Source organism: Lactiplantibacillus modestisalitolerans, from assembly GCF_005405425.1.
Lineage (GTDB): Bacteria > Bacillota > Bacilli > Lactobacillales > Lactobacillaceae > Lactiplantibacillus > Lactiplantibacillus modestisalitolerans.
In genome coordinates this window covers 1-115343 of the sequence record NZ_BJEA01000010.1, presented here as the reverse complement: position 1 = coordinate 115343, position 115343 = coordinate 1, and the positions used below count along the sequence as shown (strand labels likewise).

Annotated in this window: 108 protein-coding genes, 1 tRNA gene and 1 riboswitch; of the genes, 46 read left to right on the top strand and 63 right to left on the bottom strand. The window is 49.5% G+C overall.

Features of this window, described 5'->3' with window-relative positions; all coding sequences use genetic code 11:
* Positions 1 to 558 precede the first annotated feature (558 nt).
* The 5 genes from FFM79_RS06770 to FFM79_RS06750 form a co-directional block, all read right to left on the bottom strand.
* On the bottom strand, positions 559 to 1230 hold the full coding sequence (locus FFM79_RS06770) for a hypothetical protein (protein WP_137642713.1): 672 nt from the start codon (positions 1228 to 1230) through the stop codon (positions 559 to 561).
* Positions 1231 to 1810: 580 nt separating this feature from the next.
* Complete coding sequence (locus FFM79_RS06765) at positions 1811 to 2260, bottom strand: hypothetical protein (protein ID WP_137642712.1); 450 nt, start codon at positions 2258 to 2260, stop codon at positions 1811 to 1813.
* Between the two features lie 16 nt (positions 2261 to 2276).
* Positions 2277 to 2660: a hypothetical protein gene (locus FFM79_RS06760; protein WP_137642711.1), complete on the bottom strand. Its 384-nt coding sequence runs from the start codon at positions 2658 to 2660 to the stop codon at positions 2277 to 2279.
* A gap of 13 nt (positions 2661 to 2673) precedes the next feature.
* Positions 2674 to 3687, bottom strand: a complete 1014-nt coding sequence (lplA, locus tag FFM79_RS06755) for a lipoate--protein ligase (RefSeq protein ID WP_137642710.1) — start codon at positions 3685 to 3687, stop codon at positions 2674 to 2676.
* Between the two features lie 447 nt (positions 3688 to 4134).
* Positions 4135 to 6132, bottom strand: coding sequence for a glucosaminidase domain-containing protein (locus FFM79_RS06750; protein WP_137642709.1), 1998 nt, complete (start codon positions 6130 to 6132; stop codon positions 4135 to 4137).
* Between the two features lie 502 nt (positions 6133 to 6634).
* On the opposite strand from FFM79_RS06750, the gene FFM79_RS06745 reads away from it, so the two are divergent.
* The 3 genes from FFM79_RS06745 (at position 6635) to FFM79_RS06735 (ending at position 8925) form a co-directional block, all read left to right on the top strand.
* On the top strand, positions 6635 to 7084 hold the full coding sequence (locus FFM79_RS06745) for a universal stress protein (RefSeq protein WP_137642708.1): 450 nt from the start codon (positions 6635 to 6637) through the stop codon (positions 7082 to 7084).
* 283 nt (positions 7085 to 7367) lie between these two features.
* Complete coding sequence (locus tag FFM79_RS06740; protein WP_137642707.1) at positions 7368 to 7880, top strand: hypothetical protein; 513 nt, start codon at positions 7368 to 7370, stop codon at positions 7878 to 7880.
* Positions 7881 to 8019: 139 nt separating this feature from the next.
* Positions 8020 to 8925 carry an RluA family pseudouridine synthase gene (locus FFM79_RS06735; protein WP_137642706.1) on the top strand — a complete coding sequence of 302 codons (906 nt, stop codon included), beginning with the start codon at positions 8020 to 8022 and terminating at the stop codon, positions 8923 to 8925.
* 75 nt (positions 8926 to 9000) lie between these two features.
* Here FFM79_RS06735 and FFM79_RS06730 read toward each other — a convergent pair whose 3' ends face one another.
* Both FFM79_RS06730 and FFM79_RS06725 read right to left on the bottom strand, forming a co-directional pair.
* On the bottom strand, positions 9001 to 11367 hold the full coding sequence (locus FFM79_RS06730) for a phosphoketolase family protein (protein WP_137642705.1): 2367 nt from the start codon (positions 11365 to 11367) through the stop codon (positions 9001 to 9003).
* A gap of 205 nt (positions 11368 to 11572) precedes the next feature.
* A complete protein-coding gene (locus tag FFM79_RS06725; RefSeq protein ID WP_137642704.1) occupies positions 11573 to 12298 on the bottom strand; it encodes a GntR family transcriptional regulator in 726 nt (241 codons plus the stop codon).
* Positions 12299 to 12418: 120 nt separating this feature from the next.
* Between FFM79_RS06725 and ybaK the strand changes: the two genes are divergently transcribed.
* Both ybaK and FFM79_RS06715 read left to right on the top strand, forming a co-directional pair.
* On the top strand, positions 12419 to 12925 hold the full coding sequence (gene ybaK / locus FFM79_RS06720; protein ID WP_137642703.1) for a Cys-tRNA(Pro) deacylase: 507 nt from the start codon (positions 12419 to 12421) through the stop codon (positions 12923 to 12925).
* 4 nt (positions 12926 to 12929) lie between these two features.
* Positions 12930 to 13700 carry a hypothetical protein gene (locus FFM79_RS06715; RefSeq protein ID WP_137642702.1) on the top strand — a complete coding sequence of 257 codons (771 nt, stop codon included), beginning with the start codon at positions 12930 to 12932 and terminating at the stop codon, positions 13698 to 13700.
* A 97-nt stretch (positions 13701 to 13797) separates the two neighbouring features.
* Here FFM79_RS06715 and FFM79_RS06710 read toward each other — a convergent pair whose 3' ends face one another.
* From FFM79_RS06710 to FFM79_RS06700, 3 genes are all read right to left on the bottom strand, one after another.
* Complete coding sequence (locus tag FFM79_RS06710) at positions 13798 to 14454, bottom strand: HD domain-containing protein (RefSeq protein WP_137642701.1); 657 nt, start codon at positions 14452 to 14454, stop codon at positions 13798 to 13800.
* Between the two features lie 9 nt (positions 14455 to 14463).
* The gene (locus FFM79_RS06705) at positions 14464 to 15213 is read right to left on the bottom strand and encodes a LytR/AlgR family response regulator transcription factor (protein WP_137642700.1); all 750 of its coding nucleotides are present in this window, start codon (positions 15211 to 15213) and stop codon (positions 14464 to 14466) included.
* Between the two features lie 295 nt (positions 15214 to 15508).
* Entirely contained in the window at positions 15509 to 16033 is a 525-nt protein-coding gene (locus tag FFM79_RS06700; RefSeq protein ID WP_137642699.1) for a DUF1836 domain-containing protein, read from the bottom strand.
* Positions 16034 to 16197: 164 nt separating this feature from the next.
* On the opposite strand from FFM79_RS06700, the gene FFM79_RS06695 reads away from it, so the two are divergent.
* Positions 16198 to 16542 (top strand): hypothetical protein, encoded by a 345-nt coding sequence (locus tag FFM79_RS06695; protein WP_137642698.1) that lies wholly within the window; start codon positions 16198 to 16200, stop codon positions 16540 to 16542.
* An 84-nt stretch (positions 16543 to 16626) separates the two neighbouring features.
* On the opposite strand, the gene FFM79_RS06690 is transcribed toward FFM79_RS06695, so the two are convergent.
* Both FFM79_RS06690 and FFM79_RS06685 read right to left on the bottom strand, forming a co-directional pair.
* Positions 16627 to 17043, bottom strand: coding sequence for an Hsp20/alpha crystallin family protein (locus tag FFM79_RS06690; RefSeq protein WP_137642697.1), 417 nt, complete (start codon positions 17041 to 17043; stop codon positions 16627 to 16629).
* Positions 17044 to 17066: 23 nt separating this feature from the next.
* Positions 17067 to 17408, bottom strand: coding sequence for a hypothetical protein (locus FFM79_RS06685; RefSeq protein WP_137642696.1), 342 nt, complete (start codon positions 17406 to 17408; stop codon positions 17067 to 17069).
* Between the two features lie 160 nt (positions 17409 to 17568).
* Here FFM79_RS06685 and FFM79_RS06680 point away from each other — a divergent pair, with 160 nt between their 5' ends.
* On the top strand, positions 17569 to 18942 hold the full coding sequence (locus tag FFM79_RS06680) for a hemolysin family protein (RefSeq protein WP_137642695.1): 1374 nt from the start codon (positions 17569 to 17571) through the stop codon (positions 18940 to 18942).
* 214 nt (positions 18943 to 19156) lie between these two features.
* The gene (gene nrdI, locus FFM79_RS06675) at positions 19157 to 19630 is read left to right on the top strand and encodes a class Ib ribonucleoside-diphosphate reductase assembly flavoprotein NrdI (RefSeq protein WP_137642694.1); all 474 of its coding nucleotides are present in this window, start codon (positions 19157 to 19159) and stop codon (positions 19628 to 19630) included.
* 72 nt (positions 19631 to 19702) lie between these two features.
* Here nrdI and FFM79_RS06670 read toward each other — a convergent pair whose 3' ends face one another.
* Positions 19703 to 21106 carry a class II fumarate hydratase gene (locus FFM79_RS06670; RefSeq protein ID WP_137642693.1) on the bottom strand — a complete coding sequence of 468 codons (1404 nt, stop codon included), beginning with the start codon at positions 21104 to 21106 and terminating at the stop codon, positions 19703 to 19705.
* A 165-nt stretch (positions 21107 to 21271) separates the two neighbouring features.
* On the opposite strand from FFM79_RS06670, the gene FFM79_RS06665 reads away from it, so the two are divergent.
* Positions 21272 to 21619 carry an SdpI family protein gene (locus tag FFM79_RS06665; protein ID WP_137642692.1) on the top strand — a complete coding sequence of 116 codons (348 nt, stop codon included), beginning with the start codon at positions 21272 to 21274 and terminating at the stop codon, positions 21617 to 21619.
* Positions 21620 to 21761: 142 nt separating this feature from the next.
* The gene (gene zwf, locus FFM79_RS06660) at positions 21762 to 23246 is read left to right on the top strand and encodes a glucose-6-phosphate dehydrogenase (RefSeq protein WP_137642691.1); all 1485 of its coding nucleotides are present in this window, start codon (positions 21762 to 21764) and stop codon (positions 23244 to 23246) included.
* Between the two features lie 345 nt (positions 23247 to 23591).
* Here zwf and pdxR read toward each other — a convergent pair whose 3' ends face one another.
* Complete coding sequence (gene pdxR / locus FFM79_RS06655) at positions 23592 to 24980, bottom strand: MocR-like pyridoxine biosynthesis transcription factor PdxR (protein WP_137642690.1); 1389 nt, start codon at positions 24978 to 24980, stop codon at positions 23592 to 23594.
* 100 nt (positions 24981 to 25080) lie between these two features.
* On the opposite strand from pdxR, the gene FFM79_RS06650 reads away from it, so the two are divergent.
* From FFM79_RS06650 to FFM79_RS06645, 3 genes are all read left to right on the top strand, one after another.
* Positions 25081 to 26250 (top strand): aminotransferase class I/II-fold pyridoxal phosphate-dependent enzyme, encoded by a 1170-nt coding sequence (locus tag FFM79_RS06650; protein ID WP_137642689.1) that lies wholly within the window; start codon positions 25081 to 25083, stop codon positions 26248 to 26250.
* A 29-nt stretch (positions 26251 to 26279) separates the two neighbouring features.
* Positions 26280 to 26447: a hypothetical protein gene (locus tag FFM79_RS12625; RefSeq protein ID WP_170177402.1), complete on the top strand. Its 168-nt coding sequence runs from the start codon at positions 26280 to 26282 to the stop codon at positions 26445 to 26447.
* Positions 26448 to 26617: 170 nt separating this feature from the next.
* The gene (locus FFM79_RS06645; RefSeq protein WP_137642688.1) at positions 26618 to 27052 is read left to right on the top strand and encodes a hypothetical protein; all 435 of its coding nucleotides are present in this window, start codon (positions 26618 to 26620) and stop codon (positions 27050 to 27052) included.
* 60 nt (positions 27053 to 27112) lie between these two features.
* Here the strand turns inward: FFM79_RS06645 and FFM79_RS06640 are convergent, their stop codons facing one another.
* Positions 27113 to 27751 carry an SDR family oxidoreductase gene (locus tag FFM79_RS06640; protein ID WP_137642687.1) on the bottom strand — a complete coding sequence of 213 codons (639 nt, stop codon included), beginning with the start codon at positions 27749 to 27751 and terminating at the stop codon, positions 27113 to 27115.
* Positions 27752 to 27888: 137 nt separating this feature from the next.
* Between FFM79_RS06640 and FFM79_RS06635 the strand changes: the two genes are divergently transcribed.
* Complete coding sequence (locus FFM79_RS06635) at positions 27889 to 28410, top strand: GNAT family N-acetyltransferase (RefSeq protein WP_137642686.1); 522 nt, start codon at positions 27889 to 27891, stop codon at positions 28408 to 28410.
* A gap of 241 nt (positions 28411 to 28651) precedes the next feature.
* On the opposite strand, the gene addA is transcribed toward FFM79_RS06635, so the two are convergent.
* From addA to pyrR, 10 genes are all read right to left on the bottom strand, one after another.
* Positions 28652 to 32434 carry a helicase-exonuclease AddAB subunit AddA gene (addA, locus tag FFM79_RS06630; RefSeq protein ID WP_137642685.1) on the bottom strand — a complete coding sequence of 1261 codons (3783 nt, stop codon included), beginning with the start codon at positions 32432 to 32434 and terminating at the stop codon, positions 28652 to 28654.
* On the bottom strand, positions 32427 to 36044 hold the full coding sequence (locus tag FFM79_RS06625) for a PD-(D/E)XK nuclease family protein (RefSeq protein ID WP_137642684.1): 3618 nt from the start codon (positions 36042 to 36044) through the stop codon (positions 32427 to 32429). Before FFM79_RS06625 ends, addA begins: the two co-directional genes overlap by 8 nt.
* 284 nt (positions 36045 to 36328) lie before the next feature.
* Positions 36329 to 36970, bottom strand: a complete 642-nt coding sequence (pyrE, locus tag FFM79_RS06620) for an orotate phosphoribosyltransferase (protein WP_137642683.1) — start codon at positions 36968 to 36970, stop codon at positions 36329 to 36331.
* Positions 36963 to 37685 carry an orotidine-5'-phosphate decarboxylase gene (gene pyrF, locus FFM79_RS06615; RefSeq protein ID WP_137642682.1) on the bottom strand — a complete coding sequence of 241 codons (723 nt, stop codon included), beginning with the start codon at positions 37683 to 37685 and terminating at the stop codon, positions 36963 to 36965. The genes pyrE and pyrF overlap by 8 nt, the downstream gene beginning before the upstream one ends.
* Positions 37682 to 38599, bottom strand: a complete 918-nt coding sequence (locus tag FFM79_RS06610) for a dihydroorotate dehydrogenase (protein ID WP_137642681.1) — start codon at positions 38597 to 38599, stop codon at positions 37682 to 37684. The genes pyrF and FFM79_RS06610 overlap by 4 nt, the downstream gene beginning before the upstream one ends.
* A gap of 11 nt (positions 38600 to 38610) precedes the next feature.
* On the bottom strand, positions 38611 to 41787 hold the full coding sequence (gene carB / locus FFM79_RS06605) for a carbamoyl-phosphate synthase large subunit (RefSeq protein WP_137642680.1): 3177 nt from the start codon (positions 41785 to 41787) through the stop codon (positions 38611 to 38613).
* Positions 41780 to 42874 (bottom strand): carbamoyl phosphate synthase small subunit, encoded by a 1095-nt coding sequence (locus FFM79_RS06600; RefSeq protein ID WP_137642679.1) that lies wholly within the window; start codon positions 42872 to 42874, stop codon positions 41780 to 41782. The genes carB and FFM79_RS06600 overlap by 8 nt, the downstream gene beginning before the upstream one ends.
* A complete protein-coding gene (pyrC, locus tag FFM79_RS06595) occupies positions 42871 to 44163 on the bottom strand; it encodes a dihydroorotase (RefSeq protein WP_137642678.1) in 1293 nt (430 codons plus the stop codon). The genes FFM79_RS06600 and pyrC overlap by 4 nt, the downstream gene beginning before the upstream one ends.
* A complete protein-coding gene (locus FFM79_RS06590; protein WP_137642677.1) occupies positions 44151 to 45101 on the bottom strand; it encodes an aspartate carbamoyltransferase catalytic subunit in 951 nt (316 codons plus the stop codon). The genes pyrC and FFM79_RS06590 overlap by 13 nt, the downstream gene beginning before the upstream one ends.
* 155 nt (positions 45102 to 45256) lie before the next feature.
* A complete protein-coding gene (gene pyrR, locus FFM79_RS06585) occupies positions 45257 to 45799 on the bottom strand; it encodes a bifunctional pyr operon transcriptional regulator/uracil phosphoribosyltransferase PyrR (protein ID WP_137642676.1) in 543 nt (180 codons plus the stop codon).
* A gap of 450 nt (positions 45800 to 46249) precedes the next feature.
* On the opposite strand from pyrR, the gene FFM79_RS06580 reads away from it, so the two are divergent.
* The 6 genes from FFM79_RS06580 to FFM79_RS06555 all read left to right on the top strand — a co-directional run bounded on the left by FFM79_RS06580 (position 46250) and on the right by FFM79_RS06555 (position 53904).
* Positions 46250 to 47839 (top strand): PucR family transcriptional regulator, encoded by a 1590-nt coding sequence (locus FFM79_RS06580; RefSeq protein WP_137642675.1) that lies wholly within the window; start codon positions 46250 to 46252, stop codon positions 47837 to 47839.
* Between the two features lie 101 nt (positions 47840 to 47940).
* Positions 47941 to 48039, top strand: a riboswitch (purine riboswitch).
* An 85-nt stretch (positions 48040 to 48124) separates the two neighbouring features.
* A complete protein-coding gene (locus FFM79_RS06575) occupies positions 48125 to 49501 on the top strand; it encodes a nucleobase:cation symporter-2 family protein (RefSeq protein ID WP_371852205.1) in 1377 nt (458 codons plus the stop codon).
* Between the two features lie 178 nt (positions 49502 to 49679).
* Positions 49680 to 50990 carry an NCS2 family permease gene (locus FFM79_RS06570; protein WP_225424398.1) on the top strand — a complete coding sequence of 437 codons (1311 nt, stop codon included), beginning with the start codon at positions 49680 to 49682 and terminating at the stop codon, positions 50988 to 50990.
* 223 nt (positions 50991 to 51213) lie between these two features.
* Positions 51214 to 52056, top strand: a complete 843-nt coding sequence (locus FFM79_RS06565; RefSeq protein WP_137642673.1) for an EAL domain-containing protein — start codon at positions 51214 to 51216, stop codon at positions 52054 to 52056.
* Entirely contained in the window at positions 52031 to 52573 is a 543-nt protein-coding gene (locus FFM79_RS06560; protein WP_137642672.1) for a hypothetical protein, read from the top strand. Before FFM79_RS06565 ends, FFM79_RS06560 begins: the two co-directional genes overlap by 26 nt.
* Positions 52574 to 52578: 5 nt before the next feature.
* Positions 52579 to 53904, top strand: coding sequence for a glycosyltransferase family 2 protein (locus tag FFM79_RS06555; protein ID WP_137642671.1), 1326 nt, complete (start codon positions 52579 to 52581; stop codon positions 53902 to 53904).
* Positions 53905 to 54071: 167 nt separating this feature from the next.
* Here FFM79_RS06555 and FFM79_RS06550 read toward each other — a convergent pair whose 3' ends face one another.
* From FFM79_RS06550 to FFM79_RS06475, 16 genes are all read right to left on the bottom strand, one after another.
* Entirely contained in the window at positions 54072 to 55223 is a 1152-nt protein-coding gene (locus tag FFM79_RS06550) for a 5-methyltetrahydropteroyltriglutamate--homocysteine S-methyltransferase (protein WP_137642670.1), read from the bottom strand.
* Between the two features lie 367 nt (positions 55224 to 55590).
* Positions 55591 to 56838 (bottom strand): phosphoribosylamine--glycine ligase, encoded by a 1248-nt coding sequence (gene purD / locus FFM79_RS06545; protein WP_137642669.1) that lies wholly within the window; start codon positions 56836 to 56838, stop codon positions 55591 to 55593.
* 15 nt (positions 56839 to 56853) lie between these two features.
* Positions 56854 to 58386 carry a bifunctional phosphoribosylaminoimidazolecarboxamide formyltransferase/IMP cyclohydrolase gene (gene purH / locus FFM79_RS06540; RefSeq protein WP_137642668.1) on the bottom strand — a complete coding sequence of 511 codons (1533 nt, stop codon included), beginning with the start codon at positions 58384 to 58386 and terminating at the stop codon, positions 56854 to 56856.
* A 1-nt stretch (position 58387) separates the two neighbouring features.
* Positions 58388 to 58966, bottom strand: a complete 579-nt coding sequence (gene purN, locus FFM79_RS06535) for a phosphoribosylglycinamide formyltransferase (RefSeq protein WP_137642667.1) — start codon at positions 58964 to 58966, stop codon at positions 58388 to 58390.
* Positions 58959 to 59984 (bottom strand): phosphoribosylformylglycinamidine cyclo-ligase, encoded by a 1026-nt coding sequence (gene purM / locus FFM79_RS06530; protein WP_137642666.1) that lies wholly within the window; start codon positions 59982 to 59984, stop codon positions 58959 to 58961. Before purM ends, purN begins: the two co-directional genes overlap by 8 nt.
* Before the next feature lie 4 nt (positions 59985 to 59988).
* Positions 59989 to 61434, bottom strand: a complete 1446-nt coding sequence (gene purF, locus FFM79_RS06525) for an amidophosphoribosyltransferase (RefSeq protein WP_137642665.1) — start codon at positions 61432 to 61434, stop codon at positions 59989 to 59991.
* Entirely contained in the window at positions 61419 to 63638 is a 2220-nt protein-coding gene (gene purL, locus FFM79_RS06520; protein ID WP_137642664.1) for a phosphoribosylformylglycinamidine synthase subunit PurL, read from the bottom strand. Before purL ends, purF begins: the two co-directional genes overlap by 16 nt.
* The gene (gene purQ, locus FFM79_RS06515; protein ID WP_137642663.1) at positions 63631 to 64308 is read right to left on the bottom strand and encodes a phosphoribosylformylglycinamidine synthase subunit PurQ; all 678 of its coding nucleotides are present in this window, start codon (positions 64306 to 64308) and stop codon (positions 63631 to 63633) included. Before purQ ends, purL begins: the two co-directional genes overlap by 8 nt.
* A 2-nt stretch (positions 64309 to 64310) precedes the next feature.
* Positions 64311 to 64565, bottom strand: coding sequence for a phosphoribosylformylglycinamidine synthase subunit PurS (gene purS, locus FFM79_RS06510; protein ID WP_137642662.1), 255 nt, complete (start codon positions 64563 to 64565; stop codon positions 64311 to 64313).
* A complete protein-coding gene (gene purC, locus FFM79_RS06505; RefSeq protein ID WP_137642661.1) occupies positions 64565 to 65305 on the bottom strand; it encodes a phosphoribosylaminoimidazolesuccinocarboxamide synthase in 741 nt (246 codons plus the stop codon). The genes purS and purC overlap by 1 nt, the downstream gene beginning before the upstream one ends.
* A gap of 2 nt (positions 65306 to 65307) precedes the next feature.
* A complete protein-coding gene (purK, locus tag FFM79_RS06500; protein ID WP_137642660.1) occupies positions 65308 to 66438 on the bottom strand; it encodes a 5-(carboxyamino)imidazole ribonucleotide synthase in 1131 nt (376 codons plus the stop codon).
* Positions 66422 to 66904 (bottom strand): 5-(carboxyamino)imidazole ribonucleotide mutase, encoded by a 483-nt coding sequence (gene purE, locus FFM79_RS06495; RefSeq protein WP_137642659.1) that lies wholly within the window; start codon positions 66902 to 66904, stop codon positions 66422 to 66424. Before purE ends, purK begins: the two co-directional genes overlap by 17 nt.
* A gap of 309 nt (positions 66905 to 67213) precedes the next feature.
* Positions 67214 to 68500 carry an NAD(P)H-dependent oxidoreductase gene (locus FFM79_RS06490; RefSeq protein ID WP_137642658.1) on the bottom strand — a complete coding sequence of 429 codons (1287 nt, stop codon included), beginning with the start codon at positions 68498 to 68500 and terminating at the stop codon, positions 67214 to 67216.
* A 15-nt stretch (positions 68501 to 68515) separates the two neighbouring features.
* Positions 68516 to 69124: an NADPH-dependent FMN reductase gene (locus FFM79_RS06485; RefSeq protein WP_137642657.1), complete on the bottom strand. Its 609-nt coding sequence runs from the start codon at positions 69122 to 69124 to the stop codon at positions 68516 to 68518.
* A 218-nt stretch (positions 69125 to 69342) separates the two neighbouring features.
* Positions 69343 to 70359 carry a lipoate--protein ligase gene (lplA, locus tag FFM79_RS06480; protein ID WP_137642656.1) on the bottom strand — a complete coding sequence of 339 codons (1017 nt, stop codon included), beginning with the start codon at positions 70357 to 70359 and terminating at the stop codon, positions 69343 to 69345.
* 13 nt (positions 70360 to 70372) lie between these two features.
* Positions 70373 to 71164, bottom strand: coding sequence for a tyrosine-protein phosphatase (locus tag FFM79_RS06475; protein ID WP_137642655.1), 792 nt, complete (start codon positions 71162 to 71164; stop codon positions 70373 to 70375).
* A 193-nt stretch (positions 71165 to 71357) separates the two neighbouring features.
* Between FFM79_RS06475 and FFM79_RS06470 the strand changes: the two genes are divergently transcribed.
* Together FFM79_RS06470 and FFM79_RS06465 are read left to right on the top strand one after the other, a co-directional pair.
* A complete protein-coding gene (locus tag FFM79_RS06470) occupies positions 71358 to 71993 on the top strand; it encodes a carbonic anhydrase family protein (protein WP_137642654.1) in 636 nt (211 codons plus the stop codon).
* Between the two features lie 22 nt (positions 71994 to 72015).
* The gene (locus FFM79_RS06465) at positions 72016 to 72825 is read left to right on the top strand and encodes an alpha/beta hydrolase (RefSeq protein ID WP_137642653.1); all 810 of its coding nucleotides are present in this window, start codon (positions 72016 to 72018) and stop codon (positions 72823 to 72825) included.
* Positions 72826 to 73023: 198 nt separating this feature from the next.
* Here the strand turns inward: FFM79_RS06465 and FFM79_RS06460 are convergent, their stop codons facing one another.
* On the bottom strand, positions 73024 to 73998 hold the full coding sequence (locus FFM79_RS06460) for an asparaginase (RefSeq protein WP_137642652.1): 975 nt from the start codon (positions 73996 to 73998) through the stop codon (positions 73024 to 73026).
* 377 nt (positions 73999 to 74375) lie between these two features.
* On the opposite strand from FFM79_RS06460, the gene FFM79_RS06455 reads away from it, so the two are divergent.
* The 6 genes from FFM79_RS06455 to FFM79_RS06430 are packed head-to-tail and all read left to right on the top strand — an operon-like array spanning position 74376 to position 79324.
* The gene (locus FFM79_RS06455) at positions 74376 to 75134 is read left to right on the top strand and encodes an ABC transporter ATP-binding protein (RefSeq protein WP_137642651.1); all 759 of its coding nucleotides are present in this window, start codon (positions 74376 to 74378) and stop codon (positions 75132 to 75134) included.
* 24 nt (positions 75135 to 75158) lie between these two features.
* Entirely contained in the window at positions 75159 to 76949 is a 1791-nt protein-coding gene (locus FFM79_RS06450; RefSeq protein ID WP_137642650.1) for an FtsX-like permease family protein, read from the top strand.
* Positions 76950 to 76971: 22 nt separating this feature from the next.
* A complete protein-coding gene (locus tag FFM79_RS06445; RefSeq protein WP_137642649.1) occupies positions 76972 to 77244 on the top strand; it encodes a hypothetical protein in 273 nt (90 codons plus the stop codon).
* 28 nt (positions 77245 to 77272) lie between these two features.
* The gene (locus tag FFM79_RS06440) at positions 77273 to 77644 is read left to right on the top strand and encodes a GntR family transcriptional regulator (protein ID WP_137642648.1); all 372 of its coding nucleotides are present in this window, start codon (positions 77273 to 77275) and stop codon (positions 77642 to 77644) included.
* Entirely contained in the window at positions 77641 to 78519 is an 879-nt protein-coding gene (locus FFM79_RS06435) for an ATP-binding cassette domain-containing protein (protein WP_137642647.1), read from the top strand. The genes FFM79_RS06440 and FFM79_RS06435 overlap by 4 nt, the downstream gene beginning before the upstream one ends.
* Positions 78509 to 79324 carry an ABC transporter permease gene (locus FFM79_RS06430; protein ID WP_137642646.1) on the top strand — a complete coding sequence of 272 codons (816 nt, stop codon included), beginning with the start codon at positions 78509 to 78511 and terminating at the stop codon, positions 79322 to 79324. Before FFM79_RS06435 ends, FFM79_RS06430 begins: the two co-directional genes overlap by 11 nt.
* Before the next feature lie 106 nt (positions 79325 to 79430).
* On the opposite strand, the gene FFM79_RS12735 is transcribed toward FFM79_RS06430, so the two are convergent.
* Positions 79431 to 79553, bottom strand: coding sequence for a hypothetical protein (locus FFM79_RS12735; RefSeq protein WP_263854455.1), 123 nt, complete (start codon positions 79551 to 79553; stop codon positions 79431 to 79433).
* 182 nt (positions 79554 to 79735) lie between these two features.
* On the opposite strand from FFM79_RS12735, the gene FFM79_RS06420 reads away from it, so the two are divergent.
* Complete coding sequence (locus FFM79_RS06420; protein WP_137642645.1) at positions 79736 to 80686, top strand: sugar-binding transcriptional regulator; 951 nt, start codon at positions 79736 to 79738, stop codon at positions 80684 to 80686.
* Between the two features lie 464 nt (positions 80687 to 81150).
* On the opposite strand, the gene FFM79_RS06415 is transcribed toward FFM79_RS06420, so the two are convergent.
* Positions 81151 to 81621, bottom strand: coding sequence for a universal stress protein (locus FFM79_RS06415; RefSeq protein ID WP_137642644.1), 471 nt, complete (start codon positions 81619 to 81621; stop codon positions 81151 to 81153).
* Between the two features lie 273 nt (positions 81622 to 81894).
* On the opposite strand from FFM79_RS06415, the gene FFM79_RS06410 reads away from it, so the two are divergent.
* From FFM79_RS06410 to FFM79_RS12620, 3 genes are all read left to right on the top strand, one after another.
* Positions 81895 to 82131 (top strand): hypothetical protein, encoded by a 237-nt coding sequence (locus FFM79_RS06410; RefSeq protein WP_137642643.1) that lies wholly within the window; start codon positions 81895 to 81897, stop codon positions 82129 to 82131.
* 83 nt (positions 82132 to 82214) lie between these two features.
* Complete coding sequence (locus tag FFM79_RS06405) at positions 82215 to 82631, top strand: GtrA family protein (protein ID WP_137642642.1); 417 nt, start codon at positions 82215 to 82217, stop codon at positions 82629 to 82631.
* Positions 82632 to 82903: 272 nt separating this feature from the next.
* The gene (locus FFM79_RS12620) at positions 82904 to 83074 is read left to right on the top strand and encodes a hypothetical protein (protein ID WP_170177401.1); all 171 of its coding nucleotides are present in this window, start codon (positions 82904 to 82906) and stop codon (positions 83072 to 83074) included.
* Positions 83075 to 83144: 70 nt separating this feature from the next.
* On the opposite strand, the gene FFM79_RS06400 is transcribed toward FFM79_RS12620, so the two are convergent.
* The 3 genes from FFM79_RS06400 to FFM79_RS06390 form a co-directional block, all read right to left on the bottom strand.
* On the bottom strand, positions 83145 to 84344 hold the full coding sequence (locus FFM79_RS06400) for a MalY/PatB family protein (RefSeq protein ID WP_137642641.1): 1200 nt from the start codon (positions 84342 to 84344) through the stop codon (positions 83145 to 83147).
* Between the two features lie 382 nt (positions 84345 to 84726).
* Positions 84727 to 85224 carry an NUDIX hydrolase gene (locus FFM79_RS06395; RefSeq protein ID WP_137642640.1) on the bottom strand — a complete coding sequence of 166 codons (498 nt, stop codon included), beginning with the start codon at positions 85222 to 85224 and terminating at the stop codon, positions 84727 to 84729.
* Between the two features lie 214 nt (positions 85225 to 85438).
* Positions 85439 to 86077, bottom strand: coding sequence for an LVIS_2131 family protein (locus FFM79_RS06390; protein ID WP_137642639.1), 639 nt, complete (start codon positions 86075 to 86077; stop codon positions 85439 to 85441).
* A gap of 198 nt (positions 86078 to 86275) precedes the next feature.
* Between FFM79_RS06390 and FFM79_RS06385 the strand changes: the two genes are divergently transcribed.
* Positions 86276 to 86593, top strand: a complete 318-nt coding sequence (locus FFM79_RS06385) for a hypothetical protein (protein ID WP_137642638.1) — start codon at positions 86276 to 86278, stop codon at positions 86591 to 86593.
* Positions 86594 to 86703: 110 nt separating this feature from the next.
* Here FFM79_RS06385 and FFM79_RS06380 read toward each other — a convergent pair whose 3' ends face one another.
* A complete protein-coding gene (locus FFM79_RS06380) occupies positions 86704 to 88395 on the bottom strand; it encodes a glycoside hydrolase family 13 protein (protein WP_137642637.1) in 1692 nt (563 codons plus the stop codon).
* 124 nt (positions 88396 to 88519) lie between these two features.
* Between FFM79_RS06380 and thrC the strand changes: the two genes are divergently transcribed.
* From thrC to FFM79_RS06365, 3 genes are all read left to right on the top strand, one after another.
* A complete protein-coding gene (thrC, locus tag FFM79_RS06375) occupies positions 88520 to 90022 on the top strand; it encodes a threonine synthase (RefSeq protein ID WP_137642636.1) in 1503 nt (500 codons plus the stop codon).
* Between the two features lie 4 nt (positions 90023 to 90026).
* On the top strand, positions 90027 to 90824 hold the full coding sequence (locus tag FFM79_RS06370; RefSeq protein ID WP_137642635.1) for a Cof-type HAD-IIB family hydrolase: 798 nt from the start codon (positions 90027 to 90029) through the stop codon (positions 90822 to 90824).
* Between the two features lie 505 nt (positions 90825 to 91329).
* A complete protein-coding gene (locus tag FFM79_RS06365; RefSeq protein ID WP_170177400.1) occupies positions 91330 to 91968 on the top strand; it encodes a pentapeptide repeat-containing protein in 639 nt (212 codons plus the stop codon).
* A 649-nt stretch (positions 91969 to 92617) separates the two neighbouring features.
* On the opposite strand, the gene FFM79_RS06360 is transcribed toward FFM79_RS06365, so the two are convergent.
* The 4 genes from FFM79_RS06360 to FFM79_RS06345 are packed head-to-tail and all read right to left on the bottom strand — an operon-like array spanning position 92618 to position 94554.
* Positions 92618 to 93193, bottom strand: coding sequence for an NUDIX hydrolase (locus FFM79_RS06360; RefSeq protein ID WP_137642633.1), 576 nt, complete (start codon positions 93191 to 93193; stop codon positions 92618 to 92620).
* Between the two features lie 14 nt (positions 93194 to 93207).
* Positions 93208 to 93570: an HIT family protein gene (locus FFM79_RS06355; RefSeq protein WP_137642632.1), complete on the bottom strand. Its 363-nt coding sequence runs from the start codon at positions 93568 to 93570 to the stop codon at positions 93208 to 93210.
* 13 nt (positions 93571 to 93583) lie between these two features.
* Entirely contained in the window at positions 93584 to 94330 is a 747-nt protein-coding gene (locus FFM79_RS06350) for a 3-oxoacyl-ACP reductase (protein ID WP_137642753.1), read from the bottom strand.
* Between the two features lie 2 nt (positions 94331 to 94332).
* Entirely contained in the window at positions 94333 to 94554 is a 222-nt protein-coding gene (locus tag FFM79_RS06345) for a DUF2829 domain-containing protein (protein ID WP_137642631.1), read from the bottom strand.
* Between the two features lie 161 nt (positions 94555 to 94715).
* Here FFM79_RS06345 and FFM79_RS06340 point away from each other — a divergent pair, with 161 nt between their 5' ends.
* Both FFM79_RS06340 and FFM79_RS06335 read left to right on the top strand, forming a co-directional pair.
* Positions 94716 to 95807, top strand: coding sequence for a DUF871 domain-containing protein (locus tag FFM79_RS06340; protein WP_137642630.1), 1092 nt, complete (start codon positions 94716 to 94718; stop codon positions 95805 to 95807).
* Between the two features lie 23 nt (positions 95808 to 95830).
* Positions 95831 to 97015 carry a GNAT family N-acetyltransferase gene (locus tag FFM79_RS06335; RefSeq protein ID WP_137642629.1) on the top strand — a complete coding sequence of 395 codons (1185 nt, stop codon included), beginning with the start codon at positions 95831 to 95833 and terminating at the stop codon, positions 97013 to 97015.
* Positions 97016 to 97506: 491 nt separating this feature from the next.
* Here the strand turns inward: FFM79_RS06335 and FFM79_RS06330 are convergent, their stop codons facing one another.
* Positions 97507 to 98016 (bottom strand): transcription repressor NadR, encoded by a 510-nt coding sequence (locus tag FFM79_RS06330; RefSeq protein WP_137642628.1) that lies wholly within the window; start codon positions 98014 to 98016, stop codon positions 97507 to 97509.
* 154 nt (positions 98017 to 98170) lie between these two features.
* Between FFM79_RS06330 and FFM79_RS06325 the strand changes: the two genes are divergently transcribed.
* A complete protein-coding gene (locus FFM79_RS06325) occupies positions 98171 to 99604 on the top strand; it encodes a nicotinate phosphoribosyltransferase (protein ID WP_137642627.1) in 1434 nt (477 codons plus the stop codon).
* Positions 99605 to 99791: 187 nt separating this feature from the next.
* On the opposite strand, the gene FFM79_RS06320 is transcribed toward FFM79_RS06325, so the two are convergent.
* From FFM79_RS06320 to FFM79_RS06310, 3 genes are all read right to left on the bottom strand, one after another.
* On the bottom strand, positions 99792 to 101231 hold the full coding sequence (locus FFM79_RS06320) for a 6-phospho-beta-glucosidase (protein ID WP_137642626.1): 1440 nt from the start codon (positions 101229 to 101231) through the stop codon (positions 99792 to 99794).
* Between the two features lie 204 nt (positions 101232 to 101435).
* Entirely contained in the window at positions 101436 to 101789 is a 354-nt protein-coding gene (locus FFM79_RS06315) for a PTS lactose/cellobiose transporter subunit IIA (protein WP_137642625.1), read from the bottom strand.
* A 100-nt stretch (positions 101790 to 101889) separates the two neighbouring features.
* Positions 101890 to 102213, bottom strand: coding sequence for a PTS sugar transporter subunit IIB (locus FFM79_RS06310; RefSeq protein ID WP_137642624.1), 324 nt, complete (start codon positions 102211 to 102213; stop codon positions 101890 to 101892).
* A gap of 181 nt (positions 102214 to 102394) precedes the next feature.
* On the opposite strand from FFM79_RS06310, the gene FFM79_RS06305 reads away from it, so the two are divergent.
* The 3 genes from FFM79_RS06305 (at position 102395) to FFM79_RS06295 (ending at position 104774) form a co-directional block, all read left to right on the top strand.
* A complete protein-coding gene (locus FFM79_RS06305) occupies positions 102395 to 103102 on the top strand; it encodes a GntR family transcriptional regulator (RefSeq protein ID WP_137642623.1) in 708 nt (235 codons plus the stop codon).
* A gap of 93 nt (positions 103103 to 103195) precedes the next feature.
* On the top strand, positions 103196 to 103930 hold the full coding sequence (locus FFM79_RS06300) for a glycosyltransferase family 2 protein (RefSeq protein ID WP_137642622.1): 735 nt from the start codon (positions 103196 to 103198) through the stop codon (positions 103928 to 103930).
* Positions 103931 to 104099: 169 nt separating this feature from the next.
* Positions 104100 to 104774, top strand: a complete 675-nt coding sequence (locus tag FFM79_RS06295; protein WP_137642621.1) for a histidine phosphatase family protein — start codon at positions 104100 to 104102, stop codon at positions 104772 to 104774.
* Here the strand turns inward: FFM79_RS06295 and FFM79_RS06290 are convergent.
* Both FFM79_RS06290 and FFM79_RS06285 read right to left on the bottom strand, forming a co-directional pair.
* Entirely contained in the window at positions 104771 to 105265 is a 495-nt protein-coding gene (locus FFM79_RS06290) for a hypothetical protein (RefSeq protein ID WP_225424394.1), read from the bottom strand. The genes FFM79_RS06295 and FFM79_RS06290 overlap by 4 nt on opposite strands.
* A gap of 149 nt (positions 105266 to 105414) precedes the next feature.
* Positions 105415 to 106239, bottom strand: coding sequence for an HAD family hydrolase (locus tag FFM79_RS06285; RefSeq protein WP_137642620.1), 825 nt, complete (start codon positions 106237 to 106239; stop codon positions 105415 to 105417).
* A gap of 558 nt (positions 106240 to 106797) precedes the next feature.
* Between FFM79_RS06285 and FFM79_RS06280 the strand changes: the two genes are divergently transcribed.
* Both FFM79_RS06280 and FFM79_RS06275 read left to right on the top strand, forming a co-directional pair.
* Entirely contained in the window at positions 106798 to 107787 is a 990-nt protein-coding gene (locus FFM79_RS06280) for a ketopantoate reductase family protein (protein WP_137642619.1), read from the top strand.
* Positions 107788 to 107855: 68 nt separating this feature from the next.
* Positions 107856 to 108785 carry a DMT family transporter gene (locus FFM79_RS06275; protein WP_137642618.1) on the top strand — a complete coding sequence of 310 codons (930 nt, stop codon included), beginning with the start codon at positions 107856 to 107858 and terminating at the stop codon, positions 108783 to 108785.
* Positions 108786 to 108933: 148 nt separating this feature from the next.
* Here FFM79_RS06275 and FFM79_RS06270 read toward each other — a convergent pair whose 3' ends face one another.
* Both FFM79_RS06270 and FFM79_RS06265 read right to left on the bottom strand, forming a co-directional pair.
* Positions 108934 to 109884 (bottom strand): NAD(P)-dependent oxidoreductase, encoded by a 951-nt coding sequence (locus tag FFM79_RS06270; RefSeq protein ID WP_137642617.1) that lies wholly within the window; start codon positions 109882 to 109884, stop codon positions 108934 to 108936.
* Positions 109885 to 110059: 175 nt separating this feature from the next.
* The gene (locus FFM79_RS06265; protein WP_137642616.1) at positions 110060 to 111859 is read right to left on the bottom strand and encodes a hypothetical protein; all 1800 of its coding nucleotides are present in this window, start codon (positions 111857 to 111859) and stop codon (positions 110060 to 110062) included.
* 214 nt (positions 111860 to 112073) lie between these two features.
* Here FFM79_RS06265 and FFM79_RS06260 point away from each other — a divergent pair, with 214 nt between their 5' ends.
* Complete coding sequence (locus tag FFM79_RS06260; protein WP_137642615.1) at positions 112074 to 112523, top strand: flavodoxin; 450 nt, start codon at positions 112074 to 112076, stop codon at positions 112521 to 112523.
* Positions 112524 to 112651: 128 nt separating this feature from the next.
* Here the strand turns inward: FFM79_RS06260 and FFM79_RS06255 are convergent, their stop codons facing one another.
* Positions 112652 to 112894, bottom strand: a complete 243-nt coding sequence (locus FFM79_RS06255) for a hypothetical protein (RefSeq protein WP_137642614.1) — start codon at positions 112892 to 112894, stop codon at positions 112652 to 112654.
* A gap of 8 nt (positions 112895 to 112902) precedes the next feature.
* Positions 112903 to 113652 (bottom strand): type I 3-dehydroquinate dehydratase, encoded by a 750-nt coding sequence (locus tag FFM79_RS06250; protein ID WP_225424393.1) that lies wholly within the window; start codon positions 113650 to 113652, stop codon positions 112903 to 112905.
* 452 nt (positions 113653 to 114104) lie between these two features.
* Between FFM79_RS06250 and FFM79_RS06245 the strand changes: the two genes are divergently transcribed.
* On the top strand, positions 114105 to 114572 hold the full coding sequence (locus FFM79_RS06245; protein WP_137642612.1) for a MarR family winged helix-turn-helix transcriptional regulator: 468 nt from the start codon (positions 114105 to 114107) through the stop codon (positions 114570 to 114572).
* Positions 114573 to 114686: 114 nt separating this feature from the next.
* Here the strand turns inward: FFM79_RS06245 and FFM79_RS06240 are convergent.
* Positions 114687 to 114759, bottom strand: a tRNA-Thr gene (locus tag FFM79_RS06240).
* Between the last annotated feature and the right edge of the window lie 584 nt (positions 114760 to 115343).

Below are 115343 nucleotides of genomic sequence, written 5' to 3'. Positions count from 1 at the left end.
AATCCGCTCGTTAGTTAGCTGGTCAACCAGTGTAAATCACGGATCAACTGACCTTAGTTTTTTGGCGCTACGTGGAAACTAAGGGCTCTGTACCAATCGGTGTTAAGGCTGCCGCCAGCAGCGGGGGCCACCGGTTGGCTGGAACACTGCGGGCATCGATTTGAGCTTACGGGGAACCCCGCCCCGCAATCTCAAATTCGAGCCTTATTCTAAGCCGTAAGCAACCCACTTCCGGCCAAGAATAATTTCGCAGTTGAGCCATGGTGACCCCCGCTACTGGCTAGATTTACCTTAATATAAAGTTTCGTAACGCACTTTCGTCAGTTTCAATTAACGAAGCTGGTTCTGCGGAATATTTACTAACCTAAGCGCAAACTTTCTCGCTTAGTTTGGTAGTCACAGTGAATTTATTAAAACTTAAACTGAGAAGCCTCCTAAACAGATCAACACCACATGCTATATAACCGAAACTAAAAGCGACTTTTTGAACGCTGCATTGAGTTCAAAAAGTCGCTTCTTAATTTAATCATTTTAACTTAATTTTCAAACGGTAACTGGTTAATGAGTGGCGTTGGCAACGGTTTGCCAGTTACCACTAACTGCAAGCTGGCGCTCTAGTTGCCCCTGCGCATTAACCCGAAAACGTCCGACCAAGTGCGCGTTAGCTGGATGTTGTTGCTCGTACACGTCAACGTACGCTAAACCGTTGCGTTGGTAATTTTGAAAACCAAAATCACTCCGCGTGAGTTTGGTCGTTGCGTAGCCAGGCGCAACTTGCTGCCAAACCCAATCGTTAACTTGCTCGGCCGTCAGCGTCGTGGTTGCCGCCGAAGCACTCGTGGCGGTCCCACTAGTTGAAGCCGCACTCGTGGCCGTGGTCGTTTGCGAACTAGCCGCACTGCTTGCACTCGTAACGGCTCCTTGACCGCTGGCACTGGTTGTAGACGAAGTCCCGGAAGTAGCCGTTACGGAACTACTACCCGCCTTTTCGTCCGTTTGGCTCGTCGCACTTTCAACGGTACCCGTAGCTGGTTGGGCCGTCGTGACGGCCTTCGTGGTTGCCTTTTTAGTGACTTGGATGTGCTTCGCTCCCGTTTTATGGGATTGGCTCACACTCGTTTGAACGGCTTCCGAACTTTTACGGGTAGTCGTTCGTGGCCAGACGTACAGTCCGCCCCCCAATAAAACGGCTCCCGCAACTAATACTGAACTTAAAATAACTTTTCTCATCGATCATCAACTCCCCAAAAATTAATTATCTGATGCACCCTTAACTTTACACTAAATTCGCCGCTTTTACCATCGCTTACCCGTCATACACAAAAACTTAACATTTCAACTTGTGCTTTAAAAATGGCTTAAAAAAAGCAGGTCAGCCATCGTTAAGATGGTTAACCTGCTTTAATCACGGCACCGCTCACAAGGACCGGTGGGGGTGACATTCCACAATATCAGTGACCCAAGCACTCTGAATATCCGTCAGAAAAACGTGCCCCGCTATCAATATTAGTCACAAGCCGCTCGCGCGGAACCGCCATTACTGACAATCTGACTCTATCGACTCATCGCAAGAAGTAGCGTACCATCTTTTCCTGCCTAGCGCAAGGGTCCTGTATCAATTAGTGTTATTATTGCCGCCGGTATCGCAACTCCGCAAATCGTAGAAACTAAAAAAGCCACCCCATTCGGCTAACCGAACAAGGTGACTCTAAGTACCACACCGGTACGATGATTTGGCTTGGCTCCAATATCAATTCTAATCATAGCGAACCAGTGTAAAGATGCTGTTTCATTCTTGTAAAGATTTTGTTTAAGCGTCCGCAGCCGCAATCTCGGCTAAGCGGTCGACTTGAGTAGTCAACCACGTCGTCAATCGCTTCGTTGCGTTCTCAGGATCAGCAACCACGTCGGCCACCTGCCCAAGTTCATCGATCCGTAAGTTGGATGGCAGGGCTTCCGATTCAGCAATCATGTTAATCGTCACCGGCATAGTTGCTTCCGCATCCGTCACTTTACCAATTTCCGTCAAGTTAGCTAACGGTAAATTGATTAAACTCGTTTCCAAGCGAAAACTAACGGCAGGTTCATGTTTAACCGCCAAAGTAACCGTCCCCAACTGATCCTGACGAACAATCGCCAAAAGCGCCTCTAACCACGCTGGAACCTGCGCACTTAACTTAGCATAGTCGCCATCGACGCTTGCGGTTTGGTAATCTTCATTCTGAATTGCTTCAATAAAAGTTTGTACGTTTCGTTGCATAATTGTGATCCCCCGATTATTTTGCTGGATGGCGCCAACGGGTCAGTAATACCAGCGTGTAAAAGTTAACCCCTAGACCAATGACCCCCACTAATTCCAATAACAGCTTGATTTCCATCCCGGCCTGGCTTTGATAACCAGATATCAGGGCGCTAAGCATGCCTAAGGAATAAATTAAAATCACCAGTCCAAGCACGTAAAAACCGAGTAACCGGTTCAAATACACCGCCAAGGCGCCAACTAAATAAAGCACCAACGCAATCAATAAGCCTTGCCACATCTCACCCGTCGAAATGGTCTTCGCTTGCAAGTGAAAGTGGTGCGTCGACATCATCCAATTGACGATACCGTAACAAAAAAAGGATACAAACGCAAATGCAACTAAGCGGGTCAGTTTCAACTAATCACTCCTGTTACTGGGCAATTAAATCGATAATGTCAGTTCGCGGAATACCGGTAAAGTAACGGTTCAAGTCGATTGTTGCCAAGGTTTGCGCAATCGTTTCGTGATCGTACTTCACTCCGGTCAACGCATCCGCAACGTCCTGCGCATCACCACTACCGAAGAAATCGCCGAAGAATTTAATATTTTGAATGCGCCCATCCGTCACTAACAAGCGGGCATCGATTGTCCCCATGTCAAAGTGCTTCCGGCGCTTAACTGAGAATTCCGGTGATTTACCGTAAACCCAATCCCAATTAGCATAATAGTCTTCGTAAATTTTATCAATGGCTTTTTGTTGTTCAGGAGTAACGTGGTATTCCTTATCCGCAATTTTCGCTAGGTCATCCACGTGGAACAGCTTCTTTAACAGGGCTTCTTGGAATTCGGGCACCGTGATGTTCTGATACTCAGGTGCTAAAAACGGCCGTAAGTTTGTTACCCGGCTCCGAACCGACTTGATTCCCTTCGAAGCAATTTTATCAGTTGGCACCGTCAACGCTTGCGGTACAACGTTTAAATCGACATTGAGCATTAACGTCCCGTGTGAGAAGGTCTTCCCGTTCTTCGAATACATTGCGTTCCCGGAAAACTTCTTACCGTCGACTAACAGGTCGTTACGGCCACTAACGGTTGCCGTCGTGGCTCCCATTTCGTGAAGCGCTTCAATAATTGGCCGTGTAAAGGTCTTAAAATCCCCAAATTCTTGGCTATCACTATCCACCACAAAACTAAAGCAGAGGTTACCGAGGTCTTGATAAACGGCCCCGCCACCCGACAAACGCCGCGTTACGGTAATGTTATGTTCCCGAACATAGTCCGCGTTAATTTCTTCCAACGTATTTTGATTACGACCAACAATAATGCATGGTTCTTCGTAATAAAACAAAACTAACGGTTCATCAAATTCAACATTATTCATTAAATATTGCTCGGTCGCCAGGTTTCGACCGATTTCATGATCTTTCATCGCAACATAGTACATAACAGTTTCAGCTCCTCAGATTTAGGTTACTTTTATCATACAATAGAATTAAAAAAGGACCCACCATTGTGAGTCCAATTTTGGAAGAATCAGACAAAAAATTTCGAGTGGAATTCTTCATTCCCCTAGTTCTATTTAGTCACTATCCACATCCAAGAACGTTCTGATTGGCGGCAACCCGTTCTCCGTGGATACATTGCGTGCCATCAATAGATGGAGTTCTGGCCAGTCAGTTATCCGAAATTAGCGGAAACGCTGTTACTGCACTAGCTATCACTTGACGGGTTTGTTACAACAATTGGGTAACGATTTGGTACTGACCTGTGACTCTTCCGATAAGCTCAATATAGCATAAAATGTAAGCGATTGCAATTTTGAAGCAAACGTTATTCGAGCAACTGGGTTGCCCGAATAACGTTGAATTGCTTAGTCTTAACGCCAAACGGCTTAGCGAATAACCGCGACGTAATGGGTTGCGCCTGACCGGCTCAAATAGCGGAGCCAAGTATAACCATCGGCCTGCACTGTTCCGTTATAGTAAACCACTTCACCCGGGAAGTAGCGCCCGACGATGCCCCCCCGAAGGCTCGGCGCCGTCCGAATATGGGTCGTCGTTGAGAAACGGAAACTTCCCCGTTGACCACTAACCGTACCGGCGTTCGTGCCCTGATTAGAACTATCCGCTGACGCCCCGCCAATTGCAACGTAGCGGGTCGCACCTGAATAAGAACGGTAACGTAGCCAAGTCTGACCGTCAGCGTTAACCTTACCATTGTAGTAAACACTCTCACCCGCGCCATAGCTACCGACAGTCGCGGCATTGGCACTCGGTGCGTTCTTGATCAAAGTGTAGCGGTTAAAGCGGTAACGACCACTCGTTGCGGTCACACTTGGTGCGGGTGCCGGTGCTGGCGCTGGCTGACTCGGAGCGCCGCCACCGATTTTCACGTAGTGTTGCCGTCCCGAATAAGATAGGTAACGTAACCAAGTTTGGCCGTTTGCGGTTACGCGTCCATTATAATAAACAGTTTCGCCAGCATTATAAGTTCCAAGCGTTGCGGAACCGTCATCTGGTGCAGCTTTAATGGCCGTCGTCTGAGTAAACCGATGAACCCCGCTCGTTGCCGTGACGGTTGGCTTAGTTTCCGTTGGCTTCGTCTCAGTAGGTTTCGTGACCGGGGCCGCGTTCATCAGAACGTAGCGCGTCGCACCTGAATAGGAGGTGTACCGCAGCCAAGTCTGACTGCCAATTTGAACCCGACCGTTATAACGGACGCTTTCGCCCGCACCATAAGTACCAACAACGGCGGATTTTTCATCCGGAGCACTATGGATGGCTGTTTGCGCACTAAACGTGTACCGACCACTAGCTGGTGTAACGTTGGGCCCACTTGGTGCGGGTGCCGGTGTGGGTGCCGTTGGACCAGGTGCCGGCGCAGGTGCTGGCGTCGTCACGCTTTGATCCCATTGATGCAAATTATTACTATTAATAATACTAATTAATAATTGGGCGTAGTTCGGTGCCGTGGCGTAGCCGTCCTGATGCAATAAGTTAGCAACTTCCCGGTAATCCGTCTTACCTAACAAATTACCATAACGTGAATTTTGATTGAGAAAGGCACCGTGATCTTCAACGCTGGCCGACCAGTTTGGGTAACGCCGGAACGCGGCGTTAACGGTAACGTATTGGTGACCATTCCATTCCTGCGTCGGAAAACTAATGGACTGACCCATGTAGCTCCCCTTAATCCCAAATAAGTTGTTTCCAAGGGTCGCTAATTGTGAGCGACCCCAGCCACTTTCCAAAATTGCTTGCGCGGCGGTGATTGATGGTAATACCCGGTATTTTTGCCAGCCAGCAATGGCGCCAGCCTTAATTTGATTTAAAAACGCTTGCTGGTCAACCCCAATTGAACGACTAAACGGACTAATAAACGTATTTAAGCCGTAGTAACCCGGTCCAAGCGTGGCATCGTGTTTTAACGGCGGTAACTGGCTCGTGTCATCCTTAGCCGGTTGAGCCGCGGACGACTGTGTCTGTGATGATGACTGACTAGTCGCTGACTGCGAGCTTGCCGATTCAGCTTGACTGCTACTACTCGTCGCTGAAGATTGACTAGTCGGCTGACTAGCGGACGTTTGACTCGTTGCCGATTCAGATCCGCTACTTGCCGGCTGTTGGCTAGTAGAATCCGAACTTGCGCTAGTTTGACTGGCACTAGTCTGACTCGTACTATTTTGACTAGCACTCGTTTGGCTGCTACTGGTTTGTGCAGTTCGGCTCCCAATAACCGCACTCGTCGCGCCGGTTTGCGTTGAACTCGTTGCACTTTGCGTCACGGGCGCCGATGCCGACGTAACGGCGGCGTTCCCACTAATAACTGGTAACAAGGCCGTACTAAGCATCAACGATGCGACAATTTTTTTCGTTGTTGTAATCTTCAATTTTAACTCCCCAAACTTTCATCATAAATTGTGGTAAACCCGACTCCCAAATACTAATACTGAAACCTACTACTACGATTTACATGTTAGCATGCTGACTTTTCACATTCAATTCAGATAACCCGATATTGTATATTTAATAATTAGTTATTTACATTTTTGTTATAATTGACTATTAGTCAACTAATCATTACAAAGCCTTTAAACTTTTGTTTGTTAACTTATCTAGGCAATTAAGCCTTATATACAGCGCTTTCAAACCATACTTCCCTAAAATCACTTCTCTTAAAATTCATTATAAAATTAATCTTTACTAACATCGTAACAATGCTGTAACCTAACCAATTCGCAAAAAAAAGTTGGAATTAAATTATTGAATTAAAATCATGATATCGAAAAAAAGCACGTCACTGCCAATGAATCTGGACTAAATGGCTTACAGCACCACCAAATAATGCTAAAATATAGCTATTCTTTGCCATACCAAACGGGGGTCGCAATTATGTTACAACAATATCAAAACATCCTGGTACCAGTTGATGGTTCCAAGGTGACATCAGAAGTTTTGAAGCGGGGCATTGAAGTTGCTAAACGCAATCAAACCCACCTCGATATTTTAAACGTTTTAGAAGTTAATCAATTCAGCGACACTTATGGTGGCGCCGTTAGCGGTGACGTAATCTATAAACTATCTGAAGACGTTCAAAAACGATTAGAAGGCCTCAAGCAACAGGCCATTGATGCCGGTGTTACCGACGTCGATATCCATATTCGCTTTGGTAACCCGAAGCCAGTGATTGCGCGTGAATTTCCGGCTGATCATCATAATCAATTAATTATGATTGGTTCAACCGGGTTATCTGCAGTTGAACGTTTAATGGTTGGTTCCGTCACGACCTACGTCAGTCGAAACGCGATTTGCGACGTTCTAATTGTTAAGCCCGAAAAATAGGGTTAATTGGCACTCTTTTTTTACGGCGCTTTTAATTGATAACCATAATGTATAGGCCACTCAGTCTAACTTGATAACTGGGGGCCTATTTTTAGTGCATATTAATGCGTTGTGAGTTAAGATTCATGCGGCCATTAACATCCCCTGACTTTCCATAAAACCGGCTTTACCCCCCTAATTTCACACTGCACAAAAATAATTTTAGTTTCATTTTTAAAATTAATAATTATATATTTTTTATGCTAAAATTAATGAGTGCTATGAGGGAAAAGGAGAGATTTTTATGGAAGCAGTCCTGTTAATTATCAGTATCTTACTAATTGTGTTTTGGGGGGTTGTTGATCGGCAATCAATTCGCGCGTTACGAACGTTCACTAAAATTGGAATTGTGACTTATTTGATTGCTTTAATCTGTTTTACAGCCGCTAAATTAATTACCGCCACAACCATCAACATCGACCTGGTTTATGCTGGCGCGATTTTTTCTGCAATTACGGTTTTAGCCATTATTAATATCATCGCCAATAGCGTGGCCACCCTAAACATTTCCCGGGCAGCCCGTAGCTTTTTCGACGCAGCGGCCATGGCAGTCCTATTTGGCGCCTTAATTTCACTAATTCAAATTATGCCAACGGTCACCGCAACCCGCTCTTACATATTGTTGGCAGACTTTGTGCTAATTGCGGCTGCGGTCCTCGTTGCCGTCATTTCACTACTCGTGATCGTCATGAAAATTCTTTTTGGGTCGGACAAAAGTACTTCTGAGCAAACCCATTCGGACAATTTATCGGAATAATGCTATGATTTAGAGGATTTCAATCCGTTATAATCAGTGGTCTTATTCAAAACAACCTAAATTAGCACTTTTGCACGGATCTCCGGGATTGATCTAACTCAACTCGGGGAGCCGTGTAAATTTTTAAGGAGCTTTTCAAATGCAACAATGGCACTACCAACTAACCATTCCACCCGCTTTCAATCAGGCCACCATCCGGGCGTGTTTACAAGCTTGGTTGATTCCTAAGCGCATCCAGGGCCAATTACGCCAGACCCGGCGAATTTACTTAAACGGTGTCCAAACATCAATTGCACGAGTCGTTCATCCCGGTGACCAGCTGGCCCTGACCTTCATCGCCAGTGATTTTCGCACGCCAACTTCTAGTTACCTATTAGATAATCATTATCAGCCGACCATCCTATACCAAACTGCCGATTTATTAGTGGTGGATAAACCGGCTGGCATTAAGAGCCACCCCAACCGACCGGACGAAAACGGGTCCATCCTCAATTATTTGGCGCCAGAACTGGCTAAAACGCATCAGGCCCCCTACATGGTCCACCGCCTGGATCAGATGACCTCGGGAGCAATGCTCGTCGCTAAGAATCCGGTCGTCGTTCCCATTTTAGACCGCTTAATTAGTGAAAAAATCATTCACCGCAAGTACCTGGCATGGGTGCGGGGCCACTTTACGGCCGCGGTTGGACAGCTAAACGCGCCGATTGGTCACGACCCCGCTGATAAACGCAAGCGTTGGATCAACACGGCCGATGCGCAACCAGCCAGCACTGATTACCGGGTACTAACGACCACGGCTCACCATAGTTTAGTGGCACTGACCCTGCATACGGGCCGCACCCACCAACTCAGAGTCCACCTCGCTGCTAGTGGTCACCCGATTATCGGCGACCCCCTGTACGACGTTGCGGCCGGTACCGCCCCGCGGTTATTACTCCACGCCCGCCAGTTGGACTTACAACTGCCGTTTAGCACTACCCGGGTGACCGTACCGGCGCCACTTCCCCCTATTTTCCAGCAACCACAGCAAATTGATCAGTTGTAACTTAAAACGCCCGCAGGTTTAAATAGCCTGCGGGCGTTTCAGTTAAATTCAATTAATTTGGATTGCGGTTAATGGTTATTTTAACCCTTTCCATTGCCAATCATTGACTTCTGGTAAATCAGTCCCAGCGTCACGAATGTAGGCATTGTGCTTAGCGAGCATGTCGTCCATTGCTTGAACGAAGGCGGCGCCACGGTCAACGAGTGCTGGTTGAACAGCAATCGCCGACTTTGCTAAGTCGAAGCGGTCCATTTGGTTAACGACCCGCACGTCAAACGGCGTGGTGATGTCCCCGTTTTCACGGTAGCCATGCACGTGTAAGTTATGGTTATGCCGGTCAAAGAAGATGTCACGAACGAGATCTTCATAGCCGTGGAACGCGAAGACGACTGGCTTATCCTTCGTAAAGTAGTGGTCAAATTCTGCATCGGACAAGCCACGCGGGTCCTTTTCAGGACTGCGTAACTTCAAGATGTCGACCACGTTGACGAACCGAATCTTCATTTCTGGGAAGTTTTCGTGCAATAACTGGATCGCAGCCAACGTTTCAAGCGTTGGTTCCGTCCCAGCCGCAGCGAAGACGATGTCTGGTTCACTCCCCTGGTCAGTACTTGCCCAGTCAACGATGCCCAGCCCGTTATCAACTAATTTCTTAGCTTCATCAATGCTGAACCACTGTGGCCGTGGATGCTTCGACGTTACAACGTAGTTAATCTTTTCCTGACTCCGGAAAACCACGTCGCCGACCGCCAGCAAGGTGTTCGCATCAGCTGGCAAGTATTCGCGGATATATTCCGGCTTCTTTTCAGCTAAGTGGGTTAACGCCCCTGGATCTTGGTGGGTATAGCCATTATGATCTTGTTGGAAAACCGTTGAGGACGCAATGATGTTGAGTGACGGGTACTTCTTGCGCCAGTCAAGTTCATTGGCCTTCCGTAACCACTTGAAGTGCTGGGTCAGCATTGAGTCAACGACCCGCAAAAAGGCTTCGTAGCTCGCAAACAGGCCGTGCCGACCAGTTAAGACGTAACCTTCAAGCCAACCTTCCGCTTGGTGTTCAGATAACTGCGCATCCAAGATTCGGCCAGCTGGCGCTTCGTATTGGTCACTATCGGGATGAATATCTTCCAGCCATTGCCGATTAGTGGCTTCAAAAATGCCGTATAACCGGTTCGACATCGTTTCATCCGGACCGAATAACCGGAAGTTATCCGGGTTCTTCTTGATTACGTCCCGGAGATAGTCGGACCAAACAATCATGTCTTGTTTGACGTTGGCCCCATGCTTGCTCGTATCAACAGCATAGTCGCGGAAGTTTGGTAAGTTCAATGCCTTGGGATCAACCCCCCCGTTTGTGATTGGGTTGGCTGCCATCCGACTTTGACCTTGAGGAATAATAGCCTTGATATCGTCTTTCAGGCTACCATCCGCATTAAATAATTCTTCGGGACGGTAGGACTTGAGCCAATCAACCAACGCGTCTGCGTGTTCCATGTCGTTTTGGTCAACGGGAATTGGAATTTGATGGGCCCGGAAAGAGCCTTCGATTTTATCGCCATCCCACGACTTCGGACCAGTCCAGCCCTTCGGTGCACGGAAGACGATCATTGGCCATACCGGTAAGCTGGCATCGTTGTTGTCACGCGCATTCTTTTGAATGGCTTCAATCTTTTCAACGGCTTCGTCCATCGCTTTAGCTAACGCTGGATGAACCTTTTCAGGATCGTCACCTTCGACAAAAATTGGTTCCCAGTTCATGCTTTCAAAGTATTCTTTAATTTTAGCATCGGGCGTCCGACCAAAGATAGTTGGGTTAGAAATCTTAAAACCGTTTAAGTTTAAAATTGGTAGAACCGCCCCATCGTTGATCGGGTTGATGAATTTCGTTGATTGCCAAGAAGTTGCCAGTGGTCCGGTTTCAGATTCACCATCACCAACGACAACGGCCGCAATTTCGTTCGGATTATCCAAAATGGCGCCAACCCCGTGGGAGATTGAGTAACCCAGTTCGCCACCTTCATGGATGGAACCCGGCGTTTCGGGAGCCGCGTGGGAAGCCACGCCCCCTGGGAACGAGAACTGCTTAAAGAGTTTCTGCATCCCGTCAACATCCTGTGTAATTTCGGGATACGTTTCAGTATAGCTCCCGTCCAAGTAGGAGTTAGATACCATCACTTGACCACCATGACCGGGACCTTCAACGTAAAACATCTTCAAGTTGTACTTGTTAATGACCCGGTTTAAGTGGGCATAAATAAAGTTTTGCCCAGCAATCGTACCCCAGTGGCCGATTGGATGGACCTTAACGTCACTGGCCTTTAATGGCCGTCGTAATAGTGGATTATCTTTTAAATAAAGTTGACCGACTGACAAGTAGTTGGCTGCTCGCCAGTACTTATCAACGGCTTTTAAATATGCTGGTGATGAGTAATCTGTTGCCATATCAAAACACTCCTTCAATATGCACTTTCGTTTGAGACGATCAATATCGTTTACAGCTACCATTTTAACAAGTCCCTAATAAAAGTCAACCTTTTAGTCAATTGGAACGGTCCAATTGACTAATCCAAATAAAAAGCCCGCGCTAGTTGCACTAGCCACGCGCTTTTTAGACTGGTTTAATTTAAACGGATACCGGCTTAACTGGCTACCCGTTAGTGGAAACAAAGGTCGTATACTTCATATAGCGGTAATGGAGCCGCATATTCGAAACTTCGAACGGCGTACCGTCGTCCAAGAAAAAAATTCCGCTCATAACGCCAACCGGTTCGGTTGGTTTTAACTGCAATAGTTGCTGGTCATTAGCACTCGACGCATCCGCCGAAATCGAAAGAAACGATTTGGTAACTGCGGCGTTGAGCGTCTGTTGGACGTAGTTAAAAATCGAGCCACTCACCACTTGGCGATTTAGTTCCGGTACTAATTTGATCGGGATGTAGCCCGTTTCAATCATAAACGGCCGCTCATCCAACAACCGCAGGCGCTTAATTTCGTAAACAAACTCATCGGGACTTAAAAAAAGGTCCTGTTGCAACTCTTGACTTGCAGGAATGACTTGAAAGTCTAATAATTGAATACTAGGTTGTGCGCCTTCAGTATTCAAGCTGTCCGTGATTCCCAAGTTAGTTCCTTCGTATTTAAAAGAGGATTGATTTTTAAGATATAATGGATTAATAAACGTGCCCGAACCGCGTTTTTTAAAAATCAATCCCTGATTAGCTAGGACGTTGAGCGCACGCTTAACCGAACTACGACTGACGTGATATTGATCACTCAGGCTACGTTCGTCCGGTAATTTTTTATCGGGAAATTCATTCGCCATAATTCGCTGATTGAGGTCGGTAATGACTTGTTGATAAACCAGGTCTGCCATCGGTACCCCTCCTTACTCGTGATAACTAACCCTAGTATAGCAGAATTTAAACTTTTTTGGCGAATTGAACCGGTCCATTTATTAAATTGGAACGTATTATATTTTAGTGAAGGTGAAAACATGTCCAAGAAGAAAAAGAAACAGGCCCAACTCGGCAAAACACTCGTTGAAAAAATTTTAGATAAGGCCAACGTCGCTTATCAGCAGTATGAATTTCCAACTGAGACCGAAGGAGACGTCGAACAGCTCCAGGTCGACCACCTCGGTGTGGATGAACACCATATTTATAAAACGCTGGCGTTAACCGGTAATAAAACTGGCCCGTTAGTCGGTGTTTTACCCTTAGACGAGCACCTGAGTTATAAAAAACTAGCAAAGTTGTCCGGTAACAAAAAAGTTGGTATGATTCCGCTCAAGGACCTTGAACGGACAACTGGTTACCAGCACGGTGCGAACACCCCGGTCGGTATTTGGGAAACTAAGAAGTTTCCGATTTACATCAACACCACGGCTAAGGAACAGGGCAAAATTTTGGTGTCTTCCGGTAAAATCGGTCGTTCAATCGAAATTGATGCTAATGATTTAAAAAAGCTCGTCCACGGCACGTTCGGCGAAATAACGGAGTAACCGTTTGAAAGCCATTCTACTTAATAATTTGGTTGCGTTACTCGTCCTAATCGGCATTCCCGGTGGGTTTGCAGGGCTCCTAACCGTTCTCAACCGGCGCAGCAAGCGCAACCTCGTTAATCGCTTTGGCGTTAATAGCCAGGTTTATTGCGGTGCTTTAGGAATTGTGATTCACGAACTGAGCCACTTGATCGTCGCGGTGCTCTTCCGGCACGGCATCCAGTCCGTGCGTCTAATCAAACGCCCCCACCTAACCGCGGGCAGCGATGACGACCTGGCCCTCGGCTACGTCAATCACACTTGGCAAGCTGGTAACTACTACCAGGTGATTGGCAACCTGTTTATCGGCGTCGCCCCCATTTTCGGTTGCACAGCGGCACTCCTCGGCTTAGATTACTGGCTCTGGCCGGGACTCGCGCGGGCCATTATGCACCTTGCCGCTACGCCCACCGTCCTTGATTGGACCGGTAGTTGGCACCTGATCCTAACGACCCCGACCAGCGTTGGCCGGTTGATCTTGCTAGCTGGGTTATCCCTAATGATCGTTTTGGGTGGCTTCGACCTTAGTCCCGCCGACTATCAAAATAGTGCCGTGGGATTATACAGTACCCTCGCCACCATCATTGTGGGCACAAGCCTGTTAACCTGGCTCGGAATCACGACCTGGTTGCAGGGACTCATCCAGTGGGGCGTCACGCTCACCATTATTTTAGGTTACGCCGTGGTTCTCTCACTGCTGGTCGCCCTAGCCAGCCGGTTACTTGTCCGTCGCTAAGGCTTGGGAATGCACGGGCCAAACACGTTTCGACTATTCCATTATAAAAGACCGACTTGTCAGGTATCCTGCAAGTCGGTCTTTTTAAGTTGTACGCTTAATCTTGGTCTTCAGCCGTCCACTCAGCTTTAAATTGTGCAACGAAGCGTCGCATCACTTGCGTCCGACTCGCCGCTAACCGTTTGGCCGCCGCCGTATTCATCAACCCTTCTAACTTAAATAGCTTTTCATCAAAATGGTTGATGGCGGTTCCAGGCTGGTTACGATACTGTTCACGGGTCATGTTCATCCGTGGGGCAATCGCCGGATCGTAAATTTTTTCTCCTACGTGACCGGAATAGTAAAGCGCCCGCGCGATCCCGATTGCTCCGATCGCGTCTAAGCGGTCCGCGTCTTGCACAATTTGTCCTTCCAAACTAAGGGATTGCTGCCCCGCAAACCCCTTACTGAAAGACATATGATCAATAATTGCAAAAATCGCGGTTTGATCAGCGGGCGCCACCCCCGTAGCCGTTAATTTTTGTGCCAGCGCCGCGTGGGCGGCCTGTGGATCAGCCATTAACTTATCATCAATGACGTCGTGGAGCCACGCCGCGGCCAAGGTCAAGTTGAGATTGACCCCTTCCGCCTGAGCTAATCGCCGGGCCAAGCGATTAACCCGCTGGAGGTGGTCATCACCATGCCCACTCCGATCCTGTGCCAAGCGCTGCAAAGCGTACGCTTTTAACGTTGCTAATTGGGTATCCGTTATCATCTGCTCATCCTATTCCTGCGCTTGATAGTAAGCGCGTAATTTCTTAATTGTTCCGCGACTAAAGGTCAGCCGGTCACCGTTAATCATCCGAATCACGCCCTTATTAAAATCAACGCTGACGACCATCGATAAATTCAACGCATAACTTTGAAATTCGTTGAAAAAGCGCCCATTCGTTAGCTGGGCCTTAATCGTATTCAAATTTTTATGCACCACGTACGCTTGGTCAGTCGTGATGATTCGCGTCGTCCGTAACCCGTGAACTTTTTCGCAGTAAACAATATCTTTTAATTTCAATGTTAATAATAACGCACCACTTTGAATCGTCAAAGTCGGTTCCATTTCCCGCTGCAAGCAATTTAAGCGCTTTTTAATGACCTCCAGAACCTGCCGAACTTGCGGTGCAAAGTGCACCACGTCAAACATATTCGCCTTGGAAATAAAACCAGTTGGCGTCGTCATCGCGTCCAGCGTGGCGGGCATCATATCATCTCGAACCGTGACGTAAACGATAAACCCATCCGGATCGTAATCCCGAATTTTGGATGCGAGCTGAATGCCGTTAATTTCACGTTGCAACACGATGTCTAAAAAGTATAAATTCGGTCCGCGACTCGCCTTAACGGCGGCCAAAACGTCGGCAGGCTGCCAAGCCGGTGCCAATTCATAGTCAAAATTTAAGTCATCCAATTGTTTGGTAATGACGTCGTTTAACCAGAGACGTTGCGGTTCTTGATCGTCACTGATAAACACCTTCATGCGATTTCCCCTTTTCTGTCAAGCCTAAGTCGCGAACCGCGCAAGCCTTTGCGTGCCCCCGTATCTCAATTGTACCATTAGAAGTTAGTCAATTGACCTTACGAACTTAAAATAACTACCCATCTGCCACTAATTGTAGCGTTATTTCATCAATTTTCAATTGTTTGCAATCCAGTATTACCCCGTTCAATGGGACAAAATTCGCTAACCGCAAGCCGAAAAAAAGAGCCCGCGACAAAAGTCACAGTCTCTCCTAGCTTTCAGAATGACGCACACGCGCCGCTTGAGCAACGACTTATTTTTCTAATTGTTGGGGTGAAACGCGCCGGCGATTCAACCGAAGCAACTCGTCAGTTCTTAGTTTATCCACAATCAACCGGGCCGCCGCGTTCGTCAAACTTTGACCCAAGTCCTGATCAGAAACTTGTAACGGCTCGTCAGGATGCTGTAACTGGTGCGTCAGCATCGTAATGAAATTATCGTAGGCCCGCTTAGGATAGCCGGTTGCGGTTACCTGATCAATTCCCTGCCGGATTTGGTCTAACGGGTAACTGGGCTTCAATAAACTAATCACAATAATATCGGCTAATTGCATAATTTGATATTTTTTCTTAATCGGTGCCATGATTACCTTGTGCTTGACGTAATTATTGATCATCGCCGCCGTCACCGGGTCCACTCCCAGCGGCTGGAGCGTTTCGTTAATCAGTAGTAACACCTGGTCCATGTATAAATCAAAATTCGGCAATTCAATCCACTTTGGTAGGACGACCTTGGCCATCCGCGCCTGCCAATCGGCGTACGTTTCATTAGCTGTCATCTGGGCACCTCCTAATATCTTAAAACTATTATATCCAGATTAGCTAGTCTTGTAAACTAGTAAGCAATAGGCGCACCTAGCATGCGGATGGCGTGCAATCCTAAGTGATTATGGTATGATGGTTTGGTTAATAATAAATCTTAGAAAAGCAGGTTCCGATTAATATGTATGAAATGACTAAAAAATTACGCGTAGCCGACGACGTGAAGGAACGGGTGCCCCAAGCCGTCATTGCTGGTCTATGGGAGCGACTCAAGGCGATGCGCCAAGAAAAGATCTTAATTGACGACACGATTGCCATCATGTTTAGCGATGACTACGAAGACGATAAGATTTTTTTCATGACGCTCCAAAAAGCCGGCTCGTTTGCTAAGGAATACGACTTAGCTTACGACGGCCCGAAGGATTTTCTTGGTAAGGGCACGATTGTCATCATTAAGGATCGTCCGCGGACGATTCAAATGAGCCTTTCGGATGCCAATAAAAACGCGGAACAACCTAAAGCATAAATCAGTCTACCCGGCCGGTCGCGGTTCGGGTATTTTTTTTAAAAAAAGAGCCACAAACGCAAGCATCGCGCTGTGGCTCCCCGTCTATTGAATTTCAATTTTACTACTAGCTGCCGCCGCTTCCTTTGGCAGGGTCACCGCCAGCAATCCCGCGTGGTAGTGGGCCTGAATCTTTTGCGCATCAACATCCGCAAAGTAGAAGCGCCGACTAAGCGCGGTTGCCCGCCGTTCCTGGTGTAACCAGCGCCCGTCATCCTGAGTACTACCAGCGGTGCGGCTATTAGCCCGAATCGTTAACCATTCATCCGCAAACTTAACCGTTAACGCGTCCTTATCAAAACCGGGTAATTCCGCCGTTACGGTATAATCATCATCGTGTTCCACCACGTCCGTTCGCATCACCGTCCGCGGATTAAGAACGTGGGTCACATCGCGTTGCACCCGCTGCAATACTTCAACGGGCGTCTTTAAATGCTGATCAGAAAATAAGTGTCGGAACATGGCTAACCCTCCGTTATCATTGACTAATAGGCTTCTTGATGCAACGCATCGGCTAAGAGATCTAAGGCCTTCGCTCGCGTCTTCGTTTGATCCATATCAAAGATGATGGAATCAATGTCGCCACCCTTGAAATCAAATTGTTCAAAGTAAATGTACGGATCTTCCCCGTCAACCTTTAAGAAGGCAGCTTCCACTTTCTTGGCAAAACCTGCCGCCCAATCTTCATCAGCCATTTGCTTAAAATCAACCCGGGTCACGTAACCACGATCACGAATTAAGTCCATTGCTTGCTTGACATCACTATCTTGATAAACCAATTTCTTCGAATCCTCATGAATCTTAGTTTTCGTTTCTACTGGCATCACAGAAGATCTCCCTTTATTTGGTATACATTTAGTTTAGCACCAAATTTTGAAAACGTTAACTATCTTTCACTGATTGCAAAATATCGTAACAATCCTTATCATAATAGTCACTTCGCGTTATACTGTTAGTAACAAAATATATGAAATGAGGAATGTTTCTTTGGACAGTGGCCAGATCATTTTAAATTTAGTCATTATCGTCATTACGTTCTTCGTTGCCGCTTTTTTCGTGGCCTGTGAATTTGCTTTAGTCCAGACTCGCCCAAGCGCCCTCGAAGAAGAACAAAAAAAGCGTGATAAGCCTTCTAAGCGAATCGCCACCTCACTGCACATGGTTCACAACTTAAACGAATACTTGTCGACGACCCAAGTTGGGGTTTCACTCGCGGGGATTATTTTAGGTTGGATTGGGGAGCAAACGACTGAACATTTCGTTCTAGACTTACTTTCCATGATGAACCTTTCCATTAGTACTGGCGTGCTACGAGCTATCAGTATCATCATCGGGGTCTTTGTGTTGACCTACTTAGAAGTGGTCTTAACGGAAATCGTTCCGAAAAACATTGCCATCGATATGCCACTGAAAGTAATGGCCGTTATTACAACGCCGCTCAGGTGGTTTCACGTCCTATTTTATCCGTTCGTCTGGTTATTGAACGCCTCTTCAGCCCGGGTCGTCAAACTATTAGGGATTCCGGTTGCCAACGAAGATAACGACGTTTATTCCCAAGCCGAAATTTTAAACTTGTCACGAAACGCTGTCTCCGGCGGTGAGCTGGAACGCGACGACTACCTGTACATGCAACGTGCGTTTGAATTCAACGACAAGATTGCTAAGGACATCATGATTGACCGCACCCAGCTCGTGGTGATCGACATCAACGATACGGTCAAGCAGGCAATTCGCGTTTACCTACAAAAGCGGTTCAGCCGCCTACCAGTCGTGGCCAACAATGATAAGGATAAGATTTTAGGTTACGTTTATAATTACGACCTCATCCGTCAGGGTGAAGTCGATGATGATATTCGGGTCAACAAGGTCCTTCGTAACATCATCACGATTCCAGAAACCACCCCAATTCAAGAAATTCTCCAAAAGATGATTGATAAGCAAACGCCAATCGTGGTCGTCGTGGATGAATATGGTGGGACTAGCGGAATCGTTACCGATAAAGATATTTACGAAGAGCTCTTTGGGACGGTTAACGATGAAATCGACAACGTCTCCAATGAGTACATTGATAAACAGGCCGACGGGACTTATCACATTAGTGGTAAAATGACGATTTATGATTTTGAACGTTACTTTAAAGCCGACTTACAAGAATTTGAGGATTCTGACGTGGTCACCCTAACCGGGTACATTTTGGATAACTTCCCCAAAATCCAAGCTGGCGATACGATTCAAATCGGTGATTTTAATTTCAAGGCGCTCGATTTTGAGAATGCCTACATTAACTATTTCGAGGTTAGTCGTAAAACGCCGGCAACGCCGCCGACAACTACGGATCAATCCGATTCCGAAGCAGATTAATCGCGGTCAAAACGGTTTGTCAACCAGCTTGGTTGGCAAGCCGTTTTTATCTAGTTTCAGCAAATGACACCTACTCTGCCGTATTAGTAACCCCGACAACTGGCACTTTTTGGTTTTAGATTTAGTTAACCCAATGATTAGTTGAAGTTGTTTGCAAAAGCCCGTTTGCCAGCGTAAACTAAAGACAACGTCAAACAGAAATGAGGAACTAATTGTGAGTGAATCAACGATTAACATTATATACATCTCCATCGAGGGTAACACCCGCTCATTCGTGACTGGCCTGCAGGACTATGCCAAAACCCAGCACGCGGCGGATGAAAGTAATCCTTTGATCACCCTCAAGGAAATTACCGAACAATCCGACTTTGCGATTGAAACGAAACCGTACTTCGCGTTTGTCCCAACTTACTTAGACGGCGGTAACGGGGTCGATAACGGGGTCAAGGAACTAATGACCAACGCGTTAGGTGAATATCTGAACTATGATCAAAATTCACGCTACTGCTTAGGTGTCGTTGGGAGCGGTAATAAGAACTTCAACGATCAATACTGCTTGACCGCCCGGCGCTACGCTGAACAATTAGATACCGACTTCATTGCAGATTACGAATTACGGGGAACTTCCGTTGATACGGAACGGGTTTACCACGTCATGAAGGAACGCCTAAACGCGTGCACCCAATAAGGCCTCATTTTTAAAATAAAGCGGTAATACTGATTCGCTTAAGAACCGGTATTACCGCTTTTTCGTTATCGTTTAGTCATCCTTGGATTCAGTTTGTCGTTCTACGTTCGTCATTTTAAGCGGGTCAACCCACTGATCAAAATCAGCCGCCGTAACGTAACCGCTGGCGAGCGCGGCCACCCGTAATGTCGTCCCCTGCTTTTCAGCCTGCTGAGCAATTTCCGCGGCGTGATGGTAGCCAATGTGGGGGGATAGCGCCGTAACGGTCATCAACGATTCATCAACCAATTGATGCATCCGTTGCGCATTAACCCGTAAGCCGGTCACTAACTTGGTGGTCAAGCCAGCCAGCGTCCCCGTCAGTAGTTCCGCCGATTCTAAGAAAGCCGCAATTATCACGGGCTTATAAACGTTCATTTCAAAGTTACCCTGACTAGCCGCAAAGCTAATCGTGGTATCGTTACCCATGACCCGGGCGGCCGCCATCGTTAGGGCTTCGACCTGAGTCGGATTAACTTTACCAGGCATAATTGATGAGCCGGGTTCGTTAGCCGGAATTGTGAGTTCGCCGTAGCCCGCCCGCGGGCCGCTCGCGAGGAAGCGCAAGTCATTGCCAATTTTAACGAGGTCGGCTGCCAACGTTTTGAGCGCTCCGTGAACGACCGTTAATTCAGAGTGTGCGGCCAAACCGGCAAAGGCGTTGTCGCTAAGCCGAAACGGTACTTGGTAAGCAGTGGTCAACGCGGCAACCATCTGCCCTGCAAACGCCGGCTGGGTATTTAACCCGGTGCCAACCGCCGTGCCCCCAATTGGCAGTGCTAGTAAGGCGCCTTTCAACTGGTTTAAATAAGCGCGATCGTGCGTTAACATCGCGACCCAGCCGCTAATTTCCTGGCCAAAAGTGAGCGGCGTCGCGTCTTGTAAATGCGTTCGGCCAATTTTAACCGTGCGCCAATACGTCTGCTGCTTAACTTTCAAGGCGTCAATCAATGCCGTTAATTGCGTGATCAACGGTGTCAGTACCTGGTAAGCGGCAATGTTCATCGCGGTTGGGAACGTGTCATTGGAACTCTGTGACTGATTAACGTCATCGTTGGCGGCAATGGCCGGTTGTGGTGCCAGTTGGCCAGCGACGTGCGCCAAAACCTCGTTGACGTTCATATTCGTTTGCGTTCCCGAGCCCGTTTGGTAAACGTGTAGTGGAAAATCAGCCTGTAAAGCGCGATCATCCAGCGCCAATAATTTGGCTGCGGCTTGCTGGATCAAGTCCGCCTTTGCCGGTGCCAACGTTTTTAAATCACCGTTGACCGCGGCGGCGGCACGCTTAATTTCCAGTAACGCCCGCACAACCGCTAGCGGCATTAACGGTCCGTGGGGAAAATTATGGCGACTCCGTTCTGTCTGTGGCCCCCATAAAGCCGTTGCTGGAATTTGAACTGTTCCTAACGTATCCGCTTCTTCACGGTAAGTTGTCATATTGAACCCCTCCAATTTTTGATTGCTTCTAGTTTACCATGCTCGTGCTAACGTGCGCGGAATAATTCAGCCCCGCATGCGGTCAATCCCGATTGTCGACGACGCCCCTCCTCATTGCTATAATAGAAATAAGTATCTGTTAATTTAAAAAAACGAGGTGACAAAATGTCGAATAGTGGTTTCGGCTTTACGGCGGGATTTTTGATTATTCTCATCGTTTGGATTTATCAACGGATTCACATGCCTAAGATGCGCTCATTTCTCGGCTATACCTCACGCCGGGCAATCAAAAATGAAGAAACTTGGGCGTTTGCCCAACGCTTCTACAGTACGTTTGGAATTGAGATTTTTACAATTTTACTAATTGGTTCAATTGCGGGCGGACTCTTAAACATCGCCTGGCTCCAAGACCCGACAATTCAAATCCTCGGACTAGGAATCAGCTTAATTCTGCAAAACATTGCGACCGAACGCGAATTACGGCGTGCGTTTCCCGACTCAGCTTCTTCCTAATCAACGTTGCTATTCGGGGGAACAATGCTTTATAATTGACCGTTGATACTAATTGCTTAATATTAGTAATGGTAGGTTTTACAATTCAAATAACAAATTTTCAGCACCTGGTATAAATATTTCTAGTAAAGAAGTGAAATTGATGAGTAAAGAAAAAATTGCCTTGTTCACCATTTTTGGTGGCACCGGCGACTTAGCCCAACGTAAACTGTATCCGTCCCTATTCAAGCTTTACCAGAAAGGCTATTTACGTGAACATTTTGCCGTGATTGGCACCGCTCGGCGGCCCTGGACCGACGAGCATTATCACGAAGTTATTGCGACCTCGTTAGCAAGTTTGAACGCTGATCCCGCCGCAGTCACCCAATTTGCAAGCCACTTTTATTACCAATCACACGACGTAACTGACGCGCAACACTACGTTACGTTAAAAAAGCTGTCCGCCAAGTTAGACGCGCAGTACGGTCTTCAAGGCAACCGCATCTTTTACTTAGCAATGGCGCCCAATTTCTTTGGGACCATTGCCCAACATTTACGTTCAGAACAAATTTTAACCACGAACGGCTTTAACCGCGTTATCATCGAAAAGCCGTTTGGACACGACTTTGCTAGCGCGAAGGAACTGAACGATCAGCTAACCGCAACCTTCAACGAAAACCAAATTTACCGCATTGATCATTACCTCGGTAAGGAAATGATCCAAAACATCTCTGCGATTCGGTTTGGCAATAGCATCTGGGAAGCGCTCTGGAATAACCGCTATATTTCAAACGTTCAGGTTACTTTGAGTGAAAAACTGGGCGTCGAGGAACGGGCCGTTTACTATGACAACAGTGGCGCGCTCCGGGACATGGTTCAAAATCACATTATGCAAATTATCAGTTTGTTAACTATGGACCAACCAGTTGAATTTACGGAACACGACATTGACGTCGAAAAAGTCAAGGCCTTGCGGAGCTTACGGACTCTGAAGCCGGAAGAAGTTCCTGCTAACTTTGTCCGCGGGCAGTACGCGGCGACTGACCAAGTTAAGGATTACCGCTCTGAAGATAAGATTTCACCGGATTCTAATACGGATACTTTCGTTGCCGGCAAGCTAATGGTTGATAACTACCGGTGGTCAGGCGTTCCGTTCTACATTCGAACTGGGAAACGCTTGGCAGATAAATTCACGCGAATCGACATTGTCTTCAAGCGACCAATCGTCAACATTTTCAATCACGAAGATGTTCAGAAAAATGATGACGAAAATAGCCGCTTAAACGCCAACGTCTTGACCATCAACGTGGAACCAACCGAAGGCTTCGAGCTACGCATGAACGCTAAGCACGTTGGCCAAGGATTCGCCACAACGCCGGTTAAACTTAATTTTGCGTTGGATTCGCAATCCGTTAGCGATAGCCCCGAAGCTTACGAGCGGTTATTGCACGACGTTTTAAACGGGGATGCAACGAACTTTACCCATTGGGACGAAGTCGCCTATTCCTGGAAATTCGTCGATACCATTCAAAAGTACTGGGATGAACATACGCCGACCTTCCCTAATTATCAACCAGGGTCGATGGGTCCCACCGCTGCGGATGACTTACTGCAACGGGACGGTCATGAATGGATTTATAAAAGTTAATTAGCAAAGCGCAAACCGCGCCCCATCGTGTATACGACCGGGGCGCGGTTTTAATTTTTTATGGCTCTATGATATATAGCGTTGATCTGCTAAAAAGTTATCAGTTAAACTTCTAATAAATTCACAGCAATTGCTAAACTAAGCGGGTAAGTTTTAGTAAGTATTCTTTAAAACTAGGCTTTATCAAAAAGAGACTGACTAAGATAGACCACGAAGCTTCGCATTCAGGTAAATCTAGCCAGTAGTGGGTGTAACCATGGCTCAAATCGATACCCGCAATCTTCCAGCCAGTTACACCCGCTGCTGGCGGTAAGATCAATACCAATTGGTACAGAACCTTTTTTATTACGGGTGTCCAAGCCGTTCACAAACGCTAACTAACCGGCGCAGCGCGATGGTTAAATCGTCAAGCGTTAACGCCGCAAATCCCAGCAAGTAATAATCATGCGTGGGCATCCGTTGCCAATTCGATTCAAGCGGATAAATCCGAACACTTTGTTCCGCCAACGCTGCTAACAGCTTCGTCTGTGATAGGTTAGGAATTCGGACAACCATGTGAAGCCCGGCGCCGGTCGCAATCGGTTCAATCAACGTGGTTCGCGCCAGCTCCGCACACACCAAGTCGTACTTTTTCCGGTTGATCACCCGGCTGCGATTAATGTGGCGATAATAGGCTCCCGAATCAAAGTAATTCAGCATTGCCTGCTGAATTAGACCGGCCACCATCGGACTACGGTAACGGTACTGGGCTTGATAAACGGGGACTAATTGGGGTGGTAAAACTAGATAGCCCATCCGCAGTGACGGGTCAATACTCCGTGAAAAGCGTCCCAGGTAGACTACTTGGCCAGCGGTCGCCAACGACTGCAACGCAGGCAGTGGGTGCGACGCATAACGATATTCACTATCGTAGTCGTCTTCAATAATGAGCCGCCGACTGTGCGCCGCCCACTCCAATAGCTGCAAACGCTGCGTAACTGGCATGACCACGCCCAGCGGAAATTGGTGCGCGGGCGTAGTGTACACAACCGCTGGAGCGAGCTGTTTAACCGACTCCAAATCCACACCAGTTGGCGTGACGGGCAGCGAAACCACCCGGTGCTGATAGCCAGTTGCAAGTTCCTGCAGGCCCCGATAGCCCGGATTTTCAACCCCGACCGTCCCAGCCGGTAATAAACTCAATAAAACCGCCAGCCCCGCCTTAGCTCCGTTGGTAATCACAATTTGGTCGGCTTGGCAATCAACCCCCCGCGTTGTTTTTAAAAAAGCGACCAACCGCTGGCGTAAGGCCAGACTACCCTGCGCAATCGGTGCATGGTCCGCGGGCGCTTCTTCAACTTGCCGGAGCGCTTCCCGGACGGCTTTTTTCCAAGCATTCCAGCTTGGCTTAATTAACGGCGTGTGGCCGTAGCGTAAATCGTATCGGCAGGGGGCGGTTGGCGTTGGTTCATTTAGCGAACTGGTCCTGGTTGTTGCCGCCGGTGCCTGGACGCCCGGCCAAGCTTGCAACTGGTGAAAATAGTAGCCACTCCCAGGAACACTGTAAACGAGCCCCTCGGCAAGCAGCTGCTCATACGCTTGCACCACGGTTGTTTTCGAAACGCCGAGACTCTGCGCTAGCCGGCGGACGGACCACAACCGGCGGTCGCCGTCGCGCTGTGGATCGTAATCGGCTTTGATCTGCTGATAAAGTTGAAAGTACAAGGGGGTTTCCGACTGCCGGTCAAGTAGCATAATCAACAACTGTCCTTTCATTTTTGTAAAAAGTGTCTATTTTCAAGTGGTCAATTTACACTTATTATAGACGGTAATCACCATGAGAGGAAGTTCAATAATGAGAACAAATCAAGTAATTCAACAAATTCAAGTCTCAGGAATCCGTCGGTTTGATGAGGCGCTTCCACAACGTCGCGACCTCATTAAATTGACCGTGGGGGAACCCGATTTAAAAACCCCGGCGCATATTAAAGCGGCAGCAGTGCGGGCAATTGAAGCCGATTGGACCCATTACTCTCCGCTCATGGGGTTTGCACAACTCCAACGGGCAGCCAGCAACTACTTCCAGCACCAATACGGGCTAAACTATGCACCGAGTGAAATTATTGCAACGGTCGGCGCAACTGAAGCAGTGGCAACTACCCTGATGACCCTGCTGAACCCCGGTGACGGGGTATTACTGCCAACTCCAGCGTACACCAGCTATGAGCCAGTCGTTGAAATTGCTCAGGGTCAATTAATTCCAATCGATACAACTAATACGGGTTATAAATTAACCCCCCAAACACTCCAGACAACCTTACGTCAGCACGCTGACCAGCACCCGAAGGTTTTAATTTTAAATTATCCGACGAATCCGACCGGCGTCACCTACACCCGCGCCGAACTAGAGGCCCTATTGCCAGTAATTCAACGGGCCGGGCTGTTCGTACTTAGTGATGAGATTTACAGTGCTCTAACTTATGAACAAGACCATACGGCGTTTGCAACGCTCTACCCGACCAAAACAATTACCATTAACGGCCTATCGAAATCACACGCCATGACCGGTTGGCGGTTAGGCTTCATCATGGCCCCCCAAGCATTGATCAATGAAATGAAAAAGACGCACCAGTACCTCGTGACCTCCACCAGCTCAATTTCACAAGCAGCGGCAATCGAAGCGCTAACTAACGGCGTAACTGACGGTGATCAAATGCGCGCAATTTATCAACAACGCCGTGACTTTGTCATTCAGCAACTTACCAAGCTCGGCCTGAATTTCATTTATCCGACCGGCGCGTTTTATGTTTTCGTGCAGGTCCCCGCTCAATTTGTCGGTTCCAGCTGGGAATTCGCAACGACGTTGGCCGAACAAACCGGGGTTGCGGTTATTCCCGGTTCTTCCTTTGGCGCAAACGGCGAAGGCTGGTTTCGGATTAGCTACGCTGCCAGCCAGACGGCGTTAACGACCGCTTTTAGCCGCTTGGCAACTTGGTTAGCCCAGCCCCAGGCACAAGCGAATTAGTTTGTGTCCAATTAAAACTGTTATATAATATGGGTAACTCAACAAAGAAAGTGGTGACACAAATGTGCGGCTGGTACTTTTCAGGCATGCCCTTCATGGGCGGCATGAGTGGCGGCGTTTGGGGCTTACTTAGCTTAATTGTCATTTTAGTGGGCGGCGCCTACTTTCTTGGCACCCGGGCGAAGCGTAATCACTAATAAACGTTGATCCCTAACGGAGTACTGGCAAACGTCAGCGCTCCGTTTTTTCGTGTAAAGGACCTTTTTATTCCGCACTGAAAGCGGTATATTAATATGGAGTGTATTTTAAAATTAATACATAGAATAATAATTGTTAGCAACATTTATTTAGCGAGGAGTTCGATGGTGTGTTCTGGTTACCAATTTTTTTATCAACTTTACTTATTATCTGGTGGGGCCTAACGCTTGGTCACCCCGCCTTAAGCTTGGACGTGGCCCTACTATTTAACGTTTTAAATAATAGCCTGTGGCAAAACGCACCCCAACCGGTTCAACACGTGGTCCACCGGAGTGCCCGGGATTTAAATCGAATTGGTCTCACCGCCATGGTGGGTTGCATTTTACTGGCCGTGGGAACCCTACTGCTAATCATTAGCTTTAATGGTGACCCGTACCAATCCTCCATCATTACCCTTTTATGCGCATTTGATTGTTACAGTTTTTACGGCTTATTCAACCGTGAACTACAACGCTATTACGCGCACCGTCGCTACCCCCAACTCAAGCAAGCCATTAATTATTTAATGACCGCAGAACCGCAAACGATGACGAATCCGCGGTAACGCGGCCACGGCAAAAGGGACGCCCAGTTTAGATTACTGAGCGTCCCTTTTTTAACTAAATTAGGCTTGAACCGCGGTCGCAATCGGTGTGTCACCATTGATCAACGCAATCGTTTTGCCAACCGTTGCCGGCGTTGCAAGACTTTGAACCGCAAAAGCGGCCACGTCATCCCGGGTGATTCCGCCGCCCGCGCTTGGGTTGACCGTTACTTTACCGGTACCAGCATCGTTCAACAGGTTACCCGGCTGCAAGATTGTGTAATCCAAATGGGTTCGCGTTTTGAGCCATTCATCCGCGTAATATTTGGCAACGTAGTATGGTCGTAAAACTTGGGGCCACTGCCGCCGATCTGGTGTAAATTCGGCACTAATCATAACGTAGCGCTTTACTCCCGCCAGTTCAGCCGCTTCCATCGACTTAACGGCTCCGTCTAAGTCAATGTTCAACGTCATATCATAACCCGTTTGGCCCCCGGAACCAGCCGCAAAGACAATTGCGTCCATACCCTTAAAAGCCACTGCTAATTCTTCGGGTTGATCGAGCAAATTAAAGCCAACCGGTTCGGCACCCGCATCTTCAAATGCTTGGGCTTGTTCAGGATTCCGAATACCAGCAAAAACTTGGTCGCCCTGCGCAACGAGCTTAGAAACGATTTTGCGTCCAACCTGTCCGTGGGCACCGATAACAAAGATTTTCATTTGAGTCACTCCCGTCTATTTATAATTACTATTATAAAGGGCGGCAGTCAAAAACCCTACCAATCTGCCTTAAAGTTGTCATGTCGCGGGCATTAACCTATAATAATAAGCATTCTAATTAGAGAGCAGTGGTATTCATGTCCCAATATGTTCGTCAGGCAACTTCAGCTGATTTACCCGCGATTATGGCAATAATTGACCAAGCCAAGCAAGCCTTAGCCGCCGAAAAGATTCCGCAGTGGCAAGGGGCTTATCCCCAGGCAAGTGATTTGCAAGCTGATATTGACGCCCACGAAGCTTGGTTACTGATTGTTGACCAAAAAATCGCGGGAACCGCAACCCTCAAAACGGTTCCAGATCCTAATTATGCGCAGATTTATCAAGGTAGTTGGGTCCCAACACCGGCTAGCGGTTATACGTCAATTCACCGCATCGCGATTGCTGGGGGCTACCACGGCGCCCACCTCGGGGATCACTTTTTCAGCCAGCTCTTCACGCTCAGCTACCAACAAGGCTTCCGGGAAGTTCGGATTGACACCCATGCCAGCAATCAGCGCATGCAACACATCATTACTAAGGCTGGTTTTGATTACCGGGGAATTGTCTACATGGCTAATGACCCAGCTGACCAACGCTTGGCTTATCAAATTAAGCTTTAGCGTGAGCAATTGCGGCATAACCGTAAGATAGACGAAAAACTACAAGTTAGTAGGTCAACAAGCGGCTATGACATAAGTCACAGCCGCTTGTGCGTTACCCCATGTTAATAGCCGAAACGTGCACCAAAAGTCAGTTGGCTCCGCTTAACCCCGTAAGTCAAACAATCCAAGCCCAGGATTATTCGCCCTACGCCGTTAATGTTCACCAGCTAACCGACTTTTGGCACACTCTCTATTTCGTTCAATCACTTGCTGGAACCGTAGCGATCTCGTTCAAAGCTAATGAGTACAAACTCCGCTCAATAACTGGTTGCTGATACATCGACTTTAGGGCAGCAGCATACAACTTAATTTGCCCCGCATAGCGCGTAATCAAAGCATCCTTAGAACGGACATGGTCCGTCTTGTAATCAAATAAACGTAAGCCCGTTTCGGTTTCAAGGTAACCATCGATAATTCCGTGAATGAGGACCTTCCCATCCAGGTCGGACGCCACTTCCTTAAACAGCTTATTTGCTGGAATTAGTAGCGAAAACGGGACTTCCCGGTGGACTTTCGTGGGATTAGCCAAGATTGCTTGTCCCAACGAACTAGCATAAAAGTTCAAAATAGATTGTTGGTTAATTAACTTAGCGACCGCGGAATTTAAGACGTGGTCGGCCACGAGGCGGTCAATCGTGGCTTGCACGTTCGTCGAATTGATTGGCTGGGTCAAGTCCAATTGTTCAAGCACTAAGTGAGTCGCGCTCCCAACTTCCGCGCTCGTGGGTGCCTGCGTGGTTTGCAAGAATTGCGGTACGGCTAACTCACCAGCAACAAAGCGACTTGTCGGTTTAGCGTGTACGTGGCTAACACTCGGGTTCGGGTTCATTTGTGCCGTATCCGGATCTTCAAACATCCGCTTAGCTTCGGACACAGATTGATAGGCCGTCGTAGTCGTCGAAGCTTGGTGGGGATAATGATAATTTAATAACGCTGTAATCCGATCCTGCGTCAATTGATCAACATCAACGTCAATATTTTGCTCAACGGTTGCAATGCTGGATTGCGCCTCTGAGCCACCTTGCTCCGTTGGTGTTTCGCCCAGCGACGTTTCATCACCAACCTCAACGGTAAAATTGGCACTGGTACGTTCTAACTGGTACTCTGGCTGGTCACCATCCCAGTAGGCTCGCATGGCGGGATGCCGAATTAGGGTCGCTCCAACCCAATCCAACTGATTATCCCAGTTTTGCCGAAGTTGCGCGCTTAACACTCGTTCCGGATTATGCAAGGCTGCACGCCACTTTTGGGCTGCGTCATCCATCGAATCCACCGTTCCCACTAGGTACAGTTGTTGCTGTGCCCGGGTAATGGCAACGTATAATTTACGCATTTCCTCGGCACGCATCTTGCGGCTGACCGCTCCCTGCGTCACGATCCGCGGTAGCGTTGAATACTTAACGCGTGTCTGCGGATCGAGATAGGTAATCCCCACCCCCGTTTGCCGGTCTAACAGCGCGTTTGCCCGGGAGTCCGTTTGGTTAAACCGTTTATCCATATCCATAATGAAGATAACTGGAAATTCCAGTCCCTTACTCCCATGAATCGTCATCACGCTAACGGCTTCAGTATCCGTTTCGGCGACTGCGGAAGCTAAATCTTGGTCCTTTTCTTGCATCCGACGAATAAACCGGACAAATTGGAAAAGCCCTTTAAAACTCCCTTGTTCATAGGTATAGGCCCGTTCATAAAGAGCGTGCAAGTTTGCCTGCCGCTGTTGACCAGCTGGCATTCCGCCCACGTAGTCCAGAAAACCGGTTCGCTCATAGATCCGCCAAATCAACGTCACAATTTGGTTTCGGCGAGCTAGGTCCCGAAATTCAGTTAAATTGGTCATAAACGCATCAATTTTCGTGTAGACCTGATCAGCATAATCCGTATGGGAACTAGTTGGGTACTGGTCATAAAAGTCACGAACGGCTTGGAAATAGTCGCTCGTTTGATTCTTGATTCGCAGAAAGACTAGTTGGTTTTCATCCAAACCAACGATTGGTGAGCGTAGAACCGCAACCAACGGGATATCTTGGTATGGATTATCAATTACACTTAACAGTGCCATCATGATTCGAATTTCCGTCGTTTGGAAATAGTTTTGGGCATCGTTAACAACTACCGGAATATGGAACTGCTTAAAAATATCAATAATTGCTAGATTATGATTCCGAGTTGGTACTAGTAAGGCCGCGTCACTATAACGGAACGGTCGGTATTCCCCACTACTCCGGTCATAGATTGGATGCGCCATCTGGGTTAGTGCGATGATTTTCTGCGCCACCATTTTGATACTACCCAGTGACCGGTCCTTAATTGAGAAGTTCGTTTCGGGCTCATCAATTGCTAACGGATCAACTTCCATTTGTGGGGTGGTTGGCTGCGCTTTACCGGCTTGATAAAGTAGTAAACTAGTCGTTTGAGGCATGTCTGCCGGATAATCCTTGGGACCATATTTCAAATAAGCAGCTTGATCATACTCAATTTGTCCAACTGGTTCATCCATTAGTTGACTAAAGATTAGGTTCGTAAAATTATCAACATTTTCAACGGACCGAAAATTTTCCGCCAGTACAATCCGATCCCCATGTTCCGGATGGGTACCAAAATCACGGTATTTACCGAGGAATAACATCGGATCGGCTAAGCGAAATTGGTAAATTGACTGCTTAACATCCCCCACCATAAACATGTTGCCCGGCTCTTTACGAGCAAGCTTTTGTAGAATTGCTTCCTGCAGGCTATTAATATCCTGATATTCATCAACCATCACTTCTTCAAACTGGTCACGCAATTGCGCTAACGCACCACGGCTACTTTCCGTGTCTTGCGACAGGATGGCTAAGGCCAAGTGTTCTAAATCCGAAAAATCCAAAACGTGGCGCTTACGTTTAGCCTGCGCAAACGCGCGCTTAAACGCGAGGACCGCCTGAACCAGTTCCGCAACGACTTTTTGCGCCGCCTGCATGATGGCAACCGTCCGTTGCTCATCACTGGCAAAGTACGACTTAGCCAACGCGCCCATCCGGGTTTTAACTTCATCCACTAGTTGGCCGACTTCTTTAGCCCAATTACTCCGACTATCATCACCCTTATAGGTCTTCTTAATTACCCCGACTTTAAAACTCGTAACGAGCTCCCGCAGTGCGTCCCAATTTGCCGTTGGTAACTGCGCTTGCAAAGTTTGCACCATTTGTAGGGCCGTCGCTAACGCCGTTTGCGATTTATCTTCCAAATCAGCGGTTGTTGCAATTTCCGCCGCCCGTTGCAAGTTCGTGACCATTGCGGTCGCCTCAGTCTGCAAACTAGGCAGGAGCTGTTCGCGGTACAACCGTGTATCCGTTAACTTAGCTGCATCAAGGGCGTAATTTCCCGGGAGCGTTTCAAGCCACTTTTCCGGTTCGGGGGTCGACTGCGCAAAATCAAATACCCGGTAAACTAAGCGCCCAAGACCATCATCACTCCGGTCGTTTGAAAAGTTAGCCGTTAACTGATCAAAGGCCCCGTCCGCTTGGCCGTACAGCTTTTCTCGTACCTGATCCCAAACTTGGTCCCGAATCAATAACCCCTCGGTATTATCCGTCAACAGGCGAAAAACCGGGTCCAAGTCGATCACGTAGTAATAGCGCTGGATAACCCGTAAGCAAAACGCATCTAACGTGCTAATATTAGCAACGCCTAAGAGGTTCAATTGCTGCCTTAATTGCCGAACTTCGGGGGCCGTCGTCGTCTCCTGCGGGTGCGCCGCCAAATAAGCGGAGATTTGCTTATTGAGTTGCGCTTCCAATTTTTGCTTCATGTGTTTGGCCGCCAAATTAGTAAAGGTCACAACTAATAATTGGTCAATGTTAGTTCCCGCGGTAATCTTTTTCATAATCCGCTCGATTAAAACGGTGGTTTTACCGGAACCAGCCGAAGCGGAGACCAATAAATTATTCCCATGTTGATTAATAACGGCTTGCTGACTTTCCGTATACTGTGGTTTACCCATTATTTACTTGACTCCCTTCCAAACGCTGCTTGAGGTGTGCTAAAACTTCTTTAGCCTTCATCGGCGGTAAGTCGCGATATTGATTTTCAGGTAGCATCGCGTCAAATTGCATAATTGACAGGTATGGTGAATATTGGAGCGCCGTCTGCTTATCATTCAAGCGAATGGGGTTCAAATCAATCCGGCCCGCAAAAATCGCCTTGGCCGCCGCAACAATTAAATCACTATTATGTTGCAATAATCGCTCTAATTGTTCATTAGTCACGAGCGAGTCTGCCCGACCGCTACTGTAATCACCGCTCTTTTTCTTACTAAACGGGTACACTTTGGACGGACCGTGCACGTCTTCATCCTCCAAATCACGATCCAGGTGTTGTAACAACTGCGGATCATCAAGCAAAATTCCTTTATATTTATTTTTTTTAAGCAACGCCGTTTCAAAATCACTGCGGGCCTCCTCCGGCTTTAAGGTTGGATTTTGAATGTGCATGTACATGGCCCCTGCTAATTTAACGGCCGCCGGATCCGCATCCTCAACGATGGCAGCTTCATTTTGAAGTACCGCATCCAAGTAAGTTAACATTTGCATTGCTAAGCCATAGTAAGCTTCTTGAAAATCAAAGTTATGAGTAGAAGACTTATAGTCCACGATACCAAGGTACCGCTGATTGCCGGCCTTAATTTCATCCAGGCGGTCAATCTTACCCCGAACGTGAACACTATGCTGATCGTCCACCTTAAAATCGAGGGATTTTAAGCCGTGTTCCTGACCAACGTTCCCGAATAGCAACTCGGTTTGCCGCGGTTGCGCATCGGAAATCCGACTTTGATTTCGAATTGCAAAGGCGATTTGCTGCACGGTACTAATCAATTGCCGTTGCAAGTATGCCATTCGGTTAGAACTCGTCAAGATTGTAAACTGTGGTTCGTCAAGAACGCCCTGAGTAATTGTCGTTAAATAATCCGTCAACTGCTGATCCGTAACTTCTGCTAGGGGTTGGTGGTCATGACGAATCGCTTTGATCAACCCATCTAACACCGCGTGGAAAAATTCACCGGTACTAGCCGCAGAAAGTTCAAAGACATCCCGTTCCCGCAGTTTCAGCCCGTACTTTAAGAAATAGGCGTAGCGGTTATGATAGAATTCTTCCAACTTCGAAATTGACGTGTAAATTTGATGGCCGTATAATGCGTCAACGCTATCCGCTGTTAACTGGGTTGGCTTGTTTTGATAGCTCAAACCGGCTAATAACCGATGAGCGAGCCCCCCAAACGATGCGTCATGCGTTAATTGTTGCCGCAACCAAACCCAGACCGGTGCAATCTGAATTGGCGCCGTCGTTCGGTTGGGGTCCGTATTAGCCGTTAAAACGTCCCGATAAACCTGAACCACGTGGCTAATTGTTCGCCGCTTGGTGCTAATAAACGGCGCAACTTTTAGCGCCGTCGGGTCCGGTGCGCTCAAATAAATCCGCGGTTTCAAATCAAAATGCCGTTGAATGCGGACAACGTAATTGGACCAATTTAAATCCGACTCCTGATCATCTTTAAGCGGTGCACTTAAAAAGAGATGCTTCCGGGCAGTCAAAAATGCCAAGTAATTTAAACAACTTTCATCCCCCAATTGAACGACTGCCGAATCATTTAAATAGTGATCGCCCTCTAAATCGTCCAATCCGGCTTGCAAATTATCCTTATCCACGTCACTCAATAAATTATTAGTCATGATCCGGTCCGGCATTACTAGGTCGGTCGACCCAATCATAAAGACGACCCGCCGGTCCTGACTTTGAACCATTCCCGTTTCGGAAATCAGTACTTGATCCAAAGTTGACGGAATCTGTGAATAACTGGCCCCTTCAAACCCGGCCTGCAGTAACGCTAAAAAGTCCGTATGATCAAACGGGACGTCCCCTAATATGGTCACGTACTCGTCGAGCATCTCACAAAACGTTTGCCACGTTTGCTCCGGTTCCGCCGCCGCAGCAACATCCTGTTGGTCGAGTGCTTGATCACGCCAGGCCAATAATTGGGTCGTGACACCAGCCTGCGTTAAAAAGTTAACCAACACGGTCGCTGCCGCGCGGCCATCCGGAGCGGCCTTTAATTGTTTAAAGAACGGCGGGAAGGTGTCCGCGACGAAGTGATGAATCAAGTTAATCTGCTTTGAAATGGCCGCGTTTTTATCCGTTTCAACCCCGGCATCCCCCTCCGTTAATTGGAAGTATTGCCAGTCTTCTTTTTGGAGCCACCGGCGACCCGCGTAACCACTTTTTAAAATAAAGTTTTCCGTTAAATCGACCGCTTGGCGGTAAGCCTTACGATCCATCGGTTGACCATCAATGGTCGGTAATAATAATTCGGTTTTTAAGATCCGCATCACGTCACGGTACTGGTAATGCTGCTCATCCAAATCAAACAAAGCGTTCAGTAGTTCAACTAACGGATGGTCCGCCATCGCCCGCTGCAAGTCAACAAAGTATGGAATTTCTAACTCATGAAAGGTGGGCGCCAACATCGTTTGGTAGGCACTTAAGTGGCGAGTCATAATCAAGAAATCTCGGTAATGGTAATCATCAGCCGGATCAGCATGCTTTTTGGCCACCATCGCCCGAATTTGCCGACCAACTTGGGCCAGTTCAGTTTGGCGACTATCCGTCCGAAATAGGTGGAGGTTGCGGTTGAGTGGTTCGTGACCACTAGCTGCTTGAGGCCGCCCCCGCCAATAATCGTCCAACGCCGCCAGCCCCGGTGCAACCCGGGTCGCGGTCGCACGGATATCATTTTTCACTTGAATGTGCCGCTCTTGAGCATACTGATAAAGTCGATAGTACAACCGTCCGGATTGATAAAAAAGCGTTCCGTGGTCCGGGGCAGCATCGACCACTTTTTGATCAAGCATTAGGCTGACCGTGACGTCAGCTCCCTGTTCAAGCATCGTCGTCACAATGCCTTGCTGTTGCGCCGGCAACTGGGCAAAGCCCGCGAGCTCCAAATATACGTGAACGCCATGCAAGTTCTGACGCCGTAAATAAGCGTTCAACTGGGCCAATAAATCAGCCGGCTTTAAATACTTATCCACCGTCGCCGCAACAAAGTCGGTGTAAACAATGGCTAGATCATGTAATTTTGCCTTTAAATCGCCACCCCGAACGGTTGCAGCCAACTGGGTAACGTCCTCAGGCTGTAGGTTAGCCACCTGCAATTCATTGATTTCACGCGCTAACTGCGTTACAAAACCGGTTTGTGAAATTTCGCCACCGAACAGCTGCAGGTCCTCCGCGTGCTGACGCAAAATTCGGTATAACAGCATGTCAATTCCAGCCCCGGATAACCGTGGGACCTGATAAGCAGGGTCGTTTTTCATTAAGTACCACGCGAGCCGGGTAAACGATAAAATTTGGACCTGACTTTGCGCATACAACTCCGTTTGCCCGAATGCGGTTGCGAGCCGATTTAACACGTCCACTTCGGTATCAAACTTGATGTGGTTGGGGACTAAGTAAAAAAATTGATCATTGGGTTTCTGTTTCAATGTTGCTACCAAATCCGCCACCATCGTTGCGCGGTGGTCCATCTTGGCTGCTCCGAGTACAAATTGTAAACTCACCTAAGGTTCCCCCTTTAATCTGAACAAGTGTTCTCTTTCAATAATTGTATTATCGCATAATCAAGCGGTCGGCAAAAGGGTTAACCCCTGATTTACTTGACATTGATTGAACAGATAACGTCTTGATTATATCGCATTTAATGCGGTATTCGTGTCAAATCAAAAAAGCCGTGACATAAGTCACAGCCTCCTATGTGTTTCCAAATGTTAATAGCCGAAACGTGTGCCAAATAATAATTATCGAAACGTCGCTTCGGACATACTACTCCCCGTGACCCACAAACTTACTGCATGTCAGCGTGCCAATTTTGCGGATCTTGGCGCCAAGTGTGTAAGGAAGCTAACTCAGCATCCGTAATGTCCCCCTTGTCGCGTGCGACCTTAATGAGGGTCGCGTAATTCGTCAAACTAAACAATGGTAACTTAGCTGCTTCAAAGTTGGTCGTCGCTGCGGCTAACCCATAACTGAAAATGGAACCGACCGCTTGAATATCCCCAGCCGCGGCTTGGACTGCTTTCGCCGCCTGCAAAACGCTGCCGCCGGTAGAAATCAGATCGTCCAGCATGACCACTTTTTGTCCGGGTTTCAGAACTCCTTCAATTTGACGACCAGCCCCATGGTCCTTCGGCTTGGAGCGGACATAAATTAACGGTAATTCCAATAACTGAGCGACCCAGGCCGCGTGTGGAATCCCGGCCGTTGCCACCCCGGCAATCACTTCCGTTTGTGGATAATCCCGTTTAATAATTGCCGCGATTCCAGCTGCAATGCGCTGGCGAACCGCTGGATAAGCAATCGTCAAGCGGTTATCCGTATAAATTGGACTTTTAATGCCACTCGCCCACGTAAAGGGCGCTTGTGGGCGTAACGTAACCGCCTGAATTGTTAATAAATCATTTGCAATGATGCTTGCCGTATCACTCATGCTGACCGCTCCATTCCGTTAAAATTCGTTGATAAGCTGCAACCGGATCCGCTGCTTGGGTAATCGGCCGGCCAACTACCAAACCGTTACTCCCCGCTTTAGCGGCTGCCGCCGGTGTCATGATCCGTTGCTGGTCATTTGCCTGGGCCCAGCTCGGCCGAATTCCCGGGGTGATTCCCACAAACGCGGGACCGAGGGCCGCGTGAATCGCGCCAACTTCTTGGGCCGAGCAAATAACGCCATCACAGCCACTCGCCTGCGCAACTTGGGCGTAGTGCACGGCACTAGCCGCCACGGTTCCCGGGATTTGTTGATCGACATTCAAAATTTGTTGATTGGTTGACGTTAACTGCGTAATCGCCAGTAGCGTAGGTGCGGGTAACCCCTGAGCCTGCGCGCCAGCGACTAACCCCCGCTTAGCCGCCGCCAGCATCACGTGGCCCCCCGCCGCGTGGACGGTCGTGTAGCGAACGCCGAGCTGACCAATGACCCGCATCCCCGCTTCGACCGTATTGGGAATATCGTGCAGTTTAAGGTCTAAGAAAACGTCGTGTCCGCGCGCAATTACTGCGCGTACGATGGCGGGACCGGCGGCGTAAAACAGTTCCATCCCAATTTTAACGGTCACCGCCATTTCGGCGGGAAACTGGTCCAGAAACGCTAACGCGCGTTGCTCCGTTGGAAAATCAAGGGCAATGATCACCGGTCGCTTCATCCCTGCACCTCCGTAATTAACTGGCTCAAACTGCCAATCCCGTACTGGTCCATCACCGCAGGTAAACCGGTAATGATATCCGTGCAGGCCGTTGGTTGGCCGTACGTTGCCGCACCGACTTGGACGGCGTTAGCCCCCGCCAAGTAGAATTCCAAAACGTCCTCGGGAGTGAAAACCCCGCCAACACCAATAATTGGTAGCTTCGTTTGTTGCCGAACGGCGTGAATCATCCGCACTGCTAGCGGGTGAATGGCCTTACCTGAAAGGCCGCCGGTGCCGTTCGCTAAAATTGGCTGGCGCGTCTTCAAATCAATCCCCATCCCGGTCAGGGTGTTAATCATCGTTAAACCGCTAGCCCCACCAGCTTCCGTGGCCTGGGCAATTGGGACGATATCCGTCACGTTTGGCGTAAGTTTCATGAAGACCGGCTTATTAACGGCCGTTACAATCGCACTCGTCAACCGCTGAACCGTCTGCGGATCGGTCCCAAACGCCAACCCACCATGCGCGACGTTCGGACACGAAATATTGATTTCCAATAACTGCACGTTGGGTGCGCTTGCCATCCGTTTAGCAACCGCCACGTACTCGTCAAAAGTCGCGCCGGCGACACTCCCCACGATTGGTAAGTTGGGGTAGTGTTGCGCTAACCACCGTAATTTTTCGGCTAAGACGTTGTCAATTCCTGGATTTTTAAGGCCAATCGCGTTCAACCAGCCCGCCTTAGTCGGTGCCGTCGTTGGGCGCGGATTACCTTCCTTAGCGTGCGCCGTCGTTGATTTGATCACGAACGCCCCAAGCGCACCTAAATCTAATTGTTGCGCCATCGATTGGCCGTACGCGGCCGTCCCGCTGGCTGGCATCACTGGATTTGCTAATTCAACCCCTGCTAAATTTACACTTAACCGTCCCACTTTGGTCCCTCCTATAATGCTTGCGTGACAAATGATTGCGATTCCCGGACTTGTAAAATTGCCGCCACCGTATCTAGGGCGGTAAACAGCGGAATTCCGTGTGCGATCGAAGTATTCCGAATCAACGCACCGTCGTCAGCCGCCTGTTCTTCATCCGAAACCGTATTAACGACCACCTGAATTTCACCGGCTTCCATTTGGTGGAGTAAATCGTGTTCGCCGGTATCAATTTTATCGACCACCACCACTGGTAAGGCGTGCGCTTGAAGGTACTTCGCCGTGCCCGCCGTTGCCAGTAACTGATAGCCCAATGCGTGGAACCGTTGGGCTAACTTCAAAGCTTCGGGCTTATCATCATCCCGAACCGTAAACAGAACGTTTCCGTGACTCGGCACGTGTAACTTCGCCGCTTCAAAAGCTTTGTAGAGGGCCTTGGCCATCGTCTGGTCGCTCCCCATCACTTCACCAGTCGACTTCATTTCTGGTCCTAATAGACTGTCAACGCGGTTTAACTTCGAAAACGAGAAGACCGGCGCCTTAACGTGCACCAACCGGCTAACCGGTGCTAGCCCATCGTGGTAGCCTTGCTGGTGCAAGGATTCGCCCAAAATAACCCGGGTCGCTACTTGGGCCATTGAAATTCCGGTCACCTTACTCAAAAACGGTACCGTTCGACTCGCCCGTGGGTTAACTTCAATCACGTAAACCTGCTCGTCGTGGATAACAAATTGAATGTTCATCATCCCAACACAGTTGAGCGTCAATGCCAACTGTTTCGTATAGGTCACAATTTGTTTTTGGACCGCGGCAGATAACGATTGGGGCGGATACACCGCCATCGAGTCCCCCGAGTGAACCCCGGCGCGTTCGATGTGCTCCATGATACCCGGAATCAAAACGGTCTGGCCGTCACAAATTGCATCCACTTCACATTCCTTACCAACTAAGTAGCGGTCGATCAAAACCGGATGGTCGTGGGAGACCTTAACCGCGTTGTGCATGTAGTGGTCCAAGTCCGCCCGCTTCTTAACGATTTCCATCGCCCGGCCACCCAACACGTAACTCGGCCGTACCAGAACTGGGTAACCCAGCTTATCGGCAATCTGTAAGGCCGTGGCTTCGTCACTAGCCGTATCGCCAGCTGGTTGTGGAATCCTCAAAGCCTTAATGACCTTATCAAACTCATCGCGGTCCTCGGCACGATCCACATCCGTCACACTCGTCCCCAGGATTTTAACCCCGTGGTCGGCTAGCGGTTGGGCGAGGTTGATGGCGGTTTGGCCCCCAAATTGTACGATGACCCCAACGGGCCGTTCCAATTCAATTACGTTCAACACGTCTTCGAGGGTGAGCGGTTCGAAGTACAATTTATCCGAAACGGAAAAGTCGGTTGAGACCGTCTCCGGGTTACTATTCATAATAATCGCTTCGTAACCCGCCTTTTGAATCGCCTTAACCGAGTGCACCGTCGCGTAGTCGAACTCGACCCCCTGACCAATTCGGATTGGACCAGAACCCAATACCAGTACGGACGGGCGCTCACTTACAACACTCTCGTTTTCCTGTTCGTAAGTGCCGTAATAGTACGGCGTTGTCGATTCAAACTCACCCGCACAAGTATCCACCATCTTATAAACTGGCTCTAATTGGTGCCGTTGCCGGAATTGCCGGATTGCAGCGGGCGTCTCATGCCAGTAGTCTGCGACCGTCGCGTCCGCAAAGCCGTTCCGCTTCGCAGTCGTCAACGTCTCCAAATCATCCACGTGCGTCGCTAGGGCCCGTTCAATTTCGACAATGTGCAGTAACTTATCCAGGAAAAAAACGTTGATTTTAGTCAGTTCTGCTAAGTCCGTAATCGGATAACCACGGCGGATAGCCTCCGCTAAGTAGAATAAGCGGTCATCCTGGGCGTGAATCAACTTATCACTTAAATCGTCGTCACTGACCGTCCGTAAAGCCGGTTCTTCCACGTGATGCACGCCAATTTCTAACGACCGCACCGCTTTGAGCGTCGCTTCTTCAATATTGCGGCCAATCGCCATGACTTCCCCAGTCGCCTTCATTTGGGTACCCAGGCGGCGGTCCGCCTTAGTAAACTTATCAAATGGCCAGCGTGGAATCTTGCATACCACGTAGTCTAAAGCCGGTTCAAACTCCGCGTAGGTCGTCCCCGTAACCGGGTTCTTGATCTCATCCAAATGCAAGCCGACCGCAATCTTAGCCGCCATCTTTGCAATCGGGTAGCCGGTCGCCTTGGAGGCCAGGGCTGAGGAACGGCTGACCCGCGGATTAACTTCAATAATGTAGTATTTGAAACTATTCGGATCGAGGGCCAACTGGACGTTGCACCCTCCTTCGATTTTAAGCGCCCGAATAATCTTTAGCGCCGCATCCCGCAACATTTGGACTTCGCGGTCCGCTAACGTTTGAACGGGGGCGTACACGATTGAATCCCCGGTATGAATACCGACCGGATCAAAGTTTTCCATGTTGCAGACGACCATCGCGTTGTCGGCGGCGTCACGCATCACTTCAAACTCAATTTCTTTGTAACCCGCAATGCTCTGTTCAATTAAAACCTGGGTCACCGGTGAAAGCGCCAACCCATTTTCAGCAATCGTGCGCAATTCCGCTTCAGTCTCGGCAATGCCGCCACCAGTACCCCCCATCGTGAAGGCTGGCCGGACGATGACGGGGTAGCCCGAATCATCCGCAAACGCTAAGGCCTCAGCGACCGTATGCGCAATCCCTGAAGCTGGGACCGGCTCACCTAATTGCTCCATTAAGTCCTTAAACTGCTCGCGGTCCTCAGCCTGATCGATTGCGCTCAGCTTAGTCCCCAGCAATTCAATATTTAATTCATCTAATATCCCCGACTTGGATAATTCCATCGCCATGTTCAGCCCTTGTTGACCACCTAACGTCGGTAGGATTGCGTCTGGGCGTTCTTTCCGCAAAATCTGGGAAACAAATTCTAAGGTAATCGGTTCAAGGTAGACCTGATCCGCCACTTCCTTATCGGTCATAATCGTTGCGGGGTTCGAGTTGACCAGGACCACTTCGTAATCCAGTTCCTTTAAGGCTAAGCAGGCTTGGGTTCCCGAATAATCAAACTCAGCGGCCTGGCCAATAATAATTGGGCCGGACCCAATCACTAAAATCTTATGAATATCTGTGCGTTTAGGCATTGAATTTGCTTCCTTTCCGGGCAACTTGGTGGGCTGCCATCAACTCAATAAATTCATCAAAAATGTGGTCCGCATCGTGGGGACCCGGCGCAGCGTCCGGATGGTATTGAACGGAAAAGGCTGCGTATTCACGGTGGCGTAACCCTTCAACGGTGCCGTCGTTAATTTCTTCGTGGGTCACCATTAAGTCCGTCGCAGCTAACGAATCGCGATCAACCGCGTAACCGTGATTTTGCGACGTAAAGTCGATGCGCCCGGTTGCAATTTCGCGGACCGGATGGTTAAAGCCCCGGTGCCCAAACTTCATCTTAAAGGTATTGGCGCCGTTGGCTAACGCAAATAACTGGTGACCCAAGCAAATTCCAAATAGTGGGATTTGCTTTTCAATTTCTCGAATCATTGGGAGTGCACTCGGCACGTCCTTCGGGTCACCAGGCCCGTTGGTCAGCATCACGCCGTCCGGATTAAGCGCCATGATTTCGGAAGCGGTCGTGTTATACGGTAGCACCGTTAAATTACAGTTACGCTTGGCAAGCTCGCGTAGAATGGAGTGTTTCAAGCCAAAGTCCACGACCACGACGTTGGGCCCCGTAGATGGGTTCGGGTACGCGTTATTCGTCGAACTTTCCGCGACCACCGCCGTTCCGAGTTCCGTGACCTTCAAGCGTTCAACCGTATCGGGAAGCACTTCGTCAACGATGGTTGCCTTCATCGCACCCTTTTCACGGATGTGCTTCGTCACCGCGCGCGTGTCAATATCAGTAATCCCCGGAATTTGATTTTGCTTTAAGTAATCATCAAGCGACATCTCGCTACGCCAATTGCTGGCACGCCGCGCGACCTCGTGAACGACAACGCCCTTACAAGTTGGTTTGATGGATTCATGGTCGTCGCGATTGATGCCGTAGTTCCCGATTAAGGGATAGGTAAACATTAGAATTTCGCCGTTATAGGATTGATCCGTAATCGACTCTTGGTAACCGCTCATGCCAGTGTTAAAAACGAGTTCGCCCACCGTTGCCTTAGCGGCCCCAAAACCGGTCCCTTGATAAATGGTGCCGTCTGCTAATACTAAGTATCGTTTCATTTTTGCCGGTCCTTTCCGTAAACCACTTGGCCGTCAACCAGGGTCATTAAGACGTCACCCGTCACTTGCCAGCCAATAAACGGCGAGTTGTGACCCTTCGAGTACATCGAAGCCGCGTCAATCGTATAATCGTGGGTCAAATCAATAATCGTTAAATCCGCAGCGGCGCCGACCGCAATCCGACCAGCATCCGGCAGCCCAAATAATTCAGCGGGCCGGGTACTCATTAATTCAATTAGCCGGGCCAAGCTAAGCAAGCGGGGCTTAACGAACGCGGTGTACATCGTTGCAAAGGCCGTTTCGATTCCCGTAATTCCAAACGCAGCGGTTCGCATGCTACCAGCCTTTTCGGCGTCCGTATGGGGTGCATGGTCGGTCGCGATAAAATCAATGGTCCCGTCTAACAATCCCGCCACCAGCGCCGCGCGATCTTTTGGTGAGCGTAATGGTGGGTTCATTTTCAACATTGGGTTGTCCATCGTAATGTCCGTATCCGTTAATAACAAGTGGTGCGGGGACACTTCGCAGGTCACATTAATGCCGGCTTGCTTGGCGTTCCGAATCACGCGTAAGCTTTCCGCCGTCGATACGTGGCAGACGTGGTAGTGTACGCCACTCGCTTCGGCTAACATGACATCCCGGGCAACCTGGGCCGCTTCCGAGACGTTATTAATCCCCGGTAACCCCAACCGGTCAGCCACCGGACCAGCGTTCATGACGCCGCCCTGGTAGAGTGAATCGTCTTCAACGTGCGCGGCCAATGGCAAGCCGGCCTTGGCCGCCCCGCACATCGCTTGGTACATCGTTCCCGCCGTTTGAACCCCCGAACCATCGTTACTGACCGCAAATGCACCAGCTCGTTTAACTCCCGCAAAGTCAACTAATTCTGAACCAGTCCGGTCCTTAGTAATGCTGGCATATTGGGCCACGTGGACGACCGCCGCCTTTTGATTACGAGCGACCATGGCCGCCACCCGCTCCGGCGTATCCGGAACCGGCACGACGTTCGGCATTGCCCCGACGGTCGTGAAGCCGCCGTGGGCCGCCGCCAGCGTCCCCGTTGCAATCGTTTCTTTAGCCGTTTGACCGGGTTCACGTAAATGAACGTGGACGTCAACTAATCCGGGACTCACAAAGTGCCCGTCCGCACAGATAACTTGATCCGCCGGGCCAAAATCGCGGTTTAAGTGTTGTCCGATGCCCTTAATGCGGCCCGCTTCAATTAAAATATCCGCTGAAATTAACCGTTCACCGTCTAAAATACGTGCATCTTTAATTAAGGTTGCCATGTTGACGCCTCCGTTTTAGTTATCGTTAATAGGTCGCGTTGCGCTAAGAGCTTGGCAATCATTGCCATCCGCACGTACACGCCGTTTGCCATTTGTTGGAAAATTCGCGATTGGGGTGCTTCCACTAAGTCACTCGCAATTTCCACGCCCCGGTTGACCGGTGCCGGGTGCATAATGATTGCGTTTGCCGGCATTTTCGCCGCCCGCGCCTTCGTTAAACCGTATTGCTGGTGGTAAGTGGCCGCGTCAAACGCTTCATTATTAGCTTGCGTTAAGCGCTCGTGTTGCACCCGCAGAAACATTAAAACGTCCATTTCGCTTACCAAAGTATCTAATGGTTGATAAGTCCCGTACTGGTCAAATTCTGCGTGGGTCCACTCTTCCGGGCCACTGAAGAAGACTTGTGCTCCCAATTGATTCAGTAGCATCATGTTCGAGCGCGCCACCCGTGAATGGGCTAAATCCCCGATAATCGCCACCTTAAGACCATCGAAATGGCCGAATTCTTCGTAAATCGTCAGCATATCTAACAAGGATTGGGACGGGTGTTGACCGCTCCCATCACCGGCGTTGATCAAACTCAGCGTTAAATCGCTCGTCGTCAACGGTTGGTAATACCGGTCGCGTGGGTGCCGAATCACCGCCAAGTCAACGCCGATTGCTTGGACCGTCTTCAAGGTATCGAGCAAGCTTTCACCCTTCGTTACCGAGCTGGTTTTCGGATCAAACGGAATTACCTGCATCCCTAACCGCCGTTCAGCCATCTCGAAGCTGGTATGGGTCCGGGTGCTGTTTTCAAAAAAGAAGTTCATTGCAAAACACGGTCGCGCTAACTGAACCGTCTGCCCGTGCTTAAACGCCTGCGCCGAACGGATAAAGTCCAGAACGTCCCCATTCGTTAATTGATCAACGCTTACGATATAATTCTGCTTTTGCATGCTCTTTTGCCGTCTCCTTTTAGTTAATGCCAGAAAAAAAGTCTAACCCTTGCAATCATTTTGTTTGCAAAGAGGTTAGACTCCGATCAAGTGGCCACGCATGGCCCAACCGTTTCGTTCCTCTCTGGAAACAATTAAATGGTTAGTTATTCAAATTATTCATCCAATTTTACAATACTAATCCCGTCATGGCCGTCGTATTCTTCAATCGCCACGGCAACCTGTTCGTCGAGGGCGGTTGGAATATTTTTACCGATGAAATCGGGCCGAATTGGTAATTCGCGGTGACCGCGATCAACGAGGACCGCTAGCGAAATTTTAGCTGGCCGGCCGTTATCCATTAACGCGTCCAAGGCCGCCCGGACCGTCCGCCCCGTAAAGAGCACGTCGTCCACCAAAATGATGTGCTTCCCGGTAATATCAACCGGAATTTCCGCACCGTTTAACTTAGCTTGACCCGCCACGTCAACGGCGTGGTGGTCATCACGATACAGCGTAATATCCAAAGAACCAACTGGCACGTCGACCCCTTCTAACTGCTTTAGTCGCTGAGCCAAACGTTGGGCCAAATAAATTCCGCGCGTCTTAATCCCAATAAAGACCAAGTTACCGACACCTTTATTTTGTTCGATAATTTCATAAGTGATTCGCGTTAAAGCCCGGCGCATGGTCATTGCGTCAACAACTTCTCGTGCCATTCTTCGTCAGCTCCATTTCTGTTTTGTTCGCGTCGTTTAGGTCCGAAAAAAAGGGCCACCCATAGCCTGTAAGCGTTGGGAGACCCTGCAATTTATCCGTTCCCCTTGTTAGCCTCACAGGACTAAGTTAAAGGCGCTTGTTTAATTGAAATAAGTGTATCGAACTCGTTCCCCACTGTCAAGCAGGATTTCTGATTAATTTATTAAACGAAAAAACTGGGCTTATTAAAATAATTGTTGCGGGCTAACCGCTAACCCGGCCACCCACATAAGTAATCTAATCAACTAGATAACCGATTAATAATCAACGACCTGCCAAACGGTGGGCTGCTAACCGGAAATCGCCATTAATTCATTAGTTTTTAATCTTTTTTTCATTTAATTATAGTCAAACTATCAAATTATCGGTATACTACTTGTGAAAGATAACTAATTTTAGGGGGCACGTCCATGCGTTTACAAACACTCTTAGAGACACCATCGATGCAGCAAATGCGCGTCATTGCGGGTGAACGCGGGTTAAATCGCGAAATCAATAACATTGGTATGATTGAATCCCCCGATATCGCCAACTTTTTGGCTGCTGGTCAATTCTTAATTACGAATGGCTACCCCTTCATTAACACGGCCACCGATCCAACCACCTTAATTAAAGCGATGCACGCGGCTAACTGTGCCGGACTTGGTTTTAAAGACCACCGTTACGTTGACCACCTCTCGCCCGCCGTGATTAAGCTCGCCAATGAGCTCGCGTTTCCGATTATTATTACCCCCGCCAACGAATTAATTTCGGAAACGATGCGTAAAATGTCCCGCATTATTTTAAACTCACAAACGGCCGAGCTAAGCCGGATTTTAGCGGCTAACCAAACGTTGGCCGACTTGCTTTTAAAGGATCCGTCACCCACAACGGTTCTTAACAAGTGTAGCGAACTGATCGATCACGCGCTCTTTTTAATGGATAGCCATTTTCGCGTTATCAGCGGCTCGCAAAACTTACCAATGACCCGCCGCGCCCTAACTGAATTTTTGCGCCACCAAACCGACGTCGACTACTTCAACTTGAATAGCCAGATTACGATTGCTTATCAGCAGTCCCAATTAACGATTACCCCGCTCTTTTCGGCTTACAAAGAAAATAAAGCTTTCGTTGGCATCGTGGACCTCGATCCCGGTAAGGCGACCGATCAAATGTTGACCCAGGTCGTCTTAAATACGCTGAGTTTCTTTAATAGCCGGGTCGACATGTTGAACGAATCGGCCTTTCGTAATCAAAGTGGTTTCTACTTAAACGTGATGGACGGCGGTATTTCCAACGACCTGATCAATAAAAACTTAAAGGCGCAAGCGATTGAGCCCAGCACTAAATTCCACTGTGCGACGGTCCTCGTTACGACCAGCCACCAAAGTCTGCTCAGTAACCACCTGTTGGAACAAGTTCAGCAACTGACCCTCTGGTTTATTAAGGAGTACCAGGCGCCGGTCATCGTTTTTTCCTTGAAACAACAGCTCGTTTTACTGATCAACGAACACCAAAACGCCCAGCACTTCCTGACGGCCCTCGTTCAGTTTATTCAGCCTAAACTGGATAAACAGTCGCGCTTGATCGTTGGTTATAGTTATTCCGTCTTACCACTCACGGAACTAGCAACGATTTATAACGAAGCGGCCGAAGCCTTGGCGCTAAGTAAAAATGGTCCGGAAGCGGTCACGATTTACCGGCCGAAGTACGTCAAAGAACTGATTTCGTTGATTCCCGATAACGAGGCCAAGTCCTTCGTGGACCGCGTTTTAGGTGGTCTCGTGGGCGGGGTCAGCGCCAACGAGCAGCTCAACCTACTCAATACCCTGTACGGCTACTTTTACTACCATCAAAACATTGCCGAAGTCGCTGGTCACCTCGATATTCACCGGAACACCGTGATTTACCGACTTAAAAAGATTGAGAAAATGCTTGGCTTCACCCTTGACGATCCCGAACAAACCCAAACGTTAGAGATGGCGGTCTTGTTATGGCATAACCAGCCCACCCAAAAGTGAACGTTTACATTTTTAAATCTGCCAAATAAATCGATTTCACGAACATTAAATCATCCGCAAAAATTTGTTTTCGGGTTTTATTTGTGTTAGAATAACTTCCATTCTAATAAAATGTGATTGCCTATATAATGTCATAATATGGTTGACGAGTTTCTACCCAATCCCGTAAAGATTGGACTATAAGCAAACGAGGCCACTCCCCGTTTGTGGGAGTGGCTTTTTGTCTACTTTTAAGCCCGCCCGCTTAACCGGCAATCCTCACTTTATAATTAAGAGAGGAAGATTATTTTGAAGAAAGTTGCGCAAACACCAAAAATCTCAAACGTCAAAGCGGCCGTGCTCGGGTTTCAGCACCTGCTGGCCATGTATTCAGGGGACGTGCTGGTGCCATTATTAATCGGGGCCGCCCTCCACTTTTCAGCTCAACAACTGACTTATCTGGTGTCAATCGACATCTTCATGTGTGGGATTGCGACTTTCTTACAATTAAAGCGCACGCCACTAACTGGGATTGGCTTGCCAGTCGTTTTAGGCTGTGCCGTTCAAGCCGTTAACCCGTTAATTCAAATTGGCAAAACGTACGGTCTCGGAACGATGTACGGCTCAATTATCGGGGCTGGGATTTTCATCTTCCTAATTGGTGGGTTATTTTCCAAAATCAAGCACCTATTCCCGCCGGTCGTGACCGGTTCCCTAATTACTATTATTGGGTTCACCTTAATTCCAGTGGCCTTTGAAAATCTGGGTGGTGGTGACGCAACCGCCAAGAACTTCGGTAACTTACAAGCGCTCGGCATCGGCTTTTTAACGATTGCCGTCATCTTAGTCCTGAGCGTCTTCGGTAAGGGGTTCTTGAAGTCCATTTCAATTTTAATTGGGATTCTGGTCGGAACGCTAGCCGCCGGTGCCGTTGGGATGGTTTCACTCCAACCGGTCGCTGAAGCGAGCTGGTTCCACCTGCCAACCCTCTTTTACTTCGGCACTCCCCACTTTGAATGGTCCTCAATCTTAACGATGATTCTCGTTTCCTTAACAACGATGGTGGAATCGACCGGCGTCTTTTTTGCCCTAGGCGACATTACCGGTCGTAAAATTGAAAGTGCCGATTTAAAACGCGGCTACCGTGCGGAAGGCTTAGCCGTTATCTTAGGGGGGCTATTCAACACCTTTCCTTACTCAACCTTCTCCGAAAACGTTGGCGTTGTCCAACTTTCCGGGGTCAAAACCCGGAAGCCAATTTACTTCTCGGCGGCTTTCTTAGTTCTACTAGGATTGCTTCCAAAAATTGGGGCGCTTGCGACCGTTATTCCGAGTCCAGTCCTCGGTGGCGCGATGATCGTCATGTTCGGGATTGTTGGGATTCAAGGCGTGCGGATGCTCGCCCAAGTTGATTTTAGCAATAATAACAACTTATTAGTTGCGGCGGTTTCCATCGGCCTCGGCCTGGGCGTAACCGTCCAAACGAACATCTTCCAGTTCTTACCCGCATCGCTGCAAATCATGCTTAGTAACGGGGTCGTTGTTGGTAGCCTTGCAGCGGTTCTCTTGAACCTCATCTTCAACCACCGCCCGCGGCCAACCCGGCGTCAACCACAGGAAGTCCAGTCAACCAAGCGGTCCGCGGTGAAAGCTCCGGCGGGCCAATTGAACGAAGCTCATTAAAAATTTAAATAGGTAACTTTAAGCGAGTGCGCCAAAAGTCAGCTGACTTTTGGCGCACTCTCCTTTTTTTAATCGGTAATAATTGGTTGCAAACGCGCCCAAGCTATCACCAATAAAAGCAGTATGTTATACTGGATAATTGTTTGATTGTTAACTTTTTATAAATTTTTAGGAGTGAATCAATATCATAGAGCAATTATTTCATTTACGTGCGCACCGCACTTCGGTCCGCCGTGAGTTCGTTGGTGGCTTAACCACCTTTCTCGCGATGTCCTACATTTTAGCCGTTAATCCCGAACTATTAGGTAGTACCGGGATGCCTAAAACGGCCGTATTCACCGCCACCGTTTTGGCCGCGGTCGTCGGCTGTTTATTGATGGGCCTCGTTGCTAACTTTCCCGTGGCCTTAGCCCCCGGAATGGGTTTAAACGCCTTCTTCACTTACACGGTCGTTCAAGAATGGCACATTCCGTGGCAAACCGCCTTGGCGGGCGTTTTCGTTGCCGGGATTTTGTTCATTTTACTAACGTTATCCAAACTCCGGGACAAATTAATCAATTTAATTCCGAGCGCCCTCAAATACGCGGTTTCCGCCGGGATCGGTTTATTTATCGCTTTTTCTGGCTTTCAAACTTCCGGCATCATTGTGGCCGATAAGTCAAACGCGGTCGCACTTGGTAACCTTCACGATCCGGCGGTCCTCCTCGCAATTTTTGGGATTATCGTTGGCGTCATGCTGGTGACGGCCAACGTCACCGGCGGAATCTTCTGGGGAATGTTTATCACCGTCATCGTTGGGATGATTTTTGGCATCATTCCCTTACCATCAAGCATTATCGGTGGGGTGCCAAGCGTTCAACCAATCTTCGGGCAAGCTGTGATGCACCTCAGTGACATCAACTCCTTCCAGATGATCATCGTCATCCTGACGTTCTTCATTATCGGGCTCTTCGATACGTCGGGCACCTTAGTCGGGGTCGCCACCGAAGCCGGCATGGTCGACCACCAAACTGGTGAAGTCAAGGGGGTTGGTAAGGCGCTTTTCAGTGGGGCGCTCGCAACCACGATTGGCTCACTCTTTGGAACGTCACCAACTACGGCCTACGTTGAATCAACTTCCGGGGTCGCGGTTGGTGCTCGGACCGGCCTCTCATCAGTCTTCGTCGCCCTATTATTCGCGGTGGCGGCGTTCTTCTCACCGTTACTGACCGTCATTACGTCCGCGGTTACGGCTTCGGCCTTAATTATCGTCGGTATTTTAATGTTGTCGAACGTGCAATACATTGATTGGACTAAGTTTGAGATTGCGGTTCCAGCCTTTTTTACTATGGTAATGATGCTGCTCACTTACAGTATTTCTGAAGGCCTCGCCGTGGGCTTCATTTTCTACCCGATCACGATGAGCGTGAAGGGCCGGTGGCGCGAAGTCAACCCACTCATGTGGACGATGATGGTCGTCTTCATCCTCTACTTTGCGGTCACCGCCTAATCATTACCCAAAACTATCAAGCCGACGCTTGGTAGTTTTTTTATATCTGTAAATAAGCTGACTTTAATAACCACCCTTAGCAGTCATTACCGGCCTCCTACCTAACAACCTTAGAAATCCAATTGAAAAGCACTGCACTTTACCTTATAATATTATTTGGTTTAAATGTATTAACCTTTAAATTTAAATAACTATTATTAATCAAAACATAAGGAACGATAAGATGAACTTACATATACTGAGCTACTGGCTCATCATTTTAACCATCATCATGGCCCTAGCATTTGTTGGCCTGATTATTGGTTACTATTGGTATTCACGAAAGAATAGCAATAACTACTTAGAAAATCACACCATTCAATTACGGTACTTCATTCAAAAACAGGTCGACTACCGGCAACGGATCACCGGCTACGAATGTTTATTACGGCAACAAAATCCCGATGGTAGCTGGTCCTTACCGCCTCAGCTAGATTCACTTCCCCTCCAACGCGTTATTTTTCTATTAGAAGAAACTTTCAAATCGCTACCGGACACCGACATTACCCTTTCGATCAACTTAGCTTATGATCAAATCGTCAGTCCGGAATTTTTGTACTTCGTTCGCTGGGCCATCGCTAAAATTGAACCCATGCACCTCGCAATTGAATACAGTCCCCAGTACCAACCCGACCACATTAACCGGGCCCTGTTGCGTCGCCGCATTCAGGCCGCCCGGCAATACGGGATGAGCTTTAGTATTGATAACGTCGGCGCCACCCTTAACAACCTCAAGCAGATTCAATGGTTACTTGCCGACATCGATGTGCTCAAATGTTCAATGCGGTCGTTTCGGAAAGAGGACCCTTCCGTTTGGCTGGACCTTAATTTACAATTTTGGAATCAACTTTCAAAACGCAACAATATTGACCTCGTTCTGATGGGCATTGAAAACGAGGCGGACGAACAACTAGCCGAGCAACTACAAATTGATATTCGCCAGGGCTACCTGTTTGGGCGGCCAACCAGCCCTGAACAACTGACAAACGGAGGAAAGTTAAGTGCCAACAACGAAATCGAAAACTAACCCTAAAACGACTGCATCCGAATCGACGGCCGTTCAAGCTTATACGGACCATTACTTTGAGCGGGGTCACTGGCTATTAAAAATTTGGCAGACCATCGTCGGCTTAATCGGCTGGCTAGCAGTGTTCATTCCCATCATCGCAACCGGCTTGTCCTTTTGGAGCCAGTACGATTCACGGGTGCCGCGTCTCTGGTCGTACCGGGAAGGGGTGTTCGAAATCAAATTCATCGGCATTATCCTGCTATTTTGTTTCGTTTTTGCGGCCCTCTTCACCCTCACCATGACCATTATTCAAAATCGGAAACGCGACCGGTTGGTGGAACAGTGGCCAACCTACAACCCAATTACGCAAAAGCGCCGGCAACAACTGCTCGCTCAGTTTATGACGACGCGTTTCGGCACTCCGGAATTTCGACAGAACGTTCGGACCTACCACGTGAAACCGGAACAAAATTTAGATACCGACGCCATTCGAAAATTATACCAAGACCACGATTTAGACGAATTGGATGAGTGACCCCCATGACAAATTTATTTATTGACCACCTATTAGAAGCCACCGCCTGGCAAACGGCCGTTAACATCGGCCTCCTAATTTTATGCCTGTACCCAATTACCGGTTCGTTCTTCTGGTTCTGGGGAGCGTTATCGTACCGGTTTTTCAAACGTAATCGCCGCGACCAAGACTGGCACCCGCTGCCCCCCGCCGAACAACCGTTAATTACCATCATGATTCCCGCGCATAACGAGGAAGTGATGATTGCTGATACCATCAACTACCTGTTTCAGCAACTGCACTACCAAAACTTTGAAGTGTTAGTCATGGACGACGGTTCGACTGACGATACGGGCGCAATTTTAGCGGAACTCCAAACGCACTACCCGCGCTTACGCGTAATCACCATTGAAAAAAATCGCGGTAAAGCGCACGCCTTTAACATTGGCATGTACTTCGCAAAGGGCGACTATATTCTAAGTAACGACGCCGATTCGTTACCGGAGCCAGACGCACTCATGAAATACATGAATTTCTTTATTCACGACCGTGATATGAACACGTCGGCCGTTACCGCAAACATGGACGTTCAAAACCGAACCAAGCTACTTGGCAAATCGCAAACGGTGGAATTTTCGAGTATTGTCGGCGTGATCAAGCGGAGCCAGTCCGCCATTAACGATGCGATGTACGCTTACAGCGGAGCCAATACCCTGTACAAAAAGCAGTTCTTAATCGACGTCGGCGGCTTCCGTCAAAATCGAGCAACCGAAGACATTAGTATCGCTTGGGATCATCAAATGGTCGGGGCAGTTCCCCAGTTTGCGCCGAACATTGTTTTTCACATGAACGTGCCCACCACGATCCGCGACCTTTACCGGCAACGGCGCCGGTGGGCCCAAGGTGGGACCGAGGTTTGGTTAACCAACCTGAAGTCGTTTCTACTTCACCCTTGGCAACACCGTTACCAACTTTCCATGTTCTTCGATTCAACGCTCTCAATTATTTGGTCCTTTTTCTTCATCATTACGTCGATCATGTTCATCATTTTAATGCTGTACTTTGCGCTAACGGGTAACTACGAACGGGTTTACCACGGCTTTATGATGGCGTTCATTTTCGTAACTTTTGAAATGCTAGCCGGTTGCATGCAACTCCTGGCCGCCCTACTGCTCGATCACCACGCGGCGAAGCTAAAATACTGGTTTTTCGCTCCGCTTTATATGTTGTTCTACTGGATGATCAACCCGGTTACCGTGGTGATGACGGTCATTCCAGCGCTCAAAACCATTTTAGGGTTTGGTTCCGGAACCTGGGTCAGCCCGAAACGTCAAGCCTTCAAAAAGAGATAATGGGACGTAAAAAAGAGAGTGTGCCAAAAATCGGTTAACTTTTGGCGCACGTTTTGGCTATTAACATGAGGCAACACAAAAAAGACTGTGACTTATGTCACGGCCTTTTTTAGCAACTTCGAGTTGACCAAACTTCGGGAGGTTGCGTCTCCGCGTCCTTTTCCCACTTAAACGCCCCAAACTTCTTCCGCAATCGATTTGACCAACGCAATCTTCGCCCACTGTTGTGCCGGCGTCAACACGTTACCTTCCTCGGTCGAGGCGAACCCACACTGGGTGCTCAAACAGAGCCGGTCTAACGGAACGTACTGGGCCGCTTCGTGGATACGATTAATAATCGTCGCGCGGTCCTCTAATTCACCAGTCTTGGAGGTAATCAACCCTAAAACGACGAGCTTATCATCACTAACTAATTTAAGCGGTTCAAACCCACCGGCCCGGTCACTATCGTACTCCAAGTAGTAGGCGTGGACGTTTTCATGGTTAAACAACGGGTCGGCCACCGAATCGTAGCCGCCAGCGGACGCCCAGGTCGAATGATAATTACCACGGCAAATGTGGGTGTTGATCGTTAAGTCGGCCGGCAAATCGGCAATTGCTTCGTTGTTGACTTGCAAATAAAGCTGCTTATTTTGATCCAAGACGGCGTCGTTACGCGCGGAGACGTCCCCAGTTTCCGCTCCCTTGGCGTGGTTACCAGCTAACATCCCCCAAGTGCAGTCGTCCAACTGAATCGTCCGGGCGCCTGCCGCGTACAGGTCCTCAATGACTTGGTGATAGGCCGCCGCCAAATCGTGCACGACCGCGGTGTCCGTTGGGTAAACCCGGCGTAAGGCGGCATTATTTTCCGGCCGCTGTAATTCGGCTAAGCATTGTGCCGGCGCCGGAATCGTCTGCTTGACCTGAATCCCAGCGCTAACGTGCGCTTGCACAAACTTAAAGGCGGCAACAAACGGATGGTTGGCCCCACTAATCGGACCACTAACGGTCGCAGATTCCGCCCGGGTCTCTTCATCGTGAAAAACGTAGCCCTGCTTTAAAGTCTTTTTCTCAATCCCGGTCAATCCCCAGAAAAAGTCGAGGTGCCACCAGCTTCGCCGAAACTCACCATCGGTCACGGCTTTCAAACCGGCCCGTTCCTGTTCATGAATCAACTCGATAATGGCAGCGTCTTCCACCGCTTTTAGTTGTGATGCGTCAATTTGTCCGGCTGCAAACTGAGCCCGGGCGTCCTTTAACGCTTGGGGGCGTAAGAAACTGCCAACCACGTCGTACCGAAACGGGGACGTCGTGCGCTTTGTAAATGTTGTTGTTGTCATAATAAAGACCCTCCATGCAAAATTTAATCCTAACCAAAATAAAAAACGCCCCCTTTGACCAACTGTCAAAAGGGACGTTTCTTCAGCGTGTTACCACCCTAGCTTTACCGGTGGTGAACCACCGGCCTCAACGGTACCCCAACGGATACCCGGCAAGCTAACGGTCGCAACCGGTCGGGTAGCGTGAACCACCCGACATGCTCAGAGCTCATCTTCAGCAGTCACCGCCCACCCCGTTTCCACCATCCGGGTTCACTGTTTGGGCCGCACGTGCTTACTCTTCTCTTCAACGCAAAAATTAAATTTCAATTAGATGTTGGTTAAATCATAATGTTAACCGCACCCATTGTCAAGCCCCCGACCGAAATTAGTTCGTCGGCTTCGGCGGTTGTAGTCCCTTAGCACCAATATCGTGGCGGTAAACTAACGGTCCGAGCGGTAACTGCTTTAATTGGTCGTAAACCGCCCGTTGCGCGGCGGCCAGCGTCGTAGCGTGCGCCGTGACCATCATCAGGCGACCGCCGGCACTGACTAACTTTCCCGGTTCACCAGCAACGCTGGCGTAATCGGCTCCCGCGACGGTTGGGACGGGCACGCCGGGCGTTGGCGTACCCGGATACCCCGGAGCCGCCAAGACGACTCCCAGGTAGGTTTCCGCCGTTTGCCAATTGACCACTGGCTGGCGATGTTGCAATAAGTCGGTAATGACTTGGTAGAAGTCCCCTTGCAACTGTGGTAATAAGATTTGGGCTTCCGGATCTCCTAGGCGGAGATTATACTCAATCACTTGGGGACCATCGGCAGTTAAAATCCCGCCCACGTATATGACCCCTTCAAAGCTGAGCCCATCCGCCTTCAATCCGGCAATCGTTGGTTCAACAATGGTTTGGACCGTTTCTTGAATAACCGCCGGCGTGATTTGCGGAACTGGCGAGTAAGCGCCCATCCCACCAGTATTCGGGCCGCAATCCCCATCTTGCAAGCGTTTATGATCCTGAGCAGTTGGCAGTAAAACGTAGTGCTCGCCGCCAACTAGGACCATTTGTGAAAATTCAAAGCCGGCCACGAATTGCTCAATCAAAACGGTGTCGGTCACGCTAAACGCGTGTTGTAAGGCTGCCAAGGCTTGCGCATGGCTCGTTGCAACGGTGACGCCTTTACCAGCGGCCAACCCGTCCACCTTAATGACCTGCGGGAGCGTCTGAGCTTGGCTAAAGGCCGTCGCGTCCGCTAAGTTATGAAATAACTGGTAATCCGCAGTTGGAATCTGGTGTTTAGCCATAAATTCCTTCGCAAAGACCTTCGAACTTTCCAACCTGGCCGCCGCCTGATGGGGACCAAACACGGCTAATCCGGCCGCCTGAAAGTAATCCACGATGCCGGCAGCCAGCGGGACTTCTGGTCCCACAAAGGTCAGCGTAATCAAATTCTGCCGCGCAAATTCCGCTAGCGCCGTAAAGTCCATTTCATTAATGGCGACGGTTTGAATCTGATCTAATTGCATCCCCGGGTTGCCCGGTGCGCAGTAAACCACGTTAACTTGGGGACTGGCCAGAAACGCCTTGGCAATCGCGTGCTCCCGACCACCGTTCCCGATTACGAGTACTTTTGCCATCTGAATGCCTCCCGTCTAGTGCCGGAAATGCCGAACGCCGGTCGTGACCATGGCGATGCCGTAACGGTCCGCCATCGCAATCGAATCCTTGTCGCGAATGCTGCCACCCGGCTGCACGATGGCCCGAATTCCGTGTTGCGCCGCGTATTCCACACAATCATCCATTGGGAAGAAGGCGTCTGACGCTAAAATCGCGTTTTCGTACCCGGCCTTACTCATGGCGTGCCCAATTGCAATTTTCGTGGAATCAATGCGGTTCATTTGTCCAGAACCAATTCCGAGGGTGCGGTCCGCGGTTGTGACCACCACCGCGTTACTCTTGACGTGCTTAACCACTTGCTGACCAAACGCTAACGCTTTTAACTGTTCCGCGGTTGGTTGCACCTTGGTTACGACGGTAAAATCGGCTGGCGTTTCAAACTGATTGTCCACTTCTTGGCGAAGCAAACCGCCCCCAACCGAAATCGTTTCGAAACGGTCGGCAGTATGGGCCTGATCAAAATCAACGGTCAGCAAACGCAAGTTTTTCTTCTTGGCCAACACGGCGTACGCGTCGTCGTCAAACCCGGGCGCAATAATGATTTCCAAGAATAACGCGTGCATCTTCGTCGCCGTTGCGAGGTCCACCTGGCGATTCAGCGCAATGATGCCACCAAAGATGGAGATTGAATCGGCAGCGTAGGCTTTATCCCAGGCGGCTTCAATGTTGTCGGCCAACCCGACCCCACACGGATTCATGTGCTTCATTGCAACCACGGCTGGTTGGTCATATTCACTGACCATCCGTAAAGCGGCATCCGCGTCCTTAATGTTGTTATACGATAATTCCTTACCGTGCAGTTGCTTAGCCCCAGTAATTGAAAACGGCGTTGGCAACGCGTTCTCGTAAAAAGCGGCCTGTTGGTGACTATTTTCACCGTAACGTAACGCTTGTTTCTTATCGTAAGTCAACGTTAACTTCGCTGGAAATTCATCGGTGGTTAAGTACTGGGCAATCAACGCGTCGTAGGCCGCCGTGTGCTGGAACACCTTAGCAGCTAACCGTTGGCGCATTTCCGCCGTAACCGCATCGGCCTTTAAAGCGTCTAAGATTGGCGTGTAGTCCGCTGGATCCACAATTGGTAACACGGCGGCAAAGTTCTTAGCAGCCGAGCGCAGCATCGACGGACCACCAATGTCAATTTGTTCGATAGCTTCCGCTTGGGTGACGTCGGGACGTTGAATCGTCGCTTTGAACGGGTATAGGTTGACCACGACCATGTCGATCGGTTCGATTCCCGCTTCCTTCAGTTGCGCCATGTGGGCCGGAACGTCGCGGCGAGCTAGTAAACCAGCGTGAACCTTCGGGTGTAAGGTCTTAACGCGCCCGTCTAACATTTCTGGAAAACCCGTCACGTCCTCAATCCCAATGACCGGAATATTGGCAGCCTCGAGGGCCCGCTTAGTGCCACCAGTTGAAATTAGTTGATAATCCAATGCGACTAAGCCCGCCGCAAATTCAGTCAATCCTTGCTTATCAGAAACACTTAACAATGCCCGTTTTGTCATCTTAGATAGCTCCTTTATTAATCAGTGATTGCAATACGTCTGGGTAAAATTGGTGCTCACACGCGTGAATCCGGGTCGCGAGGGTCGCGAGGTCGTCGTCCGGAAGAATCGGCACTCGACGTTGCGCGATGATCTGGCCGGTGTCAATGCCCGCGTCAATAAAATGAATTGTGACGCCGGTCTCGGAAACGCCCGCCGCAAACGCATCTTCAATGCCGTGGCGCCCTGGAAACTTCGGCAGTAACGCCGGGTGTAAATTAATAATTTTATGCGGATAAGCGTTCAGTAGCGTCGCGCCAATGATCCGCATGTACCCGGCAAGGAGCACCGCCTCAATTCGGTGTGCTTGTAACGCCGTCAAAATAATGCTTTCGGCGGCCGCTTTATTTTGGTACTCGTGAAAGTCAACGATCAGAACCGGAACGGCGCGCGCACGCGCCTTGGTAATCACCGGCGCGTCCGGCTGGTCACACACGAGCAGGTCAATTTTAACGGGCAGCTGCCGATCCAAAATTGCTTGATGTAGGGCCGTAAAGTTGGTCCCGTTGCCGGATGCAAACACCGCAATTTTTTTAGTCATGCTGGGCCTCCTTAAAGGTCACGGCAGGCGCTCCCATTTGCACGGTCCCAACTTGATAAAACGCTTGGTTCTGCGCCTTTAAGGTTGCCGCAACGGCCGCCAAATCCTGGGGATGCACGATTAGCACCATACCGAGTCCCAGGTTGAAGGTCGAGCGCACGTCCGCCGTCGTTAACTGGCCCAATCGGGCTAGTAACGGCATGATTGGCGGTACTGGCCAGCTACCGACGTTAAATTCCGCCGTCAACTTTGCTGGGAGCGCCCGGGCGACGTTTTCAATCAAACCGCCACCGGTAATGTGCGCCACACTCGCTAGCAAGTGTTGGTGTAAGAGGGGCACCACGCTATCCACGTAAATCTTAGTTGGCCGTAACAGCTCGGTTTGCAGGTCGTGTCCCAGTTCGTCAAAAACGTGGGTCAGTGCGAAGTCGTGTTGCTTAAATAGAATATCGCGAACCAAGCTAAAGCCGTTGGAATGCAGTCCGTTGGAAGGGAGGCCAATCAAAACGTCTCCGGCCGCAACGTTCTCCGGTTTTAACAGGTCGCTCGCATTGGCGACCCCGACCGCAAAGCCAGCTAAGTCGTAATGATTGGACCCGTACATATCGGGCATTTCGGCGGTTTCGCCCCCAATCAGGGTCGTGTGGGCTTGTTCACAGCCCGCGACGACTCCGGCTAAAATGGCTTTGACCCGCGCTTGATCGGTGTGTCCCAAGCCTAAATAATCTAGGAAAAATTGGGGAACCGCGCCCTGCGCTAAAATATCATTGACGCACATGGCAACCAAATCAATCCCGATGGTATCGTGGCGGTTAGCCGCGATTGCCACGAGTAACTTAGTGCCGACACCGTCCGTCCCCGCAACCAGCACCGGGTGGTTACCAACTTGATCCGGTTGTAGCGGGAAGAGCCCGCCAAACGCACCCAACTGGGCGTTGCCACTCATTTGCTTAACGGTTTTTAGGACTTGATAGCCGGCGTTAATGTCCACGCCCGCTTTTTTATACGCATCACTCACGCGCTCACCCCTTCTGTTTAGCTTGTAACTGTTGAATTTCCGCGTCGTATTCGGCTTGGTAATCGTATAACGGGGTCGGATAGTCACCGTTAAAGTAGGCCATGCAAAGTCCCCCGTACGGCGCGTCCACGTTCAGTCCCACCGCGTCGATCACGCCCTGTTCACTTAAGAAGCCTAGTGAATCGGCGCCGAAGGTTTGACACATTTCTGGAATCGATTGTTGCGCCGCAATCAACTCCTTAGTCGTTTGAATATCAATACCGTAGAAGCACGGGTAGCGCAGTGGCGGTGATGCGATCCGCAGGTGGACCGCTTTGGCGCCCGCGTCTTTGAGCAATTTAACGATGCGCTTACTGGTCGTCCCCCGAACAATTGAGTCGTCGATCAAAACGACCCGTTTACCGGCAACGACGCCCTTAACGGCGGATAACTTCATCCGCACCCCTTGCTCCCGCAGAGCTTGGGTAGGTTGAATAAACGTTCGCGATGAATACTGATTCTTAATGAGGCCCATTTCATACGGTAGGCCACTCGCCTCCGCGTAGCCGGTTGCCGCTGATAATGACGAATTTGGAACCCCCACGACAATGTCGGCGTCTACCGGTTGTTCTAAGGCCAGCTGAGCTCCCATCCGTTTGCGGGCGGAATGCACGTTCACCCCGTGAATATCCGAATCCGGCCGCGCAAAGTAAATGTACTCCATCGAGCAAATCGCGAGTTGCGTGTCGGTCGTGTAGTGGTCAATTTTAAGACCGTCATCATCAATTGTCAGTAGTTGCCCCGGTTGAACGTCCTGAATAAATCGCGCCCCAACCGCATCCAAGGCACAGGTTTCGCTACAGACGACGTAGCCGCCGGTTGGGAGTTGGCCGACCACCAGCGGCCGAAAGCCGTTCGGATCCAAGGCCGCGTACAGCCGGTCGTTCGTCATCAACAGGTAAGCAAAGCCCCCGTGAACTTGGCGCAACGCGTCCTTAACTTGGTCGGTCAAACTGGCCGCCGGACTGCGTCGAACGAGGTGCATTAAGATTTCACTATCGGAACTGGCGTGAAAAATGGCGCCGTGTTGTTCAAGTCGCCGCCGCAACGTGACCGCGTTCGTCAAGTTTCCGTTGTGGGCGAGTGCAAACTGGCAATCGCTGAAGTTAAACCCCAGCGGTTGAATATTTTCCAGGCCGTGGTTCCCAGCGGTCGTATAGCGGACGTGACCAACCGCCGCTTGGCCCTTCAAACGGGCTAAGCGCCGTGGGTCGCGAAAAACGTCCGCAAGTAAGCCAAAACCGCGTTCCGATTTCAAGGTTCCCTGGTCATTAGCGGTAATGCCCGCGCCCTCTTGACCACGGTGTTGCAACGCGTGCAGTCCAAAATAGGTCAACTGGGCCGCGTCGGGGGAACCCCAGACACCAAATAATCCACACTCTTCGTTTAAACTCTTTACTTCAGTCGGCATGCTAAGGCCCCTTCCCAAAGTTGTTTGGCAAAACTAACCGGGACGTCAAACGGCTGATCAGCGGTCGTCACTAACAAACGATCATCGGCCGTCGTTTGTCCTAAATACGTTGCGTACGGTTCCATTAATTGTTCAAAGGCGGCTTGGTGTTCCGGCGTAACCGAAACTACGAAACGCGACTGGGTTTCGGAGAAGAAATCAACTGATGGTAACGTACTCTTCAAGTTGACCCCGAAGCCGTTCCCAAAACAACTTTCAGCAATGGTCACAATCAAGCCCCCTTCGGAAACGTCGTGGGCGCTAGCGACCAGCCCCTTTTGAATGGCCCGTAATAGAAGGCGTTGGTTTTGGTTTTCAGTCACTAAGTCAAATTCAAATAACTCCCCGGCAATTTCACCCGTTAACATCTTCTGTAACTCGGTTCCGTTAAAATCGGACCCGGTCTCACCCAGAACGTAAACGGCATCACCGGCGTGTTTAAAGTCCTGCGTCGTAATATCTTTTTGGTGTTTAATCAGCCCCACCATCCCGATCATCGGGGTCGGGTAAATGGCTTCCCCGTTGGATTCATTATTCAACGAAACGTTGCCGGAAATGACCGGCGTGTTAAAGAGCTGGCACGCCCGGGCAATGCCCATCGCCGATTCGTCGAGGTCGTAAAATTGTTCGGGTTTTTCCGGATTACCATAGTTCAAGCAGTCGGTAATCCCGAGCGGTTGGCCCCCGGAAGCGACAATGTTACGGGCCGCTTCGGCCACCGCAATTTCACCACCGACCCGCGGATTCAAATAGAGGTAGCGGCCGTTCACGTCAGTCGTCACGGCCAGTGCTTTATCCGTGTGGCGAATTCGAATGACGCCGGCGTCGGAACCCGGTTTAACGACGGTGTTGGTTTGGACTTGCGAATCGTAAGTTTCGTATAATGAGCGCTTAGACGCAATCGTCGGTTGTTGTAATAACTGTTTAAACGTGCCGGTCGCGTCAACGATCCGGGGCATAAACTGGTGGTGGCTTTGATGATTCAAGCGGCTCGGGCGTTTCTTTTCGCGGTAATAAACTGGCGCTTTAGTTGCCAGCGCATCCACCGGGACGTCAGCCACAAGTTTGCCATGGTGGAAGAGCTGGTACTGATGTCCAGCCGTCACCTTACCAATCGTGACCGCGTCTAAGCCGTATTTTTCAAACACTTGGTAAATTTCAGCTTCGGCACCGGCTTTAACGCAGAGCAACATCCGTTCCTGCGATTCAGACAGCATCAATTCAAACGGGGTCATCCCCGTTTCGCGTTGCGGTACGAGGTCCAAATTTAATTCGAGGCCGCTCCCCGCCTTAGACGCCATTTCAGCTGAGGACGAAACTAACCCAGCCGCCCCCATGTCCTGAATACCAATCAGTACGTCGCGGTGGTCGTGAATTACTTCCAAGCAGGCTTCCATCAATAATTTTTCCATGAACGGGTCCCCAACTTGCACGGCGGAACGTTGGGTGTCCTTAGCGTCGTTAAATTCAGCCGATGCAAACGACGCCCCGTTGATGCCGTCCCGGCCAGTTTTAGCCCCGACGTAAATGACGCTGTTGCCAACCCCGGTCGCCTGGCCCTTTTGAATATCGGCCTGGTTTAAAATCCCGACACACATGGCGTTGACCAACGGATTTTTTTGGTAACAAGCATCAAAGACGGTGTCCCCACCAATGGTTGGGATTCCGATACAGTTACCGTAGCCCCCGATACCGGCGACCACTTGCGAAATTAAATACTTGGTATGGGCGTCATCCGGTTCACCGAACCGCAAGCTGTCAAGTAACGCAATCGGCCGCGCGCCCATCGAAAAGATGTCGCGAATGATGCCACCAACCCCGGTGGCCGCGCCTTCGTACGGTTCAACGGCGGACGGATGGTTATGGCTTTCAGCCTTAAACACCACCGCTTGACCGTCGCCAATGTCAATAATGCCCGCGCCTTCACCCGGCCCTTCTAAGACTTGTTCCCCCTGCGTCCAAAATTTCTTAAGCACCGGTTTAGAGTTTTTATAAGAACAATGTTCACTCCACATCCCGGAAAAGAGGCCGGCTTCCGTATAATTTGGTAACCGTCCCAGGACCTTTTCACTAATCATCTGAAACTCTTCGTCGGTGAGGCCCCAGTCACGATACGCTTTCGAGTCGCGAAGCTCACTGGGGGTCAATTCAGTCTGTTTAAGCATGGCTTACCTCCTGCGCGTGGGCAATTAATGATTGGAAAATTCCTAAGCCGTCGGTCGAGCCTAAAATCGTTTCGACCGCCCGTTCTGGATGGGGCATCATGCCGAGGACGTTCCCGGCCTTATTCGTAATGCCAGCAATGTTGGCGGTGCTCCCGTTGGGATTATCGGCATATTCAAAGACGATTTGATGATTGGCCCGCAGTTCAGCCAGGGTCGCGTCGTCACAATAGTAGTTACCCTCACCATGGGCGATTGGTAATTGAATGTGGGCTTGTGGTGCGTAGGCCCTGCTGAAGCGGGTTTGATTATTCGTCACGATCAGTTCACTCGTTTGACAAATAAACTTAGACGAACGGTTCGCTTGTAACGCCCCCGGCAATAGTCCGGCCTCGGTCAGCACTTGAAAACCATTGCAAATGCCCATCACCGGTTTGCCGGCGGCAGCAAAGGCTTGAACCGCCTGCATGATGGGCGCAAAGCGGGCAATCGCGCCACTCCGTAAGTAGTCCCCGTAGGAGAAGCCCCCGGGCAAAATAACGGCGTCAAATCCGGTTAACGCCGTTTCGGTTGCGGGAATCAGCACGGCATCCACTTTTAAAACGTCAACCAGTGCATTGACCATGTCGTGGTCACAATTAGAACCTGGAAATACGGGTACGGCAACTCGCATGGCTATAACGCCTCCATCTCAGTAATTTCGTAACGGTAACGTTCCATATTGACGTTGGCTAATAAACGGTCACACATTTCGTCCACTTCGGCCGCGACTGGTCGGTCGTCCGCCTTAATTTTTAATTCAAAGTATTTGCCAAGTTGCACGTCATTAACGTTGGTATAGCCTAAGCGGTGAAGCGCATCATTGACCGCTTCGCCCTTTGGATCAAGAATTGATTCTTTATAGGTCACATAAATTTTAACTAAGTACATTAGTGTTGGCCCCCCTCTTCAACGGTCGCTAACCGTTGTAAGACTTCTTGATAAACGGTCGTCAAATCTCCCAAGTTTTTCCGGAAAACGTCCTTATCCAGTGATTGGTGGGTTTGGTTATCCACTAACCGGCAACTGTCCGGCGAAATTTCGTCTGCCAGTACGACTTGCCCGTCCGCGGTTAAACCAAATTCAATCTTAAAATCAACTAATTGCACGCCCATTTCGGCAAAAATCGTCTTCAACCGGTCGTTAACTAGCAGTGCTTGACGCTTCATTTCAGCAACCGTCGCCTGATCCGCCACTTGCAAGGCCGCCACCTGTGAATCATTGATAAACGGGTCGTCTAACGCGTCACTCTTATAGAAGAATTCGAGGACGGGCTGGGTAAATTTGGTCAGGTGTGGCACCGCAAACTTCCGTTCAAAGCTGCCCGAAGCGGCGTTGCGAACGACCGTTTCAAGTGGGATCATCTTCACGCGTTTAACGAGCTGAACGTGATCCGAAAGCTGCTTAATGAAGTGGTTGGGAATCCCGTGCCGGGCTAAATCCTGGAAAATCAAACTAGAAATCCGGTTATTCAATAAGCCCTTTTGATCAATCGCCACCTTGCGCTTGCCGTTTAAGGCCGTCGCTTGGTCCAAGTAATCGACCCATAAAACTGCCGGATCATTCGTGGTGTACATTTCCTTTGCCTTACCCGTGTAAAGTAAGTCGCCCTTCTCAATTGCTGCCGTCATGATTATTGTTCTCCCTTCAAAATAGCCAACGATGCGAGTGCCTGATCAATATTGGAATCCAAAACGGTGACGTGTCCCATCTTACGTTGCGGTTTAATGGCCGCCTTCCCGTAATCGTGGAAGTGCCATTCGGGATGGTCAATCAGCCGTTGGCGGGCTACCGTTAAATCATCACCGAGTAAATTACGCATAACCGCGGGACTGTGTTGCGTGATGGCCGGAATTGGGAGACCACAAATGCTGCGAATGTGGGCTTCAAATTGCGAGACGTTGCACGCTTCAATCGTATAGTGGCCCGAATTATGGGGCCGTGGCGCCAGCTCATTAACGAGGAGGCGGTCATCCGGCAAGACAAAAAATTCGATTCCCAAAACGCCCCGTAATTCCAAGGCTTGCGCGATGGAGACCGCAATCTTCCGCGCTTGATCATGAACACTGGGCGCGACGTTCGCTGGCGCAATCGTCGTGTGCAAAATGTGATGCTGATGGCGGTTTTCAACTAGTGGGAACGTCGTGACCACCCCGTTGGCACTCCGCGTAACCATGATTGACACTTCCGCGCGGAATTCCTGACGGGCTTCTAAAATACAACTGTGCTTCAACAGGGCCTGCGCCTCCGCTGGCACCACGGCCTGGTTGAGGTCCAACTGACCGTGACCATCGTAACCGCCACTAGCCGTTTTTAAGATGGCTGGCGTTCCGACCCGGTTCATCGCGTACTGTAACGTTTGTAAGTCCGTGACCGGCGCAAACGGCGTGACCGGGATGCCGTTGTCGTGTAAAAATTGCTTTTCGTGGAGCCGGTTGCCCGTGATGTGCAGTAGCGCCGTTCCCTGCGGCAAGGCCACATACTGTTGGGCCGCAGTCAACGCCGCCTCATCAACGTTTTCAAATTCATAAGTCAAAACGTCACTGCGCCGCGCCAAATCCATTAACGCCGCCTGATTCTGATAATCCGCAACAATTTGAAAATCCGCTACCTGGGCCGCGGGTGCCTTCGGGGTCGGGTCTAAAACCCCCACTTGATACCCCATCGCCTTCGCACTGAGGGCCATCATTTGGCCGAGTTGCCCACCGCCAACGATTCCAATCGTGGCTGGCGGTAAAATTGGTTGCTCATAACTGCCGTTCACTTTGTTCAGCCTCCTGACGTTGTTGAGCTCGAAACGCAATGACCGCTTGTTGAATCCGTTCATCTTGGAGCCCCAAGATTTGGGCGGCAAGGAGGGCCGCATTTTTAGCCCCCGCTTCACCAATCGCCATCGTTGCAACCGGGACACCTCCTGGCATTTGAACAATTGAAAGTAAGGAATCCATGCCATTGAGCGCCCGACTCTTAACCGGAACCCCAATGACGGGTAGTACGGTGTTAGCAGCTAACATTCCGGGTAAGTGGGCCGCGCCACCCGCGCCCGCAATTAAAACTTGTAACCCGTTTGCCGCCGCCTGCTCGCCATAACTTTGTAACGTTTGGGGCATCCGGTGTGCTGAAATCACGTGCCGCTCGTACGTAATTCCAAGGGCCGTCAACTGGTCAGCCGTGACCCGCATCGTCGACCAGTCTGAAATTGACCCCATGATTAAACCAACTTTCGCCATCTTCATCCCTCTTTCTTCGTTTTCACCATCATTTTAGCAATCCGACCATTCACTGTCAACGAATTTCTTAACTTTATCCAGTTACAAACATTTTAATGTTCGTGTTTTTATTTTTAAGCTAAATGACTTATAAACTAATCTTTCAACAATTATGATACTAAATCACCGGTGATAACTGAACTACTGGCTAACCGTTCGCCTTTAAAACTGAAATTGTTTATAAATACTTTTATAGTTCAATTTCCGAACAATAAAAAAAGGCCTAACCGGCATAACCCGGTTAGGTCTAGATACACAGATTCAATTAATTTAGCTGTTTGAAGAAGCGCCCGAAACGCTATCAACTGCTGGTTCCGGTTTGGCAGCCGGTTTCGGCGCCGGTGCGGACGTATCGGCTGAGGCACCCGAAACACCATCTGGTTGTTGTGGGGCCGCGGCGTTAGCGGAAGCACCCGAAACGCTATCGGTTTTCGCGTTCGGATCCGGTGCTAACGTTTGGCCGGTTTGCTTCAAGTAGTAGTTAACGATTGGCATTAAGTCGAGTACGAACTCGTTAATCCCCTTATAGGTCCCCTGGTCATTATGCAAAGCTTGGTAGTAGTGCATGATGTACTTATCAGGTCCCATGCCGGGAACCGGAAGCTTGAAGAGGTCGGTCTTGCCGCTACGTAACATGTTAACGGCCTGCTTAACGTGGTCAATCGCCCGCTTCGGATGACAATCGGCTAACGGGTTCCCCGCTTGAGCCGGCGTTCTGGAAGCCAGCATTTGGTCCGCGTCCATCTGATGGTTATAGTAGAGGAACTGGTTGTTTTCATCCGCATAAGTCAGTTCCATTGGCATTGAGTTCAAGAACCAGTTTAACTGGTTGACGGTCAGCACCCCGCGGTCCAGCTTAACGTAGTCGTCACCTTCCGCAGCGTTGGTCTTAGCAGCGGCTTGTTCAACCCAGTCCGCCGCGTGCATGTCGACACCCTTAATGGTCGTATCAACTTCACCCTGCGCTTCGAGGTCTTCACTTTCCCAGTCGTCGGGATTGTTCCGCGCGTTCAACTTATTGATCACCTTAACGAACTTCAAGAACTTGGTTAACGTTTCTTGGAGAAACTTGACCGTCCCCTGATCCTTAAGGTTGCCCTGCTCATCAAAGGCTTCCTTAACTTTACCAAGTAAGAATTCGTTACCGGGCATCACGACCGCATCCACGCCGGGCGATTCCAGAATTTGGCGCAAGTTTAACTGGGCCCGCGAAGAACCTTGATCATAATAGGACGCCCCGACGATCATGACGGGCTTACCTGATAGTGGGTGAATTTTAAATGAAAGCCATTCAATGACACTCTTTAACGCGGCCGTAATTGTATGGTTATGTTCGGGCGTCGCTAAAATAACCCCGTCTGCTTGCAAGATTTTGTTCTTTAAGTACTGAACGGCTTCGCTTTCCGTTTGGTCGTCACTTTGGTTAAACATTGGGACGTCTTGAATGTCGAGCACTTCAATATCCGCCATTGAACTGCAGTGGTTTGCAATGAACTTTAATAAGGTCCGGTTATATGATTGGTCTTCAACCGTCCCCGCAATTCCAACTAATTTCATGTTTAAAACTCCCCTCTATAGATTAGCCCAGTCTAAATCGCGAACTTCTTGATAAGTCGTAGCGTTGGCATTGGACAGCTTCTTAGTGATCTCAACGAAAGTCTGGAAATCATCGAATAAGCCTGATAATTTGGCCGCCTTTTGTTCGTCCTTTAAGTTACCGTCATCGTCAAACGCTTGTAACGAGTGGCCCAATAAGAATTCCGAACTAGGCATAATCCGGGCCCGTAATTCTGGTGAATCCAAAATCTGCCGCAGATGTGCTTGAGCCCGTGATGTCCCCAGCGAACCGTAGGAGGCCCCAATAATCATAACTGGCTTATCAACAAACGGATGAATATGGAATGACAGCCATTCCAGTGCGTTCATTAAAACGGCCGGTGCCGAATGATCGTATTCTGGCGTACTGATAATGACCCCGTCGGCTTTGGCAATCTTGTCCGCCATCGCCTGCGCCTTGGCCGGAATTTTCCGGTCCTGCGGCTTGTTGAACATCGGTAAGTCCTTGATTTCCATTAACTCAATCGTTGCCTGGTCCGCAAAATGATTGTGCATGTATTGAAGCAACTGCCGATTAGTTGAATTGGTCGAGTTAGTCCCGACTAAGCCAATAAATTGATGCATTGAAAACAACTCCCTCGTTAATTAATAGTCGAAAAATATATTATTTTAAATTCAATATCTATATTGTAATAGATTTCACTAAGGAAAGCAAAGGTTATTTAAGCGTTTTCAAAAACAAGGTCGTAACCGCCAAACCGGAAGATTAGCTTGCTACTAATAGCCTTCAAGCCGACTAGCAACCGCAAGCCCCCGGAACGCGGTTATTCGGATGGGACGCTTTACGCATCCTGATCCGTAATCAAATGAACAATTGCACTAGGTTCGATTTTGCCAAAATAGTTGGTCAAGTCGAGGTCGCCTAACGCCGTTGCAACTGCGGCGGGATCGTAAGTGACTCCCTGTAAGTGGTCGATCACTGTTTGAACCGGTTGCGCGCCGAAAAAGTCCCCGTAAATCGTCGTTGCGGCAATCTTGCCAGCCTGAATGGCTAACCGAAATTCAACCGTCCCGCCATCAAAGTGTTGCCGGTGCTTGACCGTGAAATCCGGTTCCGCACCGTAGATCCAGTCGTGGTTCCGGAAGTACTTCTGATTCAGGCGTTCCACGCCGGCTTGGGCAACGGCATCTAATTCGTAGTGCTTAGCCTGGCTCAAATCACTAACCCCTAAAATTTCGCGCGCTAAGATATCCCGAAATTCTTCAATCGTTAGGTGCTGGTAGTCGGGCGCTAAGTACGGCCGTAAGTTCGTCACCCGGCTTCGAACCGATTTAATGCCCTTGGAAGCAATCTTATCGGCCGGAACGTTTAGAGCCTTTGCAATTTGCGTTTGGTCGACATCGTACATTAACGTCCCGTGAGAGAACATCCGGCCGTTTTCCACGTGCATGGCGTTTCCGGAGAACTTTTTCCCGTCAATGACTAAGTCGTTACGACCACTCATTTCAGCACGGGTCGCCCCCATCGTGTGGAGGGCGTTGATGACCGGGTCCGTGAACCGTTTAAAGTTCCCAAAACCGTCGCCGTCATCCTTCGTAATAAAACTAAAGCTAACGTTTCCAAGGTCGTCAAAAACCGCCCCACCGCCAGAGGTCCGGCGGGTCAGCGTAATGTTATGGTCCTCAACGTAACGTTGATTAATTTCCGCTAACACGTTTTGGTAGCGGCCAACAATAATGCACGGATCGTTAATGTAAAAATACAAAATGGGTTCGCTCAGATCCGCATTTTCCATTAAATAGGTTTCGATTGCCAAATTAGTTCGAATATCATGACTCGGACTCGCTAAATATCGCATGTTGCACTTCCTTTTAATCTAAATACAGTTTTTGTAAATCCGCTAACTCCTGCTTGGTTAGTTTGAGTTCCGTACGTAAGTAGTGCGGTAAGTTCCCTGATTGGTGTTCAATTTCCGTTAAGGCCGCGTTTAAGTAGGCCTCATCAACTGACCACAGGGCGCGGATACTAGCAACGGTTGCCGCTGAAGCACCGGCCGCCTTAGCATCCGCCGTGGCACCCTCGATTCGCTTAACGGACGCCGCGTTGGTCAATAAGTAATCTTGCTTAATCGTCTTAAAGTCAACTCCCAGCGCCGTCAATAAATAAATTGCGCCCATTCCCGTGCGGTCCTTACCGGCCGTGCAGTGAAATAGGAGGGTCTCATCCGGACGGTCATTGGCCAGCAGGGTGTCGAAGAAGCGCCGGTATTCGTCCTTCGCGTGCTGTTCAGTGACAATCATCCGGTAAACTTTCAACATGTGTTCAAAGCCACTATCCGGTTTTTTCTCCAAGTTCGCGGTCATTTTGTCCGTTCCGTCGGAATTCTTAGTTTCATCAACGTTAAAGACCGGCGCATAAATATACTTCGCGTTACCTGGCACCCGGTCCGGTTCATCCAGTACTTCTTGCGGGGAACGGAAATCCACGTCGTAGCGGACACCGTAATCATCCAAGAATTGCTGGTCTTGGGCCGTTAAATCGGCTAAACTGCCAGTTCGCATCAGTTTGTGCCATTTAATTGTACGACCATCCATCGTTGAATAGCCGCCGAGTTCTCGGAAATTAATTCCGCGTTGCATCGTTAGTAATCGTTCTTTTGCCATTTAAAGGCCACCTTTACTTTTCAGTTTTCCACTTTCCATTCTACCATTGTCCCCCCGCTACGCCGAATATCCCGCCTGTTGAAATTATTCAACTTAACGGTCGGGGGCGGTTGCACGCCGGTTCACTTGCAATCACCAGAAAACGAGTATAATCGAGGTAACAATGCAAACGTTACTTTATGGAGGTTTTTACATGACACTTAACTACGCAAACCAGGCCGCTTGGGCGTTTACCAGTGGCAACCAGCAATCCCCAATCGCGATTAATTCCGCTGAAACGCAGGCCTCACAACTCGCTGCCATTAGTTGGCGGGCGCTCTATCAAGCCACCAGCATCAGCGGTGAAGCCACGACGCTCAAAGCGCCCGGTACCGGTGCCGCCTACCTCAACGACCGCGACTTTGCCTTTCAGCAGTTGCACTTTCACGTTCCCGCAGAACACGTGCTGGATGGGCAGCGGGCGCCAATTGAATGGCACCTCGTTCACCAAAGTGCCAGCGGGCAATTGGCCGTTATCGCAATTTTTGGGCGCGTCGGTAAACCCAACCCGGCTTTTCAGGCCCTTCTTGATCAAATGACGCCCAACGCTAGCCACGAGCTAACTGAACCAGTCAACCTAACACCGCTCCTTCCGACAACCGGCACCGTCTACCACTATCTCGGCTCCCTAACCACGCCCCCGTTAAGTGAAGGCGTTGAATGGTACGTTTGTGCCGATGCTGTCATGCTCGGTGCGCAACAGCTGGCGGATTATCAGGCGCGCTTCCAGCCGAACAACCGCGACCTTCAGGACCGCCACGACCGGCCAATTATTGCCGAACGCTTCTAAAATGTGTCAGTGAGGTGACGCCATGTCCAAAAAACTAATCTGGAGCGGAATCGTGGCCGCCGTCTTCGTTTTGGCCGTCCTGGGAATCGGCTTGGCAACCCAGTTCAACCATGACCAATCAAGTCACGTGACGACCCAACAAAAGCGGCCGCTGATCATGATTGCGGGCAGCGATAGCACCCGCACTGATTTTAACGACATCATCGCGGGACTCGATACACAACATCCGCACCCGGTGATCAACGTGACCGTCACGGACCAGCAACAAATTGAATTTCAGCACACCCGCGTCAATAATACCGATTTAAACGACACCCTCATCGTGATTTACTTTGAGAACAGTACCGATAGCAACGCCAACATCGTGACGCAAACGAACGGCCTAGCAAAGGCGTTGACCCAGTTAAAACGCCGTTACCGGCTCACCACGGCTAACGCCCTCGGTTATTCCAACGGGGGTCTGATTTGGAGCCGTTATCTCGCTGGCTTAGCACCTTCCAAGGCCCTGCCAATCCACGACTTAATGCTACTTGGTACGCCCTTTTTAGGGACCGACCAAGCGCATCCCGACCGGGAATTATTTACGCCGTTGCGTCAGCACCGTCAAGCCTTTAAGGCCCTCCACGCCGTGGTCAACGTCGCTGGTGATACGAGTGCGGGGGACGATCAGGTCGTGCCGCTTTCCAGCGTCACGGCGGGTGGTCAGCTCTTCATGAACCAGGCTAAGCGCTACACGCAAATGACCGTTAATACGGCTGATATTCGGCACGGCAACTTGCTCCATGAACGCTACATTCTCCGTCTGATTCGGCAAAACTTACTCAACCAATAATTATCAGCTACGCTGACTGAGAATTCTTGAAAACTCAACTGGCATCTTTGTTAGCAGATCAACATCATATATCATAGAACCTAAGCAAATAGGACGAGCAACCCAAATTCGGTTACTCGTCCTATTTGCTTGTGCAGAGGCTACTAATATCACAGCCTCTTGTAGTGTTAAAAATCCAACTTAATTAAAATGCTGTCACTACGAGTTCGCAGTCGCTACGAAGCGGGCTAGTTCGTCCGCCGACATGCCAGCACTCACGCCCACCAACAGTTTGATGCGCGCCTTTTGACCATTCAAGCCCTGGCAAAAAATTACCCCCATCCGCTTCAACTGCACGCCCCCACCTTCATAGGCGTACACGTCCTGCGCAATCCCGTTGAAGCACCGGGAAACTAACACGACCGGAATATTCATATCCAATAACTTTTGCACGGCCGGGAGCGTTGCTGGTGGTAAGTTTCCCGCACCGAGGGCTTCAATCACGACCCCGTGGGTACTTGGCTGGGCAATGGCATCAAACAATTCGGGCCCCATCCCCGCGTACGCTTTAATGAGAAAAACGTTGTCGGTAACCGTTTGAATCGGGCAAACCGTCGACCGCAATAACGTTTCGAAGAAAACAACCCCCTGCTTGGCCACCAAACCAATCGGGCCAAAGGTCGGCGTCCGAAAAGTAGCCACGTTGGTCGTATGGGTCTTGGTCACGTAACGCGCGGAATGGATTTCATCGTTCATCACGACCAGTACGCCCTTGTCAGCGGCGTCCGGACTGCTGGCCGTTTGGATCGCGGTTTCCAAATTATGCAACCCGTCGGAACCAATTTCGTTGGCCGAACGCATCGCCCCCGTGACCACGACTGCCAGTTCGTTTGGCAACGTTAAATCTAAAAAGTAGGCCGTCTCTTCCAACGTATCAGTTCCGTGGGTAATGACGACCCCGTCCACCCCTTCGTGCGCCGCCTTATCAATGCGCTGTTTCAAGCGTAGCATTTCCGTTGGTGTCACGTGCGGCGACGGAATGTTGAAGACGTCCTCGGTTTCCAACTGAATGTCCGCACCAAACGAGCTCTGATATTGATCCAAGGGGTTTTCGGCACCGGGAGTCACGTTACCAGCGGCGTCCGCCGACATGGCAATCGTGCCACCAGTATGTAATACGAGTATGGTTTTCAAAAAAGCGCCTCCTATAATTTAATGATTAATTTAACCGATTAATAATTAGCACTCGTAATTTTAGGCTAGCCGGGGCCAAATTTCAATTAAAAACCGGTAAGTTTCCAAACCAACGCACTACCTTTCCACCTTCATTTTGAGACTTAGTTAGTTACACCGGCTGCTAGTAACGAACTAACTAACCCTTATTTTGCTCTCCTGACACGTATCAGTCCCCAATTACCCCAGCCAACAAACGCGATCATATCAACGATTAGCCGGCTAATGATAAAAAATTTGAGGTTACTAGTTGACAGGTAGGCTAGTTGCCTTTATAGTTAGTTACATAAGTAATCAACCAAATAACAAACTAACAACCACAAAAAAGGAGTTTCATTATGACAACGACACCAATTATGACGGTTACCGACCTCCACAAAACTTACGGCAAGCCCGGCACGAAACAATACGAAGCACTCAAAGGAATTGACTTTAACGTTCAAGCTGGCGAATTCGTCGGCATCATGGGCGCTTCCGGTTCCGGTAAAACGACCTTACTCAACATGTTAGCAACCCTTGATAAGCCGACTAGCGGTGAAGTCACGATTCACCAGCAGCCGATTACCCACCTCAAGGGTAACCAGTTAGCCGACTTTCGGGCCAAGGAAATTGGTTTCATTTTCCAAGACTTTAACTTACTAGAAACCATGACGGCCTTTGAAAACATCGCCCTACCGCTAACCTTACAAAATACACCGACTAAGCAAATCAAGCCGGCGGTTGAAAAAGTGGCCGGCCAACTGGGAATTGCCGAATTCTTAAGCAACTATCCCAATGAATTATCCGGTGGCCAAAAGCAACGAGTGGCCGCCGCCCGGGCTTTGATCAACGAACCCGCAATGCTGTTTGGTGACGAACCAACCGGGGCGCTTGATTCAAAATCCGCCCGCGAATTAATGGACCTATTTACGACCATTAACCAACGCCAAGCAGTTTCCATCCTGCTCGTGACACATGATCCGTTTTCCGCCAGTTTCTGCCAACGAATCCTGTTCATCAAGGACGGCCAAATTGGGCAAGAATTGAAACGGGGCACGGCAAGTCGGGCCGACTTCTACCAACAAATTTTGGACAACCTCGGCACCTTCGAACAATAATCGGGATTTAAAAAGGAGTTTACTATGTTAACAAAACTAGCAGTATCGGGGCTTAAACACCGCTGGCGCGACTACCTCGTTTTATTTTCAGGGTTAATCATGTCCAGCGCGATCTTCTACATGTTCGAAGCACTCGCAACCAATCAAGCCTTCTTAAAACAAAATACGTCCATTAGTATGGTCGGCTTTATTTTCCAATTTGGCTCAGTCTTATTAACCATCATCACGTTAGTTTACATTAGTTACGCTAATTCGTTCCTATTGAGTATGCGTAAGCGCGACTACGGGTTATTCATGCTCGTCGGGGCCCGCAAACGTAAAATTGGTCAATTAATTTGGCTAGAAACTTTGCTTGTGGGAATCATCGCAACGCTCGTCGGAATCATCGTGGGGACCGCCCTTACCGCCGGGATTAGTCAATTGCTGATCAACGCCCTGGGTCTCTCGATTCACAAGTTAGCCGCCTGGTACCTCCCAGCCGCCCTGGCGACTTTGATCTTGTACGTTGGTTTATTCTTACTAGCCGGATTGTTCAACTTAATTGCGTTAACTAAAACGCCGGCGTTGAAACTATTACACAGTAACGACCAACCCAACCGACCACAGCTCAAAGCTGGTCGGCAATGGGCCCAAATTATCATTGGGTTAGTTTCGATTTCAATTGGTTACTGGGCGATGGCTAACCTCGGCACGTTACAATTGGCCGGAATCGGTTTAGCGCTAGTGACCATCGTTTTAGGGACCTACTGCCTGTTTAACGCCATCTTCGTTTGGTTAATGGTCGTGTTAAAACGCTTCGCTTTTGCGCACCGCGGTTTAAATGGCTTTACCCTTTCACAACTAAGCTTCCGCATCCGGAACTACACGAAGATGCTGTCAATCGTTGCCATGTTGTTCGCGTTAGCACTGGGCGCGATTACCGTCGGGATGGGCTTCCACCGCGAAACGCCACTAATGGCCAAGTCCAGCAACGCTTACGACATGGGAATCGTCAACATGACGAAGGCCGAGCAAAGCAAAGTAGCGAGTCTCAAGCCAACCGAACAAACAACTTACCACTTTAAGACCAAGCAAAAGACCGTTTTTTACCGGGCCAGCGAATTCAACCAACACCCGTATCAAACGATCAAACTTGAAAGTCGGAACTCACTTGATGCAACGACTCAACGCTTAAAGGCTACTCAACTTGCCAAGTCACAGTTACGTTACCAGCTGATGCAATTACAAACACCGGCGTTCCAATACACGACACCGGTCTTCTTATCAGACGCTGCTTACGCCAAATTGGCGGAACCGCAAAACCGGTTGACAATTTTTGTCACGGATGACGTGACAGCCCACTTGGCAACCTTCAAGCAACTCGTTAAGAGCCAAAGCGACCGCAACCCGAGCATCAAAACGGGCGTCCTCGGGGGCCGTTACAGCAACTACGTCATGATCAACGGCATGTATTCTGGATTGGAATTCATGGGCTTGTTTCTAGGGATTGCGTTTCTCGCCATGCTTGCTAGTTGCCTGATGTTCAAAATTCTATCCGGCGCCAACGCCGATCAGCACCGTTACCAAATGCTAGCCAAAATTGGTACGACCGCTCACCAACAGCGTTCAGCAATTCGTAAAGAGATTGCGGTTCTGTTTATTTTACCCGGAATCGTTGGGGTCATTCACGTTCTGTTCGGCCTCAAGATGTTCTCAATGTTAATGGTGTCCTCACCCTACACCGGGATTTGGATTCCGTTCCTAATCTTTGCCGGGCTCTATTTAATCTACTACCTGATTACCGTTAATATTTATAAGCGCATCGTTTTACAATAATCTTTTAGGGGAGGAACCAATCATGGTATACTTTGGTTTAGTTGCACTATTGATCGTTATTACGCCGCTCCACCGGTACGTCTTGGCAAACCGGCGTCAGTTTTGGTTAGGCACGTTAATGCCGCTTTTATGGCTCACGGCTAGTATCGTCACCGCCAACCTTGTTCCGTTTGCACATCAAGATACGCTCCTCGTCGTTTTGGGCGCACTCCTCCTCTTATCCAGTTGGATTGCAGCGCGAATCGACCGAACGGAACACCAATTACAGGGACATCAAAAGATCGCAACCAAATAGCGTATTCCACTGCAATGAGGTGAAGAAAATGCAGTTCAACTTTAATAGTACGGAGCCAATTTACCGCCAAGTTGCTGATCAGATTGAAGAAGCAATCTTTACACGGACGTTTGCCGAGGGGGAACAAATCCCCTCCACAACTGAGGTTTCCAAGGAGTTTCACATTAATCCAGCCACCGTTTTGAAGGGCATGAATATCCTGGTTGATGCCCAACTAATTGAAAAACGGCGCGGAGTCGGGATGTTCGTCATCGCTGGCGCCCAAGCCCGCGTGGTTGAAAAACGCCGTAATCAGTTTTATGACGATTACGTGAAGAAACTGGTCAGTGAAGCCCGCAAGCTTCACCTGACCCAAGCAGAACTATCATCATTAATTGAACGGGGGTTTTCGGAACAATGAGTATTCAAATTCAGGCGATTCAGCAAGTTTTCCACAAGCATGTCGTGCTTGATAATTTGAATTTAACCATCGAACCAAATAAAATTTATGGCTTACTGGGCCGCAACGGCGCGGGGAAAAGTACCCTGCTAAACATCATTAGCAATCGGATTCAACCGACTAGTGGGCGGGTCGAAATTGATGGCGAGTCGGTCCACGACAACGACCGCGCCCTTGGGAAACTCTTCTTAATGAGCGAAGTGGACCTCTATAGCGAACGGAGTAAGGTCGCGCAACTTTTTAAGCTTACCGCCCAATTTTACGGCGACTTCGACTTTGATTACGCGGCCCGCTTGGCAAAAGCATTCGGACTTGATACTAACGCCCGCTTCGGTAAGCTTTCAACCGGGTACCGTTCGATCTTTAAGTTAATCTTGGCCCTCTGCGTGCCGGTTAACTATGTCTTTTTAGACGAACCAGTACTTGGACTGGACGCCAACCACCGCGACCTGTTTTATCAAGAATTGATTGAGACCTATAGCGAACGACCACGAACCTTCGTGATTTCGACCCATTTAATTGAAGAAATTGCCAACCTGATTGAGCACGTCTTCGTTTTAGATAATCACCACATTGTCGTCAACGGCGAAGTCAGCGACATTCTCGCCAAGGCCTACTTGATTTCTGGTCCTCAAACCGACGTTCAGCAATACACGGACGGGCTCAACGTCATTGGTGAAGACCATCTGGGCAGTATCACTGCCGAATACGTTTACGGGGCCCTAGATAATAACCGGCCAATTCCAGATACCGTGCAAATTGAGCACTTAGACTTACAGAAATTATTCGTTAGCTTAACCAACACTAAGGAGGCGTCCGGCAACCATGAACACTAAACTTAACGTTACGACCCGCTACCTGTTGACGGATCAGCTAAAAACCATGGGGCAATCCTTTCTGTGGTTACTCGCCGTTTTCTTCGGTCTCCCGTTTATTTATCGCATTTTAACGGGCTTCCGTTTTGAAAACTACTCGATTGTTTCTGCGCTCAATAACCTTGGTCTCGGTATCATGTTTGCCTTGTTCATGTTTGTTTTTCAGTCCTTGACTTACGACTACTTTAAGTTGTTCATCCAGAACGGTATCTCGCGGACGACTTACTGGCTTAGTCGCATTTACGCCATCATTATCATCAGCTTTATTGGCGAGCTGCTTTGCGCCCTTTATTCGTATGGTTTTTCCGCCCCAACTCGCGGTATGACCACGCACCAAATGCTCGATCAAACGGCCTACATGCTTTACGCCGACTGGCTTGGCAGCAACGTTTGGTTAAACCTCCTTGCCAGCATGTTCTTCATGTGGATCTTCTACATTGGTTGTGGGCTTCTGGGCATGGCCGTTGGTAGTTTGCTCGCGTTATTCAACAAGCATACGCAACGCATTCTGATTATGGTTATTCCAATTCTCGGCGTCTTTGCGCTTGGCATGCTGATTTCACTTACGAGTCCCAACACCCCGAAATTCATGCAAAGTAGCGGATTTGAAAACTTTCTGAAATTCATGATTGGCTATCCGCTGCATGGTCAGGCACTTAGCGGTAACTTCAACCCGATCATGCCAATTGTGTCGATGATCGTCGGCTGTGGCATCACTGGTGGGCTGAGCCTAATCTTCTATAAACGGCTCCACCTAAAGAATTAATCTAACGACAAACAGCACTGTCGAACGCGGCTAATAGCCCGGGTTCGGCGGTGCTGTTTTTGATTTAAATCTATTTGCGGTCACCCACAATCATTAGGGTGCCAGCCTAAATAACTGCCGTCGTCATGCACCCGACCAGGATCAAGAAAAGCCCCACAAAAACCTGACTTAGGTGATAGCTCGGCCGTTCGTGCAAAATCGCTAAGCCCCCCGTTGTGGAAATTACCACGCTTAATTGCCCAATAATATACGCATTGGTAACCCCCAACTGAGCGCGCCGCTAAAATGTAAACAAACGCCGCCGCGCCGTACAGCAAATTTTCAATCAAATTATACTTGCATCCGCACAAAATAGCGCTTACAATTCAAATTGCACAGATGTGCGCGTCACGATCAAAGGGGGAAGCAACCATGAATAAAACCCGGCAACAACTACTCGCTAAAATTAGCTATCTTTATTACGAACGCGACTATACTCAGTCACAAATTGCCAAGGAACTTAATATTTACCGCACCACAATTAGCCGAATGCTCAAACAGGCCCGGCGCGAAGGCATCGTTGAAATTAAGATCAACGATTTTGATTCGGAACTATTTAACCTGGAAGAACAACTCAAACACCGCTACGGGTTAAAAAATGCCCTCGTTATCGCAACCGAACCCCATGCCATCGCGGAACGGAAAGAGCAGCAGCTCTCCAGCGAAGCGGCGCAGTACTTGAAACAAATTATTAAACCGCATAACGTAGTGGGCTTCGCGTGGGGATCAATTTTAAGCGGCATGGTCGGTCAAATTAAAAATCCCATTCAAACCGACGCCCTCTTCGTCCCGCTGGTGGGTGGCCCCAGTCCGTCCAACGCCCAGTACCACGTTAACGGGATCGTTTACGACGCCGCTCGCACCTTTGGTGGTCGGAGCCTATTCGTCGACGCCGCGGCGGTCCAAGAATCCCAGTATATTCGCGACGGTATCATGGCCTCGAAATACTTTCACGAAATCCAGCACTGCTGGAACCACCTTGATATCGCCCTATTGGGGATTGGGGGCCCGTTAACGACCGCTAGCAGTTGCTGGCGCGACCTCTTAACCACGGAAGACCGCGCAATGCTGAAAGAACGACAAGCGATTGGTGACTGTTGTTGCACCTTTTTTGATAAGAACGGCAAAATTCTAAGTGGCAACCTCCTAAATCGGACCATCAGTATTCCGTTACCCCAACTCGCCAAAGTCCCGAACGCCATTGCGATTGCCCGGTCGCTCACCAAGGCGCCTTCCATCTTAGCGTTGCTAAAAATGGGCATCTTAACCACGTTGATCACCGACGCAGAAACCGCCCAGCGGGTGCTTGCGCTAGATGCCTAATTCGTCGTTAATCCAGGCTCAAAAGGGAGGCTATGATATTTGGTGTTGATTTGCTAAGAAGATTGCCACTTGAATTTTTAACCAGTTCGTTGTGACTAGCAAAACAGCAAGCAAGATTACGATAAATCTAGTAATCGTTCTGTCGAATCACTTTCATTAATTTTGACTCACTAAAATATTCCGTGAAGCTCAGAAAAAAGCCAGTCTAGCCAGCAGCGGGTGTAACCATGGCTCAACTGCGAAATTATTCTTGACCGGAAGTGGGCTGCTTCCGGCTTAGAATAAGGCTCGAATTTGAGATTGCTCAGTGGTTTTTCTGAGTGAGCTCAAATCGATGCCCGCAGTGTTCCAGCCACCCGGTTACACCCGCTGCTGGCGGCAATCCCAACACTAATTGGTATAGATTCTCAAAAGGACCCGCTAGTTGAAGACTTACCTCCAACTAACGGGTCCTGCGTTTCACGCTATTTTTCCACTTGGGTATTATCTAAATCAGTTTTCACGACAATCACGTCGGTCAACGCGTTACGCTGAACGTAAGTCGTGACGGAACCTTCCAGTACCCGCTCCATCGCGTTCAACCCGGTGGCTCCCATCATAATCAAATCGTTATGGTGATCCCGCACAAAGTCTTGCGAAATGATTGGCTTCGGGCTCCCCATCCGAATATGGAAGGAAATGTCCGTAAAGCCCGCCGCCTTAATCTTATCAATCTCTTTTTGTAAGTAGGCTTCGGAATCCTGAACCAGCTGGTAGGTAATATCGCCATCCGCCAGTCCGGCCAAATTATACCCAAATTGTCCGGGATCAATCACGGACAACATGTCAACGTGGGCCTGGTTACGTTTAGCAACCGCGACCGCCTTTTCTAAAGCAATCTCCGCCTGTTCAGAACCATCTAGGGGAACTAAAATATTCGTATATTCTTGTAACATCTGCGCCACACCCTTTCCGTCTTCTTAACTTATTTTACCATTCTTCGCTCGTGAATGCGTTGCCAAATGTTGACTAGCCTAACCATTCACCCACGGATCCCCGTTCGCCCAGTTTGCAAACTGACGGTCAAGCGCGCCCACACGTTGGTAGCCGGGCGCGGCCGGCCTCGTCCGGTTAATCTTAGTAACCATTACACAATATTTACATAAACAAAGCTGAATATTTACACCGACCCACTACAATTAAAGGTAATCATCAGGGGGGCGATGTGCATGTTAGCAATGAAATTACCGCCAGTAACGCTGGCCCAGGAAACGGTCGTCGTGAATGGCGAACTCTCTTATCAATTGCAACTGACCCGACATTATTTTGGCAAGCATCCCTTAGAACTCAAGATTACGGCCGCCACGTTACTCGGTTGCTTCACCGTTAATCAAGAATCTTTTGACGACTTAGCGCTGGCCCGCGCGACCTTTGATGCCTATCTTAACGATTTAGTGCAAAAATAACGTTTTGCCAACCGCACCGCATGAATTGTGTTAGGATTAATAAAGCAAATAACGCGATATTCTAACAAGTGAGGTTCAAGCAAGTGGTGCAACTTATCAAGCAACTTTGGCGACGCTACCAGAGCGTTCTCGCCTACTTAATCTTCGGTGGCCTGACCACCCTAGTTAACTTAGTCGTTTTTTGGCTTTTTAATTTTATTTGGCCCTACTGGTTAGCCAACACGATTGCCTGGTTCCTATCAGTGCTTTTCGCTTACATTACCAATAAACTGTGGGTCTTCGACTCCAAAACGCCCACGACCAAGGCCGTCTTCCACGAAATGGTTTCATTTTTTGGATTCCGGTTACTCAGTTTCTTCGTTGACCAAGGCATCATGATCGTCGGGATTTCGGTCCTTCACGGTAACGACCTAATCGTTAAAATTATCGACCAAGTCATCATCGTCGTCATGAACTGGTTCTTCAGCAAACTGTTCATCTTTAAAAACCGGGCGTCATAACGTCCTAACCCAATAAAACCGTGCCCCGGAAATGTTCGGGGCACGGTTTTATTGGGTTCTATGATATATGGTGTTAATCCGCTAAAAAGGGGCTAGTTGAGTTTTCGACAAACTCACTATAACTGCCAAAATATTTTAAAGTCACCAATGCTCAACGCAACCCTTTTAGTCATTATTAACAAAAAATTCAAATTTCAATCACGGGATGGCTACTTTTACCCGTTACAATGAATCTATAAACTTGCTTAGTAGCTTCACAAAGGAGGGCCCCCATGTTTTTACTCATTTACTGTACGCTAGCCATGGCGGTATTTTTCTGGATGTTTGGTTTCCTTAAAGCTGCCGGTTCAATTGTCGTCATCGCACTTGCGGTTGGGGTGTACGCCCTAATTCGCTGGCGCCTCAACAAGCGACGCCGCACCATTACGAATAAAAGCCACTAAAATTTGAACCGGGAGCGGTTGTGCCCCTTTTTCCCTAGGATTTCTGGCTAGCGCCCGTGAAATCCTTTTTTTATTTGTTTTTTAAGGCCGTTAAACAGCGGACAATGTTGTCGGTCGCCCGGTGGACGTACTTCGGGTCGGTGGCTAAGTTCAAACGGACAAAGCCCTGGTAGTCCGGGCTAAACCACTCGCCGTAATCAACCGCAAGCCCACACTGGTCCTGAATAAAGGCCCGGGTAGCGGCCGGCGCCACGTCAGCGCGCAAATCTAGCCAGACGAGGTAGGTCCCCTGTAAATCGGTCACCTTGATTTCCGGGGCGTGCGCCGCTAGCGCCGACTTCAAGTACGCGTAGTTATCCCGAACAATCGCCAAAATATGGTCAAGCCACTCCGCCCCGTGCGCGTAAGCGGCGGCCCCGCCGGTCTGTCCGAGCACGTTAACTTCGGTCTGACTAAGCCGGTTAATTGCCGCGTCGTAGCGCGCCCGCAAGTCCGCATTCGGGATGATGACGTGCGAGTTTAACAAGCACGCCAGGTTAAAGGTCTTCGAAGGCGCGTTCACCACGATCACCCGGTCCTGAAAGCGACCATCGGCAATGCTAAGGGCCGAAATAAACGGATGGTTTTGCGGGTCAAGTTCAATATCCTGGTGAATTTCATCGGAGATCACCAACACATGGTACTGCTCACATAACGCTAGCAGCCGGGTCTCCTCTTCCTCAGTCCAAATCCGCCCGACCGGGTTGTGCGGCGAACACTGAATAAAGAGCCGGACCTCGTTCGTCCGAATTTTTTCAGCCACGTCGTCAAAGTCAATCGTATAATGACCCTGATCATTGATCAGTTTGGACGTCACTAATTGGCGGTGATTGTCTTGAATGGCGTTAAAAAATGGGTAGTAGACGGGCGTTAAAATCAAAACCCCGTCCCCTGGTTTGGTAAACGTGTTAACTAACGCGTATAACGAATTAACGACCCCACTCCCAAAGCGCAACCAATCTTTTTGCAACGTAAGGCCGTGCCGGGTTTGTTCCCAATTGAAAAAGGCTTGGTAGTAACTATCCGGGGTATACGAGTACCCGTAAATTCCGTGGGCGACCCGCTCGGTAATGGCCTGCGTGACCGCTTCTGGAACTTTAAACTCCATATCCGCAACCCACATTGCAATTAAATCCGGGTTCCCATACCGTTGATCCAAGGCATCCCATTTTAAAGAATTCGTATTGGCGCGATTCGTCGCGTACTGCTTAATAAACGTTGCTTGATCCATCTTCTCAAACCCCTTTCAATCTAAAAAAAGCTCCGTCCCTAACACTCGTTAAGGACGAAGTTTACACTCCGTGGTACCACCCACATTTACAGCTGACGCTGCCTTAACCGCGGCAATTGCCACGGCCAATCCGTTAGCGGGGATCCAACCGGGCCAGTAGCGTGAACCACTGACCAACTCCGAGTTCATCTTCACGCTACTTTGACCGGTCAACTTACACCAACCTTGACTCGCTAGGCGGTAAAATAACGCTACTCTTCTCATCAACATTTAATTTTTAAGTTGAGTCTAAGTTACAACGCTTGGCCGCAATTGTCAACTTGCAAGTAACTAGCCAAGCGAATTCGCTTACATCTTCACTTACAACTAAAAGCACCCCGGACTAGAAACAAGGGTCCTTTAAAACTTGGTAAGCGGCAATCGGCTGATCCGCAACTGGGAAGGCCCCCGTCATTAAAAAGCGCTTTGCCTGCATGACAGCTGGGGAACTGTTACCCCAGTTAAGAGCCGTTAACGGCACGCGGGCCGCCCCCGCTGAGAGGGCTTGCGTGTATGCGGGCCGCTCCGTGATCAGTTGCCCACCAACCGGCTCTAGTAAATAAAAAATATTGATCATCGTGGTCGGCATTCCTAGCGAAGCCAGTCCGGGCAAATGAAACTGAACCGTGCCCAACTGTTTAGCAATCACCGTTGCCAGGCCAGTTTGCGTTTGGGTAATTTGGCTAACGGCATCGCTTAACGGGGTTTCCGCAAAAATCGGGGCCGTCGCTAAATCGTACCGGTTTTTAAATGGTCCGGTTAAACACTTATTAACGATCATGGCTTGCTCGTTACCAATCACACCACAAATGTAGATGGGGGTTGCTTGTTCGCCAATCATTAGTACGTTCGCTTCTTTCTATCATTTGTTCACTAAAGTTAAGCGGATAAACTAGTCACCCTATAAATAAGTGACATTTTAATTTTACCGCACAATTAAAATAGTTATAGTAAAAAAGCATCCTAATATAAATATTTAATAACTTTTAACATCTGGGCAAAAAAAGGCGAACTCCGAGTGAACACCCGTCCCCCCTGAGTTCGACAGTGAAATCCTAATTTGACTGAATATCGGCCGTGTTGATAAACGATTGCTCGGGTACCCGAATCAACCAGCGGGTCATCGCCTGATGACCCACGTGGACGCCCAAGCCGTTCCAAAAGGTTGGTTGGTACGTCGCCGTCATTTTAACGACGTAGGCCCGTTCGTGCCGTTTATCCTGGCTAGCTAAAGCTTTCTGCGACCACGGGACTCCCGCGTCCGCAATCTTAACCTGGTTTAAATTACTTACAACGGTCGCCTTGTTACTTGAAACCGTGTAACGCGCCCCGTTTACCCAGTAATGATAAATATGCACCGGTTTCTTGTTAGTCCCACGCTCAACTGCCACGTAATACGACCCATCGGTTCCCACGCGTAAAACTAGCGGCTCGTATTGGTAACTGACCTTAACGGCCTTTTGATCAGCCAGGTCAACCCGCCGATTAAAAGTGGCGTAACCCATGCCGATGATCAGGCCAAAGCTAATGACCAATTCAACCGTTGTTATTAATAGACTTCCCCATTCAAACGTATGCTTGCGTTCGACAATCATCTTGATTCGCCGTACCCGAATATTATGAAAGACCCAGATAAACAGCGCTAAAACCACAATCCAAGCAATGATTCCAATCCAATTCCATGCAGAAGTCATTGATTGCCAACCCTTTCCCTATGACGTTATGTTATTACTTAATTGTAAATAATTCCGGGCTAAATAACAAGTCATCCCTCCAAGAAAAAGTTTTGCACAACCAGTTGGTTTAATTGTGAATTTTGTCACTGCCCCCTCCCAATGTAATCGGATTCATGTTAAAATGGACTTATCAACTAGTAGAAAGAAGGAGTCGCGATGATCGCATCACTAATTTACTGGGTCGTAGTTGTCGGCCTGATCGTCTGGGGTGTCTGGATGGCCATCTTAACCGCCTACTGGGCAAGCCAAAAACAAAACGGTAATATTTTCTTTATTGCAATTATGAATACCTTAGGATTACTTGCCGGTCTGTTAGTTTGGTGGGTCTTCAACAACCAACACTGGCAATACTACTGGCTTTCAAGTACCGTTGAAACGACCAGTCTTCTCGGCATTGTGCTGATTTGCTACGTCGTTTTAATCGTGATTGAATTTATTCAAGGCCGTGCCATCAAGCCAGCTCCTGCCAAATAATGGCAATCCACGAATAAGCTGTGACTTTCGTCGCAGCTTATTTTTTTATCTCCGAATATTAATAGTCGGAAACTTGCGTCGGCTAGCCAGCTTTTGGCCCCCTTCCTCCATTACTGTCGCGTGATCACGAAGCCGTCAGCGACCAGCACGCCAGCAATCACCCCGTTCCCCAGTTGGACGTCGCCCGCAATCTGAATGGGCTGCACACGTGCACTCAAATTAAACTGGGCGCAAAGTTGGCCGCGTTGCAGCGTTAACCAATCCGCGCCGCTGGCCCACTTAATTGTCGGGGCGTTCAGTTGGGGCGCGTTTTGGCGGCGAAATTTTACCAATTGTTTCACAAATTCGCGTAACCGCCGACCATCCGCCGTTGGTTGCCAGTCCATACACCGCCGGTTATCCGGGTCGGCCCCGCCCCTCAAACCAATTTCGGTACCGTAGTATAAACACGGACTCCCTGGCAGCAACATTAGTAAGGCGAGGGCCGCCTTAAAACGTGCCAGGTGGCCGTGTAAGGTCGTCCACAGTCGCGGCGTATCATGCGTATCAAGCGCGTTCAGCATGACCGCCTGGTTCGGCCAGCGATACTGCATAAGCTGCCGATTCGTTTTAGCAACGTAACTAGCGGGGGAAAGCGTCCGGTTAAACAGCGGCGCAATCAACCGCGTCAACGGATAATTCATGGCCGCATCAAACTTGCCGGGCCCAACTAACGCCTGCGCGCGGTGCCAAGCCTCGCCAACTAGGTAAATATCCGGCTTAAGCGTGCGGAGCGTGGCCGTCAGTGCGCGCCACAGAACGGGCGCCACCTCATCGGCCACGTCAAAGCGCCAGGCATCAATGTCGAAGTGCACCGTCCAGTAACGAGCGACCGCCGCCAAATACGCTTGCACCGCTGGTAACTGGGTATTTAGCTTGGGCATCGTTGGTTCAGTGCCAAAGGTTGCATAGTTCGGTACTGGTTGCGTCCGCACCGGCCAGCTCGCGACGTCAAACCAGTCCGCGTACGGAGAACTGGCCCCGAATTTCAGGACGGACTGCCACTGGGGCGCCTGCGCACCGAGGTGATTAAAGACTGCGTCTAGCATGATTTTCATTCCGTGGGCGTGAGCTACTTGAACGAGCCGGTGCAAGTCCGCTTCGTCTCCAAACTGGGGATCAATTTGAAATTCGTTGGTTGGATCATACTTATGGTTCGACGGCGCCGCAAAAAGGGGGCACAGGTATAACCCGTTGATTCCCAGAGTTGCTAAATCGTCTAAGTGGTCCGTTATTCCCGCGAGGTCGCCACCGTAAACGCTCGACCGGGTGACTGGCAGTTGCCCCCACGCACGGACGTGACCCGGATTACGCTGGTCGTCACCATCCGCAAACCGGTCCGGAAAGATTTGGTACCAAACGGTCTGGCCCGCCCAAGTCGGTGGCGCACTGGTCCAAGTAAAGGGGTAGTGGAAGTATTGGCTGGCTTGTGCCCATTCTGCTGACTGGTCCTTAAAAAAGCCAGCGTCACCGTAACCCATGGATTGCCCCGTTTGATCAACCACCCGAAACGCATACATCAAGCGGCGCGTGGGGACGGTCAAGGTGACGCACCAGTATTGCTGGCTTTCCGTTTGCACCCCGGGGTGTAGGTCGGCCCGTTGCAGTGGTTGGTGCGTCGGCCATAGGTACGGGTCGGCATAGTTTACTTCCACCCGTTGGATTGTCTGCAACGGCGTTTTCAACCGCAACAGCACCTGAAACTTACCCACGACGGCCGCGTCCTCACTTTCGGGCCGGTGTTCGATTCCTGCTAATTGCATCTTCCTCAATCCCCTCTTAATTAATTCGTAACCTGAATTCGCAACCGATTTAACGAAAACACCCCGTTCCGCCGGAATTTAGTGTATGATTTAGACAAAATCACCTTTGAAAGGAAGTCCATCCATGGAAACACTTTATCGAAGCACCCGTGACACCGCTAACCACACGATGACGAGCTCCCAAGCCGTCCTTCAGGGGCTGACCCCCGATGGTGGCCTCTTTGTGCCCGTCCAACTCCCAAAAGCGCAGCTTGATTTTGACTACCTTGCGACCTGCTCCTATCAAGAAGTGGCCTACGAAGTCCTCAAGCTATTCTTCACCGACTATACGGAAGCGGAGTTACGCGCCTGCATCAACGCGGCTTACGGTGATCAGTTCGATGATCCGGCAATTGCACCGGTAACTAAACACGGTCAGCAGTACTACCTCGAACTTTTCCACGGCCCAACGATTGCTTTCAAAGACTTAGCGTTACAAATCTTGCCCCACCTAATGACGACCGCCGCTAAAAAGAATCACTTAACGGCGGAAGTGGTCATCTTAACCGCCACCTCCGGTGATACCGGTAAGGCGGCCATGGCCGGCTTTGCTGACGTTCCGCAAACGAAAATCATCGTTTTCTATCCGAAGGACGGCGTTAGCGCGATTCAAAAACAACAAATGGTTACCCAGGCTGGCGCTAACACCCACGTGATCGCCATCAACGGTAACTTTGACGAAGCCCAAACGACCGTCAAGCAACTCCTTAACGATCATGAGTTGCACGAGCAGTTGCGGGCCCACCAGTTCCAATTTTCAAGTGCCAACTCGATCAACATTGGGCGGCTGTTCCCCCAAGTGGCCTACTACGTTTACGCGTACGCGCAACTAATTAAGCAGGGCCAAGTTAAAAACGGTCAAACGGTCAACTTTAGCGTGCCAACCGGAAACTTTGGCGATATTCTCGCCGGTTACTACGCCAAGCAACTCGGAACCCCGATTCATAAATTAATTTGTGCGTCGAATCGCAATAACGTCCTGACCGACTTTTTCAATACCGGGACCTACGATAAGAACCGGGAATTCTTCCTAACAAGTTCCCCGTCAATGGATATTTTAGTTTCCAGCAATTTGGAACGCCTGGTCTTCTACTTAACTGGATCGGATCCAATCGCGACCGCTAATCTGATGCATGACCTACAAACAACCGGGCGTTACACGCTGACACCAGCCATGCGCGCCGCGATCAAGGACTTCTGGGCCGGCTTTGTGACTGAGCAACAGGATCAAACTGAAATTCACCACCTGTTTGCGCGCCACCACTACCCAATCGATCCGCACACGGCGGTCGCTTCTGCGGTTGCGAAACAGTACCAAGCGGCCACCCGCGACGAACGGCCAATGGTCGTCGTTTCGACTGCCAGCCCGTACAAATTTCCGCAAGCGGTTCTGGGGGCCATTAACCAAACACCAACTGCGGCGGACGGTTTAACCGCGGTCGACCAGTTACACGACCTGATCCAGGTCCCGATTCCGGCAACCGTTCAAGCCCTGCGCAACGCCCCCGTTCGCCACAAACTCGTCAGCGAACCGGCCGACATGGGAACCACCATCAAACAGCTTTTAAATCTTAATAAGGAAGTGTGAGGACATGATTACCACCATTGCTTTGGATCTTGATAACACGTTGCTAACTTCGGAGAAGACGATTACGGCAAGAACCGCGACGGTGTTAAAAAAGCTTCATACCGCGGGCAAGCAGATCGTGCTTTGTACCGGTCGCCCCATTAAGGCGATTGCCCCGTTTCTCAAGCAACTGGAACTTAACCAGGAGCGCGACTACGCCATCACCTTCAACGGCGGTCTCGTTCAACAAAATACGACCGGCAAGGTGCTAGCCCGCACCAGTGTCAACAAGGCCAACTTGCAACCGCTCTTTGAACAGGCTAAGCAACGCGGCTTTTACCTGGACGTTTTGGGGCTGGACCAAGTTTACGCCATTACCGATTTAGGCAAGTCGCCCTACGAGGAGATGCTCAAGGGCCTGATGCCGTTTAGTGACGTTTCGTTTGCCGACCTTCCCGACCAGGAATATGGTAAGGTCGTCACGGCCGGGCCGGACGCCAAACAGTTACAAGCGCAACTGCCTAGTCAAATTACGGACTTCTTCCACGTGGTCCCGTCCCGGACGAACCTGCTCGAATACTTGCCACCACGGACCGATAAGGCCAATGGTTTGAAGGCCCTTCTGGACCATACCGGCGCCACCTTCGATAACCTAATGGCGTTTGGAGATCAAGAAAACGACCTCGGCATGCTGACGGCGGCTAAGGTCGGCGTTGCCATGGCAAATGCGATTCCCGCGGTCAAGGCGGCGACTAAGTACGCTACCAAGAGTAACGATGAAGACGGCGTCGCGGTGTTCTTAGAAGATTACTTTAACCTTTAACGCGTACGTTTCGGCTATTAACATGAGGTAACATCCACGAGGCTGTGATTAATATCACGGCCTCTTCTTTTGTCTCCAAATGATAATTCCGCTGACGCCCATTCATTGGCTCCACCCGCTTTTTAAACTACATTCGCGTTAGCTTCACTCTAGGCCGCCCGTCAACCACCGTCAATCAAAAACCGAAGATGCGAAGCTGACCTTACCAAGTCCAGCTCAGCATAATTTTTAGCCGCGTGATCCTTAACAAGCAAGCCAACCGAGGCATGGTTACTAACCGTTGATCAGCCGCGTTTTCCGGGTCGCTAAAATACGGCCCCACCGCGCTATCTAAAATTTTCATGATAATTTAGGGCTTAGATTGCGTCTCAGGCGACTTTTCACCGTTTGTTTTGGTTAATCACTTCAGCCAATCCCATTAACGGCCGTAAATCGCCTTAGTAATTTCTCATTAATTTACCGATAAAAATTGTTATGCTAAGGAAAACGAAACGGAGGAATCAACTTGGACCAACCCCGAATTGACCCGGATACTTTAAATCCCGGCGACTTTAATACTATTTATACCGATGAAGACCACCTACTAACCAACTGCGTTATTCGTGACGTTACACTACCAGCAACCACGCTGACGCATCCCATTTTTGACCACGTTTACTTTCAAAACGTGACTTTCACTGGATGGACGTTTGACCGTCTGGAAGTGGCCGACGTGCGGTTTGAACACTGCGACTTTTCAAACTGCCACTTTGAGGGCGCGAGCCTATTTCGCACACACTTTGATGGCTGTAAATTAGTGGGTCTCGACCTCACCAAGTCGGTACTTAATAACGTTCAGTTCACTAATTGCCGCCTTGACCTCGCCATCCTGTGTGAACTCAAAATGAAGGTCGTCAGCTTCCAACAAAGTAAGCTAACGGATGCCAGTTTGATGACCAACCAGTTTAGCCGGGTACGCTTCACGGCTTGTCAGCTCAACCAGGCTAGTTTCAACGAAACCAACTTAAAGGGTGTCGATCTCAGCAGTTGCGAGTTTGAACGTTTAGACGTTGACCTCAAGCTCGTGCGTGGTCTGCAAGTTAACCTTTATCAGGCGGCTAATCTGGCAACATTTCTCACCGGAATTGAAGTCAAATCAGACTAACTTACACCTTAAAATGAGCGTGTGCCAACAGGGCCCCGCCCCAATCGGTGTCAATGCTGCCGCCAGCAGCGGGGATAACCGGTTGGCTAGTCTTAACATTAATTACCACGGCTTACTTTAGCTTAGTTAGATTTGATATAGATGGTTATGCGGAGTGCTTACTAATTAAGAATAGCTTGCACGTTTATTTTTAGCAGATTAACACCGCATATTATTGAACCGATTATTATTACAGATTATAAAAAAGCCCTATCCCAAACAGGATAAGGTCGTAGTAGTGGCTTGCATGAATAAGACCGTTAAATGTCGTTTAACCATGGTGAAAGCCAACCAATCGTATGATGACTCATTCCACGGACTCGCGGTCCAATCAGGTTCATACCTTATGATTTAATTTTAGCAGTCTCCCACTGATTGATCTTTCCGATTTCAATCAGTGGGAGATACTGTTGAGTCGATACGTATTTAGCCGTGAGGGCGATCCTAAAGTGGCTCAGTGGTGGCGTTTGCGTTCGTCGGGGTTGTTTCCCGACTTTTGGTGCACGTTTCGGCATTAATACTCGGAGACACAACAGGAGGCCGCGACGAATGTCGTAGCCTCCTGTGTGTGTTCTTCACTAATCACACTAGCGTTAACTAGTCAGTCCCCTCACGCGCGTTCCTCCGGTCGAATAAAAGTCAGGTACCACGTTAAGGCGCAAATTCCCTGCGCCGAGCGAATTTGGCCCCGGCGCATCATTTGGATGACGTCCTTTAACGGGACAAGCGCCGTATTCACATATTCGTCGTGGTCAAAGTGGCGTTTACCCCGCTCACTCGGATCAATTCGGGTCAAAATCAGGTTGACCGTTTCGTTGGTAAAGCCTTCCGACGAGCTAATCCGGGTCATTAGCTGTGGCGCATGGGCAATGTACCCCGTCTCTTCTTGTAATTCCCGCTTAGCCGCGACCAACGGATCTTCGTCACCGTTGATCAACCCAGCCGGTAAACTAACCGTCTCAGAATTACGGCCAACCCGGTACTCGGAACCTAAGACGACCTGATCATCCGCCGTAATGGCTAAAATCGTAACCGCGTTACCGTGGTCGATCAAATCACGCTCAACCTTAAGGCCGTCCGGCGTTTCAATTTCCTGCTTAACGAGGTCAAAAATTGGCCCGTGATAAACCGGCGTCGTGGTTAAAATTTTACCCGGACGCCCCACCTTATTAAATTGTTCTGTCAAAAAAAGTCCCCCTATCAGTTTGCTTCCGGCGGCAACAGGTTGCGAATCCCACCAGTGGGGTTCGGCACGTCGCCGTGATAGCGCGGAATCAAGTGTACGTGACAGTGCATAATGGTCTGCCCGGCAGCCGGACCGACGTTAATGCCAACGTTGTAACCGTCCGGTTGGTACCGCTGATCTAAAGCGGCTTTCGCCGTATCGACCAACTGCCAGATGGCTTGACGCTCGGCGGCCGGTACGTCAAACCAGGTTGCGTAATGCTGCTTAGGAATAATCAATAAGTGTCCCAAACTGACCGGATGAAGGTCGTAAAACGCAGTCGCCAGTTCGTTTTCGACGACCGTCGGCTGGGGCTGACAAAAAATGCAGTCATCCATCTAAACGCCCCCCTTATTTTTCTAACCAACCGCCATCAATGGGAATCACCGTTCCGTGCAGGTAGTCAGCGTGCTGACTCGCAAGAAACAGCGTTAGGTCCGCAACTTCTTCGGGCTGGGCCCAGCGCTTAGCTGGCGTTTCGCTCGCAACCCAGCGGGCCATCTGACCGTCACCGGCAAAGTCAGCCGCGTTCATGGGGGTATCAATGGCCCCCGGCGCAATGCAGTTGGCCCGAATCCCCTGCGCCGCGTAGTCTAAATCAAGCTGTTTGGTGTAACCAATAATGGCGTGCTTGGCAGCGGTATACGCCGCCCCACCACCACCACCGACTAACCCAGCAATCGAGGCCATGTTCACAAATACCCCGTGCTGACGTTCAAGCATTGCGGGGAGGACGGCGTTGGTCACGATAAACTGACTCGTTAAATCGGTGGCTAAAATATCCTGCCACGTTGCGAGATCAATCGCCAAACTTGGCTGATAACCATCTAACTTTCCCGCCGTGTTACAAACAATCGTGGGCTGCCCAGCCTGGGCAATTCCAGCCTGAATCGCCGCTTGGAGTTGTTCCGGTTGGCGAACGTCGGCCACGTGATACGTTAGCCGCTCTGGAGCCGCCCAATCGGCAGGATCAGCCCGTTGGTCAATTGCGATCACCGCCGCGCCCTGCGCCAAAAAGGCTTGCGCTTGGGCGTGTCCAATTCCAGAGGCCGCCCCGGTGATCAAGACCGTTTGCTGGCGGTATTCCGTAAATTCCATCATTAAGCGACTAGTTGCCAATCAGTGGCTAAAATATCACAGTCCGTTGGTGACCACACACTATACGCTTCGTCCACCGTTTTAATTAAAAAGTACGGGTTCAGCGGATCGCCCGCGTAGGTCGTCGCGGCTTGCAAGACAACGAATAGTTCGGTGCCTTCCCAGCCCGTCCGAACCGCCTTTTTACCTGCTTTTAGTTCTGGTAAGATTGCTTCAAATGTCATTTGAACGCCTCCAAGTTTGTTTACCAAAATCGTATCATAATCCGGCCCGCGCGAACAGTTCTAAAATTTGTACCAACCAATTTTGTTTTTTGCTGGTATGGACCAATCAAGTGTGCGATAATGTAAGCGAATACAGAAAAACAATTTTGGAGGACTATTTAATGAGTAAACTTGGTATTTCCGTTTATCCCGAACGGTCAACGTTTGAAAAGGACGCGGCCTACTTGGACCTCGCCGCTAAGTACGGCTACCAACGCGTCTTTACCTCTTTACTAGAAATCAAGGGGGATCAAAACGAAGTTGTTAATAACTTTAAACGGGTGATTAGCTACGCGAACCAACTCGGACTCGAAGTCATGGTCGACGTCAATCCGGACCTGTTTAAGCAATTGGGCGTTTCGTACGACGACCTTTCCTTCTTCCACGAGCTGGGCGCATGGGGCGTGCGGCTCGACCTTGGGTTCACCGGCCAGGAGGAAGCCCGGATGACCCATAACGAATTTGGCTTAAAGATCGAGGTCAACATGTCCAAGGGAACCCACTACGTTGACACGATCATGGACTACTCACCGTCCAAGGAAAACTTGCTCGGTTCACATAATTTTTACCCGCAACAGTATACCGGCCTCGGTAAAGACTATTTTGTTCAGGCTTCTGAACAATACCGGCAATACGGCATCAACACCGCCGCGTTCGTTTCTTCAAACGATGCCACCTTTGGGCCTTGGCCAATGCAAGACGGCCTGTGCACCTTGGAAAACCACCGTGGGCTACCAATTGCGGCGCAAGTACAATACCTAAAGATGACCGGCTTGATTGACGACGTCTTAATCGGTAACGCCTACGCCAGTGAAGCGGAATTGAGTGCGGCCGCCGAAGTCTTTTTCAGCCCGTACCCGTTACTGCACGTTCAAACGGTTAATGACCTAACGCCCGTCGAACACAAGGTGCTCTTCGGCCAACCACAAACTTACCGGGGCGACTTTTCGGATTACGTCATCCGCTCGTCACAAACCCGCGTTATTTATAAGGACGAAGCGTTCCCTGCTCGCCATACGGCCGCAATCAAAGCCGGCGACGTGCTGATTGATAACGATAACTTTGGCCAGTACAAGGGCGAATTACAAATCGCCCGCCAGGCCCTCACCAATAGTGGCCGTATTAACGTCGTTGGCCACGTCGTTGCAAGTGACCAACCATGCTTGGCATTGCTCCAACCATGGTCCGACTTCAAATTCGTTAACGCTGACTAGTCATCATTTTAGGGGGTGCTAAAATGCCAAATAACTATCGTTTAACCTCGCCCAGCGATCGAGCGGCGTTCTACCAACTTTATCAATACGCGTTCAATAAACCGGACAGTCCTGAGCGCCGAGCATTTTTCATGGCCCGCTACCACCACGGCTGGATCTACGGACTACACGCTGATCACCAACTCGTTAGCGGCCTGTACAGTCTGCCCTTTGAAGTCAATTTTCACGGAACGACCTACCGGATGAACGGAATCGGCGACGTCATGAGTGCCCCCGAATTTGCGGGGCACGGCGGTGCCGGCAAGTTGCTGACGGCGGCGCTCACGGAAATGGCTACGGCCGGCGTGACGTTATCCTACTTAGCACCGTTCTCGTATGCTTATTACCGCCGGTTTGGGTATGAACACGTCTTTAACCGCACCCACCAAGTCATCGCCAGCCGCGACCTGCCGCGAATCCGGCCGTTAGCGGCGGATGGACGCATCCGCCGCTACGGGACTGAAGGCTTGCGGTTAAGCGCCTCTTTTTACCAGGCCCAACCGCAAAATCAACGGGGTGGCCTGATTCGCCCCGATTGGTGGTGGGACTATTTGGCCTTAAAGCACCCCGACTGGCGGGTCGCAATTTACCAGGATGCCGAAGCGCAAATTGGCGGCTACCTCATCTATAGTTGCCAGCCGACCACCTTCGCGATTCATGAATGGGCCACCAACTCAGCGGCCGCGTTTACGGCGTTAGCAAACTTCGTGACCAAGCATGGAAGTACCTTCGCCCAGTTTAGTTACGACGCTCCCACCGACGGCAACGGCCTCGACTTACTGGCGGACCCGGACCGGATGCAAGTGACCACGACACCGTACATGATGGCCAGAATCGTCGACCTGCACGACTTTATTAAGCGCTACCCGTTTCAAGCAGCGGTGGCCCCGATTCGCTTAGCCATTACTGATCCGCTCCTCCCCGCTAATCAAGGTTGCTGGGAGCTGCAAAGTCAGGCGGGAACCGTCAGCTTTAACCGGTTAACGCCCACCGTGGACGGGCCGGCAGACTTACAATTAACGATTCAGCAACTGACAAAGGCCTGCTTCGGGACCCGCTCCCTAACGAGCGCCCTGATGCACGGCCAATTAACTGGCAGCTTAGCGGCGGCTCAGCGGCTTGATGCGAGTTTAGTAGCAACCGCCCCCGCTTTTAACGATTATTTCTAACCTAAAAAACGGCTCTGTACCAATTGGTGTTGAAATTGCCGCCAGCAGCGGGTGTAACCGGTTGGCTGGAACACTGCGGGCATCGCTTTGAGCTCACTCAGAAACCCACTGAGCAATCTCAAATTCGAGCCTTATTCTAAGCCGGAAGCAATCCACTTCCGACTAAGAATAATTTCGCAGTTGAGCCATGGTTACACCCGCTGCTGGCTAGACTGGCTTTTATATTAAGATTCACTGGTTACTCCAGTAAATCTTAATTAATGAAGATAATTCTGCAGAACGGTTACTAAATTTAACGTAGCTTGATATTTCGCTAGTCACACCGAACTGATTAAAAATTCAATTAGCAGCCTTTCTAGCAGATCAACACCAACTATCATAGGCCCAAAAAACAGTACCCGCTGAGTCTAACCTCAACTGATACTGTTTTTTTAGCGTCTAATTTACTTCTAATAAGGACCATAATTGGCCCCTGTCTTGTCAATGTTAAGTTAGTTTTCGTATAAGTACCCGGCGTCACGTAACGTCTGCTTAATGGCAGCTAACTGGTCGGGCGTCTGATAAGTCACCGTATGGGTATGGACCCCGTCCGTTAGTTCGGATAACAAATGTCCCTGCTGATGCTTCAGGCGACCCATGAATAGGTTAACGTCCGCAGCCGTTCGTACTTCCAAGCTTCCCCGCAACTGGCCGTACAACGGGTGTTCAATTTCAACGTCCTTAATGGCGCCCCCCGCCTGAATCACCCGTTGCATTTCTTCCGCCGCGTCACTTGGAAAGTGGCGGCAAACAATAATGGCGCTCGGCTGGTCATTAGCCTCCAATTCGTACCCGTGTAACGTCGCCACGACGGTTAAACCGCGGGCCCGTAACAGCGAAATATCCCCAACGATGGTTTGGCGGCTAACCCCAAACTTATGGGCTAAAATCGTCGCACTGATTGCCCGATCACTCGTTGATAAAAGTGCGCGAATTTGGTCTCTTCGTTCTGATCCTGTCATTTCGTTCCATCCTCACTTTGTAATAGCCCCATTTTACCAGAAAGTCAGCAAAAAGGAATCCGAACCTTTTAACGAATTTAAAACTGTGCTAAACTAATTTTAATTTACAAGGGTGTCAAGACACTTAATTTTATTTAGATGGGTGGACAATCTGATGCGTAATTTGTCATTATTAACGGATTTGTATGAATTTTCAATGGCCAACGGCTTTCAACAGGACTTACCCGCAACTAACGCTACGTTCGACGTTTTTTATCGCCGGGTTCCTGACCAGGGAAGCTTCGTAATCGCTGCGGGCCTCCAACAGGTCGTTGACGCGGTCCGCGACTTTCACTTCACAACGAGTGATATTACATACTTTCGTGAGCTTGGTCTTTGGTCGGACGCGTTTCTCACAAGCCTTTCGCAGTTTCAGTTTAATTGTCAATTACGAGCGGTCCCGGAAGGAACGCCCGTCTTCCCCCGGGAACCCCTACTAACGGTGACCGGTCCAATCGCGCAGGCGCAACTGCTCGAAACCCTCGTCCTTAACATTTTAAATCATCAATCGTTAATCGCTACCAAGGCCCGACGACTGACCTACGCCGCTGCCGGCCGACCAATCATGGAGTTTGGTGCGCGCCGCGCTCAGGGCCCCGACAGTGCGACTTACGGCACCCGGGCAGCCGTTATTGGGGGCGCCACCAGTACGTCCAACGTTCAGGCGGGTAAGCAGTTCAACGTCCCGGTGGCCGGAACGATGGCCCATAGCTGGATTGAGGCGTTTCCAGATGAATTAACCGCCTTTCGCCGTTGGGCCCACTACTACCCGGATAACAGTGCGTTGTTAGTTGACACCTACGACGTGCTCAATTCTGGCATTCCCAACGCCATTACCGTTTTCAAAGAACTTCGGCAAGCCGGTCACGAACCGGTTGGCATCCGCATTGACTCCGGTGACGTCGCGGTACTGGCCGAACACGCCCGTAAAATGCTGGACGACGCGGGCTTTCCAGCCGCTAAAATCACTATTTCCAACGCCCTTGATGAGGCCATCATCACGTCGTTGTTACAGCAAGGCGCGCCCATCGATAACTTTGGGATTGGTGAGAAACTCATTACCAGCGCCTCCGCGCCGGTTTTAAGCGGGGTGTACAAACTCGCTGCCACCGAAATTGATGGTCAGCTCACCCCCAAAATCAAAGTCAGCGCCAGCCGCGAAAAACTGACCCTGCCCGGTAAAAAGCAAGTCTACCGCCTTTATCACGCGGGCACCCGCCGAGCATTCGCCGATTTGATTGCGCTTGAGACTGAAACCATCATGGGAACGTCTACGCTAGCCGTCTACAATAGCGACCCGCTTAGCTTAAATCACCAACAACGCCTTCAAAACTTCGATGTCGAGCCACTCTTAATGCCCGTGGTTCCGAGTGACTTTGACCAGCGGTCCGTTCAGCAGATTCAAGCTGACAGCCAGGGGCGCCTCGCCGAATTACCGGCAGCCACTCAGCGCTTGGTCAATCCCGATAGTTATCCAGTTTACATTACGACTGATCTTTATCAATTACAGACCGAACTCGTTGCTAAGGCGGTCGTTCACGCCAATTAATTAACTTATTTCGAGAGCGTGCCAAAAGTCGGTTAGCTGGTGAGTGGAGCCAGCTGACTTTGGGCGTACGTTTTGGCCATTAACATTCAAAACCTAAAAGGGAGGCCGTGACAACAGTCACAGTCTCCCTTAGTGTCTCTGTATATATTAGCATCGTCAGACTAAGCCGTTAGCCCGCGGCACTCTATTACAAATCAACCCCATCGCTGGCGATGACCCGTTGATACCAATCGAAGGAATCCTTCTTGGAACGGTCAAAACTTCCCTGACCATCGTCATTAGCATCCACGTAAATGAAGCCATACCGTTTAGCCATTTCACCGGTACTTGCCGAAACGAGGTCGATGCAGCCCCACGGCGTATAACCAATTAAGTCAACGCCATCTAAGGCCACCGCTTCCTCCATCGCCTTAATGTGATCCCGGAAATAACTGATCCGGTAATCATCATGAACTTCACCAGCGGCGGTCTTTTGATCGTACGCCCCAAAGCCATTTTCAACGATAAATTGTGGTAAGTGCCACCGGTCCTGCATCCAGTTCATTGAATAGCGCAAACCGGTTGGGTCAATTTGCCAACCCCAGTCAGACTTTTCAACGTACGGATTTTCAACGAAGTCTTCCGGTTCCTTAAAATTGAAATCATGGTCGTGGTCCTTACCCTTAGTCACAAACGACATGTAGTAACTAAAACCAACGTAATCCACGGTCCCGGCCTTTAAAGTTGCCAGGTCTTCATCCGTAATATCCATATCAAAGCCTTGGCGTTCAAAGTACTTCGGGAGCCACTTCGGGTATTCACCCCAGCAATGAACATCGCCGAACCAGTAACGCTTTTGCATGGCACGTTCCGCCATCATCACATCTGCCGGCTTAGCCGTTAACGGATAAATTGGGCACATGGCAATCATACAACCAATCTGAAAATCTGGATTAATAGCATGACCGGCTTGAACGGCGAGTGCGCTCGCCACTAATTCATAGTGCGCAGCTTGATACATTGCTTGCTCCCAGTTATCATTCGGGCCTAGCTGTAACCCTGAATCTTGGAGCAACGGGTGGGGATCATCCCAGGCCGTTTGATTGTTAATTTCATTAAAGGTCATCCAATACTTGACCTTATCCTTATAGCGTTTAAAGACCGTCTTGGCAAACCGAAGGAAGAAATCAATCGTCTTCCGGTTACTAAAACCGCCGTACGCCTTCACCAAGTGATATGGCATTTCAAAGTGTGATAAGGTAATCACGGGTTGAATGCCATGGGCGAGTAAATCATCAAAGAGGTCGTCATAGAACTTAAGACCAGCTTCGTTTGGTTGCGCTTCGTCACCATTTGGATAGATTCGGGTCCACGCAATCGAGGTCCGAAAACACTTCATTCCCAGTTCTTCAAAAAGTTGGACGTCTTCGGGGTAGCGGTGGTAAAAATCATTGCCCCAGTGGTTCGGGTAACTTTCACCAGCAACGACGCCGTCCGTCACTTGACGGGGAACGCCATTTTTACCAGCGGTCATCACGTCCGCGATGCTGACGCCCTTACCGCCTGCTTGCCACGCACCTTCTAATTGATGCGCCGCGACTGCACCACCCCAAAGAAAGTTCTTGGGCATTTGATATCCAGTTGCCATAAATAATTGCCTCCATGTATTCATAATTCCCAGTCATGCCAATTTGGCCGACCTTAACCAGACTTACATTTTCAACCGGCAACCCTAGATTTTGCCGCCCGACAAACTTGCTCCGAGACGCGACTAACGGAGCAATAGTTTGCCGCAATTGTCTCGCCGGTACTAACTGATCAGTGTACCGGGTCAACCAACGCTTGCGGTTAACTACTTAGCTTCATCTTGCGCTAAACGCCGATAAACGTCAACTACTTCGCCAGCTAAATCGCGAAAAGTGATGGCGTTCATGATATGATCTTGTGAATGAACCAATAACAATGAAACGTGCGTATGTTCACCCTGAGCTTCAGCCGTCAACATCGACGTCTGTGAGTTGTGGGCTTCAGTCAAGAAATTATCGGCTTCCTTCAACTTAGCGTCCGCCGTATCGAAGTCGCCACTCTTAGCCGCCGTAATGGCTTCAAACGCGGAACTCTTAGCGTTCCCGCCATTGACGATTAAGCCCATGATTGTTTCTAAACTTGCTTCCGTTTCCTTTGGTGCTTGTTGTTCTTCTGCCATGTGTCCTCATCCTTTGTCTAGTTTATTCCCGTGCCCACGGAATTAAAATGCTACCAATCTGGAATGGACCGCGATTCGGTAGCACCCGTACTTCATTCAGTTATTTTTCTGCTTTTGCCATGGCGGCTTGAGCTTCCCGCAAAACTTTTTCGCCATTCATCATCCCGTAGTCCTGCATGTTGATGACTTCAACGGGAATGTCACTCGCCCGTTTTTGGAAATCACTTAGCATGTAGCGAACTTGCGGCCCGAGCATTAAAATATCCGGCTTCTTTTCTGCTAACTTAGCAGTTGCATCACTGGCAGCGGTTGCAAAAATTTCGGCATCAACGCCATCAGCTTCCGCAGCCTTTTGCATCTTAGAAACTAATAATGAAGTTGACATCCCCGCAGAGCATACCAACATGATTGTTTTTTCGGCCATTCTAAACACGCTCCTAGATAGTTTTTGAAAAAAGATGGTTTTAAGCGGTTGCTTTAGTAAACCGCTTTCATTACAATTAGAATTATAAGTCATGGGTACCAATTTGACAACCCTAACGAATTAAAATAGACCAATTTATTTAATTGGTACCCATCAATTTTATCTGGAAGAAGTGAACACTATGTACCGCGAAATTGCGACGAAACTCGTTGCTGCCATTCAGAATGGCGAATTCAAAGTCAAGTTACCAACCGAAGCACAACTCATGGAACGCTATCAGGTGAGTCGCAATACGATTCGAAAAGCGATTGACCTCGTTTACCAACAAGGACTACTCCGCCGCGTCCAGGGCAGTGGCTACTATATTACAAGTATTCAACTCGAACATAAGACGGTCGTTAACTTATCCGCCCGGTCGATGTTTACCAGTAACTTGCACCCCCGGAACCTCGTTTCGAAGGTCTTGACGTTTGATACGATTAAGGGAGACACCGACCTCAGCCGTCAACTGGGAATCCCGGTTGACGAAGAAATGTACCGGGTCGTGCGTCTCCGTTACTGGCACGATCAGCTTTACTGCTTAGAAAAAGCCTACTACCCCCGTTCGGTCGTACCCTACCTATCAACGGAAGCCGTTAATTCATCAATATGGGACTTTATTCATGACGCTTACGGGATTGGAATCGCCAACAGCGATGACTATTTATCATTAACGAATTTATCCGCTGAAGAAGCGTTACTAATGGGACTCGACCACGGTGCCACCTACTTAGCCCTTGATTCTAGCAATTATTATAAAAATAATGGGCTGCTTGATTTCTCACACACCGTGTTCGTTTATCCGGACTTAGCTTTGTACTTCCATACAACTAACTTAGCAAATAATTAATTTATCACTAAAAAAGTGGCTTTCACTATAATTTCGTCACAATTTACGGGTATACTAGTAATAGTATCCAAAATTTACGATGGAGGAATTAGCGTGTCAGCACCCCTTTTTTCAGTGGTTGTACCGGCGTACAATCAACACAAATTTATCAATAGTTGTTTGACCAGCTTGCAACACCAAACGATCAGCGACTATGAAGTGATCGTGGTCGATGACTGTTCCACGGACGACACTGGTCAACAAATTGCGCGGTTAATTCAGGCCGACGACCGGTTTAAGGTGATTACCCACACCCGTAACCTTGGCGTGTCCGCCGCCCGCAATTCTGGTATGGCAGTAGCCCGTGGCAAGTACCTCTGCTTCGTGGATGGTGACGACTGGGTCGAGCCTAGTTTTTTAGCCACCTTTTTGGCCGCTTACCAAGCCGCACCTGAAAGTGAATTGGTTATTTGTGGGCACTACGGCTACCTATCCGTACCCGGTCCCGCAAAGACCTACCAGCAAAAAGAATTGGTCGCCAACATTAATTTTGGGACGGTTGGTGGTTTTTCGTGGAATAAATGTTTCCGGCGGTCGTTAATTGTGCAACACCACTTGAAATTTAACGAAGAAATTGATTTCTTAGAGGATCAATTATTCGCCTTTCAATACGCCAACTACGTTAAGACGGCGCAGTACGTTCCAGACAAAACGTACCATTACCGCTGGCGGTTCCGTAGCAATTTAGCCCACATTGGAATTCCATTTTTCACGGCCCGGCGGAAGATGATCAAACTATTAAAGCAGGAAAACAAACGCGTTTTAAGTGAAGAATTCAATAATCAGTAAGCACAAATGACGAGCTGGCGCTTGGTGGGAGCTTTCCCCCGGCGCCTTTTTTAACGGGGTTTTGAAAGCGCAACCGGCTTTTACGCAATCTTTTGACGTTAACGCTTGTTCAATTCTAATTAACGCCTTACAATTAAAGCATGTGAATTAACGATAAGGGGGCTTTACCATGGCAACGATTCACGTCTACCTTGTCCGGCACGGCCAAACGGAACTAAACGCTGCCGGGCGGCTCCAAGGAATTTACGACTCCAAACTCACCGATAAGGGCGTTGTCGCCGCGCAACGCTTGGCACGGATGCTCGCCGACGTTCATTTTGACGCCGCTTACACGAGCGACCTCGGCCGGGCCCAGCAAACCACCCGGATTATTACCGCACTTCATCCGGAACTAAAAAAGCCGACGGTCGACGTCGGCTTACGTGAATTTAATTTTGGCGGTCTCGAGGGTACCAAGAACGCCTGGATTGTCCACCAGGTCCGCAAACAACTGGGTCTCGGAACCTTCGTTAAACTGATCCTAAGTCGCGAACGATTCGCCACCCTCCTCTGGGTATTTAACTCGTTGGATCAAACCCGGGGCGCTGAGACCCTCGTTGGCGTGACCGACCGTATTAGCCGGGCACTACGCCGCATCTGCTTGTATGAATCGCAGGGGGCCACCCACGATAAAAACATTCTGGTCGTTGCTCACGGACTCGTTTTAAGCGCCTTTCTGTACCAAATCAGCCCACGGGAACTCCCCGCGCGCCTGCTCAAAAATACGAGCGTTAGCCAGGTCGATTATCAAGATCAACACTTCAAACTAATCAACATTAACGTCACCCCTAAAAAACGCTCCTAATCAGCGGGGGCGTCTTCGCGCCGAGTTTCTACCCGTTGCTGGTGCGTTTCTTGGCTCGTTCGGAATTGTAACCGCGCTTGAACGCCAAAGAACGCCTTTAATTTTCGTTGTAATTCCTGCCCAGTTGCATGGACCATTTCTTCAGTTGCAGCCGCGTCGCCCACGATGATGAGCACGCGACTGCTTTTTGCGTCTAAGTTAGGCGCTAGCGCAGTGGTCGCAGTTTGTAACGCAACCTGACCATTGGCCACCGTAACCAGGTCCACGTTGGCAGGAAGCGTGACCATGTCGAAGGCTTGCATCCGCACGCGGTGCCGCGCCTCAATGACCTGCAATAGATCGCCCAGCGCGTTTTGGGGACTAGCCGGCAGTAGTTGCTGGGTTGCTAATTGCTTTTCAATCGCTGGATTAAGCTCCCGATTATCAATTCCTTGAATGGATAAAATGGCTAAAGCCGTGGGAACTCGTGCTGGTAAAATTTCAATTCTCACTTCAAACTCACTCCCTAAATCCAAGTTTCCAGTTACTAAGTTTGCCAAATTGACACCAAAAGTCAATTCAATCTGGCTGATTTTGCAAAAAAATTAAAAAACAGTCACCGGGAACCGCACCCAGCAACTGTTCAATTCACCTTTGAGCCCTAATTAAGGGGGTGTTGTTCAAAATATTGTTCTAAGAACAGCGCCAGCCCGTCGTTGTAATTCGTTTCCGTGACGTAGTTTGCCGCTGCTTTAACTTGCGGAAGCGCGTTGCCCATCGCAACCGAAAGCTCCGCCGCGCGTAGCATTCCAACGTCGTTGAGTCCGTCACCAAAGACAAAGGTGTGGGCCGCATCAACGCCCTGTTCGCGTTGAATTTGTTTAACCGCGGTTGCTTTATCCGTGTGCAACGGAATCATTTCAATGTTATTCGGGTTAGACGACGATAGGCTCATCAACTTACTATTCCGTAATTTTTCTCGGGCTGAATCCAGTCGTGACATGTCCTCACGACTTAAAATAATTCCATTCGTAATTTGGTCCTCGATTTCGGCCAATTGGGTAAAGTTTTTAACTTCCTGATAACCAATTGAAATTTCCCCAGAATCAAAGTTAGCCGCGTTCCGAGCAACGAAGCGCGGAATTTGTTCCGTATAGTACGCCATGTCCGGTGTAAATAAAATCATTGGTAAATTATCCCGGCGCGCGATCAAATACCCCAATTCAACCGCAGCGCCACCCAACTTGGTTAGTTCACGCCCGTTCATCCCATCGAAAACGGCACCGTTCGACGTCACCAAGCGCACCTGCTCATTTAATTTATTACGGACGACCTTCGCTAATTCGTACATCCGACCGGTCGCTATGTAGAATAAGACGTCCTGACTTTGAAGACGTTCAATAGTTTTCTTGGTGCGTGCTGAGACGTACTGGTGGTCAGTCAGGAGCGTCCCGTCAATATCCATAAAGACTAAGTATTTTGGCATCGCAGCTTCCTCCTCCTTGTTTACACTTTCAATTGTACGCTATCCTGCCAAAAAATGGAAATCGCTTTCAAAAATAGTCGCGGTAACGCATTTCTCATTTTTGTTGATGCCTTTCACCAAATATTATTAAGTTGGTCACCATCTCCGCACCCTTAGCGCTGACCGGTTACAAAAGAATGCAAATACCTCTTCCACCGGACTTGACTTTTTAATCTATTCTGAGTAAATTAGAAAACAATTAATATACGATGATAAAACTTACGAGCAGAAAAGTAACCCAACTTGGTTGTGTTTAGCGAGTCTGAAACGGTGAAAGCAGACCATAACCACTTGGCGTGAAAATCAACTGTGAAATGTCCGGGTGAACCAAGTAACCCGAACTGGTTACGCACCCATTACCGTGCCGCGTATCGCTTCTTCTAGGGTACGGTTGAGGTCGTGAATGTGAATTTACGATAAATTACCGGTGGTAACACGCTCCAGCGCCCGGCAGACACACGTCTGCTGGGCGCTTTTTTCATCAACTATTAATAATTCAATTAAAGGATGGTTTTCATTATGCATTTTACTGTACTCGGCGCTGGCGCCATGGGATTACGTTACGGAGTTCTTTTACAGGAAGCGGGCAATCAGGTCGACTTTGTCGACACGTGGGCCCCACACGTTGCGCGAATGCAACAGCAGGGGGGCGTTTACGTGTCGCGCGACCATCGTGATCGGCACCTCGTTCCCGTCAACGTGACAACCCCCGAAGCTTACCGCGGTAACCCCGATGTGTGGGTCGTTTTTACCAAACAAATGCAACTGACTGACTTTCTTAAACGGACCGCGCACGCCTTCAACGACCAACAATACGTTTTAACTTGTATGAACGGGATGGGTCACGTTGAAAAACTGCTTCAATACTTCAAGCCCCAAAAATTATTAGCTGGAACCGCCCTAGTTGCCACCGTCCTCAACGGCCCCGGCGACGTCGACTTTATCGGAGCACGGGGGGCCGGTACGATGAATTTGGCTAACTATACGGAACAGCCCGACGAAATGACCCACCGGATTGTTACCGAACTCGAAAAATGTCAATTTAACCCAACGTTAACCACGAACTTCCGGGGAACGTTACTCGCCAAAGTGGTCTTTAATTCGGTTGTTAACACGCTCTGCACCCTCTTTGAGATCACCATGGGCGAATTTGCGGCCTATCCCGGCGCCGACGAATTAAGCCGCCAACTGATTGACGAAGCCTACGACGTCTGTGAACGCGATGGCGTAACGATGTTAAATACCCGGGCCGCCGAACTTGAATCGGTCAACTACGTCAGCAAAGTTGCCAATCCGCTCCACTACCCGTCGATGTATCAGGACATGTCGCATAACCGCCCAACCGAGGTCGACTACATCAACGGCTACTTGGTCAAACTGGGGGCCAAATACAACTATCAGGCAAAGACGCACGCTTTCTTGACCCACTTAGTACACCTCGCGGAAACAACCCGCCAAGCGCAAGCGGCCACAACGAGTGCAACGGCTACGGCCGCTGAAACCGCATAATTTCCCCACTTCTAAGTAAAATCAGGTACAATGGAATCAACTTGATTATTTACTTAGGAGGCGCAAGCATGCATGTTAGTCGTCAGTTTAAAGGAATTTTGCTCGCCAGTATTAGTGCCGCATTTTGGGGCATCTCGGGGGCCATTGCCCAAGCCCTCTTTGACACGACCACGATCAACTCGGTTTGGCTAACCGGCGTTCGAATGTTGGGGGCCGGGATTGGCTTACTCTTGTTCAGCCTCCTGACCCACGTTGATTTATGGTCCCTTTGGCGCCATCCCGGCGACTGCCTGCAACTTGCTGGCTATACGCTACTCGGTTTGATGCCCGTTCAATTTACATACTTTCTCGCGGTTGAGGCCAGTAACGCGGCCACGGCCACCGTTTTACAGTTCATGGGGCCGGTCTTCATTGCACTGTGGTTGGTAGTGGCACACCGCCAGTTTCCAACCCGGGCGGAAGGGCTAGCCATCGTGCTCGCGTTAATCGGGTCCTTTTTACTTGTGACCCACGGCGATCCAACTAGTTTAGTCATTTCAGTGGGCGCGCTCGTTTGGGGACTCCTTTCGGGCGTATCATCGGCAACCAACACGTTGATGCCGACTAAACTTTTGGAAAAATACTCACCGGTTGCCGTCAATACTTGGTCAATGCTCCTGGGTGGCATTATCTTCAACCTGTTTCAACCATTCTGGCAAGTTGACTTCCCGCTGACGGTCGGTAACGTGACGCGCCTGAGCTTCGTGATTCTCTTCGGTACGCTGCTGGCATTTCTCTTCTTCCTTCAGAGCCTGCAGTACATCCGGCCAACCGTGGTCAGTTTACTGGATGCTTTTGAACCACTGTCGGCAACCCTAATTGCGGTGCTAATGCTCGGGGTCAGTTTTGGCTGGCTGGATATTTTAGGCAGTGCGTTAATTATCAGCACGGTCTTCATCCTCGCAATTGGTCAGGCTCCCCGCGACCGAATGACTAAAAAATTTCGTGAACAATCCTAACTAACAATGACGCATTAATATGAACGAGGAGGCTGTGACTAATGTCACAGCCTCCTCGTTCATATTTAGTAGCCAAAACGTGCGCCAAAAGTCAGCTGGCTCCGCTTAACGGCTAACCGCCTTTGGGCACACTCTCCGCGCTTTATTTTTAATATCCCTTACTTAAATCAACTTGATTACGGGCCAAAGTCCCGTCCTGAACGTACTGCGCAAAATTTGTGGCAAAAATACTAAAAACCGCGACCCGGAAGTGAGCAATTTGCCCCGAAACGTGCGGTGTAATTAAAACATCATCGCGTTGCCACAGGGGATGGTCCGCCGGCAACGGTTCGGGTTCCGTGACGTCTAGCGCCGCGTAACTCACCAGCCCAGTATCCAACGCCCGCACTAAATCGGCGGTCACGATCGCGGGCCCCCGACCAACGTTAATCACCATTGGCCGCGCCCCCAACTGACGAAACCACTGCTGATTAAAGAAGTGGTGGGTCGTGGGCGTTAACGGTAACGCGTTGACGATAAAGTTTGCCGTCTTCAGGACCGCGGCCGTGGCATTAATGGCGACCGTGGTGGGAAACGCAGTCGCCGGATGACCAGTCGTATTGACGCCAACGACCCGCATCCCAAGTGCCGTGGCTTTAGCCGCTAGCGATTGTCCCAGTTGGCCGGTTCCATAAATGAGCAGTTGTTGCCCAGTCAAAGTACTGGTCGTCATCGGCAACGTCCACGCACGCTGCGTACGCTGGTTAATCAAAGCGGCGTGATAGCCGCGAACCACCGTTAACATGGCGGCTAACGCGGATTCGCCGATTGCGTCTGCGTGAATCCCGCTCGTATTGGCAACGAGCACTCCCTGCTTTTGTAGGGTGGCTAACGGTAACGAATCCACCCCGGCAGAAATCACCTGTAAGAAACGCAGGTGATTGGTTGGGCGCGCCAATAAGCGTTTTAACAAGGGGTGTTTGCCGTACATGACCTCCACTTGATCAAATTCCTCCGGCTGAAGGTCGGCCACGTCGACAAACCGCCAATCCGGGTACTGGGTTTCGAGTTGTTGCCGTTGTTCTGGTTTCATTGCTTGAACCATGACTGCAATTGGCATGATGCTGTTCTCTTCTTTCCATTTAAAATCAAACGGGGCCATGACAAAAGTCACGGCCCCGTTCATATTTCTGAATGCTGAATCGTGTTCGATCCAATCGACCGCCCACGTTCGCTACTGAAATGCGCATAACCGCAGGCGAACATTATTGTCCTCCCCTTAGTTTAGCACGTTCCTATTGGGCTGTCGTATTACTGGTGGTGCCCCCACCGGTCGTGGTTGAATCCGCACCGGCACTGGTTGAATCGGTACCAGTTCCCGTCGTCGTGGAATCCGTACCGGTTGAACCGCCACCATTGCCAGTACTGTCGTCAGTATCGGTACCAGTCGTCGTACCCGAATGGGTGCTGCTAGTAGCCGTATCATTGCCGCCAGTATAATTATTATTATAGTCAGAGGTCGTTGCAGTGCTCTCTGAGCTACTGTATTCCGTCGAATAGCTGCTAGAAGACGATTCCGGTTCACTGTAGCTACTACTGCTTTCGCTACTGCTACTTTCAACAACGGAAGATGAAGCCGCCGAGGACGAGGCCGCTGCCTTAGCATTTTTCTTGGCAAGTGCCTTGCGATCCGCCCGTAATTGCTTGTAATCGTTCGCCGCAAGCTGGGACTTCTCACGGTAAGCCTTTAAGTGCTTTTGAACCGCGTTAACGGTCGTGGAAGCCGTTGATGCCTTTAAGGCACCCTTCTTCGTATACAGCTTCTTAAAGTCCTTGTGGTAGGTCGCAACCTTCGTGACGGTCTTCCCCGTAGCAGTGAACCGCTTTTGATACTGTTTTGCAAAGTCAGCCTTGTGCCGCGTTAAACCGGCCGTCGTCAACTGTTGCTCAGCCTTAGTAATCGTGTCCGGCGTTACACTAGCCTTAATCAGACCATCCGAATTACGTAACTTTTGATAAGTCGTCCGGGTCGTCAACATCTTCGACGCGTAGTCGTGTTGCGTTTGCAACTGATCCTTATCCTTCGAGTCCTTCATTTCATCAATACTCGTTTGCAATTCCTGCACCTGCGCGCGGGTCACGGACTTACGAATATCGCGCTGGGCCTTGGACGTATAAATTTGCGCAACTAATTCCTGCGCGTTCTCCTTAGCGTGCGCTTGGGTCGTTTTGGCCCGGTTCCACATAAATAAAGCCCCCGCAGCCGCAATCACGAGAATCGCGACACCGGTTAAGGCCAACTTCCAGTTGTAACGCCGTCGCTTCTTTTTCAAGTGGGGATTATGAACCGATTCTTCAGGGGTTTCCGGTGTTTCAAAATCAAACTCGGGAACGCGTTCTTCCGATTGCTCGTGGTGCCGGGCCATTCGGGACTGCGGGGCCGCACTGTCACGCTTAGGCTCCTGCCCACCATTTGGTTGCTGGTCCCCGTAAAGTTCTTCACGCGATAGTGGCAATTCTGGTTGATCTTCGTCGTCACTTTCAACCGCACTGACCCGAATCGTTTGCTGGCCCGCACTCCCCGTTGATGGTGCGGCTTGCTCAGCCGCTGCTTGGCTCGTGTTAGCCGCCGAAGAACCACCCGTTTGAGCTCGATGGCGGTTGGTTTGTCCAGGTGCCGCCGCGGCGTTTGGAATCGCTTTGGCTCGCTGACTCGCCGCGGCACTAGTCGCACTCCCCTGGGATGCAGCCTGTGATTGCGGGGCCCCAGCGGACTGCGCCGCTTGCGAACGCGGTTGAGTCGTTGAATTGGCCGCGGAAGCGGCCCCCTGAGATTTACCAATAATTTTATCAGGTTCAATAACGGACTCGACCGGCTGCTTCTCTTCAGCCGCCGCTTGTGAGCGTTTGGGTGGATTAATCGTCGACTTTGCTTCAGCCTCAGCTTGCGCACTATTGGCCGCCGAATCCTTTAAGTCGTACGCCAACGGAATTTGTTCATTACTTTGATTTTCATCGTTATCATCTGGTAGTGGCTCGGTGATTGAATTCCAGAGCCGTTTCCCAAAATGCGTCTTTTTTTCTTTTTTCGACAATACTAACGCTCCTCGCCAATCGATAGTTCGGTGCCCGCGCCGCCCTAGTTAGTCAGGCGCGCAAACACCGTTAATAGTTAAATTATAGCATGGAATTAGGTCACGAGAAACTGCCAGTCAAGCGCATTGACTGATTTATCCGACCACACCTTAAATTTAGAATCAGATTCTGTTATAATCAGCTTAAACAGACAATTGAAAGCGAGGAGTTATCATGGCAACTGCTAAAGTTATTTTTGCAACAATTACGGGGAACAATGAAGACGTAGCCGACATTATCACAGAAAAGTTGGAACAATTGGGCGTTGACGTGAGTGAAGAAGAAATTTCACAGGCCGACGTAGACGATTTTAAGAGCGTCGACATTTGCGTTGTGGTTCCTTACACTTATGACGAAGGGGCGTTGCCAGAAGAAGGCCTCGACTTTTATGCTGACCTACAAACCATTGATTTAGCAGGAAAAATTTATGGGTGTGCCGGTTCTGGCGATACCTTCTACGAAGAAGATTACTGCAAGGCCGTGACGGACTTCAGCGCAGCCTTTCAAAAGGCTGGTGCAACGCAGGGGGCCAAGGATGTATTCGTCAACCTCGCACCAGAAGACGACGACGTTAAGCGGCTCGACGCGTTTGCTGAACAACTCGTGGCAGCTCAAGCAAAATAAAAGCACTGATTAAATAAGGGAGTGCGCCAAAAGTCGGTTAATGCTCACCAGCCGACTTTTGGCGCACGTTTCGGCTATTAACATGAGGCACACACAAACGGCTGTGACATATGTCACAGCCGCTTTCTTTATTTAGATTGATACTGGTCGCGCTTATCGAGCCATTTTAACAAGCGCAAGCGCAACCAGTTATAACTGATATCTGCAATTAGAAACAAAATAATTAATTCCAAACTATCGCCCAAGTAGGTGCCCCACGCAACCTTGGCTCGGTTCACGACTACTTCATACGGAACCTGAATTAAACTAAAATATAGGACTAACGTTACTATCAATGAGCGGACGTGCCGCCAAATTGATCCCCATTCCATTCACGCCATTACCCCTCCTGTAAAATTTGCAGGGCTCGTTGTAACTGGCTAACCGGCAGTAACGACTGATCCCCAACTCGGCCCACCCGACCATAGACGATCGCCGAACCGGTTAGTTGACCACAAACGCTATTAAAGCGTCCTAACGTCCCGTGAGCCGTTGCAACAAGCGGTAATGATAAGTTTTGGTGAGCTTGGGTCGTCGCGGCCATTAAAGTGACGATGGCGGACGCACTCTGCCCCGCAACGGTAACGGTTGCTACGTCCGCGCCGGCCGCGGCCAGCGCTTCGTAAGCAGCCACAATCTGCTCCTGATTGGCCGAACACGCGGTACGGAGAATCAATTTGATTCCTTGCGCGCGAATTTGGGCTGCCAAAGTCGTAAAACTAGCCTGCTGAACCATTACCATATCAATTGAAACGGCAGCAACCGCCCGATTATTGATGAGCGTTTGGTAGGCCTGATAGGCAGTCTCAATTTCAGTGGTCGAAGCAGTGGCCGTTAACGCGACTGTCGCAATAATTGGGATGGTGCCCAGCACACGTTTAAGTTGGGCCGCTGTATTGATTAATTCCGCACGATTATCAAGTTCCTGATAATCATTAAGCCGCCACGTTACAATTTGTGCTGGTGACGTCAGAACTTGCGCTGCTTGCCCAATTAACGTTTCCCGCTGCCGTGCCGCTAACGTGACCGCCACCTTTGGCTTCCCCGTCGATAACGACACCGCTCCCAAACTAACCTCTTTCAAAATCATACCTGCTTTCGTTTCATATTAGCATGTCACCAGGCAAACAACGCCCACAACATCTTCAATCGTAAAACTTACTATCTTAACAATAGCAAACTTTAATCATTTTAACAGCCCCGATTCACTTTTCACTTAAGATTTTAACGGATTACCAGTGCAATAAGGGTAAACGCTGGTATCGCTTTTTGTTTTACTTTAAACTTAAACAATGGTAGTTAGTTAAACTAGTGACTTTCTGTTCACTGAAAAGTCACTCCGCTAGCTAACCTCGCCCGAACGGGATGGATTGTTAACATTCCATCCCCGGATCAAAACCGGCCGCTTAAAATTCGCGGCTCACTTTTTGACACTTTATATTAATTTAGCGTTATTATTTTATGTGAAAATGTATCAATGCTAATAATTATTTATATAACAAATTGACCAAGTTTGAAATTCTGCTAAGGGGGGATCAAACCATGGCGACACCTAATTCAGTATTTGATGAATTTTTAACTGACTATGCCCGGGTCTTTCGCTATATGAACGAAAAGATTACGGGCCCACTCAGTGCTTACCACCTCACGTTTGACACGTTCATTATCATGCACGAAATTGGGACGAGCTCCCAACCACCATTATTAATGGACATTGCGCACGCTCACCGGGTTTCACGTAGTGCGATTTCAAGACAAATTAGTATTTTGTTGAAATATCATTACGTTTATCAGGAATCCAATCCCAATGACCGCCGGCAAAAGAGTCTCCGCTTAACGGATCAGGGCCAAAGCATTGATCGCGACTTAATGCAAAACTTACAGGTGATTTTTCAAGAATGGGTCGACCAACTGGGGAAGCGGCGCGTTAACACCCTATTAGCCGTACTTGGCGATTTCAACCGCAAAATCATTACACCCAATTATGAACAAACCAATAAGCTCCAATAAATGCCACAACGTGCGGGGGACCAGTGGTGATAAATTTAGAGCGACTAACAGAAAAGCACCAATAAGATTGCTTCAACTGCAACTTATTGGTGCTTTCAATTTATTCATTTGGAAAGCCGTTTAGCAGATTTGAACTGCCGACCTCTTCCTTACCATGGAAGTGCTCTACCTGCTGAGCTAAAACGGCAAAAACAGTCTCCACCAGTATACCAAATTCATTTCATTCTGCAAACCGTTCTCTATCAATTGAGTGATTCCCGTTCCGACCTAGTTGCACTCATATTCGACCTGGTGATAATCCGGGCTTTGAGGAGCCAGGGTGCACTGAACGAGCTTAAGGCGCATTTCGTTGCACGTTATACTGGCTACTAGCTAGTGCGGTAGGTCGTAGGTCATACAACAATCCTTATGCTTACAGCCTGGCGCACAGCTGGTGGGGGCGGTTCAATCAGTTTAACCGTGCGATCACCCTGTCAAAGCCAGCTAGCCCATCAATTTATCAACGCAGGTTTAGCTTAGGGGCGTGGCTGGAGTTTTTTTAGCTCGGGGGTGCGGTTCAATTGATTCTGAGGGAACCTTTGGGTGCCTCCGTTTCTTTTGGGGGGGGCGGTTGAAGCTGAAAGCTAGGATAAACCCCGCGTTTGTGAAAGCGCTTAAAATCGGGTATAAAAAAAAGAACCGGTGCTCCCGGTTCAGCTTGCATGGCAACGTCCTACCCTCGCAGGGAGCGATCCCCCAACTACTATCGGCGCTAAGAAGCTTAACTTCTGT

Bases quoted from the DNA above. Each gene is read 5' to 3' on its own strand.
- FFM79_RS06770 (WP_137642713.1), bottom strand. From the start codon at position 1,230: ATGAGAAAAGTTATTTTAAGTTCAGTATTAGTTGCGGGAGCCGTTTTA.
- FFM79_RS06765 (WP_137642712.1), bottom strand. From the start codon at position 2,260: ATGCAACGAAACGTACAAACTTTTATTGAAGCAATTCAGAATGAAGAT.
- lplA (WP_137642710.1), bottom strand. From the start codon at position 3,687: ATGTACTATGTTGCGATGAAAGATCATGAAATCGGTCGAAACCTGGCG.
- FFM79_RS06745 (WP_137642708.1), top strand. From the start codon at position 6,635: ATGTTACAACAATATCAAAACATCCTGGTACCAGTTGATGGTTCCAAG.
- FFM79_RS06740 (WP_137642707.1), top strand. From the start codon at position 7,368: ATGGAAGCAGTCCTGTTAATTATCAGTATCTTACTAATTGTGTTTTGG.
- FFM79_RS06735 (WP_137642706.1), top strand. From the start codon at position 8,020: ATGCAACAATGGCACTACCAACTAACCATTCCACCCGCTTTCAATCAG.
- FFM79_RS06730 (WP_137642705.1), bottom strand. From the start codon at position 11,367: ATGGCAACAGATTACTCATCACCAGCATATTTAAAAGCCGTTGATAAG.
- FFM79_RS06725 (WP_137642704.1), bottom strand. From the start codon at position 12,298: ATGGCAGACCTGGTTTATCAACAAGTCATTACCGACCTCAATCAGCGA.
- ybaK (WP_137642703.1), top strand. From the start codon at position 12,419: ATGTCCAAGAAGAAAAAGAAACAGGCCCAACTCGGCAAAACACTCGTT.
- FFM79_RS06710 (WP_137642701.1), bottom strand. From the start codon at position 14,454: ATGATAACGGATACCCAATTAGCAACGTTAAAAGCGTACGCTTTGCAG.
- FFM79_RS06705 (WP_137642700.1), bottom strand. From the start codon at position 15,213: ATGAAGGTGTTTATCAGTGACGATCAAGAACCGCAACGTCTCTGGTTA.
- FFM79_RS06700 (WP_137642699.1), bottom strand. From the start codon at position 16,033: ATGACAGCTAATGAAACGTACGCCGATTGGCAGGCGCGGATGGCCAAG.
- FFM79_RS06695 (WP_137642698.1), top strand. From the start codon at position 16,198: ATGTATGAAATGACTAAAAAATTACGCGTAGCCGACGACGTGAAGGAA.
- FFM79_RS06690 (WP_137642697.1), bottom strand. From the start codon at position 17,043: ATGTTCCGACACTTATTTTCTGATCAGCATTTAAAGACGCCCGTTGAA.
- FFM79_RS06670 (WP_137642693.1), bottom strand. From the start codon at position 21,106: ATGACAACTTACCGTGAAGAAGCGGATACGTTAGGAACAGTTCAAATT.
- FFM79_RS06665 (WP_137642692.1), top strand. From the start codon at position 21,272: ATGTCGAATAGTGGTTTCGGCTTTACGGCGGGATTTTTGATTATTCTC.
- zwf (WP_137642691.1), top strand. From the start codon at position 21,762: ATGAGTAAAGAAAAAATTGCCTTGTTCACCATTTTTGGTGGCACCGGC.
- pdxR (WP_137642690.1), bottom strand. From the start codon at position 24,980: ATGCTACTTGACCGGCAGTCGGAAACCCCCTTGTACTTTCAACTTTAT.
- FFM79_RS06650 (WP_137642689.1), top strand. From the start codon at position 25,081: ATGAGAACAAATCAAGTAATTCAACAAATTCAAGTCTCAGGAATCCGT.
- FFM79_RS12625 (WP_170177402.1), top strand. From the start codon at position 26,280: ATGGGTAACTCAACAAAGAAAGTGGTGACACAAATGTGCGGCTGGTAC.
- FFM79_RS06640 (WP_137642687.1), bottom strand. From the start codon at position 27,751: ATGAAAATCTTTGTTATCGGTGCCCACGGACAGGTTGGACGCAAAATC.
- FFM79_RS06635 (WP_137642686.1), top strand. From the start codon at position 27,889: ATGTCCCAATATGTTCGTCAGGCAACTTCAGCTGATTTACCCGCGATT.
- addA (WP_137642685.1), bottom strand. From the start codon at position 32,434: ATGGGTAAACCACAGTATACGGAAAGTCAGCAAGCCGTTATTAATCAA.
- pyrE (WP_137642683.1), bottom strand. From the start codon at position 36,970: ATGAGTGATACGGCAAGCATCATTGCAAATGATTTATTAACAATTCAG.
- pyrF (WP_137642682.1), bottom strand. From the start codon at position 37,685: ATGAAGCGACCGGTGATCATTGCCCTTGATTTTCCAACGGAGCAACGC.
- carB (WP_137642680.1), bottom strand. From the start codon at position 41,787: ATGCCTAAACGCACAGATATTCATAAGATTTTAGTGATTGGGTCCGGC.
- FFM79_RS06600 (WP_137642679.1), bottom strand. From the start codon at position 42,874: ATGAAACGATACTTAGTATTAGCAGACGGCACCATTTATCAAGGGACC.
- pyrC (WP_137642678.1), bottom strand. From the start codon at position 44,163: ATGGCAACCTTAATTAAAGATGCACGTATTTTAGACGGTGAACGGTTA.
- FFM79_RS06590 (WP_137642677.1), bottom strand. From the start codon at position 45,101: ATGCAAAAGCAGAATTATATCGTAAGCGTTGATCAATTAACGAATGGG.
- pyrR (WP_137642676.1), bottom strand. From the start codon at position 45,799: ATGGCACGAGAAGTTGTTGACGCAATGACCATGCGCCGGGCTTTAACG.
- FFM79_RS06580 (WP_137642675.1), top strand. From the start codon at position 46,250: ATGCGTTTACAAACACTCTTAGAGACACCATCGATGCAGCAAATGCGC.
- FFM79_RS06565 (WP_137642673.1), top strand. From the start codon at position 51,214: ATGAACTTACATATACTGAGCTACTGGCTCATCATTTTAACCATCATC.
- FFM79_RS06555 (WP_137642671.1), top strand. From the start codon at position 52,579: ATGACAAATTTATTTATTGACCACCTATTAGAAGCCACCGCCTGGCAA.
- FFM79_RS06550 (WP_137642670.1), bottom strand. From the start codon at position 55,223: ATGACAACAACAACATTTACAAAGCGCACGACGTCCCCGTTTCGGTAC.
- purD (WP_137642669.1), bottom strand. From the start codon at position 56,838: ATGGCAAAAGTACTCGTAATCGGGAACGGTGGTCGGGAGCACGCGATT.
- purH (WP_137642668.1), bottom strand. From the start codon at position 58,386: ATGACAAAACGGGCATTGTTAAGTGTTTCTGATAAGCAAGGATTGACT.
- purN (WP_137642667.1), bottom strand. From the start codon at position 58,966: ATGACTAAAAAAATTGCGGTGTTTGCATCCGGCAACGGGACCAACTTT.
- purF (WP_137642665.1), bottom strand. From the start codon at position 61,434: ATGCCGACTGAAGTAAAGAGTTTAAACGAAGAGTGTGGATTATTTGGT.
- purL (WP_137642664.1), bottom strand. From the start codon at position 63,638: ATGCTTAAACAGACTGAATTGACCCCCAGTGAGCTTCGCGACTCGAAA.
- purQ (WP_137642663.1), bottom strand. From the start codon at position 64,308: ATGCGAGTTGCCGTACCCGTATTTCCAGGTTCTAATTGTGACCACGAC.
- purS (WP_137642662.1), bottom strand. From the start codon at position 64,565: ATGTACTTAGTTAAAATTTATGTGACCTATAAAGAATCAATTCTTGAT.
- purC (WP_137642661.1), bottom strand. From the start codon at position 65,305: ATGACGGCAGCAATTGAGAAGGGCGACTTACTTTACACGGGTAAGGCA.
- purE (WP_137642659.1), bottom strand. From the start codon at position 66,904: ATGGCGAAAGTTGGTTTAATCATGGGGTCAATTTCAGACTGGTCGACG.
- FFM79_RS06490 (WP_137642658.1), bottom strand. From the start codon at position 68,500: ATGAAATTAGTTGGAATTGCGGGGACGGTTGAAGACCAATCATATAAC.
- FFM79_RS06485 (WP_137642657.1), bottom strand. From the start codon at position 69,124: ATGCATCAATTTATTGGCTTAGTCGGGACTAACTCGACCAATTCAACT.
- lplA (WP_137642656.1), bottom strand. From the start codon at position 70,359: ATGCGATATTTAGCGAGTCCGAGTCATGATATTCGAACTAATTTGGCA.
- FFM79_RS06475 (WP_137642655.1), bottom strand. From the start codon at position 71,164: ATGGCAAAAGAACGATTACTAACGATGCAACGCGGAATTAATTTCCGA.
- FFM79_RS06470 (WP_137642654.1), top strand. From the start codon at position 71,358: ATGACACTTAACTACGCAAACCAGGCCGCTTGGGCGTTTACCAGTGGC.
- FFM79_RS06465 (WP_137642653.1), top strand. From the start codon at position 72,016: ATGTCCAAAAAACTAATCTGGAGCGGAATCGTGGCCGCCGTCTTCGTT.
- FFM79_RS06455 (WP_137642651.1), top strand. From the start codon at position 74,376: ATGACAACGACACCAATTATGACGGTTACCGACCTCCACAAAACTTAC.
- FFM79_RS06450 (WP_137642650.1), top strand. From the start codon at position 75,159: ATGTTAACAAAACTAGCAGTATCGGGGCTTAAACACCGCTGGCGCGAC.
- FFM79_RS06445 (WP_137642649.1), top strand. From the start codon at position 76,972: ATGGTATACTTTGGTTTAGTTGCACTATTGATCGTTATTACGCCGCTC.
- FFM79_RS06440 (WP_137642648.1), top strand. From the start codon at position 77,273: ATGCAGTTCAACTTTAATAGTACGGAGCCAATTTACCGCCAAGTTGCT.
- FFM79_RS06435 (WP_137642647.1), top strand. From the start codon at position 77,641: ATGAGTATTCAAATTCAGGCGATTCAGCAAGTTTTCCACAAGCATGTC.
- FFM79_RS06430 (WP_137642646.1), top strand. From the start codon at position 78,509: ATGAACACTAAACTTAACGTTACGACCCGCTACCTGTTGACGGATCAG.
- FFM79_RS06420 (WP_137642645.1), top strand. From the start codon at position 79,736: ATGAATAAAACCCGGCAACAACTACTCGCTAAAATTAGCTATCTTTAT.
- FFM79_RS06415 (WP_137642644.1), bottom strand. From the start codon at position 81,621: ATGTTACAAGAATATACGAATATTTTAGTTCCCCTAGATGGTTCTGAA.
- FFM79_RS06410 (WP_137642643.1), top strand. From the start codon at position 81,895: ATGTTAGCAATGAAATTACCGCCAGTAACGCTGGCCCAGGAAACGGTC.
- FFM79_RS12620 (WP_170177401.1), top strand. From the start codon at position 82,904: ATGTTTTTACTCATTTACTGTACGCTAGCCATGGCGGTATTTTTCTGG.
- FFM79_RS06400 (WP_137642641.1), bottom strand. From the start codon at position 84,344: ATGGATCAAGCAACGTTTATTAAGCAGTACGCGACGAATCGCGCCAAT.
- FFM79_RS06395 (WP_137642640.1), bottom strand. From the start codon at position 85,224: ATGATTGGCGAACAAGCAACCCCCATCTACATTTGTGGTGTGATTGGT.
- FFM79_RS06390 (WP_137642639.1), bottom strand. From the start codon at position 86,077: ATGACTTCTGCATGGAATTGGATTGGAATCATTGCTTGGATTGTGGTT.
- FFM79_RS06385 (WP_137642638.1), top strand. From the start codon at position 86,276: ATGATCGCATCACTAATTTACTGGGTCGTAGTTGTCGGCCTGATCGTC.
- FFM79_RS06380 (WP_137642637.1), bottom strand. From the start codon at position 88,395: ATGCAATTAGCAGGAATCGAACACCGGCCCGAAAGTGAGGACGCGGCC.
- thrC (WP_137642636.1), top strand. From the start codon at position 88,520: ATGGAAACACTTTATCGAAGCACCCGTGACACCGCTAACCACACGATG.
- FFM79_RS06370 (WP_137642635.1), top strand. From the start codon at position 90,027: ATGATTACCACCATTGCTTTGGATCTTGATAACACGTTGCTAACTTCG.
- FFM79_RS06355 (WP_137642632.1), bottom strand. From the start codon at position 93,570: ATGGATGACTGCATTTTTTGTCAGCCCCAGCCGACGGTCGTCGAAAAC.
- FFM79_RS06350 (WP_137642753.1), bottom strand. From the start codon at position 94,330: ATGGAATTTACGGAATACCGCCAGCAAACGGTCTTGATCACCGGGGCG.
- FFM79_RS06345 (WP_137642631.1), bottom strand. From the start codon at position 94,554: ATGACATTTGAAGCAATCTTACCAGAACTAAAAGCAGGTAAAAAGGCG.
- FFM79_RS06340 (WP_137642630.1), top strand. From the start codon at position 94,716: ATGAGTAAACTTGGTATTTCCGTTTATCCCGAACGGTCAACGTTTGAA.
- FFM79_RS06335 (WP_137642629.1), top strand. From the start codon at position 95,831: ATGCCAAATAACTATCGTTTAACCTCGCCCAGCGATCGAGCGGCGTTC.
- FFM79_RS06330 (WP_137642628.1), bottom strand. From the start codon at position 98,016: ATGACAGGATCAGAACGAAGAGACCAAATTCGCGCACTTTTATCAACG.
- FFM79_RS06325 (WP_137642627.1), top strand. From the start codon at position 98,171: ATGCGTAATTTGTCATTATTAACGGATTTGTATGAATTTTCAATGGCC.
- FFM79_RS06320 (WP_137642626.1), bottom strand. From the start codon at position 101,231: ATGGCAACTGGATATCAAATGCCCAAGAACTTTCTTTGGGGTGGTGCA.
- FFM79_RS06315 (WP_137642625.1), bottom strand. From the start codon at position 101,789: ATGGCAGAAGAACAACAAGCACCAAAGGAAACGGAAGCAAGTTTAGAA.
- FFM79_RS06310 (WP_137642624.1), bottom strand. From the start codon at position 102,213: ATGGCCGAAAAAACAATCATGTTGGTATGCTCTGCGGGGATGTCAACT.
- FFM79_RS06305 (WP_137642623.1), top strand. From the start codon at position 102,395: ATGTACCGCGAAATTGCGACGAAACTCGTTGCTGCCATTCAGAATGGC.
- FFM79_RS06295 (WP_137642621.1), top strand. From the start codon at position 104,100: ATGGCAACGATTCACGTCTACCTTGTCCGGCACGGCCAAACGGAACTA.
- FFM79_RS06285 (WP_137642620.1), bottom strand. From the start codon at position 106,239: ATGCCAAAATACTTAGTCTTTATGGATATTGACGGGACGCTCCTGACT.
- FFM79_RS06280 (WP_137642619.1), top strand. From the start codon at position 106,798: ATGCATTTTACTGTACTCGGCGCTGGCGCCATGGGATTACGTTACGGA.
- FFM79_RS06275 (WP_137642618.1), top strand. From the start codon at position 107,856: ATGCATGTTAGTCGTCAGTTTAAAGGAATTTTGCTCGCCAGTATTAGT.
- FFM79_RS06270 (WP_137642617.1), bottom strand. From the start codon at position 109,884: ATGCCAATTGCAGTCATGGTTCAAGCAATGAAACCAGAACAACGGCAA.
- FFM79_RS06260 (WP_137642615.1), top strand. From the start codon at position 112,074: ATGGCAACTGCTAAAGTTATTTTTGCAACAATTACGGGGAACAATGAA.
- FFM79_RS06255 (WP_137642614.1), bottom strand. From the start codon at position 112,894: ATGGAATGGGGATCAATTTGGCGGCACGTCCGCTCATTGATAGTAACG.
- FFM79_RS06250 (WP_225424393.1), bottom strand. From the start codon at position 113,652: ATGATTTTGAAAGAGGTTAGTTTGGGAGCGGTGTCGTTATCGACGGGG.
- FFM79_RS06245 (WP_137642612.1), top strand. From the start codon at position 114,105: ATGGCGACACCTAATTCAGTATTTGATGAATTTTTAACTGACTATGCC.